The following is an 88,078-nucleotide window of genomic DNA, read 5'->3' as shown; positions in this document are numbered from 1 at the left end:
TGTTCTCGAAGGAGAAGTGATGCAGGAAATATGGCCTACCGAAGCAGATCCTCGCTTGTTAAGGGTGTTGTCCCGTCAGGTGGAAGGTGCACTAAGCCTGTTGAATGAATCAACAGAAAATGGATTGATAAAGCTATCTGAAGTGTTGGAAAAACAAGCAGGCACAGAAGTAGAAAGTGATATCATGGATGCTTTGACCGAATTGCAGAATATCGATCGCGTCATGCAACGTTTACATAATGTTCGATCTTGTCTGGATGATTGGTCAAAGGCGACAAAGGCGCTAGGTACTGGAGAAGCAAGCTGGAAGGATGAAGTTGCCGGGCGCTATGTGATGGAAGAAGAGAGATTGGTTTTGAGGGATGAATTATGAGTGGCGCACCGAAAATTCTAATAGTAGAAGACTCTATGATGGTTCGAATGACCGTCAAACGCACATTAGCCAGTGTCGATTTCGCGGTGGTGGAAGCCAAGGACGGTGCAGAAGGCTTGGCAGCAGCAAAGGCCGACACGTTTGATTTGATCCTAACGGATCTGAATATGCCGAATATGGATGGTTTGACCATGATTCGACACATTCGGGAATTGCCTGCATATAGTGAAACACCCATTGTCATGCTCACGACGGAGTCCGGTGAAGATAAAAAAGCCATCGGACATGGCTCTGGCGTTTCAGCATGGCTCGTGAAGCCGTTTGAACCTGACCATCTGATTGAAGTTGTTGGAAGCATGTTGTTTTAGGAGCACATATGGACGAAGAACTGCTAGCCGAATTCCTTACCGAGAGTAATGAAAACCTTTCCTCGATAGAAGATTCCTTATTGAGCCTGGAGGCTGATCCGGGCAATAGTGAAATACTGGGTGCAATTTTCAGAGTTATCCATACCGTCAAGGGAAACTGTGGTTTTCTTGGTTTACAGCGGTTGGAAAAAGTTGCGCATGCCGGAGAGAATCTGCTTGGAAAAATAAGGGCGCAAGGTTTCCATGTGGATAGCGATCTGGTTTCCCTGTTGCTTGAAAACAGCGACGCCATCAAAGCTCTGGTTGCGGGACTGGAAGAGAATGGTGCAGAACCTGAACTCGATTTTTCAGATTTATGTGCGCGCCTGACAGCAGCGGAGCGTATGGTCGATTCGGGCCATGCCGATAGCGATGATAGCCAGGCAAGCAATTCTGACTCAGAAAGTGATCAGAAAGAAGATACCCTCTGGTTGGAAGGTATGGATGAAAACCTTGTGGCCTTGCTTGGCGAGGCTAATTTGATGACTCCTCAGGCGGTGTTGGCTGCGGGCTTTGAAAAACTGAGAAGCATTGAAGGCGTGAAGCCAGCTGAGGCATTAAAAATTCTTGGCTTGGCAAAAAGTCAAAAGGTCGAGGTGAAGAAAGCGACTGAAGAGGATCTGAGCGCAGATCCGCTTATAGAACCGATTGTAGAAGTGGATACAGAAGTGGTTGCAGAAACAATTGTTGAGCCACAGGCACCTGAGCAGTCAGTCCTTACCGGGGTAACGAAAGAAGTGGAAGCGGGGAGTGGGGACAAGTCAGAAGCCGCCCCGGTTTCTGACCCCCCTGTGGCTGTGAAGAAAGAACAGAGCAGTACGGTCAAAGTGGCACGAAAAACACCAGCTGAAAGCAGCATTCGAGTAGATGTAGCACTGCTTGATGAGTTAATGAATCAGGTGGGTGAATTGGTGTTGTCGAGAAATCGTCTGCTTCGGCTGGTCGAGCAGAATGAACATAGCGATCTGGTGCATACGTGCCGCAATATCAGCCAGACCACTACCTTGCTACAGGAAAAACTGTTGCATACACGTATGCAACCAATATCCACCTTGTGGAGCACCGTACCGAGACTGTTACGCGATCTGACTAAACAGCTAGGTAAAAAAATTGATGTTAAAATGGATGGTCAGGAGACGGAACTCGACCGTACGATCCTGGCGGCGATGAAAGATCCGATGACACATATTATTCGAAACTCCTGTGATCATGGTATTGAAGTGCCTGCGCTGCGTTTAGAACGCGGGAAACCTGAGGAGGGGGTCATTTCACTTTCCGCACGACAGGAAAGCGGTTTTATCATGATTGATGTGAAAGATGATGGTGGTGGTATTCCGGCCGATAAAATTCGTGAAAAAGCGGTGAAAATGGGCGTGCTTAGTGCCGAACAGGCAGAAACGGTCAGCGACCGGGCAGCTTTACAGCTCATCTTTCATGCGGGTCTTTCTACGGCTGAATCTGTCAGCAATCTGTCAGGCCGTGGTGTGGGAATGGATGTTGTGCGTTCCGAAATTGAGAGTGTTGGTGGAACGGTTGAAATTGACAGCGAACTGGGCAGTGGCACCACACTGCATATTCGTATCCCTCTTACACTGGCGATTATTCCGGCCTTGATTGCAGAGAGTGGTAGTCAGCATTTCGCAATTCCTCAACTGATGGTACAAGAGTTAATTAGCATGGAACGCAATGCAGATGGTTGGGAAAATGTGGCTGGCAGTGCATTTTATCGACTGCGAGGCCGTTTATTGCCGATCGTGTTTCTGCATGATGTGCTCAGTATCAAAGCTTCTGAAGGCGTGAAATGTACTGTTGTAGTCATAAATGTGGGCGAGCATCAATTTGGTATTGGTGTTGATAGCATATTGGGTGCTGAAGAGATTGTTGTGAAACCACTCGGACAGCATTTTCAGCATCTCGATCTTTATGGTGGTTGCAGCATACTCGGAGATGGCATGGTTGTGCCTATTCTGGATTGTATCGGTCTGACGAAAGATTTACGTCAGGGCCAGGAGCTTGAGATTGTTAAAGCCGACTGTGGTGATGTGATCAGCGCTGCATCTGAAGATAGTCAGTATATCCTTGTGTTTGCTTTGGGTGAGAAATGGTACGCTATTCCAATGGCGCTTGTAGAGCGCATAGAAGAAGTGCTGTCTGAGAAAATAGAATTATCCGGCCGACGGGAAGTGTTGCAATATCGGGATCAGGTTATTCCGGTCCTAAGACTTTCGAAATTATTGGATGTCGAGCCGATCGAAGCGAGAAGTATTGAGCCGTGTCTGATCATTGCAGATCAGGGAAGACGTTTGTGCCTTCAGGTTGATCAAATCGTGGATATTGTGAAACAGCATTTGGAAATACACCTTGAGAGTTCAGAGGAGTGTTTCTTAGGGACTGCCGTGATTGAAGGCCGCTCGACTGAAGTCATTGATATTTTTGAAGTGATAAAGAAAGCGATTCCAAACTGGTTTAATGCGTCTGGTGATCGCCGTAAACGTCAACAGCGTATCCTTTATGTTGAAGATGCCATGTTCTATCGCAATCTTGTGCTGCCTGCTCTGGAAGCTCTGGGCTGTGAGATTTTACTGGCACGCAACGGGCGTGAGGCGCAGGAAATATTGCAGCATCATAAACCGGATGTTGTTCTGACCGATCTGGAAATGCCTGAGGTGAATGGTTTTGAATTGGCTGAATGGATCCGAAATCAGGTGGATATTGCTTCCATCCCCATTGTTTCTTTATCGAGTCTGGAAGCATCCGATATTGGTGAGCGCCGTAAACTGTTCCAAGCATGTGTGAAAAAATTTGAGCGTGAAGTGTTGCTTGATGAATTAACCAGGCTACTTGGTCGGAAACCTCGTGAACAGCATGTAGCCAGACCTGTTCTTGATGCCAAGGTGATAAATCATGGCGAACTTGGCAAGGGAGATGAATATGCCTGATTCTGACATGGTGCAAACGCGATCAAGATTACTGACGTGCAGGGTTGCAGAGCAGTGGCTGGCATTGCCTGTACAGCAGCTTTCAGAAGTGGTGACGCCACAAATGAAAACGGTTATTCCTCTGGCTCCCGATGCAGTCAATGGTTTGATCAATCTGCGTGGCAGAATTCTTACTGAATTGGATTTGCGTAAAATTCTTCATATTGACATAGATGCAGAACAGACAAATTACCGAACGATTATTATAGAAACAGATGCGGTGGAAAATTTTGGTTTGACTGTGGATGCAGTAGGCGAAGTGATTGAGATGGATGCAGGAGCATTTGAACGCACGCCTGAATCGTTGGAAGAAAATTGGAAATGTGTCTGCCGCGGTGTATTGAAAGAGCATAAACGCATTTTAATACTGCTGGATATTAAGAAGGTGATAGATATGAGTATGCCTGAGCAGCAGAACTGATGAGGGTATTTGTTATGATCGATGCCGGCGTGATGACTAAGCGACCTGTTGTAGCGGTATATTATTCATGATTCGGGTGTTACTGGTTGATGATTCCGCGCTTTATCGCAAGTTGTTGGTGCGGGCGTTGCGGACATGCAGTGATATCGAGATTGTTGGTGAAGCTGTCGATGGACAGGATGCACTGGCGAAGATTGCAATACTACAACCGGATGTCATTACCCTGGATATGAATATGCCCCGCATGAACGGCATGGAAACACTGGCTGTATTGTCGGTGAAATATCCAATGATAAAAACGATTATTGTAGCAGCTGAAACCAGAGATGATGCTGAACGGGTGGTGCAAGTATTGGAGGCAGGGGCGATTGATGTTGTCCTTAAGCCCAGAGCCAGCGTATCAGAGCCTGTGAAAACATTGACCAATGAACTGGGAGAAAAAATTCGGGCTGCGGCAGGGCGGATGCATAGTTCCTACCGTGGTGTGAACGTATCGCGACCAAGTAGGTCATTTCGTCGTTTCAGACCTGACATCGTTGTTATTGGTTCAAGCACAGGTGGTCCTGCCGCCCTCTATGATGTGTTGACGGTGTTGAGCGCAGACTTCCCCTTTCCCATTGTGGTTGTACAGCACATGCCTAAACTATTTGTGGAATCACTGGCCCGCCGTTTGGATCAGGATACCCGTTTGAAGTGTTGTGTAGCCAAGGATGGAGAAGGTCTGAAAGCGGGTCATATTTATTTCTCACCCGGAGAACAGCATTTGATGATTGAACAAAATGCGCCCGGCAAGCTTGTGGTGCGACTTGATGACGGCGCTGCCGTACATCACTGTAAACCTGCTGTGGATGTTACGCTTCGTTCACTGCATAAACTGGCTGGAAGAGTAAAGACCTTAACCGTGATACTCACTGGCATGGGAGTGGATGGTGCGGCTGGTGCGGCCGCATTGTCAGAGGCTGGTGGAAAAGTCATTGCTCAGGACAGGCAAAGTAGTGTGGTTTGGGGAATGCCCGGTGAAACTGTGAAGTTGGGGGCCGCAGACGAAGTACTGGCGCTTGATCAGATTGGAGATGCGATAAAACGGATTTGCTGTGGGTGATTACAATGTCAATAAGTAGTGATCGATTGAAATATTTTTCTGCTTTTGTGCGTCGTGAAATAGGCCAGGCTATTGATGCAAATAAACTTTATCTTATTCGAACACGTTTGCTGCCATTGGCACGCAGTCAAGGTATAGCTTCGCTGGATACGTTGATTGACATGATACGCAGAGATGAACGGGGCGCGTTGGCAAGACTGGTATTGGATAAGATGACCACCAATGAAACACTGTTCTTCCGTGATAATTATCCATTTGAAGTGTTAAAAAAACATCTGTTTCCCACCTTGGTCAGAGAAAAAGGTTTGTCTGGCTCGATAAGGATTTGGTCGGCAGCCGCCTCTACAGGTCAGGAGGCTTATTCTATAGCCATGATGGCCAAAGACGCCCTTGCCGGCGCGGAAAGCCGGGTGAAAATTATCGGAACAGATATTTCCGCGGGTGCAATTGATTATGCGCAACAAGGGCTGTATAAAAAAATGGAGGTGCAGCGGGGGCTATCAGCACAACATCTGAGAGCTCATTTTGATGCACAGGGTTCGCAGCTCTGGCAGATAAAAGCGAACCTGAAATCCATGGTGAAATTTCAACAGGGAAACCTGATTTCTCCCATGCTGGCGAGTTCACTCAAACAGCATGGCCCGTTTGATATCGTATTTTGTCGGAATGTGTTGATCTATTTTGATATGGAGCAACGTAAACAGGTGATTGATGCGATTGCCCAGGTAATGACTGCAGGTGGGTGGTTATTTACGGGAGCCGGTGAAATGGTAACGGGTAATCATTCAAAATGGACCGTGCATCGGCTTGAAAACAGGCCTGTCTGGCAACTGGCAGCAAAGTAATGATTTGAAGTGGCATGTAGAAAGAGCGTGTCGATTGACGTATGCAAGAGGAGCGTATGATGGAAAACAATGAAAGTATCAGAGCTACACTTGAGCAATTTGCAGCAGGTGACTTTACCTATAGGGCAGCAGGTGATGATCCAATGGTGGCAACGGTCAACCATCTGGGTGCTACGCTTGAGACCATGATTGAAGGTTTAATGGAGAGTCAGGCAGTGAACTGCATGAGCATGTTCGAGGTGCTGGCGACGATGAGCCGTATGGCGGACGGCATGTCCCATATTGATGAGCGAACATTATCCATGGCTGCTGCAACCGAGGAAATGGCAGCGACCAATCAACAGATTGCAGAAAGTTCACAAGAGGCCGTAGGGCTTTCTACACAGGCCGTAGAGGCGGCTAATCATGGATCAGCCTCCGTGGATAATGCCTTGCAGCTGTTGAGTGATTTGGCAGAGCGCGCACGTACGGCCAGGGAAAATGTTGAGCGTTTGGTGTTGTACTCAGGCGAAATAGATTCAATTGTGGCATCGATTCAGCGCATTGCAGGGCAGACGAATATGCTTGCATTGAATGCCACGATTGAAGCCGCCCGGGCTGGCGAAGCCGGTCAGGGTTTTGCTGTGGTGGCTGGCGAAGTAAAGGGGTTGTCACAGCAGACAGCAAAAGCAGCTTCAGAAATTAGTGGTAAAATAGGTCAGCTACAGGGAGAGATTAAGCTTGTGGTGAACCTGTTCGGAGAAAATGTAGAGCATGCAGAGCAAGGTGGAGCCGCCGCACAAGATGCCGGACTTAGCATGCAGGAGGTTATCACGGCCTTTAGTCTGGTTTCAGAACAGATTCAACATATCAGAGCAGCAGCTTCTGATCAGGGTGACGCTTCGCAGGAAATCGCTGAACGCACGCATGAAGTGTCAGAACTGGTGAGCACCTCAGCCCACGAAGTAGGCCATACTGTTGGGCAGATGCGGGATCTTGAGTCGGGTATCAGGGAACAGTTGGGTAGTTTGTCACAGAACAAGGTTACGAAAGGGGTTCTCAGCCTTGCCAAAACCGATCATATGCTGTGGAAAAAACGCTTGATAGATATGATGCTTGGGCACGAACATATTGCCACTGATGATGTTGCCGATCATCGTCACTGCAGGCTTGGTAAATGGTATTATGCTGAGGGAAAGGAGCTATATGGCCAGCACAGGGCATTTACAGCATTAGAAAAACCACATGCAGAAGTGCACCGCCTGGCAAGGGAGACCGTTGAAAAATTCAACAAAGGTGACAAAGTGGCAGCCAGTTCACTCATCGAGCAGTTGGGCATACCTTCAGGTGAGGTTGTTGCGTTGCTTGAGCAGCTCCAGAGCAATGAATAATGACGTCGTGAAAAGTCATCAACGCGCCCATGGATGGACTCTTTACGACTTATCATGAACAATCAAAAAACGCAGGAGAGGGAAAATGGATAGACGTTGTCACGCAGTAGATTATAAGATTATCGGTCATGGCATGCAGCTGCTTGAAGTGGAACTGGATCCGGGTGAAACGGTGATTGCTGAGGCAGGTGCTATGACCTATATGGAAGAGGGCATCGTTTTTGAAACCAAGATGGGCGATGGCTCGGAAGCTGAAAGCGGCATGTTCGGCAAATTGTGGAGCGCAGGTAAGCGCGCCATTACCGGTGAATCACTGTTTATGACCCATTTCACCCATGCCGGCGCTGCTAATAAGAGCCATGTGGCCTTTGCAGCGCCTTATCCGGGGTCTGTGGTGCCTGTTGATATGTCTACCTGTGGAGGCGAGTTGCTTTGTCAGAAGGATTCTTTCTTGTGCGCTGCTCTGGGTACAAAGGTTGATATCGCGTTTAGTAAACGACTGGGACGCGGTTTTTTTGGTGGTGAGGGCTTTATTCTGCAGAAGCTAAGTGGTGATGGTTTAGTCTTTATTCATGCTGGCGGTACGGTCATTGAAAAAGAGTTGAATGATGAAACCCTGCGCGTAGATACCGGTTGTCTGGTCGCATTTGAATCGACAGTTTCGTATGACATTGAGCGTGCAGGTAACCTGAAAAGCATGTTGTTTGGTGGAGAGGGGCTGTTTTTAGCTACGCTGCGCGGCACCGGTAAGGTGTGGGTTCAGAGCTTGCCATTCTCCCGCCTGGCCGATCGCATTCTGGCGAATGCTCCATCGGCGGGTGGTGGTGCAAAAGGCGAAGACTAAGGCTCCAGAAAGCTTCACTGGTTTTGTTTTCATTATTCAGTTTTTTTCACCGCAGAGTTACGCAAGGAAAGTCAAAATAACAGAGTTGTTTGTTTTTACTCTGCGTCCTGAAGGTGACAACGCTTGTGAAAGAGAGGCTCCCCTAGGGGATTGCGGTGAATGCTTTGATGCATTTTATTGCGACTTCCCTATCAGAAAGCGGCTAAATCTGGCTATTTGTTTATAATATTCATAAAATATGATGATGAACTTCAGGCGTTTCATCTTTTTGTTCGCGACTTTACTCATACTGCTTCTGCCAGTTATCTGGTTTAGTGCTCCATTATGGGGAGCGAAGCTTGTAGAAAATATATTGGTTCAGCAGCAATGCCGTGACGCTGTGGTTGATATTGGCGGTGTCGGTTGGCATCAAAGTCATATCAACAGGCTTTATTGTAAAGACCAAAACGCCTCATTTGAGCTTGATATTACAGATGCGGATATCAGTTACACGCTTGCCGGCTTGATGGAGAAGCGGGTTGAAGATGTGTCGCTGGAGTCTGCGGCACTGAACTTGCGAACTACTTCCGAGTCGAATGCTGAAGCTATTCCGGTGCTGACGACCCCGGCTCTTTTATTGGAATCTCTCCCGCTCTCCAGCTTTCATATCCGTCATATTCAATTGCAGCAACAGAATCAGCAGGGTGAGGTGATCCAGGAAATTAGAGGATATGCGAGATATTCCGATCAGGGGCTGTCTGTGGCGTTGAATGAAGCGTCTCATCTGAAAGGTGTGCAGTTAACACTGGAGATGAACAGGGAGAACGGGGTCAGTGCGGCGCTCTCTCAGGGCGATATATCTATTATTGATGTGCAAACAACAATGCGTAAAACAGCGAATGACCTCACTGTCGATGGTGAAACAGATGTAGCAATTGCGCCACTTTTCGCATTGCTCAAGCCGTGGTTGAATATGTCTGAGCAACAGATGGAAGGTGTCTTGCATGGTTCGTGGCAGCTGTCGTTGCCTGCCCAAAGTAGCCAACCGCTATTGCAGCAGTTGGATGCTACAGCTGTTTTTACACTGGACGCGGCACTGCACCGGCCGGATTCAGATGATGCCCATGGCAAGTTGAATCTGAATGTGAGTTTCCAGCAGGGCATGGGTGCCTGGGATATTGTCGATGGATCACAGCTAAGGTTTGGAGATCAAGAAGCAATGCATGCCGATCTGGCGCACCTTTCAGGCTCTTTCGCACTGACTGCGTCGGGCTGGTCGGCAGCGATTGCTGAGAACAGTGCTTTGCGGCTAAAAAATATCCGCATCAATGATATACACATCCCCTCTGCTCAGTTGCGCTTTATTGAACCTTTAGGAATCCGTTTGAGCAATGAGATAAGCATTGTGCAGGAAGCCGCTGTTGAACTGATGGTTCCAACAGCAGAGAGCCAGGATGTGAAACTGGCCAGTCGAAAGATATCTCTGGCGCTCAAGCAGGGAAGCCTGCTTACGCCATCGGGTAGCTTTACTGCGGCGGCGATTACATTGGTATCGCCGGCTTTGTCGCTGCCTGAAAGTAATCTTTCAGGCACATTCGAACTTTCAGACAAGCAGGTGTCCGTTGCCGGAAATATGCGTTCTAAGCAACATGGTGAGCAGCTTAACTGGCAGCTCAGTCGCCAGCTTTCCGAATCTGCATGGCATTTCAATATCGCTGAGAAAAGTACATTGCAGGTGAAAAATGTTCACCTTGGCGATCAGGCTGTCTCATATGTGAATATCAAAGCAATGAGGCCGATAGCGTTTGCCATCATGCCGAAAGGCGCTGTGAATCTTGTCAATAAAACATCTATCGCCCTAGTGCTGCCACGCTTGCAGTTGCAGGAGAATAGCTTTGCCAGTCGGGGTTTGAATATAAACCTGCATCAGGGCTCTATCTTCTCTCCGTCAGGTAGTTTTGTTGCCAGTGGCATCAAGTTTACCACTCCGACCATGAAACTGCCTGAGAGTAATGTATCAGGCTCATTTGATCTTTCAAAAAAACAGCTTTCAGCACTTGGGAAAGTGGATGCTCCTGAGGCTGGTGTTCATCTGGTCTGGAAATTGAAACATATACAGGCTAAGCAGCAGGGCTTACTTGAATTTACTGCCGAGCAGCTGACCTTTGGTGCCGGGGCAATGGATCTTTCCCGAATCATTGATAGCCATGATAACTATGCCATTGAGGGTGGAGTCTTGGATCTCAAGGGCAGCGTACAATGGCAGAAAAACAGACAACAGAAAAATAATATGGATGCGCGTTTTGACCTGAAGCTGTCAGGTCTGAAAGGGTTTTATAAAACGAATAAATTTTCAGGTCTTAGTGGGAATCTGCACTTTAACGTTGATGAGAAGCGTTTGTTGATGGTTCCGGCTGTAGTGAGCCTGGACAGGCTTGATGCAGGTGTGCCGGTTCATCATATCAGTATGTCTGCGGCCTTTGCCTATCCGTTTGCCGGTTTGGCGAACATACAGATTAATCAACTCAAGGCTGAAGCATTGGGGGGGCTGGTTTCCAGTGAAAAGATCTCTATTGATCTTGCCAGGGCCAGCAACCCATTTCTGGTGCAGATAAAACATATGGATGCAGGGCAGGTGGCTGAAATCAGGCGGCAAGAGGGCTTGCAGGTTCAAGGTCTGCTGGATGGTGAACTACCTTTTGACTGGACCAGTGATGGACTGAAAATGACGGCCGGAGTGTTGCATTCGGCCAATGTCGATGGACTGATTCGTTATCTTGGTACGGAATCGGTGCGCAATCTTGCGGCCTCTGATCAAGCAACAAAAATGGTCATGGATATTATGCATAACTTTCATTACAAGCTGCTGAATATAGGCGCGAACTATACTCCTGATGGTGAGTTGAAGATGAATATCAAACTGAAAGGCAAAAACCCGGAATATGAAAATGGCAGGGCTGTCGAACTCAACTTTAATATTGAAGAGAATGTGCTTAAGCTGATGCAGGGGCTGAATATGGCGGGAGGAATTGGTGGTGCTGTGGAGAAGAAGGTGCAAAAAGAACTCCGCAAGCAGTAACTATTCATATAGACATCCGGGCATGCAGATTCTATGCTCTTACACTGTAGTCGTTGTTACACCGTGAGGTAAATGAATATGCAAAGAAATCTCCGTATGACCCTAATGTTGGCAATGCTTCCCTGCGTGCTCGTTGCGTGTAGTCCGACAGTCACAATCGCACCATCAGATAAACCTATTACTATCAATATGAATATTAAAATTGAGCATGAAATCAGTGTCAAAGTTGATAAAGCGTTGGAAAACGTTTTGTCTGAAGACAGTGGCTTGTTCTAGAAGGGGTATGGATATGCAAATTAAACAGAATCTATTTCGTTTCATGGCCGTGTTGGCTGTAAGCCTTACCATGATCGTGGCCGGAGCAAGCAGTGCATGGTCAGCCGATATTCGTTCAGCCAAAGCTGCCGGACAGATTGGCGAGCAGCTTAATGGTTATCTTGGCGTGGTTTCTTCAGCTCCTGCTGATGTTCGCGCCATGGTTCAGGATATCAATCAGAAGCGCCGGGCAGTGTATCAGCGTATTGCCAGTAAGAATGGCACTTCTCTGCAGGCTGTTGAGCAGATGGCGGCTAAAAAAGCGATCAATAAAACACCGCCGGGACAATATATCCAATCATCAGGTGGCTGGGTGAAAAAGTAACAGGCTGCAGAGGCCGTCTGTCTTGGTTGGATAAACAGCTACTGATTATGCCGGAGTATTATTGTATGAAAGGAGTCTTCGGACTCCTTTTTTGCGTTGGCTTGCTTGTGTGATGATGCCGGTAGTGTTTTTTCAGGCGGCCACACAAATGATGAATGAGCGGATAGGCATTCTGGATATTCACAGAACAATAAGCGCTTATTTAAAGGTGTGGGGAAAATGCACCACCCAGGCCGGACAGATCCGCAACGCGCTTCGTCCTGCTGCCGCTGCTTCCTTCCGGATCTGACGGGGTTCACAGGGGTCCGCCGTGCGGGGCCCGACCTGGGCGATACTTGGGTTCCACTCGGGTGGAAACGGGTATCATGGTTTGAGATATATGCTCAGAACCATTGTAAACTGGCGGTGCTACGATCATCTGTACACCAAGCATTCCTTGTAAGTCACTTGTTGCCAAGAATCGTTATCAAGAATTTCCCGAAACTTAGCGCATACACTCCCGGCATGCCAGTTGAAAGTTAGCCTTTGAATAAATGTGCGTTTGGCCTTCTGGTGGATGGGTCAAATAAAGATAGGAATGATCGGAAGCCGAACTGAATAATAGTGATTAATAAGCGTTTACTTTGTCATCAGTAGAGGTGGCGGGGTTTGTTTAAGAATGAAACGCTTTTTAAGCAGGCATGGTTAGCATGTATAAAATTACAGCTGCTTATTCTGGAGCCAGATAGCGCTGAACATGCATCTATCAATAAATGGAGCCACGGTAAGCCGTGGCTCCACATTGGCGGGGTAATGAATTACCGGTTGGCTGCCAGTGCCGAAACCAGTTTGTCAGTCGCTTTGCTGATGACACCGGTTACAACCTTTGCGTATTTATTCGGATCGGCAGTGAGTTCAAAGCGATCTGTGTTATGTATTTTAGTGCCACTCTTCGTCATCCATGAAAGTGCAGTCAATGCCACATCGCCAGCTTTGTCAGTTGAGGAGGTGACATTCTTGAGTACGCCAACTTTTTCAGTATCAAATACCGGCTGACCAAGTGTGGCGTATGCGACGGTGTTGGGGCAATAACCGTTGCATTTAGATGCTTCTAAGCCGTAAAAAGTCATCATTGATCCGGGAGTCACCGTGGTGGTTTGGCCAACATTGATAGAGGTGACCACGAAGCCAGCGGCTTTGTTGAATGACTGGCTCAGGTAGCTGACATATAGTGTTACATCCATGACAGAGGTGTTGAGTTCTTTCATGATCTTATTGGTTTCGATCATACGCGTGATGCTTGCATCGGATACGCGCATTCCGCTTGGGGTAACATAAATGGCATCAGGGCCAAACAGAGCCTCATCTTTATATTGCGTATTGGTCTGTTTGATGGCGCTGTATGTTTTGGAGCGGTTCAGCGCAGATGTTGGTAGTACATTAAAACCTTTCTGTTTCAACTGGCTTACAAAATTTGCATATGCCTGATCAGTTACTTTCTGTAGCAGTGCAGAATCAACACCAACCAGCGTTGAGTGAATGATGTGTTTGTCGCCGGAACCGTTTGTATAGCCACCTGGCGTTTGCTCGGTATAAAAGGCTACTTTGAAGTAAGGTACTGCAACATTAACCTCTCCTTTAACGGCTTCTTTGCCTTTAAGTTCGATGTCGCTGACTGTAGAGAGGCCGAGCAGACCGCCTTTTTCTACCGTAGGGGCGACATCATTCGCTTGCTTGGCCCCGGCACAAGCGGAAAGAGCAAGTATTATCGATGTAAGAATAACCAGGCGCATAAATTTCTCCTTTTTATGATTTGCGTTAGAACAACAGACGAGCTACTTTGAAAAGTGTCAGGGCTGAGTATGTCTCTGTTGACTTGAAATGCACCCCCTCGAATAGGGGGGGTGATTGAGAAAATGAAGCGTGGTTATGTATGGCGATGGTGTACAAAATAATTATTTCAGTCAGTACAGGTAAATCATATCCAATAATTGTTTTGCTCTGGAGGTGTGTATGAGAATAGTGAAAATATGCATGTTGTTCATGGCTGTCGTTTTCTGTTTATCTGCGACTGCCGAGGCTTATGACAGGCAATCAACAGACACAGTGTATGAATATCTGGCCAAGAAATGGGTCTATTACGATATGGATGGGCAGGAAATAAGAGTCAGTAAACTATCATCGCAATGGGGATCTTCCGGTAATACTGTGATCGTCAATGGCACGAGTATTGATCCAGCGTCGGTGTTTGATAAAAAAGGACGCAGTATTATCAATCCGGCTAAACGAAACCGGGCCGAACCTGTCATCATTGTTGGCAAGGAGCCTGGAGTGTTGCGCGGCATTACTGATGCGCACAATAAAAAACGCAGCGTCACAGGGGGCGGGCTTCCCGATCTGATCTGGGATGAGGATATCGCTGCATATGCTCAGACATGGGCGAATCAGTTGCAGCAGCAGAATGATTGCAAAATGAAGCATCGACGCGGCACAGATAAACAACGCAAATACGGTGAAAATATTGCTTGGGCCGAAGGCATGGAGATGGAGCCGGAGCGTGTTGTCGGCATGTGGTATGACGAGATTCAGTATTATGATTATAACACGAATAGTTGCAGTGGTGCCTGTGGTCATTATACGCAGGTAGTATGGAGAAATAGCCGGAAGGTGGGCTGTGGAATGGCTAAATGTGATCACACTGAAGTGTGGGTTTGTAATTATGATCCTCCAGGTAACTGGAGGGGTAAAAAACCTTACTAAGATCAAATTGATCTCTCGCACCTTACTAGGCCGGGATGCTGGAGAAAAAAGAGTCCCTCCCCCCTGATCGAGGGGATGTGCAGTTAAAATAGGATGATATTGTTTGCGCACTTGTTCGTTCAAAAGGAGTGCGTGTGAATAATTCAATGATAAAACAATATCTACTGCTATTGGTGGTATCAGCTTTGGTCGTTTCTTGTGGTGGAGGAGGCGCTTCAACAGGGCTGACTACCTTAACAGGTACAACCGCTACAGGAGCCCCGATTGCTGGCTTTGTATATGTCAGGGATGCAAAAGGAACAGAAATTAATATCGCTACAGGAGTAAATGGTAGTTTTGCTCTGAATGCTACAGGAATGACACCTCCCTTTATGATTAAGGTTGTGCCGGCTAATGGTGCTCCTGCACTTTACTCCTATGCGAGTTCCGTCACTCAAACAGTGAACCTTACGCCTCTAACCAATATGGCCATGTTTTTAGCCGGAGGGAGTGTTGATCTGGCGACGCTGTATGCCGCATGGAACGGTACAGGTATCACTGCGGCGACTATTTTGAATGCGCAAAAAGCGGTGAATGCCAATTTCACGACGCAAATAACAGCTGCGGGCCTTGATCCAACGACATATGACTTTTTTACAACTGCTTTTTCTGCCAACGGCACCGGTATTGATGGCATGATGGATACCATGCAAGTCACTGTTACCCCTGGAACTGGTATTGGCATTAAGATCAACGCTAAACCGTTCGTATTCAATGCAAAGATAAGTATTGCCGGTATTAATATCGCGGGTGGTGCCGCAGCAGGTGCCGGTGGTGGTACATTAACGATTGCCGGTGACCCTATGCTTCCTGCAAATGTGAATTTCACGGCTGCTGTTTATACCAATAATGTTTTCTCTACCGATGTGGTATGGACATTTATAGATGCAGTGGCTGGAAAGACACTATCTGTTACCGTGGTGCTGGCACATCCGGGTGTAGCTGCGAATCTATTTCCAGGGGCTTCACTGGCTTATTCGACCGGTGGTATTCCCCCAACTACGTACTTCAATTGGGGTGCAACCGCGCAGGCAACTGCTGGTCTTGTAGTCGACCAGAAGGCCAGAACAGCAACGTTTACCAATGTTCAGCTTCCAGGAATGACGCAATTGCCTGCCAATACTGCGATTGCAACAACAGTTACAGTCAATGGTACATTAACATATTAATAGATTTCGTCTAAGTCCGTCCATTATCACGTTTGTGGATGGATTTAGACGGTTTCATTTCATGTTGTTTTAAAGCATGTTTAAGAAGAAGGCGACCGATTTATCGGTCGCCTTCTTTTTTGTTTAGGTCTCATACTGTTTGTGTTGATATGCAGAGGCAGGGGGCACAAAAGCGGTCAAATTGGCTATTCAGCGCTTTGAGGGTTGCTTTAGCGCAAGGGCTTTGCGGATTCCAGTGTTTAGAACAATAGAAGAAATGAGCCGCTCAGAGAGGGGCATAATGTACTGCTCATTCTCTACAATGAAAATTATCTTCACTTTGCAACATCCCGGGGTACTCTGTTTTCTTAAACTGGATGTTAGGCATTGAGACTTGATGATTTTCCCCTCCGATCTCATGAGACAATTTGCATTGGATATATAGTGACACCAAAATAGTAAGCGTGTCAGAGTGTTATTGAGTATTCAGTGATATGAATGGATACCCCGGGGTCGATGGGGAGAGGTGTTAAATGAAATGTCGAACTCATATTGTCGTTCTCGCCTTGCTTCAATGCGTATCATTGGCATTAATTTCTTCAGCATTCGCTGAGCCTCTCGCTAGTTCATCCCGGCATGCGCTGGCACCGCTTGCCCCGCAAGGGCGGTGGGTGGTGCAACTTGAAAGCCGGAGCAACACCTACGATCAATGGTATGATAACAGCGGGAATCTTCATGCACTGGGCTCTGAACTGAATGCTGTCAGTTTGGACAACGCCATATTTCCAGCCCTGACTCTTTTTGGGCCGGGTGCTTCACTAGGCACGACCAGTTTTAGTGCTTCAACAAGGCTGAAAAGGGCACAACTAACACTGGGCTATGGTATTACAAAAGATTTAACGGTTGGAATAATTTCTAATTATGGGGAAACAAAGACAGATACACGTTTTTCTGTGCGAAATGGCAATATAGGTTTTAATCCGTTGTTTAATCCAGCGATTGCCATCGGGCCTGCGAATTTCCCATTCGCTCCTGTAGGGGCAGGAGCACTGGCTCCCATGACGGCTTCTGATATAAATGTCATTCTCACAAACCCAGCCTTTGGCTATGCGTATGAACCAATAGCATCTACGAAGACACGTGGTTTTGGCGAATTTATTATGGGAGTGTTGTGGCGCTTCTACTCTGGCAGTTATGGGACTTTGGTTGCTGGATCGGGCTTGCGTATGAGTTTGGCAAACAATGACAATCCAGATAATTTGTTTGATGTTCCATTGGATGATGGAAGTAATGATGCACTATTACAATTAGAATATTTCAATGATTTTGGAGACCTACTGGATGTTCGTGTTATGACAAAACGCACGATTCAATTCAAAGATCATGTCACGAAGCGCGTTCCAGCTCCCGGACAGTTGCTGGCGACTGCAGCGAGCAAGGAAAATCTAACACGCAATCTGGGCGACTTTTGGGAATATGATGTCGAGTTGGGCGTGCATACTGGCAACTGGCGAGCTGCCGGAACATGGCACCGTTATATAAAAAGTAGAGATAGCTTTGTGTCAGCGCGAGGACAAAATACAGCAGCCTTGTCAGCGTTTACTGATATAAAAGCGGATCAGTGGCGGGCCTCTGTTTCCTGGAGTGGTATTGAAGCCTGGCAACAGAAAGTGATTCCTTTACCGATAATCGCCAAGCTTGAATATCAGAAAACATACAAAGGAAGAAATATGCCCAAGGTAACTGATATCTATATGCTTCTAACAACTTTTTTCTAATATGATCACTCTGGTGTGATTATTTTAATGCGATCAGCGCTAAGCCATTCCTAATCTTACAGCTTCCATTGCAGCTTCTGCTCTGGAATGAACACCAAGCTTGCGGTAAACATTTTTAATATATTCAGAGGCTGTGAAATAACCAATACCCATGAGTTTAGCACACGCTTTCGTTGTCATCCCTTTGGCTAAATACTGAAGAATTTCTTTTTCTCGCGGTGTTAATGCGACGGCTGGATTATCACTATGACCAAGGTCTTTATGGAAGTGCTGTAACATTCGCGAAGCTATTTCCGCTGAAATTGGCGGTTTTCCATCCAGAATGCCTCGTAGCATGTCAGTAATCTCTTCTATCCCTTCATCTTTTAGGATAAAGCCATCTGCTCCTGCTTGTAGCGAAGGAAACAGATGTTGATCATCTGCATATATCGTGGCTATGACGCATGGGCATGCACTATTGATTTGTTTGCTGCTGAACACCAACTCAATACCTGAACCGTCTGGCACATGAAGGTCAGAAATTACCAGCCCATAAATGTTCGACGTGAGCATCTGCTTGGCTTTTTCAACGCTGGCGGTCACATCAATGTCAACATCCTCACCAAATGCCGAGATAATTGCATTACTCAGCCACTCCTGGGCGTGAGGATGATCTTCAAGCAGTAATACTTTGTTTACTTGCAATTGATTTATCATGATTCAACGGTATGGCCCAAAGAACACAGCACTTTTTTGATCGATATATTTTCCATTTGATTACCCCTCCAAGTGATGCAATTCGTTTTTTCATGTTTTTGATGCCATGCCCGGATTCACTAATGATGCATTCAGAGTCCACATCATTTTTGATCGAAATTAGCATACAGCTATCGCTGTATCTCATACTAATACAGATATTTTTTCCACTGCGGTATTTAAGGGCGTTTGTCATAGCCTCCCTCAACACAAAGCTAACTTGAGTGGCAACCTCCGGACTAAGAATGATCTCAGTAGCAGTATTCCAGCTTGGCCAAGAGATCGATACACCAGCCTCTATTGCTCTTTTGACACAATCTTTACGCCAGATCAACATCATGCTTTTGCATTGAATTTCTTCAGAATCACCACTTTCAATGATTTTTCTTAATTCAGTCATTGCTTCACGCGCAAGCGTTCTTTGCTCATTGTTCTCGCTTTTATATACCAGCGATAAAATTTTTGCGCCTAAATCATCATGTAAATCTCGAAAAATTCTAGATCGCTCTTGTAGAATGGCCTGATGTCGTTCCATATCTGCAATCAAACGCATGTCACTTTCGATCTTCTTTTGGGCTTCTGCTATGCGCGTTTCCAGTGTCAGGTTTGTATGTTCCAGTGCTCTTGAATTCATCGCAAAGCGATGCACGAGCAGCGATAAAATACCCATCGTCATCAGGATGGGTGTATAGGTGAGCCAAGGCTGAGACACTCCACTATGAACGGTAATCAGATCATGACCTCCGGATATACTTATCAGGAGAATACATCCCCATACAAGGTAGAGTGCGCCACTTTTTTCACGCTTTAGATAAATGATAAGCTCAATCAGTGCTGCAACTCCGCCAATAAAAGCGATGCCATGCCAGAACTTTGCCGTAAGGAAAATGGATTGGGGTTCAACAAAAAAGATCAGAGGTATAAATCCAAATCCCAGTGCACAGATAATCCTGTCGCTTCGAGGCCATGGATGGCCGATTAGGAAGTGGATGAAAACGGCCATTAATGCAGGAATCCAACCAATGGAGATCTGCATGACACACTCCCAAAGATAGGTGGAAATAGGAATGGAAACGATCACATTGTTCAGATAACTAAATCCTGCAACCAGGTTGACGATAGCGAACCAAAGATATTCTCCTTCCCTTCTGAGCAACCAGAGGAAGAAAATAATGATGCCTACAAGAAATGATATAAAGACAGTTGCGAGATTGATTCCATAACCGGAGAAGTATGCATATTCGTAGGTATCTTGCAGGGTATTCAAGGCCCCAACCTGCACGTGATCAAGAAGCCCTACGGTGCCGGGTTGGGAGGTGACGATTCTGATTTGGATGTTGTTGATGCCCTCTTTGATCAAGCTGGCGGGCAAGATGAAAAACATGGGTGAATGCCAGTGGCGTGCAACAGGAGTCTCTGTTCTGCCGCCGTTGCCGATGAGTTCACCATTTAAATAAACCGTTGCATTCATGTTTAATCGAGGCAGGTATATTGATAGATTTTCGTCGCTTCGTTGTTGTTGCCAGGTAAGTTCAAACCAGCCGCTGGAGTAGTCGGTTGCATTCCATTTGTGGGGTAGCAACACCGTTTCAGCATTTTCAAACGATGGCGGTGCCTTAGACGTTGAAGCTATAAATTGTGCGCTGTTTATTTCAATGATGGGTGCATGTTGAGATTCATTGGCAATGACTTCATCTGCAATAAATAGCAAAACCAATGCTAGGCAAAGGGTGACGCTGGCAAGGCATTTACGAGTCAATAAATACATAAGTTACAATATAGAGACCAATAGTTGTTTATGCACAACTATATCTTGCTTTCATTGTTATTCAGACGATGAGCTTATCCGCCTTAAAGATGCGGCTGCAATGAGATAAAAATATAATTTACAGCACTGCATATTTAGTCCTCTATGAAGCCATCCATAGAGCATATAGAGAGGGTCGGAAGAGGTCGTAATTAGGCTTTAGAAAAAAGAAAAGCCACCATTGCTGGTGGCTTTGACTAGCTGGCGGAGAGAGAGGGATTCGAACCCTCGGTACCATTATAGTACACACGCTTTCCAAGCGTGCTCCTTAAGCCACTCAGACATCTCTCCATGCCTCATTTCTGAGGGCGGCGGATAGTAGGGTGATATTACTGACATCGCAAGCGTGTGATGAAATTAAAAAGCGGATGTTTGCGTGGGCTTATTCTGAAAGGAGGCCGGTGATCCATTTGCCAATATGGTTGATTTCTTCCGGGCAGACATTGTGTTGCATCGGATAGCTGTGCCATTGTACGTCATAATCCTGATCTTTCAGTTTCCGATATGAACGCTCACCCAGGGCATATGCCACCACTGGATCATGTACGCCATGGGCCATGAAGATAGAAGTCTCCTTACTATTGCTATGCCACGTGTCTGTTTCAGTGGGCAATAATAGATAGCCTGAAAGTGCCGCAATGCCAGCCAGGGGGGTAGATTGACGCAGACCAACATGAAGGGCCATGGCGGCACCTTGAGAAAAACCCGCCAGAATAATGCGGTGAGTAGGAGCGCCTTGCATCTGTTCTTGTTCAATGAGCATTTGAATGGACTGAGCTGATTGCATGATACCATCGCGATCATGTTCGATGCCAAGGTCGCTTTGTTCGATGTCGTACCATGCAGGCATGATATAGCCACCATTCAGGCTGACCGGCATGGATGGTGCATGCGGAAAAATAAAACGCACAGCGAGCTCTTTTGGCAAGTTCAGTTGAGGTACGATTGGTTCAAAATCATGGCCGTCAGCGCCCAGACCATGCAGCCAGATTACGCTGGCTTGCGGATTTTCACCCGTATCAACAGTAAGATGGGAAAGGGGATGTAGTGTCATGTGGCAATCATGCCGCAATAAATAGTTTGTGTCTTTGTCGCTTTGTGGTTCACTTAGGCCTATGGAAAAACATATACATATTCTTGGTGTTTGCGGTACTGCCATGGCGGCGATTGCAGCACTGGCAAAATCACAGGGTTGGAACGTCACGGGTTCAGATGCGGGTGTATATCCCCCCATGTCTGATTATCTACAGGAATTGGGTGTGCGCATTGCGCCATTTGATGTGGCGAATTTGCAGCCTGAACCAGACCTTTGTGTGATCGGTAATGCTATGAGCCGTGGTAATGTTGAGGTGGAGGCTATTTTAGATGCGGGCCTTGCGTATTGTTCAGGGCCTGAGTTTGTTGGTAATCATATTTTGCAGGGCCGACATGCTGTGGTGGTGGCGGGAACGCACGGTAAAACGACAACTTCCTCGTTGTTGGCGCATGTCTTACAGGTGGCAGGAGCCGAGCCCGGTTTCTTGATTGGTGGTGTGCCCGAAGATTTTGGTGGTGGAGCCCGACTTGGTGCAGGTGAAACCTTTGTGTTGGAAGGTGATGAATATGATACCGCCTTTTTCGATAAGCGTAGCAAATTTTTGCACTATCATGCTCGCACACTGATTTTGAATAATCTGGAATATGATCATGCCGATATATTCCCTAACCTTGAAGCTATCAAAACACAGTTTCATCATTTAATACGTACTGTGCCGGCAACAGGTACGATCATCGCCAATGCCGATGAAGAGCATGTGTCCGATGTGCTGAGACGTGGTTGCTGGACGCCCTTGATTGCATTTGCCCGTTATGGCCATAGCGGGGCTGAGTGGCAATGGGAGACAAGCGCTGAAGATGGTTCATCGTTCAGGTTATATCATCATGGTGATGTGGTCATTGAAACTACATGGCACATGATTGGTGTACACAATGTAGCCAATGCTTGTGCTGTATCTGCTGCAGCAACGTCGCTGGGCATTCATGCAGATACAATTTGTGCAGCCCTGAGCTCATTCTCAGGTATTCGCCGTCGTATGACACTGGTTGGCGAAACACGCGGCATTAAAGTATTTGATGACTTCGCCCATCATCCTACCGCCATTGCGGGTATGGTGACGGCGGCTAAAGCCAGTATGGTGCAAACAGGTAGTCATGGTAAATTATGGGTCATAGTAGAACCGCGGTCGAATACGATGCGCACACGCATTCATCAGGATCGTTTGCCACTCTGCTTTGATGCTGCAGATCGTGTGGTGTTTGCTGAACCATCGCGCCGTAATTTGAAACCGGATGAAATACTCGATGCACAAGCTGTCTGTAATCAGATTGGATCGCATGCCCGTTTGCTCGGTTCTGTGGCGTCTATTGTAGATTATATTGCCGCTGGAGCAGAGCCGAATGATCACATTCTGGTGCTGTCAAATGGTGGCTTTGATGGCATTCATCAGCGTTTGCTGGATGCGATGGAAGCGGTTTAAATCATTCAACAGATGACAGCTTTTGTATTCAAGGCCACTTTTGGCTAGTATGAGCTCGTTTTTGCGAACATCAACATTGGAGGGGATATGCCAAGTACAATGAACAATATTGCCAAACAGGGAGACCATGGCGCAGCCATGATGCCTGTGATTCAAGGCGTAGGTCGTGCAGCTATTGAGATTGCTGCGGTGCTGCGCGGTGCTGTTTTTAGAGGCGCTTTGGGCGGAGCAGGTAGTGAAAATATACAGGGCGAGCAGCAGCAAATGCTGGATGTGTTGTCCGATGAGATCTTTCTGGAAGAGATGCGCTCAACCGGCTTTATCTGTGCGGTAGGTTCTGAAGAACAGGAAGAGCTACTGGTGATTGAAGAATATTCACATGCCGATTATTTGGTGTTGGTTGATCCACTTGATGGTTCATCTAATCTGGATGTTGATGGTCCTGTTGGCACGATCTTCTCCATTGTGAAGCGTAAAACAGCCAATTCAGAGCGTCCGCACGTTTCGGATACATTGCAAAGTGGTCGTGAAGTGATTGCCGCAGGTTATGTGTTGTATGGCCCATCATTGATGCTGGTCTGTTCCGTGGGTGACGGTGTGCATGGTTATACCTTCAATCCTGCAGTTGCTCGCTTTGAATTAAGCCATCCTGATATGCGTATTCCGGAGACCGGTGGATATTATTCAGTTAATGAATCCAACAAGAGTGATTGGGCTGACGGTATGGGCGATAAACTCATTGCTATGAAAGCTGAAACAGGTCTTGGCATGCGTTATGTTGGCGCCATGGTGGCAGATATGCACCGTACTCTACTTAAGGGTGGCGTGTTTTTATATCCAGCCGATAGTAAAAATACAACTGGTAAACTGCGTTTGCTATACGAAGCGATTCCGATGGGCTTTGTTATGGAACAGGCCGGTGGTAAAGCCATGAGCAGTGGTATCGCGATTCTTGATATTGAGCCAGAAGCTCTGCATCAGCGTGTACCTGTTTATCTTGGTTCTAACACCAATGTAGACGCGCTACTGGGTTAAGTGCCGGAAAAAGCACTCTTTCTCGAAACGTATTTAAGGGAAATCGGCGTGCATACGCCGGTTTCCCTTCTTTCTTTCGGGCCAGAGAAAACCAGCGAATATATTCATCCTGATGCGCAGCACAATGATACTGCTCAGAATGTAGAAATTGATTCAGCCAATTTCAAGACACTGGATGCATTGTGTGAAGATGCATCCAGCTGCCGGCTTTGTGCATTGGCAGATACACGTACTCAGGTTGTCTTTGGAGCTGGTAATTCTCACGCGGATCTGTTGTTTGTGGGTGAGGCGCCCGGGCAAGATGAAGACCTTCAGGGTGAGCCGTTTGTTGGCCGTTCCGGTCCACTGTTGGATCGCATGTTGCATGCCATCGGTATGGACCGTGATAATGTTTATATAATGAATAGCATCAAGTGCCGTCCGCCCAATAATCGTGATCCAAGGCCGGATGAGGTGCAGGCGTGCAAACTCTGGTTTGAGCAACAGCTGGATATTATTCAGCCTAAAATGATCTGCTTGCTGGGTCGCGTAGCGGCGCAAACGGTACTTAAAACGGATGACACGCTGGGTGCGTTGCGTGGTAGCTGGCACGAATTTCAGGGTATTCCGGTGTGGGTGACCTATCATCCTGCTTATCTGTTACGTTCTCCGCGTCAGAAGCAAAAAAGCTGGCAGGATATGATGCAGTTAAAGCTTCGTTTCCAGGCATTGAAAATCTCTGAATAAATATTCACCATCTCCTCGAAAATGGGGGTTTATAGGTCAGACCCTGGATTCCTGATAGAGGAACTCGGGAATGACTGCTTGGTGAACAGTGCTGAATAATAACCCAGAACGTAAGAAGTCGGAGTGCCTTTTTTTGCCTTTACTTTGCGTCACTCTGCGTCCTTTGCGGTGAATGTTTTTATCTGTTTAATACGATTGCCCTATAGGGCCATGAATCCTTGCTTCCATTCATTGGGCTGATTCTTAGGGTTGCTCCATGAATATTTCATCTGACATGGCCTCGGACGGGCCGATTACAGACAAACACCCCGCTGATCTCCCTCTCGATCTCATTCAGGCCGCATTGCAAGAAGATGCTGTATTTGATGATCTGACAGCCGTTGCGACGATTGCTGCTGATATGGTTGGTACGGCGACCATTACTGCCAAGTCGGCAGGCACACTCTCAGGTGTATCACTGGCAAATGCTGTGTTTGCAGCTGTGGACGCAAGTATAGTGTGTGACTGGCGCTGTGCTGATGCGGATCGTGTGCAAGTAGGGGATCTGATTTGTGAACTGCATGGTTCAGTACGTTCATTGCTGGCAGCAGAGCGCACCGCCTTGAATTTTTTACAACACCTGTCGGGCATTGCGACGGCGACCGGACAATTTGTCGATGCTGTTGCGGACACGGACTGCAAAATTGCAGATACGCGAAAGACTACGCCGGGTTTCCGGCATTTGGAGAAGCAAGCTGTATTGCATGGCGGTGGTGTAAATCATCGCATGGATTTACGCAGTGGTATGCTTATCAAGGAAAATCATATTGAAGCCTGCGGTTCGATTACCGATGCCATTCATGCATGCTATCAGGCTGGGCATGACAGCTGGATTGAAGTGGAATGTGAAACACTGCAGGAGGTGAGTGAGGCGGTTGCCGTTTGTCCTGACATTATTTTGTTGGATAATATGTCACCAGCGACCGTTTCGCAGGCCAGGGGCCTGGTGCCTGATTCTATTCTACTTGAAGCCAGTGGTAATATTACCCTGCATAATGCCCATGATTATGCCTTGACGGGTGTCAATCGCATTGCCATTGGAGCAATCACCCACTCCGCACCATCACTTGATCTATCCATGCGTATTATCAACGCACAACAGGATGCGAATGCATCAGGCGCGTGAACATATCCTGACCCGACTGGGGATGAGCGGTTCTCCTGTTTCAGGTGATGATTTAGCAAGGGAATTGGGGCTGTCGCGTACGGGGGTATGGAAACATATTCAAGTACTAAAAAAGAGCGGTGCCGATATTCAGGCACATGCAGGCAAAGGTTATGTGTTGAAATCGAATGTGTTTAGCGCAGGTCTGTTGCAGGCAAAGCTTTCTACCCAGCGTATTGGCCAGCATGTGCTGGTGTTGGAAGAGACCGGTTCGACCAATCAGGATATTATGCAGCAGGCAGAAGCCGGTGCTGATGAAGGCTTGGTTATTTTTGCTAACCGGCAGTTGAGTGGTAAGGGGCGTCTAGGACGCCGATGGCACACGATGCCTGAATCGCTGGCTGGAAGCGTGTTGTTGCGGCCTGATTTGGCACCTGAACACGTGCCGCAGTTGTCATTGTTGACGGCTGTAGCGCTGCACGATGCATTAAGTAACTATGCTCCGGATATACGTATCAAGTGGCCCAATGACCTGTTGTGCGGCGGTGCAAAAGTGGCCGGTATTCTTACTGAGATGCGGGCGGAGCCCGGTCGGGTAAATGCTGTAGTACTCGGTTTTGGTATTAACTTGAAATCACCAATGGATGGTTGGCCTGCTGATATCACGCAAAAAGTGACAGATATGGAGAGTATTTCACATCAGCGTATCAACAAGCTTGAGATTGCTGTTGCTGTGTTGAGTGCATTGGATCAATGGTATGAGATATACCTGAAGCATGGTTTTGCTCCGTTGCGTAAGGCTTGGTGGCAGGCGCATGCAGCGTCGGGCGATAAGGTGCGCGTGCATCATGGTAATGGTTATATTGAAGGTGTGGCGAGTGCTTTGGATGATGATGGGGCGCTGCTATTGAAAACCGACGCGGGTGTTCAGCGTATTATTGCCGGAGATTTGGAATTGTTATGATTGAAAATGAATTGTGCGGAAATGAGAAGAGCGAAAAAGATATGAATCCAATCTCTGTGGAAAAGCAGCAAAGGCTACTGGTGGTGGATATTGGCAACACGCAAATGGTATTTGGACTGTTTGAGGGGGATATGCTGATCACCCACTGGCGTCTATCCAGTGAGCGTCAACTTACATCTGATGAATTGGCTTTGCAGTTACACGGTATGTTCGAACAGTCGGGCCTGGCCGCTGATCAGGTGCAGGGTATTATGGTTGCCAGTGTGGTGCCGCATCTGGATGTGACGCTGGCAGATGCTTGTCAGCGTGTTTGTGGTAAACGGGCTATTTTTGTCGGTTCTGCTGATGTGAAAACCGGTATGGCGGTGGATTACAAAAACCCTCGAGAGGTCGGGGCAGATCGTATTGTGAATGCGGTTGCCGCGCGTGAGTTGTTCGGTTCGCCGGCCATTGTGATGGATTGCGGTACAGCGACGACATTTGATATGATTTCACCGAATGGTCATTACGCCGGAGGGCTTATTTTGCCGGGCGTTGAGTTGGCACTTACGGCACTATGTCGTCGTGCTGCCAAGCTGCCGGAAGTCTCGATTCAACGCACTGAAGTGCTGATTGGGCGTGATACCACCAGTAGTCTGCAGTCCGGTAGTTACTGGGCGGCGGTGGATGCTATCTCTGGCCTGATTAAGCGATTGAAACGGGAGCCCGGTTATCTACATGCTCCGGTGATTGCTACCGGGGGGCTGGTTTCACTACTGATTGCTGATTTGCCCGAGGTAGATCATCACCTGCCTCATCTGACATTGTCCGGTTTGCAATTGTTGGCGCAAAAGCATTTTGTTGCGCGTGTTGCATAGCACCTTGTTTTCGCAGGCGAGCCGTTGAAAAGAGATCTCGCCTGGTCATTGGCACATCAGCATCCGATAGTTATCGTTCGACGTATATCAGTGGAGTTGCCTTTGTCTCGTTCTTTTTCATACTTTTGTTGTGTTGTAGCTGTGCTAATGACGGTGTTATCTGTTCATGTTGAATCGGTTTTGGCAAAGGGTGCATCAGCCGGAGCTCCCGAGGCTCAGGCAGCATTCGTTGAGGCTGGAGTTGCAAGGACAGAGGATAGATCTGCGATCAGTGAGGCCAAGCCTGTAGCCAGTGAGAGCAAACCTTCAATCAGTGAGATCAAGCCAGTAGTCAGTGAGCCCAAACCTGTAATTAGTGAAATCAAACCTGCAATCAGTGAGAGTAAAATAGCCACCGATCCGATGGTTGATGAGTGCACTAGAATAGGAAAAAAACTTGGCAGTGTAACGATTAAGCATTGCCTGGCTGTTCACCTGACTGATACTGGCGAACGCTCTGTCAGGGGGCAGGCAATATTGATCAAGGAGTATCCACCGCTGTTGGAACAGCGTAAACCTATTGCGCGGGTATTGTTGATTGGTGGTATGCATGGCGATGAATACGCCTCTGTCAGTGTGGTGTTCAAGTGGATGCAAACCTTGGATAAATATCATTCAGGCCTGTTTCACTGGCATGTCTCACCGTTGATGAACCCGGATGGTTTGTTGCTTAGTAGCCCTTCTGCTCGACTGAATGCGCGCGGTGTTGATTTGAATCGCAATATGCCTACACCTGATTGGTACAAGAATACCGGGGTTTATTGGCATCAAACAGGCAATGATCCACGTCGGAATCCTGGTGTTGAACCACTGAGTGAGCCCGAGAGTCGCTGGTTATATGAAGAGATTCGTACATTTAAGCCTGATGCCATTATCTCTGTGCATGCGCCTTATGGTTTGCTTGATTATGATGGGCCTCCAGTTGCACCGGGTAAAATGGGTTCTCTGCGCTTGAAGCGACTAGGTGCTTTCCCCGGTTCTCTCGGTAATTTTGCTGGTAAACAGCATGATATTCCTGTGATTACGGTTGAATTAGCCTCGGCAGGTTCTATGCCTGCAGCGCAAGATATTTCAAAGATGTGGATGGATTTGGTGCGTTGGTTGCGATATAACATTCCCAAGGATGTGACCATGAAGGGGTATGGGGCATTTGATGAAACGACACAGATGTTGTTGGCATCACCGCGGTTGAATGAAAAAGAGAAGGCTGAAATAGCGGCCATGCCAGTTATTTCAGGCCAACATGATTCGATGGTAGAAATTAAAGGTTCGGTAGGCGAGGAATGAAAAAAATGCAGACGAAATATCTGTTTTTATTGGTGTTAGCTTGGTTGTGTATTCCCTTACAAGTGACCGATGCTACTGCCAGTCGAATGAGTAAGCAGGATGTTTATCAGTTACTTAAATCCGGTGATAGTGAAGTGGTGCAGTCGCTGGCATTAGGGGAGCGGGAAATTTTTCTGGCGACGATGGCAATGAACCAGGGCAGTACAGCTCAAGCGTTGGCCTTTTTAAATACAGAGGCCGTGAAGAAAAATCAGTTGGCAGCCTTAATCAAGGCTGAGGCGTATCGCCGACAGTCTGTTGAGGCCGCGGATCGGGCTGGCCATTATGCGCATGCGGTGAATGATGATATTGGAGCACTCAAACGGGCACGTATCACAGACGGTTTGGATAAGGCCAATACGCGTTTAAATGCATTTGTGGAACGCGTGAGCAGCGCAAAACCTTCTGCCTTGCAAGCTGTAGTGCATAAGCCTGCTGTCGTTAAAGAGGTGGCCATTGCTCCGGTCAAGGTGGCCAGCCTGGTGCAGCCTCGTGCTGCCGTGACGCCGCAGCCAACTGAAACCCATGTCTCAGCGGAGCCAAAAGCGTCGCAAAATACGAAAGTAGAGCCTGCGCCAGCTGTTGTGGTTGAGAGCAAGGAGTCGTCTCCGGCGGATGTTTATCAATCGGTGCGTGCTGCTATAGAAATCTGGCGTGAAGATTGGGAGTCACGCGATAGTAAGGCCTACCTGAGGCATTATCATAAATCATTCAAAACCTTGAAACATGATTATAACTCCTGGGTTGCATACAAACGGCGGGTGAACGGTAGTAAATCGTTTATCAAGGTTACGTTATCGGATATAAAGATCATTCCGAGTGCTGATAAGGGGCAAGACGGTGAGGCTGTGTTGGTTGTGTTTAACCAACGTTATCAATCGAATGATTTTAATGCAGAGAGTCACAAACAACTTTATATGGCACGGAAAAACAGCTCTGAACCATGGTTGATCCTGTATGAAGGTGATGGCGCGTAATGGGTGTCGCGTGCATGCTCGCAGGCTTTCGCTACAGGCGTTTTATAGGAGGTGGTCATGGCATTAATAATTACAAATGATTGCATTAACTGTGCCGTCTGCGAGCCCGAATGTCCGAATGTGGCAATTTTTGAAGGTGAAGAGATCTTTGAAATTGATTCGGATCTCTGTACTGAATGCGTTGGTCATTTTGATAAGCCGCAATGTCAGTTGGTGTGTCCGGTGGATTGCATTCCGCTGGATCCTGAGCGAGAGGAGAGTCATGATCATCTGCTTCAAAAATATGAGCAATTGACGGGGAAACCTGCATGACCGGGCGTCTGTTTATCATTTCAGGGCCATCTGGCGCAGGCAAATCCAGTTTGTGCAAAGAGATACTCGCGCAGTGTTCTGATCTGCATCTGGCAGTTTCCTGTACTACGCGTAGCCCTCGCCCTGGTGAAGAGGATGGCCGGGAATATCATTTTCTCGAAACAGAGATATTTGAAAAACAATCCGCTCAGGGGGCTTTTCTGGAGTGGGCCAATGTGCATGGTAACATGTATGGCACGCGGCAGTCTGATGTTGAAACCATGCTGGCCAATGGCTCTGATGTATTATTGGAAATTGATTGGCAGGGGGCACAGCAGGTGGCTGAAAAGATTCCTGCCGCAGTGCGTCTCTTTATTTTACCACCGTCGGTTGAAGTATTACGTCAGCGCTTGATCTCCCGTGATCAGGACAGTGCCGATGTGGTTGAGCGCCGTGTTGCTGCTGCTGAAACAGAAATGTCACATGCAGATGAAGCGCACTACAGTGTGGTAAATGATGATTTTGATTTGGCTCTTAAGCGCTTATTGGAGATTATTAGGTAGGTATAAGCACCTCAGATTACTACATTGTAAAGTGTTTTTATAGTTCTGTGGTTGCAATTTGCCTGTCCACTCCTATCTTCCAGACCATATTCATTGTTTTTTTGTTTGGAGGTAAGCCTGATGGCTCGTGTTACTGTAGAAGATTGTGTTCGTTATTACCCTAATCGTTTTGAAATGGTTTTACTTTCAGCGCGCCGTGCCCGTCAGTTATTGAATGGCCTGCCTGCAATGCTTGAAACCGAAGGTGATAAGCCTGCTGTACAGGCATTGCGTGAAATGGGTGAAGGTTTTGTGTCATGGGATTCACTGTTCGAGCAGGATGATCAGGAGCGTCGCCGACAGGCTGCTTTTGCAGAAGAAGAAGGTGCTGAAGGCGCAGCCTGATTTTCGCACTTTTTGTCTATTTAGAGGCTTTCTGAGCGATTGCTCTGAATTATGAGCCGAATTTATGAAATTACTGAACGCGTAGCTGCATACGCACCAAATGCTGATATTGATCTTATCAATCAGGCTTATGTGTTTGCAGCGCATGCACATGCTGGCCAAGTCCGTAATTCCGGTGAGTCGTATATCACGCATCCTTTGGCTGTTGCCGATATTTTATCCAGTCTGGGTATGGATGCATCTACTATTATTACAGGCTTACTACACGATACCGTTGAAGATACCAACGTAAGTCTGGCTGATGTTGAGCGGCATTTTGGTGCTGATGTGGCAGGTCTTGTCGATGGTGTGACCAAAATCGGTAAGATTCATTTCTCATCTAAAGAGCAGAAGCAGGCGGAAAACTTCCGCAAGATGATCTTAGCGACCGCTAAAGATTTACGTGTGTTGATCGTGAAGCTGGCGGATCGTCTGCATAATATGCGTACGCTTGGATTTATGCCGGAACATAAGCGCAAAGCTATTGGTGAAGAGACACTGGAGATTTATGCGCCTCTCGCCCATCGTCTTGGCATTCACTGGATCAAGCAAGAGATGGAAGATTTGGTCTTCTCTTACTTGGAGACAGATGCTTACAAAGCTCTGCTGGCAGAAATCCAGGATCGCCTGGAGGGCTTGAACCAAACGCGTGAACGTTTGGAAAGTGTGATTCAGCAGGCGCTTTTGCGGCAGGGCTTAAAAGCCGAGGTGCAGGGGCGCATGAAGCATCTGTATAGCATCCATGAAAAAATGCAGCGCAAGCATGTGAACTTTGAAGAGATTTTTGATCTATTAGCCTTCCGGGTGATTGTTGAAGATATGACAACGTGTTACCAGGCTCTTGGTGTGGTGCATAGCCTGTATAGGCCTGTGCCGGGGCGCTTTAAGGACTATATCGCCATACCAAAACCCAATGGCTATCAGTCTCTGCATACGGTGGTTATCGGGCCTGAAAACTTTCGTATAGAAGTACAGATTCGTACCGAGGCAATGCATGTGTACGCTGAAGATGGCGTCGCGGCGCATTGGGTGTATAAAAAAGGGGTCGATAGCAAAGATCAAGATAGTTTCCAGTGGCTGAAGCAACTGACGAAGGTGCTTAAGGACGCTGATAATCCAGGTGAATTGCTTGAAAATGTGCGCCTGGATCTGTTCGTGAGAGAAGTGTATGTATTCAGTCCTGATGGAGATATTTATTCCTTGCCGCGTGGTGCGAAGCCACTCGATTTTGCTTACGCAGTACATACAGATGTAGGACAGCATTGTGTGGGCGTGCGTATCAATGGTGAAGTGTCTGATTTCTCCGCGCGGTTACGCAACGGTGATCAGATTGAAGTGATGACCAGTCCTGATCAAACCCCTAGCCGTCAATGGCTGCAATATGTTAAGACGCCAAGAGCGAAGCAGGCTATTCGCCAGTGGTTCCGCCGGCAGGAGCGGCATAGCAGTATTCGTATGGGAGAGAAAATTCTGCAAGAAAGCGTGGGCGTTAAGGATGTTAGTGCTGAAGTGCTGACCTTATGTGGGTGTGCTGATATCAATGAACTCAAGATGCGTTTAGGCAGTGGTGTTCTCGCTATACATACGCTGTTTGATGCAATGCCGCAGAAGCGTTCGTTGCCATTTAAGTTGACGGGTATGAAACGCACCTACATGCATGCGGCTGAATGTTGTCATCCTATTCCTGGAGATAGTGTGGTGGGGCATCTGAATGCCAGTGAAGGCATGACATTACATCACAGTAAATGCAGTGCGGTGATGGATGGTGAGTCATTGGATTGGCTTGAAGTGGATTGGCAGCCTCAACCGGGACAGTTGTTCAGGACAGGGATTGAAACCCGTTCGCTCAATAGGCGCGGCATGCTGGCGGATGTGACACGCTGTATTGCTGATGCGGGTTCGAGCATTGAAGATTTGAAATTAAATCAGCGTGGCGGTTCGATGACCGAGCTGCTATACCTTGTTGAAGTGGAAGATCGTGTGCATTTGGCGCGTGTGCTGCGAGCTATCAAGTCTATTGACGGTATTGTGAGCGTGAGTCGACGTAATCGTATTGGTCTAAGTGGTAAGCCGGAGACTCGTGCGCTGGGTGAAACGCTGCGTGACTTCTTTGCCGGCCGAAATCATCACAAGAAAGGAAGTGAAAAATGAGTGTGATTAAAGTGATTCATTCAGAACAGGCACCTAAAGCTGTGGGGGCATATAGTCAGGCGGTAGTATCCGGTGGTGTGTTGTACGCTTCCGGTCAAATTGGCCTTGATCCCCAAAAGGGCACGCTTGTGGGTGATGGTGTGGAATCTCAGGCTCAACAGGTGACAAAAAATTTGACTGCTGTGCTGGCTGAAGCAGGAGCAGATTTGAATGATATTCTGAAAGTAAATATATTCCTTGTGGATATGAATGATTTTCCCAAAGTGAATGCTATTTATGCAGACTGGCTGGGTGAGCACCGACCTGCGCGAGCGACAGTGGCAGTAGCGGCATTGCCGTTAGGGGCGCTAGTTGAGATGGATGTGACCGCTAGGATGCTTGATTCAACAGCGTGAAGGCCGTGTCATTTCCGTAAGCCGCGTTGTATGCGTGGGTGTGATGATGTTTAAAAGGTACTCGTTTGCGTTGGCTTTTGTCTGTTTTTCTGGTTTGTGACGTGAGAGTTCTTGATTTCGCTTAAGCTGGTGGCATGATTCGCATCCGTTTTGGCGGAGTGGCTTTTACTTCACTCCTCTTTTCGGTTGGTTTTGACTGTTGTAATATTAAGCAGTCACTACTTTTTAGCTACAACGTTTTTTATATGCGAGGGTGGCGGAATTGGTAGACGCGCTGGTTTTAGGTACCAGTATCCATGATGTGGGGGTTCGAGTCCCCCCCCTCGTACCATACATATGGATGTTCTGATTTTTCAGAGCATCCTTTTTTTAATGTCCGAATGGAGAATTCAATGATTAAGACCGATGTGAAAGAACTTGCAACGCATGAATACGAAGTACATGTTACTGTAGCACAGGGCGAATATGATCGCGTGTATGCTGACCAGATGAAAAAACTCACTAGCCAGGCTAAATTACCGGGTTTCCGTCCGGGTAAAACACCTGCTCATGTCATTAAGAAGCAGTTCGGTCCTAAGATTCATGAAGAAACAGTATCTGCACTGATTCAGTCACATTATGTCACAGCCATAGAATCATCCGGTTTGAAGCCTGCTGTGCAGCCTATGATCGATATTCCATCCGTACAGTCTGCAGAAGGTTTTGAATTCACCATGAAAGTAGCTACCTGGCCGGAAGTAGAATTGGCTGATGTGAGTAAGCTGGCATTCAATGAAACTACTGTAACTGTTGAAAATGCTGATATTGAACAGGTTATTGAGCGTTTAATGAAATCGCAGGTAAAATTTGAGATTGAAGCAGAACGTGCTTCTGAAAATGGTGATCAGTTACATATCGACTTTGTCGGTTCTATTGATGGTGAAGCATTTGATGGTGGTAAGGGTGAAGATGTGCCGCTGGTGTTGGGTGAAGCACGTTTTATACCGGGCTTTGAAGAGCAGTTGATCGGTAAGAAGGCCGGTGATGATGTTGTTGTCACAGTGAGTTTTCCGGAAGATTATCAGGCAGCCCACCTGGCTGGTAAAGCAGCTGAGTTTGCTACGCATATTAAGACTGTAGGCAAGCCAATCACCGCCAAAAATGAAGATGAGTTGGCAGTTCTGGTTGGATTTGAAGATGGTGCTGCCTTGAATGCGGATGCTCAGAAACGTTTGGCTGAAGAAGCTGAGCAGGCGTCTTATAGCACTACACGCGATGCAGCGCTGGATGCCTTGATCGCAGCCAATGCCATGGAGTTACCTGAGCCATTGATCGCGCAGGATATGCAGGAGTCGGCTAAGCGTGTATTGGCCAACATGAAAGAACAGGGCATGGAAACGCCAGAAGAAATGCTTAAGGATGAAGCGTTCATTCAGGAAATTCGCACACGTTCTGAGCGTGGTTTGAAATTATCGATTTTGTTGCAGCAGGTGCGCGAAAAAGCGGATCTGAATGTGGATGATGCTGAGTTGGAAGCGGAGATGGATCGTCAATCACAGCAGTATCCTGAAGAGCAGCGCGATCAGTTTAAAGCATGGATCAAGAGCCAGAAAGAGCAGGTTGCATCTATGCAGGATGCTCTGCTTGAGCGTAAATGTATCGCTTATCTTGTTGAGAAGGCTACAACCACAGCCGCGAATACATCACTATCAGATTGGCAAGCCGAGCAAGCACAATAAAAAGGTCGCTTTGATTCAGGAATGACTTTTGCAAAATATTGTTTTATTGATCATTGGCTTTATGGTGAGTCGCAGAGTTTTGATGATTGGGTGGCTATAAGCCGTTTGATTAAACAGGAGAACACATGAGTCTAGTTCCGGTTGTTGTTGAGCATACTGCCCGAGGAGAGCGTTCTTACGATATCTTTTCTCGTCTGCTTAAAGAGCGCATTATTTTTCTGAATGGTCAGGTTGACGATCATATGTCTAACTTGATTGTCGCCCAGTTGTTATTCTTGGAATCTGAATCTCCTGATAAGGACATCTACCTGTATATCAATAGTCCGGGTGGCTTGGTGACTGCTGGTATGGCAATTTATGATACCATGCAATATATCCGTTGTGATGTTTCCACACTTTGTATCGGTCAGGCTGCTAGTATGGGCGCCCATTTGTTGGCGGCGGGGGCAAAAGGAAAACGCTTTTCCCTACCTAATTCGCGCATTATGATCCATCAGCCTCTGGGTGGTTTTCAGGGTCAGGCCACTGACATCGAAATTCATGCACGTGAAATTTTAAGTCTTAAGCAGCGACTCAATGAGATGATGGCAGAGCATACAGGGCAGCCGTTGGAAAAATTATCTGATGATGTGGAGCGGGATTATTTCTTGACCGCACAACAGGCGAAAGATTACGGTTTGGTTGATGATGTGCTGTCTTCCCGTGCAGAATTGGGCGCAGCCGGAGGTTCGGATGACGACTCAGAGTAGCAGTGGCGACAATACTTTATTTTGCTCATTCTGCGGAAAATCACAGCATGATGTGAAAAAATTAATTGCCGGCCCTACTGTGTTTATCTGTGATGAATGCATTGAGTTATGCAACGAAATTATCGTTGAAGAGTTGTCCGATGATAAAAAAGAGATCAAGGAAGAGACTGGTCTCCCTCGCCCATCAGAAATCAAAGCTTTTCTTGATGAGTATGTTATTGGTCAGGAATCCTCTAAACGATTGTTGTCGGTCGCTGTCTATAACCACTACAAACGTATTGCGCATAATGAAAAAGACGAAGTCGAAATTTCCAAATCCAATGTGCTGTTATTAGGCCCGACGGGATGTGGTAAAACACTGTTGGCACAAACCCTGGCACGTGTGTTTGATGTGCCATTTGTGATGGCTGATGCAACGACTCTGACTGAAGCAGGTTATGTCGGTGAAGATGTGGAGAACATTATCCTGAAGCTGTTACAGGCGGCGGATTACGATATTGAGAAAGCCCAGCGCGGTATCGTTTATATTGATGAAGTGGATAAATTATCACGTAAGGCTGAAGGTCCTTCGATTACCCGTGATGTGTCCGGTGAAGGCGTTCAGCAGGCGCTGTTGAAATTGATTGAAGGTACTGTCGCGGCAGTACCACCACAAGGTGGGCGTAAGCATCCACAACAAGAATTCATGCAGGTAGATACTACCAATATACTGTTTGTGCTTGGTGGTGCGTTCGCTGGCTTGGAAAAATTGATTGAAGCTAAAGGTAAGGGCCGATCGATTGGTTTTGGCGCAGAAGTATCGACTGAAGATGAAAAAGATATTGGTGTCACCTTAAGTCAGGTGGAGCCGGAAGATCTGATTAAATTCGGACTGATCCCTGAACTGGTAGGTCGTTTGCCGGCTGTTGCAACATTGAGTCAATTGGATAAAGAGGCTCTGTTGCGTATTTTAACTGAACCAAAAAATGCATTGACCAAACAGTTCGGTGCCTTGATGGCTTACGATGGTGTTGAGTTATCCTTTAGTGATGGCGCACTTGAAGCTATTGCAGAAAAAGCGATAGAACGTAAAACAGGCGCGCGTGGATTGCGTGCAATCCTGGAATCGGTGATGCTGGATGTGATGTATGATATTCCAACCATGACAGGTGTAGAGAAGTGTATCGTGAATCGTGATGCTGTGGAAGGAAAGAGCAAACCGCTGTTATTGTTGGCGGGTGATGGTGATGCTCAGCCCATTGAGGCTGCATCCTGAAGCTCACCTGGGTGTTTGCACCAGAGTGTTCTGAATAGAAACATGAATAGTGTTGAATAAAATTAGCATGCAATCGGCCAGTATATGCGCTGAAGTTTTGCTGAATTGTATGTATCTTAATATGCCCGGAGCGGCATGTTTTTCTGTAATGAGGAGTACCACGTGGCCGAATGGGTAAATGACGAAGCCAAAGATTTGAACGCTGAATCCGAGCAGGAGGGAGTTCTTCCCGTTCTGCCATTGCGCGATATTGTCGTGTTTCCACATATGATTGTGCCATTGTTTGTTGGCCGCGATAAATCAGTCAAAGCACTGGAAGAGGTGATGGCCTCTGATAAAAAGATTTTGCTGCTGGCGCAAAAAGATGCTTCTCATGATGACCCTGGTGCTGATGAACTGTACGGCGTTGGCACACTCGGCAATATTCTGCAGCTGCTAAAGTTACCTGATGGTACGATCAAGGTGTTGGTTGAAGGTGGCCCCCGCTTGTTGGTCGATGAATTGACCTCACAAGAGGACTATCTGTGTGGTCACTATACCTTGATGCCTGAAGTGAGCGAGGATGAACGTGAGCAGGAGAATGTGGCGCGCTCGCTGATTCAAAAGTTTGAAGCCTATGTGAAGTTGAATAAGAAGCTGCCTCCTGAAGTGATGGTGTCTGTCTCAGCAGTTGATGAGCCGGATAAGCTGGCTGATACCATTGCAGCGCACCTGAACCTTAAGGTTGAGGAGAAGCAGGCTCTGCTTGAAATCGCAAGTGTTACTGAGCGTCTGGAACGTTTGTATGGACACATGGAAGATGAGATGGAACTGATGCAGGTGGATAAGCGCATCCGTGGCCGTGTGAAGCGTCAGATGGAGAAGAGCCAGCGCGATTATTACCTGTCTGAGCAGATGAAGGCGATTCAGAAAGAGCTGGGTGATGAAGATGGCGAAAGTGATCTGCAGCAGTTGGAAGAGAAAATTCAAAAATCAGGCTTGAGCACTGAAGCAAAAGAGAAGGCTGAAACAGAGTTTAAACGTTTGAAAATGATGCCGGCGATGAGTTCGGAAGCAACGGTGGTGCGCAACTATCTGGATTGGTTGCTTGATATTCCATGGAAAAAACGTTCACGTGTTGGGAAAAACATTACAGTAGCTGAAAAGGTGCTGGATGAAGATCATTTTGGTCTGGAAAAGGTCAAAGAACGTGTGCTGGAGCATTTGGCTGTACTTAAACTGGTGCGTAAAATGAAAGGCCCGATTCTCTGTTTTGTGGGCCCTCCGGGTGTAGGTAAAACATCCCTGGCTAAATCTATTGCACGCGCGACTAAGCGTGAATATGTGCGCATGAGTTTGGGTGGTGTGCGTGATGAAGCTGAAATTCGTGGTCATCGCCGTACCTATATTGGTTCCATGCCGGGTAAAGTGATTCAGTCGATGAAAAAAGCGGGCACCAAAAACCCACTCTTTTTGTTTGACGAGATAGATAAATTAGGGGCTGATTTCCGTGGAGATCCATCTTCTGCATTGTTGGAAGTATTGGATCCAGAGCAGAATCACACCTTTAATGATCACTATATGGAAGTGGATTACGATCTCTCCGAAGTGATGTTTATTACCACTGCCAATAGCTTGAATATTCCGGGGCCATTATTGGATCGTATGGAGATCATTCGTATCTCAGGTTATACAGAGCGTGAAAAGTTCGAGATTGCACGTCGTTACCTGCTGGAAAAACAGCGTAAAAACCACGGATTGAAAGAATCTCAGCTTAGTCTGGATGATTCTGCATTGACTGAAGTGGTGCGGTATTACACCCGTGAAGCTGGTGTGCGTGGTTTATCGCGTACCTTGGCCAAGCTGTGCAGGAAAGTCGCACGCAATGTTGTGCAATCAGAGAATAAGGGGTCGTTCAATTTAACTGCTGCGGATATTGAAACCTATCTAGGCGTGCGCAAGTACAGATTCGGACTGGCAGAAGAGCATGATCAGGTAGGTGTGGTGACAGGGCTGGCCTGGACGGAAGTCGGTGGTGAGCTGCTTCAGATTGAAACGGCCCTAATGCCCGGTAAAGGTAAATTGACCGTGACTGGTCAGTTGGGCGATGTCATGCAGGAGTCTATTCAGGCAGCTTTGACCTATGTGCGTTCGCGTGCTGAACCCTTGGGTTTAAAACCGGACTTTCATCAACATGTAGATATTCATGTGCATGTCCCGGAAGGAGCTATTCCGAAAGATGGGCCATCTGCTGGCCTGGGGATGGCAACATCGATTGTTTCTGCCCTGACAGGTATTCCGGTCAAGAAACATGTTTGTATGACCGGAGAGATCACGCTGCGAGGTAAGGCTTTACCCATTGGTGGTCTTAAAGAGAAGTTGTTGGCAGCCCATCGTGGAGGTTTAACTGAAGCGATCATCCCTGAGGAAAACGCAAAGGATTTAAAGGACATCCATGCAGATGTTTTAGCAGGCCTTGAAGTGCATGTTGTGGGTCATATGGATGAGGTGTTAGACCATGCCTTGACTCGAATGCCAGTGGGTATAAGTATGGCCACAAGTTTTGTTCCTGGGCTCGTTGCAGGCATTTATTTAGATGATAAACTGCCTGATAACGTTGACGATAACCCGGCAGTAGCACATTAACAAAATAATAAAAAATAAGTTGACAGGACATGGGGTAGCTTGCGTATAGTTCGCATCCCATTAAATGTGGCGGGAGGAATGATGAATAAAGCAGAATTGATTAACCATGTAGCATCATCAGCTGGTTTGAGTAAAGCAGCAGCAGGCGATGCTGTTGAAGCAGTTATTGGCGGTATCACAAGTACTTTAGCAGGTGGCGATGCAGTCAGCCTGGTAGGATTTGGTACATTCTCAGTAGCCGATCGTGCAGCTCGCACAGCGCGCAACCCACGTACGGGTGAAGCAATCGAAGTAGCGGCTTCAAAGGCTCCAAAATTCAAAGCTGGTAAAGCTCTGAAAGACGCAGTTAAATAAATCCCGAGAGTGGGTTTTCCCACTTTCTTTAAACAAGGGCTACGGAAGCCCTTGTTTTTATTCGGGCGCTTAGCTCAGCTGGGAGAGCAACGGCCTTACAAGCCGTAGGTCGCAGGTTCGAACCCTGCAGCGCCCACCATTTTGGCAGGTTTCAGCGTGTTAAATGAAGCTTGTTTTGAGATCAATCTTTAGGGTTGATTTTAGGTTCGTAAATGATTACTTTGCGCACCGAACCGCTGGAGCGGTAGTTCAGTTGGTTAGAATGCCGGCCTGTCACGCCGGAGGTCGCGGGTTCGAGTCCCGTCCGCTCCGCCACATAGAAAGCCTTCGATGGAAACATCGGAGGCTTTTTTTATGCAATATATTTTGAGCTGTAGAAGAACTGAGTGGATGGGTGAGACAGATTGTCAGGATAGTCAATCTGAACGTTACAGCGTGACGGCTCGGAGGGCGGAAGGCATGGATGCCTGAAGTAAGCCGTGTTCGGGTTCGACGCATTGGCAGGAAGCCAATGCGAACGCCGAAGGTACGACGGCGGCCCGCAGGGCGTAGGGCATGGATGCCCGAAGTAGTCTCTGTCCGCTCCGCCACATAGAAAGCCTTCGATGGAAACATCGGAGGCTTTTTTTATGTAATTATTTTTTAATGAACCAGGTGAATTATCCGGTCTCACTATTTCTCTGCAAAAGCTGTTTTATTGTGATGGCGGGTGTACCGATATAAATCAAGTTAACCCTCTTTTAAGGTGACACATAACATCGCAGAAGCATTATTTGAGCAATAGTGAACAAGTGATCATCACCTTTTTGTGTAGAAGTTGATAATGATGATCCACGACCATATTTAACGCTTTTAAGTTTGCTCAGAAATGACAATCAATTCTACGATGTTTTCTCTGAACTCTGTCCATGAGTAACGTGATACCGGGTTGCCAAAAGGATTGATGATGATTTGGTGCTGGCGTAAACATGAGTAATCTTCTTCGCGTGGGAATAACTTTCTAATGGCATTCTGTATAGGGTCGCTCCATACAAAGCTATCTTTTAGTCGATAACCAATCCAGACATAACCCTCACTCAATAGTTGTGCAAAGAGTGCTTCAGCATCTTCAGGAAGGGGGCTGTTTACACTAAGAACCTGAATGTCCATCTCATCAGTATCGCCTGTATCACCCATCATATCGTCAATAGTATGGCGCAGGGTGCGTTGTAGCTCATATGCTTCAGGATTTTCGACTCTATACATGTGATAGCTGGTATGGGCTGCATACGTGCCATAAAACGCACTGGGGACAGTGATATGTATTTCATGTGGTAAATTAAATCGTTGCAGCTCTTCCTGCAGTAATTGTGCTTGAGCCCTGTTTTCCAATACCGGGTAAATCTCGGGATTGGTGCCTTGCTCATTGATGATGGTGACCAGGTGAGAAAGTACACTAGAAATACTCGCATAGGCATGTGCCTTTAGATGAGGGCTACGTGAAAGCAGAATTTTATCGGCATTTTTGACATAAGGGCGCAGGAAATTCATGTCTGCAAAGTTCCAGCGTACAATATCAATTTTAATGCGCTCATTCGCACCGGCTGTTTCATTTACGCGTCGACGGAGATATGCCAGCTGATCAGTGCATTCGGCTTCACTCAAGTCATCAATTAAGGTTAATTCGATGGTGTCAAAGTCATCAAGCATGCGTTGTAATAGTAGTGGAAGGCTACCTACCCAGCCGGTAATGAGCAGTTTGAGGTGCTTGTGTGTTTGGGTAGGTTGCAAATCGAGACTATATGTAGTGTGAGTTTCTTCCCTATAAAGATCGCACTGCTTGATGACATACAGCGATTCAGAGAAGAGTGCGTTGGCACTGATGGCCATGCCAAGCAGTGAAGGTATTTGCATCGGTAATTTAAGTTTATCGAGTGTATAGATAGGGTGAGGGTGTCCCTCGTCATCACTTATCGCAACAAGCGTGACACCACGAAGAAGTAGTTTGGCGGCTAGTTTTGTGACTGGCATAGACTGACTTTCATCCGGCAGAGTCAATGTGATTTGACCATCTTCATGTTGTAGTAATCCGCCCCATTCTGAGATTTGCAGAGATGAATCCTCAGTGCGTTCAGGGATCATCATGCGTTCCATGACCTGATCAAAATCTTTATAGACAAGAATGTTTCTGAACATATTGGCGCGCACATCTGCTTGCGATAAAACCACTGTCGGTTTGTTGTAAAAGTCGGTGGTATCCCATCCAACCTGTAACATATGTTTGTGGGAATCGAGATGCGGTGCAGCAAGCCCGGGTGTTGTAACATTGACATAGATATTCGGGTGGGCTTTTCGCACGGCGATCAAAGCATAGCTTGCAAAAGCCAGGTTATCTGAGCTGCCAAACCCGTCAGGCACATTGATAGTGACCTGTCTGGCATGGCTGAGGTTGATGCGTCTCAGTGAGTTTTTGTCTTCGGTTTCACCCCAACGGTATGAGACCCAACTGTGTTCGATCAATGCTTCGGGTGTTTTTTCACTATTATTAAGAACCACTAACTTTAGATTTGAAAAGCTGCGTTCAGAGATGATTTTTAGCTGCTCCACAATGAATGGGGATACGTTGGACCAACCCAACATCACCATGTGGTTCGTGATGTTTAAGCGTTCATTGCGCAATTTTGCCATTAGCCCGGAGACAATATGTGCTCCGATACCAATGAAAAAAGCAAAGATAAATACGCCCAAAATGACGGCGACGACGGAAAATATTGCAATGCCTGAACCTTGTGGAAAATGCACAGTATTGCCCGGATCTGTGAACATGCGGAAAGCAAACCAGATGGGGGCAAACATGCCATCATCGGCCATGTTGATGATGCCATCCTGAGTATAATCAAAGGCTTTGACAGTATAATGGCCGATGACACCGCTGCCAATCGAAAGCACAGCCAATAGCAATACGATCAGATTGATCTCCTGCATGAACTGTCCTTCACGCAGAACATCTTTAAGGTTGCGAATAATGACCATCCATGGTCGTAACAGGCGTACCAGTCGTAACATACGCAGTGCAGCACCATAAGGGATGAAAGCGAATGCCGGGATCATGACGATCGTCGCTATGGTATCGACCCACCAGTAAAGCCACTCCATGATTTTATCTTGTTTCGAATCATATTCGATGTTGCGCATAATAATCATGCGAACAGCAAGTTCGACTGAGAAGAAAATGATGATGATCCACATCATGATATCTTCAACAAAAAATGAGAGCAGGATAATAAGCGAAATCAGCATGCCGTAGGTTGGCGAGTACATTGCGCTTTGCAGATCCAGATAACGGAACATGCGTAGCGTACGCAATAGATAACAAGCGCGTATCAGGCGTGCTGCAGCGATATTTTCAGCATCAAGCGGGATGTTGAATATGGTGATTAACAGGGATGCAATACCAATAACATCGAGCACAAGAAACAGTACGTCAATTTTTTGATTCAACGATGAGCGGTAGGGGTTCGTTTGACGCTTGTTGATGATGATGGCGATACGGAGTCCTAATTCGGCCAGAAAGAATAAAAAGAGCACTGTGGCCAGCACTTGATTATGCGTAAAGGAGAGGGCGATCAGACCCATCATCAGGAAGCCGAAGCGCGGGTGCATCAGGATCCATTCCATGTGATGATAAAATAGAGGTTTGTCGGCAATGACAGAACGTAAGTTGTGTATTTTCATCGTGGGCTCACTTGTGTTGCTTGTTTATGGGAGTGCTGCATAAATGATCCGTCAAATGCTCTGCAACGATATTTTTTCGTGAGATTATTTGCAGATGCAAGGTGTTTATACGCATCATCAACCGTGCTCAATGTTGTCTGGCTGGAAATGCCGTTCTTGTCTGTAAATGGCAATTTCAAGCGCATGTGTTATTTAACTGAACTGATACGGCGGGTAAGCGCCTGACTAATGACCACTGCTTTTTCAGGGGGCAGAAAAGAGAGAATTTTACCGACCTTCTTTTCATCCATCAGTAAAAATATTTTTACAACAGTAACTAATTCCATGCCGGAGATGACGGCTGCGGCACGATCAGGCTTCATGCCTTCATAGACTGCAGTAAGGCGTTTCATTTTTTTGCTCTTAATTTTGGACTCATCAGACAAGCGCTGCTGAATACTGGCTTCAAGTTGCTCCAGTTCAGTGATGCGGCGTTTCAGTTTCTCTTCGGCCTGTTGCAGATGTTGTTCGCGTTGATCAAGCGTGTCTGCACGTTGATCCAGTCCATCTTTAAGTTGCCGTAAGGAGCTGAGTGTTTTGTCTTCAATAATACTTTTATGTGTAGATTGAGATGAAACCTCAGCGTTGGCGGAAGGAATCAAATAGGATTCAATCAAAGCAAGCGAGTCTGCAGCAGTCATGCTGTGAATAGCGTTGGGTTGTGTTATTACAGGTTTTTTTGGTAATTCTGGTAGTGATATTTCATTCACCACGATTGATTGAGTGGATGGCGTTTGTGTATTGCCAGATTCGGAGGATATCTGCCAAATATGCAGGCCTATTTTACTGCCAAATAGTAGTCCAATGATTGCAAACATAGTGATGGAGAGTTTTCGCATACTCATCTCCTAACGTGCTGCCGTAGGCCGACGGGCGGCAAAGAGGTCATCAAGCTGACGTTGTTGTTTCTGTTCAGCTTTATGGCGTTGCTGGCGTTGATTCTTCTGATGTGTTTTTTCACAATTGTGATGTTTGCGGAATGCTATATTGAATTTTTCCAATAACTCTTGTTGTTGTGCTTCAATGTCGTGTAAGCCGGAGTAAATAAGTGTAAGCATGGAATGCTGTTCTTGTATAGAGAGATTAAAGTCTTGCAGCAGGGATGCTGTATTACGTTTTTTCATGACTTGGTCACGCTGTACATTAAGTTGCCGTATCCGGGAGAGAACGTCTTTTTGTTGTTGTATGAGTCGTTGTTTATGTGCATGTAATTCAGACAGCTCAAGCTCTACTTTCTTGCGATCCTGTTCGCTGAGCTGAGCCAGTATTTTGGACGTGCTGAGTTTCATGCTTGTCTCCTTGTATGTTAGCTGTGAACTACCAACCTACTTACAAGTTCTAGCAATCGTTGTGCCGAATTCTCTCTGGTGCAAACAGAATGTGTCTGTTGTTGCAAAAATTGACGTATATCAGGCAATAAGGTGATAATATTATCAAGTTCCGGATTGCTTCCTGTTTCATATGCGCCTACTGAAATCATATCTTCCATGCGTTCATAGATGGCAAGTTTTTGACGTAAGGTGCGCATAGCTTGCAGTGCTTCCGGAGTACTTAGTTGTGCATCCAGTCGGCTGACGCTTTTTAGGATGCTAATAGCAGGGTAATGCCCTTGTTCTGACAGGTTGCGGTCAAGAATAACGTGTCCGTCAAGCACAGCCATGGAGGCATCAGCAATGGGATCTGCTTGCAGGTCATCACCTTCCACCAACACCGTATAAAAAGCGCTGATATCACCACTATCACCTTCTCCCGGGCCAGAGCGTTCAAGTAGTTCAGCAAGAATAGAAAAGCAGGAGGGGGTATAACCTTTGCTGGTAGGGGGTTCACCAAGCATCAGTCCAATTTCACGCTGGGCCTGGGCTACTCTGGTTAAGCTATCCATCAGTAGTAGTACCCGTTTTCCATCTGATCGGAATGCTTCAGCGATGGTAGTCGCCATATTGGCTGCGCGCAGTCTAAGTACGGGGGGCATATCTGATGTGGCGACTATGACCACGCTGTGTTGCAACGCCTCAGCCCCGAGTGCAAGATCGAGAAACTCACGTACTTCGCGACTACGTTCGCCGACCAGAGCAATAACATTAATATCAGCATCTGAATTGCGTGCTAACATACCTAACAGGCTACTTTTACCGACTCCAGCTCCTGCAAATAGCCCCAAACGCTGTCCCCAGCCCATAGGCAGGCAGGCATCCATGGCACGAACACCCAGATTCATAGGTGTGTCAATAATATGACGAAAGAATGGATTCAGACGTTTACCATGTAGTGCATAGGTATGTTTTGAAGATAAAAAAGTATTTGATTGTAGTGGTAAATTGTCCATGGGATTGCCCATGCCATCAAGTACGCGGCCTAACAGGTGCTCACTGACCTCAATGGATGGAGTCGTAGCAAGTGGTGTGATTGCATCTCCGGGGGCTATGCCGCGTGTGCTACCAACTGGCATTAGTAGCGAATAATCACCGCGAAATCCGATCATCTCTGCTTCGATACTATGACCTGTACTGCAATGGATTTTGCAAGCGTGCCCAATGCTTGATGGTAAACCGGTTGCTTCCAGCATTGGTCCCAGCACTTTATGTACTTTGCCACGCACAGGAAACGCATTATGTTCATGGTGTTGCTGTAGTAGCTGTTGACGCTGTGCTGCATCCCAGAGAAATGGTTTATGGCTATTGGGCATCTTTGTCGGGGGCTGATGCATCAAGCAGGACTGGTCGCAGTGTGTTGAGATAATCGCCTACGGCGGCAATAGGATCAATGAGAATATCCTGTTGGTTTGTAATAACTCTGCATGTGCCACTTTTGACTGTCGCATCACGTTTCAAGGCGAGCATGGATCCTTCATCTTCAAGCAAACGCTGGAAACTGGAATAATCATCCGGTGAAATTGCAATACGCAGGCCGGTGTTATCTGGAAGCTGATCTGAGGCCTGTTTGGCAATGTTCAATAAGCTGTTCTGATCTGCTTTAATGGTTTCACCGACGATGGCCTCGGCAATATGTTTGGCAACATCCATAGCTGCCTCTGCGAAGGATTGTTGAATGCTGACCAGTGAGGTTTCGGTCTCTTTTAGTGTTTCCTGTAACGATTCAAGAATCTGTTCACCACGCTTACGGCCCAATTCCATACCTGCTTTTTCTCCGGCCAGATAAGCTTTTTCATAGGCTTCTTTTTCGACAATTTCGGCTCTGCCCTGTACCTCTTTAAGCATGCTTTCCAACTGTTGCATGCGGTTCGTATTCAAACTAGGCGATGTGGATAGGTTTGCATCAATGGGACTGAAGGGGAACGCACTGCGCGATTGAGTTGATTCACGATGATCTTCCGGAAAAGTAAGGGGGGTAAGGCTACTCATCTCTCTTATACCATATCATCGGTGCTGCTGAGTGTGATGGCGCCATCATCATCCAGTTTGCGAATAATTTTGAGTACAATCTGTTGCGCATCTTCTACATCAGCAACTTTCATTGGCCCCATGACAGCCATATCTTCGCGCATAATTTCAGCCGCGCGTTGCGACATATTATCAAAGAATCGATCTCCGACTTCATCGGAACTGCCTTTGAGTGCTTTGACAAGGTCATCGGAAGAGATGTGTTTGAGAATAGTTTGAATGTCGCGATCTGATAATTCTACAAGATCCTCAAAAATCAGTAACAACCTATCTACTTGTGCAAAGAGGGCTTCATCTCTGTCGCGTAATTGATCAAGGATGGGCCGTGCAACATCTTTTTCGAGTCCTTTGAGGATATCTACCACACTGACCATACCATCCAGACTAATACCTGACTCACCCTGCATATCGGCAAGTTCTTTCTCGAGTGTTTCTTCGATGTCGCGCACCAGCTCTTTAGGCACGGTATCAATTTTAGACATGCGAATCACAACCGATAGCTGCATCTCTTCAGGAAGGAGCGCAATAACCCGGCTGGCTACACCCGAATCAATATGAGCCAGAATAAGCGCGATGGTTTGTGGATGTTCATCAGCAATAGAATTGGCAATCATTGCCGGTTTCAGGCGTGATAGTTTTTCCCATATGGTCAATGTTTTAGGTGTGTTCATTTCTGATAATATACGATCAGCACGATCCTGTTCGATGGCATAGCGAAACAGAGAGACCACATCATTGTGCCCGGAGCGCATCAGCGGATCCTCAGAGCGATGCATTTCTAAGTATTCATCAATGACCGAATTGAGTACGTCGGTTTCAATTTTGCCCAGGTCGGCCATGCGACTGCCCAAGCGCCTTAACATTTTATCATCCATATTCTGTACTAGTGGAGCTGAAGCTTCCGGCCCAAGCGCGAAGAGCAGAATAGCGGCTTTGTCTTCGCCGGTTAATTGTTTGGCTTTTTTCATGCCGGATCTACCCATTCACGGAATACTTTATTGGCGCGGTCTGGCTCTTGATGAATACTGTGTTTGACTTGTTCCATGTTGGCCAGGCGCGACATTGCCTCGTTGGTAAGGTGATTCGGGTTGTTGGCAGATCCTGCCTTGTTTTGCTCATCGTCATTGGCGGCAGATTCCTGAATGCGTGTTGCCAGTGGGCGCAGTACAAACCAGGCCAACAATAACAGCGCTAGCGCAGCAAGACTGTAGCGGGCAACCTGCATATAAAAGACCCGGTTTTCTGAAGCGGTGAGTGCTTCGCTATCTACTACGCTGGCAATATCTATCAAGGGCATACTTTGAACACTGACCGTGTCACCCCGGTCTTCATCAAATCCCATGGCACGTTCAATTAATTTTTGTATATCAGCAATCTCTTCCTTGCTGCGGGCAGTGAATGTTTGCTCACCCTTATCGTCGGTTTTGTAGTGACCTCCGACAATGGTGGCTACAGATAATTTCTGGATACTGCCAAAGGGGATAACGCGATGTTCCTGGGTGCTGCTTATTTCAAAATTGTTCACATCTTCGGTGCGTTTGGCAAGATCCTTCGGTTGAGTGCCAGCATTGTTGGCTGTGCCATTAGCGCCGGGGGTATTGGAAGCCAGGCCTGGTACACCTAGAGCTGCACCACTGGTTGAAGTGCGTTGTTCTGTACTGGATTTTCGACTACGTAAGACCTGTTCATCCGGATTATAGCGGGTGTTGTTCTGGTCAACAAACTCACGGTTAATATCAGCAGAAACGCGTACTACGGCTTGCCCTTCACCAACTATTTGCTCCAACATACCGGATATACGTTGCTCCATGCGTTGTTCCAGTTTGCCTTGGTACTCTTGCATCGTTTGGCCTTCAGACATTGGGGCTTCTTTTTCATTGCTTGATAACAGTGTGCCGGAGGCATCAACGACACTGACACTGCTTTGATCCAAATTAGGAATGCTGGCAGCAACAAGGTTTTGGATAGCGACCACTGTTTTCTTGGGTAGGCGCTGTCCGCCGGCAAGCTGCAGCATGACGGAAGCAGTTGCTTTGCGATCACGCTCTGCAAATGCAGATTCTTTAGCCAGAACCAGGTGAATGCGGGCAGTATGCACTTGTGGCATCACTTCGATGGTGCGTGCCAATTCTCCTTGAAGAGCACGCTGTAGGTTAATTTTACGGGTGAAGTCACTAAGCCCGAATTCATTGCTCTGGTCGAAAATTTCAAAGCCGGTGTTGCCTGATGGTGTCACCCCCTGTCCGGCCAATTTAAGACGTACCTGATAAACCTGATCCTCTGGCACCATGACTGTGCCGCCACCTTCTAAACGATAAGGGATGTGTTCTTTTTGTAATAACTCTACTACGGATGCGGCATCTTTTTCTGCCATACCGGCATAAACAGACCGGTAAGGTTTTTCCGATGACCATAATACCAGGCTAACAAAACCCGCCAGCATCAGGCTGGCAGCAGTGAACAACATGATTCTTCTATATTTAGCTAACACCTGTGGCACTTGAATGGTAGCGCCCTGACCAATTTCATGATTGCCCGGGTCAACCAGTGTCGGGTTCATTTGATTTGCCGTCTGTGTATGTGGCGTCAATCCGTCAGCCATAATGGTGCACCTCTATATATGCTTTAATCTGCCTGTAAAATGTGGTGATGTGTTGGGTGCTATACCTGCATGCGGATAATTTCGCGATATGCATCAACCAGTTTGTTGCGTACGCCAAGCATCAATTGAAATGATAGGTCAGCCTTTTTAATGGCTAATAGCGTTTCCGAGGTATTATGCACTTCGCCTGTTGCAAGTCCTTCGGCACCTTTTGCGGCTGTTTTGACATCATTGTTGACCTGTTGAGTGTATGCCTGCAATAGCGTGGCGAAGTTTTTTTCCCCAGAGGAAGCTGTTTTGCCGACATCCTGAAAATTGTTGCCGGGAGTCGTGATTGAGCTAGGCCCGGGTGAGGATTGATATCCATGAATATTCATGCGGAACTCCTATCGAAGTAATTCGAGTGATTTTAAAAACATCCGTTTGGATGCTTCCATAGTAGTAACATTGGCTTCAAAGCTTCTGGCAGCGCCATTCATGTCGACCATCTCTTGAACGGGATTAACATTGGGCATTTTTACAATGCCATTGCTATCTGCATCAGGGTGAGATGGGTCATATACTTCGCGAAATGGCTTATTGTCCTCTGCAATATAAGCGGCTTTGACTGACTGATGTTTATCAGGCTGAAAAGCGCTATTGAACACATGTGAAAATGTTTGTTGCGGTGTAACTGCCTGAAATACAACTTGTCGGCGTTTGTATGGGCCGCCACCATTCTCAGTGCGCGTGGATTCTGCGTTAGCAATATTTTCAGAGACAATATCCATACGTGTGCGTTGGGCAGTCATACCAGCAGCGCTGATATGCATAGAAGATAGAAGATCATTGGCCATGAGCGTTTACCTTCCTTCCTTGATGGCGTTCATCAAACCAGTCAAGCGGCCTTTAACCAGGCGCATGGAAAGCTCATGCATCAGTTGATTTTCGGACATACGGGCCATTTCAGATTGAAGGTTTACGCTGTTGCCATCAATTTTGCGTGAATTTTCTTGTTGATAAATGTTACTGCCCAATAGGGAAGAGGTATTGGTCTCTGCAAAATGCCTTGCATGGGTGGTGGCGGCTTTTGAATGGCTTCCAAGATTGTTCTGGTCCGCTAAAAAGTCAGCAAAGTTTCGTTTGTCCGCCTTGTAGTTTGGTGTATCAGCATTAGCAATATTGCTGGTGATAGAACTTTGCATTTTTTCACGCGCTATTAATGATGATTCAAGACGTTGAAAACCGCTGCCGAACATGTCCATGTTTACACTCCCTGCCGGCGTTCCTTCGCTGGTACATCGTTTATTAATGAGGGGATGGCAGTGTGATCGTCAATTTTTTACCATCGCCTAAACCCTATCCAGCAAATGCCATGCCAGAATCGTAGGTGTGGAGTTTATTGCGCAGTGTTCGGATGCTTATGCCAAGCAATTGGGCTGCTTCCGTACGATTACCTTGCACATGCACCAGCGTTTTTTCGATGAGCGTGCGCTCCATATCTCGGATCGAGACACCCGCTTGCACTGCATCACCTTGCTCATGCGTCATATTGGCCGCCATGGGGTCATCAAGGCAGAGGTGTTCGGGTATAATCAGTTCGTCTACAGCCATTAAGAAGGCGCGATGCATGCAGTTTTCTAATTCGCGTGCATTGCCCGGCCATGCATAACGCTGCAGTTGATCAATGGCTTGCGGTGATAACCTTGGTGCTGGCCTGCCATACATCTCTGAAAAGCGTTGCAGAAAATGAAGCGCTAAAGGTTTGACATCATTATTGCGCTGGCGCAATGGAGGTAATTGAATGCAGACGACATTAAGGCGGTAATAGAGATCCTGACGGAAAGATCCTTCCTGCACAGCTTTTGTCAGATCCCTGTTGCTGGTGGCAATGACACGCACATCAATTTTAACGGGCTTATTGCCACCTAAGCGGTCAACTTCACCTTCTTGCAGTACTCGCAATAATTTGGCTTGTAGATGAACCGGCATTTCAGTGATTTCATCGAGTAGTAGTGTGCCTTTATGTGCCAACTCGAATTTACCGGGACGAGCAGAAGTGGCTCCGGTAAAAGCGCCTTTTTCATGGCCGAACAGCTCAGCTTCCAGCACGCCTTCAGGAATAGCAGCGCAATTGATGGCGATAAAGTTGGCATTCTCCCGATTTGAGCAGGCATGCACATAGCGCGACAATCGTTCTTTTCCTGTTCCTGATTCGCCGACAACCAGAACTGAAGCATTGCTTGGTGCTATCAGGGCAACACGGTCGAGAAGTCGGCGTGTTTCTAAGTCTTCGGTGACAAACATCTCATGTGTGTTGTTAGCCTTGGTTTTTTGTACATCCGCCTGTTTGGCCAAGGCGCTCTGATGGCCGCTTTTACGAATGTAAATTTCCAGGACTTCATCAGGTACAGGCATCAATCTGTAATCAATTGCCCCCAAATGCATAAGATTAGCACCACGTTCGCTCTCTCCACTATCGGTAATGATAACAATATTGGCTTGTGGGTTGGCTTCAAACAGACGGCGGACGATAGAGGGTGAAGTGATACTATCCCATATGAAAATCAAGGCATCAGCGCTTAAATCGGCCTGAACACCCTCAATGGGAAGTGACTCAATATGGGTTTGTGGGAGTAGTTCTCCAAATTGTACGCGCAATTCGGCTTCTTCATGGGCGGGAAATCCGATCATACTGACATTGGATAGGCTCATGGTCTTTCTCCCAATAATAAACCGGCTTGTTCATCTGCCAGAGTTAATTTTGCCAGCGATGTGAATCTTCCACCTGCGCTGTTGGCGGCAAGCTTTTGCAGTCGCTCAGTGCCTTGCTTTGTTTCACCGGTGCGTATTTGACATATTCCCATGTGGTATTCCCATTCGGCATTACGGTTTTCTTGCGCAGTTTGTTGGAATAGTTTGAATGCTTGTGCGAATTCCAGTGCTGCAAATAAATTAATGGCTTGTTTATGTAGTCCACGGGCAGCATCAGCACCGTTGCTTTGGCGATATTTTTCCCACGCCCGTGCGGCGCTATGCCATTGTGATAAAGACTCCGATATGGCTGCTTTTGTTTGCCAATATGATAGACGTGATTCATTTGTCATATCATCAGGACGTACGGATGAGAGTGTCTGCCGAGCTTGCTCAGCATGTTTCTGGGCAAGCTGCATGCGTGCAACAATCAGTAACATCTCTGGCCGATACATACTGAATTCATGGCGGTTAAGCCAGCGTAAGACATTGTTTACCCCGGATGGGTCCTGTCGATCCATCCATAAATAGGCCAGCTCAAGCATGGTGTGCTCACCTCGGATACTGTGTTTGTTTTCTTTATATAGCGTGTTTAATATCTCTTCAGCTCCATCAAAGAGCATTAGCATGCGCATGGCGTGGGCAATACCCAAGCGCAGCTCTTGAGATTGATTATTTCCCGGGCGCAGTTGTGGAAACTGGCGCCATATGTTGACAGATTTGATCCAGTCTTTTTTAGAAATTGCTTTTTCAATACTTTTATTCATCCATAGCATTCCTTCATGTGAGGCTGCTTTGGCAATATGGCTATTGAGAGATGCGGAGGCACGCGCATAAGCTTGTAGAGCGGGAAATGCACTTTGCGTAGTTTTGCCTTCATTAACCTTATTATTGTCCTCTTTTTGCAAGCGCACCCACAATCGCGCCAGATCCAGAATCGCTTCATCTTCAATAATGGATAACTGGTTGGTCGTAGCTATTTTTTTAAGTGATATCATGACAGGAATAAGTTTGTCACGCGCCGTTTCATCTTTGAACTCTAGCATTAGCTTACGCATGAACGCTTGCCTGCCAATCATTGTTTCTGCCTGAGCGGCGGACAATATACTGTATTCCTTGATAGCTTTTTTAATATTGGTCTTATCTTTAGCCAGAAGATCAGCATGTATGAGTCGAATGGGGGCAGCATGTTCGGTTTCAATATATTTACCAATAAATAGTTCGCACATTTGTAATGTATCGGGGTCATTGTCAGCCTGATGCATCAATTGAATATAGGCGGAAAACAGTTCGGGCTCATCGGCGATTAAGTCCGGCCACTTTTTGTAGACGGTCTTGAAGTTTTTGAGCGCGATATCTGGGCGATTCTCGCCGATATCAATAATAGCCATCCATGCCATGCCAATGGCCTGATCGCGGCTTTTATTGGTTACCTGTAATCCGTATTGCAAGAGATCACTTCGGGCATAGGAAAAGTTTCTTAGCTGTATATGAATGCGAGCCATTAACAACCAGGCACGGCGAAGGCTGCTAGGCTGTTGATCTTGGGTGATGATCTCGCGCGCGGCCGTGATAGCCATTTTTTTATTTCCGGATTTCCAATAAATCCAGGCTAGTTTCCAGCGTAATTCGATGGCTTCTGCGCTGGCCGGAAACTCTTTAAGTACAACATTAATGGCTTGGGTGGCATTGTCTATTTTCTCAAAGTGCCTGAAACTGGTGCGCATGATTTCAGCTTGTGCAATAAGATTGAGTAAGTTCAATCGATCCGTTGGAGATTGGTTGCTTTGTTTTAATATACGCTGAGCTGTTTTGATGGCTTGTTTAGGGTTACCACTGTTCAGATAGGCGTGAGCTGCCTGAGTAGCACCATCTTCCTGGCTGATTGCTGAATAAGGGAAGCTTGATAGCAGTAATATGGTCATGAAAAAAATACGCAACATGACAATTTAAACGCAAGATCCATGCCGGATGCCGGGGCAGGGCCATCGCATTAGAATATTTAAAAATATTTGTCGCAAAACACACAGGTAAACCTTTATATTTTAGTGTGTTGGACGTCATTTGTGTGGAGTTATTTATAGTGATCGCCTACATAGCTCTACTTTTTCAAGGGTGATATTTGACGTACTTTGCGGTGGAAATGCTAATACGATATTTTTGGACTTGATTAGCTTGGTTGCAGGCCTTTCTTCTTTATTTTTTCAACCAATGTAGTGCGATTCATCGCCAAAAAATTGGCGGCTCTGTTTTTGTTCCAGTCGAACCGTTGCAGGGCAGAGAGAATAAGATGACTCTCAAATTCATCTACTGTGGCTTTTAAGTCGATGCTGCTGGCTGTTTTAACATCCATCTGAAAGCTTTGTAGTACTCTGTCTTTATCACTAATCATGCGGCTGGGTAGATCTTCCAGCTCCAGAACACCTTGCCGCTTCAGGGTAGTGACGCGCTCGATAAGATTTTGTAATTCGCGCACGTTGCCAGGCCACTTATAATTTAGCATGGCGCGGCTGGCATCATCCGAGATGCTTGTGATTTCTGCGCCTTTGTCTTTATTGAAGCGTTGAATGAAATGTTCGGCCAATAAAATAATGTCCTCACCACGCTCTCTTAAGGGGGCAAGGGTGAGCGGAATGACATTAAGCCTGTAATATAGATCCTCTCGGAAACGTCCGCCGGCAATTTCTTTTTCTAAATCCCTATGGGTTGCAGCAATGACGCGCACATTGACTTCAATACTTTGCTGGCTGCCGACCGGTTCAAAGCATCGCTCTTGTAGCACGCGCAGTAGTTTTACTTGCAGTTTGGGGCTCATGTCGCCAATTTCATCCAGGAAGATGGTGCCGCCATTGGCAATTTCAAAGCGCCCGGGACGGGAGCGAATAGCTCCGGTGAAAGCACCTTTCACGTGGCCGAATAGTTCAGACTCAAGCAGTTCTTCCGGTATGGCTCCGCAGTTGATAGAAACCAGTGGTTTGCGGGAACGGGTGCCACTTTTATGCAGTGCTTTAGCCAGGACCTCTTTACCGCTGCCTGATTCTCCCGATATCAGTACGGTGCTGTCCGAGTCTCCCAGTAGCTTGATGGTTTCCTGCAGTTTTCGGATAGAATCGCATTGGCCACTCAGTCCATCATGGGCATGCTGACTATGGATTTGTGCACGCAGGGAGTGATTGTCTTTTTTAAGCTGTCTGTTTTTCATGAGTTCGCCAATGCGAACAAGCAGCTCATCGATATCAAATGGTTTTTTTAAAAAATCATTGGCTCCAAGGCGAACGGCATCTACAGCCGTGTCTATTTCGGCGTAGCCGGTCATGATGATGATGCCCATATCAGGGTCGCTTTGGCGAAATTCACGCATCAACTCAATGCCATTGCCGTCTGGTAAGCGCACATCAAGCAGCGTTAAATCAAATTTACCAATATTCATCGCTTCGCGAGCGCGATTGGCGTTAGCGGCAGCCGTGACATGAAATCCGGATGACTCCAGTGATTCCTTTAAAATTTCACGAAATTCATTGTTGTCTTCAACCAGCAGGATAAATGCAGATTGTTTCACGATTGGCGGCCCCTTTGTCGTCGGTCTTCGAATGGTGTGTGAAAGTCAAAATAATGACGCACAACATTTTAAAAGCAAGCATTCTGAATATTGTAGCTTTGGTTTTCCTGTGTGGAGGTATGCTAAGCGGTTGTTTTATAGTTTAATTTCGATCTGTTTTGAGCTTGGGTTCATGTTGTTTTATGGACTCTATGGGGTGTTTAAGCTCTTTGTGCATAAGGAATATTCTTTTGACGCTTATAAATTATTAAAGTCGCAGATATCACCGCCGATAGATCTCGTATAGAAATATTATACTTTACCACGATGGAGGTTTGCACATGGCTATTAGTATTCAACCCGTCGATGGTTTAATTAACCGCTTGTTGCAGCAGAATGGGAAAGGCTCATCTGTTGCAAAGCAAAATCCTCCTGCTCAGCCAGTTAAGCTGGATAAGGTAAGTATTTCTTCTTCGCACAGTCAGCAAACTCCTTCTACTGAATCTCAAATTCAGTCTTACAATAAGCCCGGCGAACGCGCTTTGGAATCACACTTGCTTAACCTCTATAAGAAGAATGATAACTACGGAGGCTAAGTGTGGAGAAACCCCGGCTACTGTTGGCTGAAGATGATGAGGCTTTGGCCTCTTTATTAGAGGAATACCTTTCAGAAGCAGGTTACGATCTGGTTGTGCATCACCGTGGTGACAGCGCCTTGCAAGCATTGCAAGAGGAGCATTTTGATCTGGTACTCAGTGATATTGTTATGCCGGGGGCCGATGGTTTGACACTGTTGCGTCATATTCATGAACATATGCCTGATACACTTATCATGTTGATGACCGGTTACTCTGGCATTGAAAATGCTTTGCACGCTGTAGAGCAAGGCGCTTACGATTTTGTCAGTAAACCATTTCAATTGCCTGAGATTCGGGTTCGCTTGGACAATGCAGCACGTTATCAACGCTTACTTGCACGTTATAAACTTCTTAATGGCGAAACTGTGAAGCCAGTGGAGGCAGTTCAGCCTGGAGGAGATATGGTGGTTCGAGCTTATGGCCAGAATAAAGTAGGCAATCATTGATGTTGAAGCTTCTCATTATAGAAGATCAACCCGCTGTTCGTGAAGTGGTTGCCGAAATCATCGGTGGGCTTGGCTTGGATGTTGAGATTTCACAGGTGGGTAGTCTGCAGGAAGCTGGTGTTGTCTTATCTGAACAATATTGGGATGGACTAATCACTGATATGAGTCTGGGTGATGGGAATGCACTGGAATTTCTTGAAAATAGTGTCGTCGGTGGTTTGGCACTTCCACCTACGATTCTAATGAGTGGTTTTTTGACATCTGCGCGAATGAAGCAGGCTACTGCGCTTGGAATTGATCATGTATTAGCCAAGCCTTTTGAGCCAAACGTGTTTCTCGATTGTTTGAATGACATGCTGAATGGCGATGAAGGAACCACTTTGCAATCGGATAGCTCAGGTCTTTCGAATCGACCTGCTGAGCAATTATCCGCTCAAGTCTCAAACCGCCCATCAGATAAGCTGTTGCCTGAAATGTTTGAAATGGATCGTCGGATGGGGTTGGTCTATCGCATGTTTGATGAAATGCCTGCTCAAAATGATGTGTCGGCAGTGTGTGCGCGAGCCTTAACCATAGGTATGGATGCAGTGCATGCTCAGAGCGGATATATGGCTCTGTTTGAGCGTCAGCAGCATAGGCTGGTGATGGTGGCGTCGGAAGATATGGAAGGGTTGCCTGCATCTTGTGATCTGGCTGAAACAGTGTTTCAGCCTTTAATGAATGGTGATGAGGAGTTTCATCAGTCTGCTCTTGGAGAAGGCTTGAGCATCTGTTGGCCAGGTTTGGAGTCTGACCAATTTGTGGCGGTGTCAGTGCGTTTACAGGGTGTGGCAATGGGGGTGTTGTGCTTGCTCAACCCAACCGTTTCCATGCCGTTGAAAAGTGAAACCCGTCAAATGCTTGGGCTACTGGTCAAGAAACTCGACACCTTGTTGGATAATCGCGCCGTGCACGCAGCGCTGGCCGCCAATATGCGGGACACATTAATCGCACTGGTGCGGTCACTGGAAGCGCGTGATCGTTATACACGTGATCATTCAGCGCGCGTGGGAGAGTTATCAGCGGTGCTTGCTGCAGATCTTGGCCTTGATTCTGATCATGTGGATTTGATTCGTACCGGAGGTTTGCTACATGATATTGGCAAATGTGGTATTCCCGATGCGGTGTTGTTGAAACCGGACCGTTATACAGAGCAAGAGTTCGCAATTATGAAAGCACATCCGGCCATTGGAGATAATATTCTATCCAATATGGATACGATGGTTCGAGAGCGCCAGATGTTGCGTCATCATCATGAGCGTTATGATGGTTTTGGTTATCCGGATAAGTTGGCCGGCGAAGATATTCCTTTTGATGCGCGTATTGTTTGTGTGGCTGATGCCATTGATGCAATGACCACACATCGTGTTTATCGTATGGCAAGATCCTTGTCTTTTTGTGTGGAGCAACTTAAAAACAATGCTGGCACACAATTTGATCCACAAGTGGTAGCGGTGGCAATTGCGGCAATTGAGCGCGGTGTTGTGAGTACGCAAGCGGAAGATGTTCTTGATAGTGATGGTGTGATGCCATTGTCTGCTTTAATTTCAGTGAAAACAGAGGTGCGAAATAATGGCTGAAAACAGTAATGATAATGGTAGGCAGGATTTTAGAATCAATGATGTGATTCCCCTTAGTGAAGATCGCTTAACAGCTGAAGAGTTTGAAGTGAATAAAACCAAGGTGGGGGTTCGATCGCGTCAGAACGGCATGCTGCGTCAAATGGTAGGGCGAGATCTTTTTTCCGGCGAACAGAATCAGGTTAACCCTGAAATGTCGCAGGCGATTGAGGCTCTGGATGCTAAACTGAATTACCTTATCGGTGTGAATATGCTGAATGATGCCAGCCATGGAAATATGCAGGAACGGCCGGTTAATTTGAGTGTGACAGGTATTAGCTTTGTAACAGATAAACATTACAAACTTGGTGATGCAGTAGCCATTAATCTGATGTTACCCTTATTTCCCCCTTCTATTCTTGAGTTGGTGGGGACTGTTGTACGTGCGCCCAGGCCAAAGGGGACAAAGCAGCAGGTAGGCATAAAATTTTATTATCGCTGTGATGATGAGGAAGATACAATCTCTAAATATGTTTATCGCCGTCATCGTGAAACCATCAGAGCAGAGAATAAAAACAGATAGGAGTGGTTGCTAAATAACTGTTTGGATTGTGGCTAAAAGAAAGGGCGCTTATGATATCATAAGCGCTTTTTTAGTTCATTGCACATGAGCGGAAACTGTCAATATATGGCAACTGTTCGAAATTACTGAGTTAAAAATATCTGGTCACGAATGACTGCTTTCTTTTCATGGCGATGACAAGCATTTGCTATCAGGTGAATGCTAAAGCTGGAAAGCCTGCCTGAGGGCAGTGACTTCGCAAATTTCATGATAATTATTTATCCCTCCTGGGGGGGGTACCTTGCTATGCAGCACAGGTTTTCCTACGGTCACACAGACCTTCTGATCATTCGTGTGAATTCCTCGTCTAGGGAATCTTTCTGTTTCGCCATGCGCCATCTGCTTAGTTTGCCTATGCAGTGGGGATAATAGTTACCTGGTTGCGGCCATTGCGTTTGGATTGATACAAGGCCTTATCCGCTGCTTTGAATGTGTGGCTGGATGGTTGACCGACAATATGTTCAGCCAGCCCGATACTGACTGTAATATTGAGTGGGCCCTGCTGGGTTTTGAATGTATGTGTTTCAATAGATAAACGTAGTTTATCTGCCAGTTTGAGGCTGATGTCGACTGATGCGGCTGCAAATATAATGCAGAACTCTTCTCCTCCGATGCGGGAGGCAAGATCAGTGTTGCGAATATTGGTTTGTAGAATGATGGCAAGCTGCTGCAGAATTTCATCGCCTACATCATGACCATGGGTGTCGTTGATGTTTTTAAAATGATCAATGTCGATGACTAGAAAACAGAAACCTTTTTGTCCCAGCTCTTTTAAGTATTCAGCCAGAGCTCGTCTGTTCGCTAATCCGGTTAAAGGGTCATTACGTGCTTCTGATTCGGCTTGTTCCAGCTTACTTGAAAGTGTGGACAGTTTTTCAACTTGTACCTGAATGGTCTCTGTTAATTTTGCGCTGGCGCTGACTAATTTGGTGCCTGCTTGCAAAATACTATGATGGGCACTCTCCAGCAGAGCTCTGGCATCTTCAATGTTATCAGGTAATTTTTGAGCCAGTATTTGTTGGGCCTGTTTTAATTCGGGTGAATCTTCTCCAGCCTGTTCGAGCAGGCTAGATAGGGCAGAAAGGGATGGGTTGAATGCTTCGATGAGTTGCTGAATCTCATTTTTTAAATCTGTATCGTGCTGTAGATGGTCACGCAATAGTTGGACTAAATGTTTTGCTTTGGCTTGCAAAGGAGTATCGCTATTAGCCTTGTTGCCAATCATTTCACTACTTTGATCGAGTAAAAAGTGGGTGGCGGGTATGTCTTGCAGGGCTTGCATCAACAGCATTTGACGCTGTTCAATATGTTGACTTAATGCTTGTTGCGCGGTGTCTGGGATGAGTCCGTCAGCAGTTGGTTTAAGTAGTGCACCATGCTCGGCATCAAGTAGTTTCGAGGTGAGATGACATAACCATGCGTAGGTAGGGGCGGGGATGGCGGGTGCACGTTTGATGTCTTCTAATGCAGCAATCATATCGCGTGTTGTGGCGCGTAGCTCTAGGTCGTCAGGTCTTGCTGCAAGTGCGATTGGACGAATTTCATCCATGCCATCTAGTAACTGTTCTATGAGATCTCTCTGGTTCATCTGTGGTCGTCGCTTACGATTGCATGGCGCGAATACGTTCTGCTTCTACAGCTAGCAGGGTGTCTGCCTGTTTTAATTCTATCGCGGAGCCACCGGATGCCACCTGGACCCTTAACAGGGCACGTAAGTGTTCAATGTCTTGTATTAATTTTTGAGGAGGGCTATCGCCTGACTCGATGCACTGCATCGCTTCATCAAGCAGCGTTACGCTCTCTTCAAGGGTGTGCCATGCTTCCTGCATAGGTGCTCTTGTATCTGTTGTTTGAGCGCTGTGATTCTGGGGTTGATCTGTTTGCTGGGATTCAGCATCAAGCAGTTGGCCGAACAGGCCATTCGCCGTGCTACGCTTGGTAGTCTGTGTCGTTTTGCCGGAGACCGGAGTACTGTTTTGAATCTTCATAGGACAACCCTGTTGTGATGTTCTTGTGTGATGCTTTCAAAATGAAATACATGCAAGAAACAGGCCAGAGTGATCGGTTACTGCAGTATATGCGGTTGTTTATTCGATCTTAATAGTTAATGCATGGATGGATTTAGGGAATAGTGAGTTTAAGGCTTGAAAAATCATGCGGTGGCTTTGGGTGCGGGCCAATCCATGAAACTTATTTGATGCAATGCGTACGACAAAGTGGCCTCCGCCATGCTCTTTGACGCCGGCATGGCCGGCATGTTTCCATGATTCATCTTCAATATGTAAAGATTCAGGTTGAAATGTTGCCTCTAGTATTTCTTTTATTTTTTCACAGGTATTACTCATGCAGCAGAGATTTGCTCTTTGAATAAAATACACGTCTTGCCGATCTGATGAACAATGACAGCCTGGCAGCGAGAGGCGAGCTCTTCTGCCGCGTTGTTGCGTTCTTCTCGATCATCATTGGCAATATGTACTTTGATCAACTCATGCCTGTCCAAAGTCTGTATGGTCTCTTCAACAAGTGTGTCTGTAATGCCTTTTTGCCCAACTCTGATGAGTGGCTTGAGGTGATGAGCTTTTGCTTTAAGGGTCTTTCTTTGTTGATTGTTTAGGGTCATAGTCTTCTCCACTCGCGAATGCTAACAACAAGATGTGTTATGGCATATAATTTGCTCAATCTAGGGAGATGCTGATGTATTGGCTCCTGCCAAAAATCAGCCCACAAAAGACACTATTCCACAGGATAGTGGAATGGGGCGGCGAAGGGTGCCTCGCAGTGGTGAGAGGCATGGATGCCGAGCATCAAAACTGCGGTTGTGTCTTTGCTCATGGATATGCTGACTTTTCAGCCTGTTCCTTATAAATTTGAAGCTTCACGAATGAGGCTTTTGAGGTGATATGACTACATTAAAAGAAGATCCACATCGTGCAGTGATTCTTGGCGCAGGGCGTGGAGGCAGCGCAATTCTGGAGATGTTACTCGGTGAACGTCTGGTTGAAGTCATTGCCATTGCGGACAGGGATCCAAATGCGCCGGGTTTGGACTTGGCCAGAGAACATGGGATCAATGTATATACCGATGTTGTGCAAGCTTTACGTGAGTCGTCACCTTGTGTGGCTTTTAATATGACAGGCAATGAGATGATTGAATCTATTTCATCAGAAGCATTGGGCGCTGGTGGTGTGATTGGAGGTTTGGAAGCCAGCCTGATCTGGCGCATGGTCACAAATCTAAAAAATGCTAAAGCGGAGCTTCAGTTTCAGGCCAGTCATGATGCGTTAACCGGCTTGTTTAACCGCCGTTATGTCATGGAACAGTTGTACCGGGGAGTATCGCAAGCCTTGCGTTATCATCATCCTTATACGTTGGTGATGTTTGATCTTGATCACTTTAAACAGGTGAATGATGTGCATGGTCATGCTGCCGGTGATCTGGTGCTATCAAAGATGGCGACAATGTTAAAAGAGGGCGTGCGCGAGGGTGATATCGTTGGACGTTGGGGTGGTGAAGAGTTTGTTGTTTTGTTGCCTCATACGGATTTGACCGGGGCTCGCCTGGCTGCAGAGCAGTGGTTGAAAAATATCTCTGAATTATCACTTGTGCTTGAAAGTGGTGCGGCGATACACATCTCATTCTCCGCTGGTGTCGCCACCCTTGATTATAATGATCAGAAGCTTGGCGTTGAACCACTCTCTGAGCAGTTGTTGGCGGTGGCTGATGAATGCATGTATGCCGCTAAATTAGCCGGGCGAAAGCGCGTGTGTACGACGCAAACAGTAGTTTCAGGCTCTGCTTAATTCAGCGCTCTCAGACAATATATGAAAAGCCTGTCAACGCGAGCATCTAAGTGTTGATTTGTAAGTGAAAGAAAAATTACATTTTTGATATTTGGGGCTTATTTCTGATATCTCTGTGTGCCGACACTTACTATTGCTCACTTCACGATCCCAAGGGAAAGATGGTTTTGTTGATTGAGCATGTGGCAGGAAGCTAAGACGAATCTCATGGATGAGGTGAATATTTTTGGTAGAAGTTAATAAATTAGCATGGATTCATCTTCTTTTTGTCTTTAATGCGTGTCTGGCATTGTTCAATATGGGACTTTGGTTAGGGTTGTGCTGTGCAAAATGATGACACCATATCTTCAGAGTCGGCCCTGCCAGTGCGATTAGTAGAACAAAGCGTAGAGCAAACCGCAGAACAAGCCCCTAAAGCTGACCAACAGCCTCGTGAATCCGGGTGGGTGAATCCACGTATTCCTATTCGCTGGCGCTGGACAGGACTTGTCGGTTTTGCGGTGACGCTGGCGGTGCTTGTGCTGTATGTCATTGTTTTGGACGTTGAGCATGACGCATGGATCAACAGTCAGGCAGCGCAGGCCGAGTTGCAGGTTGATCGACTGACCGATGAATTTAAACTGCCGATGTTGTCTGGCAGTAGTAGCGAAACCGATATCATTGCACAGCGCTTTATGGATAAAGTGCCTGCCGTTCTGGGTATGTTGATTCGTTTTCCTGATGGTCAAGTTATAGCTTTTGGCTCCATTAAAGTTTCTGATCGCACATCTAAGGGTGTCTTGAAGAAACTCCATGCGACGAAAACAGTGGTACAACTGCCTGTAAAAACGCTGTGGTACGCAAAATCAGTGATGTATGACAAAACCTCGATGGGCACTGTGGCAGTTCGCTTCTCAGAACGGGCATGGGCAGAAATGGCAGGGAAGTTGTCCCAGACGATTTTTGTGGCCGCTGTGCTTGTGGTGCTGTTTTCATCTCTATTGGTCTATTGGATTGCAGGGCGCATGGCTCATCCTATTGAAATGCTGGCCGCTGCAGCAGCCAAGGTCTCTGATGGTGATTATACAGTGCAATTGCCGGAGCAAGGTAATGATGAGCTGTCCGATGCCCTGAGACAATTTAATGAAATGGTACGTGGTTTGGCGCACAAAGAAGAGTTGCGCGGTGTGTTTGGCCGATATCTCAATCCCAAATTGGTATCAGATGTGTTTGAAAGTGCTGATGCTGAGATGAAAAGTCGGAAGCAGGAAGTCTCTGTGTTGTTTGCCGACATGGTCTGCTTTGCACACTTCTCTGAATCGACGGATACTGCCAAAGTTGTTACGGTGCTTAATCAATATTTTGAACTGTTTCATCGTATTGTGACCCACTATGGGGGCCATGTGGATAAATATATTGGCGATGCGGTGATGGCTGTATTCAATCATCCTGAGAATGATCAACATCATGTGCGGCATGCGGCATTGGCGGGCTTGGCCATGGTGCAGGCATGCCAGAAACTGGGTTTGAACGGTGGTGAAGGTGAACCTATTCGATTCAGAGTCGGTTTAAATTCAGGTCAGGCCATTGTGGGAAATATTGGTGCAGCTCAGCGTTTGGAATATACAGTGATCGGTGATGCGGTAAATGTAGCTTCTCGTATGGCAGGGCTGGGTGATGGCGATAAATTGATCATGTCCAGACATAACTTTGATCTGCTGGGTGATGGATTTGAATTTTGTTCTATTGGTATGTGTGATATCAAGGGTATCAGTCAGCCTCTGGAAGTTGGTATGGTGTATTTGGAGAGTCAGGAGGCGCGTCAAGCCATCGAAGATATGGTGGACGCAACGCGTCTGGATTCACAAGCTGCGAGTGAGGGCCAGAGAGATGCATAAAAACAGATTGCATATCATGGCTATGATCTGTTTGGCAGGATTATTGAACGGGTGTCAGTCCGGAGCACATGGCCAAAATGGTATGCTCGCTGATAGTAATTCGATGCTCGATCTGTTTGAACAAGGTAGTGAAGCTATTGGTATCATGAATACGTTGACGCTTATTCAGCATGATTATGATAGTGGCCGCATTATGCGTGCTCGGGCCCGAGTGTTGGCTATGGATAAATCACATCGTGACTATGTGGAATCGTATCGTTTTTTAAAACAGAAAATTGAGCCGGCCAGGCGACGGGTGTTTTTACATTATCTCAGGGCTGCCAGTGAACACGAAAAACATGGCCGCTGGGCGGCGGCTATGTGGGCTTATGATCAGGCCAGAACAGTGACGATTAAACCGGAAAAGATGGTTAAGAAGCGTGAGCAGATGAAGCTCAATATGCGCCAGGTTCGTTTTGATCAAATGCTGAAGCAACGTCGAAAAGAGGATAGTGTGTTATTGGCTGATGCCAGTGCTTATGAGAATCCCAAGGGTGTGGCCCCCAGTGATGAAGTGTTTGCGCGTATGCGGGAGCATTATAATGATCTACTGGATGAACGGGCAGATCATGCCTTTCGGGAAGCACGACGATTCCTGAGTAAGAATTTACCTGAAATTGCTTATGTAGAGATTGAATCGTATGTGCGCTTGCAGCCGGGTAGTGCTCAGGCTACAAAAATAGTGGTGGAAATACGAAAATCCATGCCAAAAGGTTTGATTATCCCATCGTTGAAACAGGCTGGGGTGAAAAAGGTTGTAACTGGGAAACGCCTGAGAATGCCTCAAAAAATGAGTGAGAAACAGGTGCTGGAAAGCATTAACTCTGGTGATTTGATTCAGGCCAGACAATTTGCTCAGGTGTATCGGCGTAATGGTGGCAGGAATGCGGAAAAACTGTTGGCACAGATTCAGACGCAGCTGGATAAAGAGTCTGCTAAATTATTTGCACAGGGTAGTAAGGCATTTGCGCAAGAGAAGCTGGACAAGGCCATTGACTATTGGGGTGATGCGGTGGCAATGAGGCCGGAAAAGTCCGAATATCAGGAATCTTTACGCCGGGCGAAACAGCTGAAAGAACGTTTGAATTTGTTACGTGACCAGAAGCTAGAGAATGGTTCGGTTTCAATGCATAGCAAAAGACCAAACGGCCCAATTTCTGAGGAGGAATAAGATGCGTGATCAGATAGTGTTACAGCGTCGTCAAAGCAGGGAAATTCAAGTGGGAAGTGTCACGGTTGGTGGCAATGCACCTGTCGCCGTACAGTCCATGACCAATACGCTGACCACGGATATTGATGCCACGGTGGCACAAGTGCTACGCCTGCAAGAGGCCGGAGCTGACATTGTACGTATTTCTGTACCTGATCCTGAATCTGCTGCAGCCATGCCTGAGATTTTAAACCAGACACAGGTACCGATTATTGCGGATATTCACTTTAGCTACAAAATGGCTCTGGCATCACTGGATGCAGGGGTGCATGGCCTACGTCTGAATCCGGGTAATATCGGAGGGCGTGATCGCGTTGAGCGCGTGGTGAAAGCCAGTGCGGAGCGCGGTGTTTCGATTCGCATCGGTGTGAACGCAGGTTCGTTGGAAAAAGAGTTGAATGAAAAATACGGCGAACCCTGTGCCGATGCGATGGTTGAATCGGCCTTAAATCATATTCATATTTTAGAAGATATGCATTTCAATGATATCAAGGTATCTCTCAAGGCCAGTAATATTCCGATGACTGTGGCTGCTTATCGCAAGCTTGCTAAGATAGTGGATTATCCGCTGCATCTGGGCATTACAGAATCAGGTAGCCGTTTTGGCGGTACTGTAAAATCATCCATTGGTCTTGGCCTGCTATTGGCCGATGGCATTGGTGATACCATTCGTGTGTCGCTGGCAGCCGAGCCGGAAGAAGAGGTGAAGGTTGGTTTTGAAATTTTAAAATCTTTGGGGTTGCGCCATCGCGGTGTAAACTTGATCGCTTGCCCGAGCTGTGCGCGTCAGAAATTCAATGTGATTGAGATTGTGGCAGAACTTGAAGAGCGGCTGGCGCATATTCAGGAAAATATCGATGTGGCGGTGATCGGCTGTGTGGTAAACGGTCCCGGTGAAGCCAAAGAGGTGGATGTAGGCATTACCGGTGGGTATCCGGTTCATATGATGTACCGTGATGGCGAAAAGTCGGAAAAAGTGAAGACAGGCAATATGATTGATCAGCTGGTGGAAGATGTGGAGCGGCGTGCCGCGCTTGTGCGTCAGGCAGCGTTAGACGGCAATGGAGAGAAAAGCTAGTGGCAGTGAAGAAATTACAAAGTATTCGTGGTATTCATGATGGATTACCTGCTGAGGTGCGGTTGTGGCAGCGGGTAGAAACAGCTGCCCGGAAAGTGTTTGGCACCTATGCCTTTTCTGAAGTGCGCCTGCCTGTGTTGGAACCGACCGAGCTGTTTGTGCGCTCAATTGGTGAAGCCACCGATATTGTATCTAAAGAGATGTATGCCTTCAGCGATCAGGGTGGAGACAATATCTGTCTGCGGCCTGAGGGAACGGCAGGTGCTGTGCGTGCTTATCTGCAAGGCGGTTTAACACGTTCAGGCAGCCAGCGTTGGTTTTATATTGGTCCGATGTTTCGTCGTGAGCGGCCGCAAAAAGGGCGTTTAAGACAATTCCAGCAGATTGGTGTGGAGATGTTTGGTGCCAATGGCCCGTTGGAAGACGCCGAAATTTTGGCTATGGCGCATAGCTTCTTATCCGAATTGGGCATTGCAGGGTTAACCTTAGAGATCAATTCTCTGGGTTGTGCTGATTGTCGCCCTGGTTACCGTGAAGTGCTGCTCGATTATTTGCATGCACGCAAAGAGCACCTGTGTGAAACCTGTGTTGACCGTATGGAGAAAAACCCAATGCGGGTGCTTGATTGCAAAGAGGTGTCGTGTCAGACGCAGTTGAATGATGCGCCGGAAATGATTGACCATCTGTGCGAGGCTTGTGATACGCATTTCAGCGGTCTGAAATCAGGTTTGAATGCACTGGCTGTGCCGTATCATATCAATGCCCGCATTGTGCGTGGCTTGGATTATTATAACCGAACTGCCTTTGAAATTGTAACCGATCAATTGGGTTCACAGGGGACGGTGCTGGCCGGTGGTCGCTACGATGGCCTGGTGTCTGAACTTGGAGGACCAGCTACCTCTGCCATCGGTTTTGCTGCAGGTCTTGAACGTCTGGGTATGTTGCTAGCAGCGTCTGATACAGCGCTGGTTGATGTGGCGGTTGTAGCACTGGGTGAGTCTGTGCTTGGCTATTCGATGCAGCAGGGCGCAGCTCTGCGTGCGGAAGGTTTTACTGTTGTGCATTGCGGTGGTGGTAGTGCTAAACGTCAGTTTAAAGTGGCTGATCGTGAAGGTGCGCGTTTTGTGGTTGTCATCGGTGATGAAGAGATGCAGCAGAATCGCATCACCTTAAAAGAGATGGCCACAGGCGAGCAGAAGCAGCTGGATGTTGACCAATTGGTGGGAGCCTTACAGAAATAAACAGCTCTCTGGCGTACTATCATGATTCAGCATGTTTCACCGCAGAGACCCGGAGTACGCAGAAAAACCGGTATAATGTTGAGTACAAAATGCTAACCGGAGCGTAATATAAGTAGATTGCATCTACTTTGGCTTCACTTCGCGCCTGCGGTGAATATTGTATCTATTTTTGATTTTACTTTGCGTAACTCTGCGTACTTCGCGGTGAAAAGGTTTTAACTGTTTTATACTCAAAATAAAGCCTTGCTTGGTGCGTGCGATTGCCCATGCTAGCCTCGCGCGCCTTGGATGCTCTGTTGACTTACGAGCATCCTTAGTTTTTTTTTGGAGCCTCATCATCATGTTTAGTATTTTAACCAAGCTGTTTGGCAGTCGTAATGAGCGTTTGCTTAAAGACCTGTGGCCGATCGCCAAGCAAGTGAATGATTTTGAGGCTGATGTTCAGGCTCTATCGGACGAGGCTCTGGCTGCAAAAACAGAAGAGTTTCGTGGTCGTTTGAATGATGGCGCTACTGTTGACGATCTGTTGCCAGAAGCATTTGCCGTGGTGCGTGAGGCTTCCTCGCGCGTGTTAGGTATGCGTCATTTTGATGTGCAGCTGATCGGCGCTGGGATTCTTAATCAGGGTAAAATCGCTGAAATGAAAACAGGTGAAGGTAAAACACTGATGGCGACATTGGCTGTTTATCTTAATGCTTTGTCCGGTAAAGGCGCACATGTGGTGACCGTGAATGATTATCTGGCCAAGCGTGATGCTGAGCATATGGGCGAGTTGTATGGTTTTCTTGGTCTTTCAACCGGTGTGATTGTCAATGGTATTCCAAGCGAGGAACGTCGCGCGGCTTATGCTGCCGATATCACTTATGGTACCAATAACGAGTTCGGTTTTGATTACCTGCGCGATAATATGGCTTTTAACAAAGAAGATCTGGTGCAACGCGGTCATCACTATGCGATTGTCGATGAGGTCGACTCTATTCTGGTCGATGAAGCACGTACGCCATTGATTATCTCAGGTCCTGCTGAAGCCGCCGGTGAGCTATATGGTCAGACAGATGCGTTGATCAAGCAGCTGGTAGAAGAAGATTATGAGAAAGATGAAAAAGACAAAGCTGTTTCTTTTACCGAGCTAGGTAATGAACATATGGAGCAGCTATTCCGTGATGCAAATCTTATGCCTGAGGGCACACTGTATGACCCGGAGAATGTAAATTTGATGCATGCCGCAACCCAGTGTTTGCGTGCCAATACCCTGTTTACCCGTGAAGTAGATTATATCGTGCGCGATGATGAAGTGGTCATTATTGATGAGTTTACTGGTCGTATGATGCCTGGTCGTCGTTATTCTGATGGTCAGCATCAGGCTCTGGAGGCCAAAGAGAATGTGACGGTTCAGCCGGAAAACCAGACGCTGGCTTCGATTACATTCCAGAACTATTTCCGTATGTACGATAAACTGGCCGGTATGACCGGTACTGCCGATACCGAAGCGGAAGAATTTCATAAAATTTACAAACTTGAAGTGGTCATTGTTCCAACCAATCGCGATATGATTCGTCAAGATATGCCGGATGTTATTTATCGTGATGCAGCTGATAAATACAGTGCCATCATTACCGATATCGAATCGTTGCATAAAACCAATGCGCCGATCCTTGTTGGTACGATCTCCATCGAAAAATCCGAGGTTTTATCAGAAGAATTGACCAAGCGCGGCATCAAACATGAAGTATTGAATGCCAAACAGCATGCGCGTGAAGCGGAAATTGTGTCACAGGCAGGGCGTAAAGGGGCGGTGACCATTGCCACCAATATGGCCGGTCGTGGTACTGATATTATGCTTGGTGGTAATCCGGATATGCTGATTGCGGCACTACCGGCTAAATTATCTGATGCTGATCGTGAAGTAAAAGCAAAAGAGATCCGTGAAGCTTGTGCGGCTGAACATATTGAAGTGGTTGAAGCAGGTGGTCTGCATATTCTCGGTACCGAGCGTCATGAATCACGCCGTATTGATAATCAGTTGCGTGGTCGTGCCGGTCGTCAGGGTGATCCGGGGCTGACCCGTTTCTATCTGTCACTGGATGATGATCTTATGCGTATTTTCGGTGGCGAAAAGATGCAGTCCATGATGACCAAGCTGGGCTTTGAAGAGGGTGAAGCGATTGAACATCCGTGGGTAACCAAAGCGATTGAAAACTCACAGAAGAAAGTGGAAGGGCGCAACTTTGATGTGCGTAAACAGCTACTGGAATATGATGATGTGATGAATCAGCAGCGTGATGTGGTCTATTCTCAGCGCCGTGAACTGTTGGAAGCGGATGATGTGACCGACGTGGTTGACGATATGCAGGCTGATCTGTCTGGCCGTTTGGTGACTGAGTTTTTACATGGTCACACGGAAGAGTGGGCGCTGGATGAATTGCGTGATGCGTTGAATGAGCGCTTTACAGTTGAAGCCGACCCTAAGCTTTGGTTGGAACACGACGATGTGGATACCGCTGAGGATATGGCTGGAAAGATTCATGCTGCATTAACGGCGCATATGGCTGCCAAAGAAGAGATCACCGGCGCTGAGCAGATGCGTCATTTTGAAAAATACCTTGTCTTACAGATCTTCGATCATCTGTGGAAAGAACATCTGCTGGCCATGGATCACCTGCGTCAAAGTGTTGGTCTGCGTGGTTATGCTCAGAAACAGCCGATTCAGGAGTACAAACGCGAATCGTTTGAACTGTTTGAAACGATGCTGGATAAAGTGCGTGAAGAAACCATGATAGCCATGCATCGTGTGCAGGTTGAACAGGAAGAGCCTTTGGTTGAAGAGCCTCAGGAAAGTACGCCTGTGAACTATAATCTTGGTGAAGAAGATGAGCCGGAAGCGCAACACACTTATAAACGCGAACATCCAAAAGTTGGACGCAATGATCCATGTCCCTGTGGTTCGGGTAAAAAGTATAAACAGTGTCATGGTAAGCACGGCTAATGCCGGTTAATGCGCCTGAATTAAGTCCTGCATTACCTGTTCCGGGTTTTCGTATTGGTACAGCGTCGTGTGGCGTGAAATCAGCAGATCTAAAAGGTAAACGCACCGATTTAACCATGATTGTGGCGGATGTGGATTGTCATGCCGCAGGCACATTTACGCAGAACCGCTTGCGGGCTGCTTGTGTTGACCTGGGTGAGCAGACGATCAACCTGAACGGCACACAGGTGCGTGCTATTGTTGCCAATAGTGGCAATGCCAATGCCGCTACAGGTATCCGTGAAGAAGAGTGGGCGCAGATGATGATATCCACTGCCGCCAATGTTCTGAAGGTTTCATCTGATCAGGTGTTGTCTGCTTCTACCGGTGTGATAGGCACACCATTCCCGATTGATCGTATCGTGGAAGGCATTGAAGACGCAGCGGCTTCTGAATCCGACTGGATGCAGGCTGCCAATGCGATTCGTACTACCGATACCTATGCCAAGTGGAGCAGTCGTAAGGTGGGTGATTACACCATCACCGGTATCTCCAAGGGTAGCGGTATGATTCACCCGAATATGGCGACCATGCTTGGCTTTATCGCTACCGATGCACCGCTTTCTCAGGCTCAACTGCAAGCTATGATCAAGCGGGTGGTGGATCAGTCCTTTAACTCGATCAGTGTGGATGGTGATACATCGACCAATGATACAGTCTATCTGCTTGCCAGTGGTCTGGGTCTTGGTTATGCCCCGCTTCAGGATACATCCGCATTTGAAGTCGCGTTGACTGCGTTATGCATTGAACTGGCTCAGATGATTGTGCGCGATGGTGAAGGTGTTAGTAAATTTGTAACAATCAATGTCGAAGGTGCCGAGAGTGTTGATGAAGCGCGTCATGTGGCACGCACGATTGCGATCTCCCCGCTGGTGAAAACCGCCTTTGCCGGTTCCGATGCCAACTGGGGACGCATTGTTGCTGCCGCTGGTAATGCCGGTATCAATTTTGAAGCGGATAAGATCTCCTTGCGTTGTGATGATGTGGTGATGATGGAGAAGGGCAATCTGCATGCCGATTATCGTGATACAGATGGTATGGCTGTCTTTGCGCAGGCTGAGTTTTCCATTACGTTGAATCTAGGTATGGGCGATGCATCTGCGCGCGTCTGGACAGGTGATTTTACCCACGAATATATCACCATCAATGCGGAGTACCGTACCTAGTTTGAAACATCCGCAAAAGGCATTGACTCAGGTCGTCCATGGTCTTCGCCTTCCAGGCGGCTTGGCAGCCGTCCAAACTGGCTCCTTGCCTTTTGTTGCCCCTATTGCTCGCTGACGCAGATACAAACATGCGAGTTTGCATCAGCTTACGAATCCTTACGGATTCGCCAGCCCTCCTGGCTGGAATCTAATATGATATTTCAAACCATAGTTTTGATTGCCCCCTTTGATGACAAGGGCAATGTGCTGTTATTGAAAAGGAATGATGACACACATTGTGGTGGTCTGTGGTCATTCCCCGGAGGCAAAGTCGAAGCCGGAGAAAAAAACCAAGCAGCAGCCATGCGCGAACTCAAAGAAGAGGCAGGCCTTGATGCCACGGCGTGGGAAAGTCTTTGCAAGCAGAGCTATGAATATCCTGATCGGCTGTTGCAGTTTGAACTATTCAGCTGTGTGTGCCACGATCTCAGCCCGTTGAATACGGAATCACCCCATGTTTGGGCAACTGTCGATACATTGACAGATTACCCCATGCCAGATGCTAACGATGCATTTATTGCAGCGATTAAAGGACGGTTCGGTGTTGAGGGTAAAACTGTTCTGTAAACCTCCGGATACTTCTCATTGTTATGTCATTCACCGATGCAAGCGCTTGCAGTTGAAAAAAGCATCTATCGCCAGGGTATCTAATTAAGTCTCAGTGAATTGTATCGCAAACGCTAATGTTCATCTCTGTGATGCGTGACGATGGGGATCAGGAAATTTTGACGATAATGTCGATGAGCTTGTCTGCGGCATGAGCAAGGCGATCTGCGCTATTCGACATATGGCGATAGATTTCCCGATGTTTAAAAATATCAATGATAGCCAGTGCCATCAGCTGGTGTTCACCGCAGCCATTGTCACCGGGGATCTTTTTCAACATGGCTTCGGTGTGAAATAATTCCGCGATTGATCGGCGATATACCTCTTCAATTCTGCGTTCTGCCTTGCGTGCGGCCATGGCATCGTGCTCTGCGTGGGCAGGTTCGGTGGATAGCGTGGCAAATCCGCGTTGCAGTGCCTTTGCTCCGCGGTGAAGTTCGATGGCCATCTCAAGCATATGTCGGTCCGGCTGCAGTTCCAGCACCTCCATCTCGCGCACGGTGGTTTTAGCATAGTTGATAATGTCATCAATGCTGGTGATGGCATCATAGATGTCTTCACGATCCATGGGGGTGGTGAATGCCTTGTCCAATATATGATTATTGCGTCGTTTGAGTTTGTCGCCCTGTTTTTCCAAACTGCGAATTTCGGCTGCTGTGTCGGCATCGCCGCGTTCCATGTAGGTGATGAATATGGTCATGGTGTGCAGGCAGAGGTCGCATTGTTCATTGATAAGGGCGAAAAAATCCGGCATGGGCGGTATTACCCGGTCCACCAGTTGTTTTAGTAGATCTTTGATTGATGTGTCCATATCACCCTCCTGTAGCCAGGACTAATCCTTGATCCAACAGTACATAAGTGAATGCGGCGATGACAGCTGCCCCCGGAATAGTGATGATCCAGGTGCTGACAATATCGCCTGCTTTGTTCCATCGTACAGCACGCGGCCGTTCGGAGGCACCGATACCCATGATGGATGAGCTAACCACATGCGTGGTGGATACGGGGCCGCCCATCACTGCGGCAGAAAAGATAACCAAACCGGCTGTGACCTGGGCATTGACGGCATGTAGTGGCCTGATTTTGTAGATACCGAAGCCAACTGTTCTCACAATACGCCAGCCGCCGGACATGATGCCGAGTGTGATTGCCATTGCGCAAAGCAGGACAACCCAGAATGGAACTTGAAACTGTGGAATGAATCCCCCTAGCAACAGTACCAGCGTAATCACTCCCATACTTTTCTGCGCATCGTTAGCACCATGCGCAAATGCCAGTGCTGCGGTAGTGACAAACTGAATGCGGCGCAGCTTCTGATTCACCTGTATGGGCGCACTACGCAGTAGAATACCCGCCCAGCGGTGGATGATAAAACCGACCCAGAAGCCGAGAATTGGACTGAGAAGTAGCGCCAGAATTACCTTGAAAACACCGATGATATGGCCATTCCCCAGTTCATTGATGCCCCATACGATATGTTCACTGCCTACAGATACCAGTACAGCGCCAATGAGTCCGCCAACCAGCGCATGAGAGGAGGACGAGGGGATGCCAATTCGCCATGTGATGATATTCCATGTGACCGCTGCAATCACGCCGCACAGGATGATACTTATGGAGGGTAGGGCTTGCAGTGTTGAAATATCGATTAAGCTACCGATGGTATCTGCAACGGCAGTACCACCCAGCAGGGGACCAAGAAATTCAAAGAATCCGACTACGAGCACAGCCTGAAGTGGTGTCATGGCACGCGAGGCGATGACCGTGGCAATTACATTGGATGCATCATGAAAACCGTTGGTGTAATCAAATATCACCAGTACGATGATCGTTGCGACAGTAATTAGGATCAGGCTATTCATAGTATTCGCCTCTTGTCTGAAGGCTTATCTTATGCTTAATTAGTTAACCAGCCAATAAATGAAGTGCGACGGTTTTTGCCTTATAAATAGAGCATGTCAGATATGCGTGCGGCTGTTTTAAAAGTGATATTTGATGGCGGCCGTATATGTGTTGGCTTCAAGCCCTTTGTATCCGGTGTTGATGCTGGCGGCTGAATTGCCGGCTTTACCAAGCATGTGTGTGATCTCGGTATCGATGGAATAATCATCGTTGGCCTGATAGCTCAATCCGGCGCCATAGGCATAACTGATGCGGGTCTTGCTCTGTTTGGCTCCGGTCGTTGCCTGATAGCTGCCGTGCACCACCGCGAATCCGGCCAGCGCATATGCGGTAAGTGATTCACTTAATGCTATCTGTGGTTTGATATAATGGGCAACAAAATCCATGCGTTGCTTGGCTTTAGGAGTGATCGCATCACCACTATCGCTGCTGGCAGTCGCACCCAGACGCACTTCAGCACTGAAGTATTCATTGAAGTGGTGACCAATAAGCATGTAAGCACCGAACACTGTGTCCGTATTGATACCATTGTTTAGGCTAAATGCGCCTGTACCGGCTCCGACATAATGCTCTCCGGCCGCCGGTGCAGGTGTGCTAAAGCCCAGTGCAAGTAGTGTAGTAATTATTTTGATCGAGTTGCGCATAGCTGATCTCCGTTGTTCGATGGGCGCATATAGTAGGGAAGGATATTGAGGAATAAACCATTTGTTGTATTGCATGGGTTGTATGTATCGAGTCTGTTGAAAAATAAGGAAATATCCAATAGGGAGCAAGGGCGCAAGAAGAGTACGATGTTGGTGAATGTAAAAGATGCTGGGTTAGTTAAGGTTTGAAGAATACTCTTGCGGGCATGTTATTGGTCCTATTTCTGCTGTTATCCATTCCCATCGGATGTTTCTGTGTCTGGTTTGCCTGGAAGGCGCATCAGGTTGGGCGCAAACAACTTGTACGCGGCATGTTGTGGGCGGCTTTTATTAGCTTTGCATCAGCATTTCTGTTTGGTGGTTGGGGTTATTTGGTTGTCAGCGCTTAGCCTGAACTAACGCTGGTAACCCAATTTTACCATCGCTTTGCTGAAAGGGGCATGATGGCTCTCATACAATACAATCACTGCCGATAATAAGGTCGAATTCGCCCGCGTATTTCATCGTTTTGAATGCCATGATTTCAGCCCATTGGATACGGAAAAGTCCATGTCTGGTCAGCTGTCGATATATTGACAGATTACCCCATTCCAGTAGATAAAGAAGATCTTATTGAACTCCTTCAAAGCAGATTAAGGGTGGAAACAACTTCAATGTTCAAGATTTAGGGTTCTTAGTCGTTAAGGTTCATCCGTTGTAAATCAATGTCACTCTAATGTCATGATCTTGGCGATACTTATAGTCAACGATAATAGAGGTGATGGAATGCAAGCATTGCAATTGAGCAAGGATGACATGGGAGATAAATCTCAACAGTTAAAAGAAGAGTTGTTGGGTATCATTGATCGGCAAGATATTAACACCTTGTTTCAACCGGTCTTTGATCTTGGTGATCATTCGATATTTGCTTATGAGGCTTTGTCACGTGGTCCGGTTGACTCAGAGCTATTTAACCCCGAAAGACTGTTTGAAATAGCATATCATCATCAACTGGCTAGTGAACTGGATTATTTATGTCGACGTAAAGCCGTAGAAAACTTTGTAAATCGTAATATTTCGGGGAAGCTTGCGCTTAATATTTGCCCTAGTGTTTTAGTCAATATGAATTTCCGTAGTGGTCGTACGCTACAGATGTTGCAGGAAGTTGGATTGAGCAGTGACCGGGTTATTCTTGAGCTTACAGAACATCAACAAACGGATATCGCTAGTCTCAAGCAAGCTGTGAATTATTATCGGGATCTGGGTTTTTCGATTGCTATGGATGATTTGAGTGCGGGCTATTCAAACCTGCGCCTGCTGGCAGAGCTTCAGCCGGATTATCTGAAGTTGGATAAGTTTTTTGTATCAGGTGTGAAAGCAGACTGTGTGGAAGCTGAGTTTGTAAAGTTAATTACTGATCTGGCAGCACGTGTTGGTTGTAAGGTTATCGCCGAAGGCGTTGAAAGCGCTGATGATTTGATGTTTATTCAAAGAATGGACATTGCTTTTGGGCAGGGCTATTTGCTGGGCATGCCTCAGCAAGAAGCCATAGAACATATTCCTGATGTGTTGTTGGAAACGAGCGATAAGTTGCTGCTGAACTCAGGCCTTGCAGCAAACAGTAATATTGATGCGAGAATACAATGTAATATTGAACGCATTGGTTCGCTACAGTTGGACAGGACTGATGCTTGTTTTGCGACCGATAAGTTAACATCTGTTCTGAACACCTTTCAATCCAACCCGGAGCTATTGGCTTTGCCCGTGTTGGAGAATGGAAAAGTGGTTGGGGCAATTATCCGTGATGCATTGCTGAATGAGTTTTCCAAACCATATGCGCATAGCCTTTACAATCGTGCTCCAGTTTCGAAGTTGATGTTGAAAGATCCGCTTATCGTTCAAGTTGAAGACTCTCTTTCAGATGCAAGTCAGATGGCAACTAGCCGCTCATATAACCTTGTGTATTGCCCCATTATTGTGTGTGACGGAGAGCGCTACATAGGCATGCTATCCATTCGCAAACTTCTGGAAAAAATTACCCAAACTCAGGTGGTACATGCTTTGCATAGTAATCCATTAACCAGTCTGCCAGGTAATGTACGTATTGCCAGTGAGATACAAGAGCGTATTGATAAGAAAGCTACCTTTGTACTGAGTTATTTTGATCTGGATAATTTTAAGGCGTTTAATGACAAATATGGTTTTGAACGTGGTGATAAGATGATATGCCTTGTTGCCGAGTTGTTGCGTAAAACTGCATTGAAGAAGGATTTTGTCGGCCATATCGGTGGTGATGATTTTGTGATGATTCTTTCCGGAGCAGAATGGGAACAGAGAGTATGGAGCATGCTGCAATCATTCACAGAGAAGTCGCAATTACTGTACAATGATCACGAAAGAGAACTTGGTTTTATTGAGTCAACAGACCGCTTGGGTCATATCAGAGAGTTTGCCATGGCAAGCCTTTCGGTGAGTGCCACGATTTGTTCGCCTGGAAAGTTTAAATCTCATCTAGAGGCATCGGAAGTGATTGCCACCATCAAGCATGAATCGAAGAAACTGGAGGGGAATAGTATGATTGTTGATCGACGTAAATGTTGATATAGCTAAAGAAGCTAAAGGGGGGCGCTACCCTTTATGAGCATGAGCCACTACACTGTTTGGTGGTTGGGGTTATCTGGTTGTCAGCGCTTAGCCTGAACTAACGCTGGTAACGCAGAATTTGCCCTCGTGGCATAAGCTTTGCCAGATATTCGGTGTTTTCAGGTCTGCTCTGGCTATGAGTGTAACCCAGTTTTACCATCGCTTTGCTGAACGGGGCATGATGGCCTCGTCCCGGGTCCACCAGAATCACTTCACAATGTGCTTTGGCATGCTGATTAATGAATTCCGATAACAGCACGGCATGAGCGGTTTCATACAACACATCACTGCCGATAATGAGATCAAATTCGCCCAGCGTGCTATCGCCATCCTCCCAGCCTGTACGCAGGAATGGGATATCCTTATCATCATTTAATTCAGTGTTCTCCTGAAGAAAATTACCTGCTTCCGGATGGTAGTCGGTGGCTGTGATGTCGGCATGACGATGATTGAGTAGCAGGCTGGATAGCGCAATGCCACAACCCACCTCAAGGATTCTTTTGCCGGCAATATTAAAATCAGCCATGAGATGCGCCAGTATTTCGCCTGATGGCCAGACAATACCGAACAAGGGCCATGTGGCTGAAGAGATGCCTAATGCTTCTGCGATTCCTTCATCATCAGAGAATTCCTGATTGTCACGCAGAGCGCGGGTGTGAATATCAATGTTACCAAATTCGGTGGTTTGATAGCGAACACGTAGTGATGTCATAAATACCTGCGTAGCGATTGATTCGCAATAACGCAGCATGCGTGAGTCAACAGATTCACTACGATTATGGCATCATACAGAAGGGGAGCCTATTTGCCCAATGCGTAGGTAATTTTCTAGCAGGGCAATCGCATTAGAACCTTTTAAAAAAACATTCACCGCAGAGTTGCGCAGAGAAAGTTAAAAGCATTGTATTACAGGGCTCAATAAGAATGTAATGGAATAAAAATAACAGACAATGAAACATGAGAATTATCATGCCAATGAGAGGGCACCAAAAGCACACATATTGTTTGTTTTACTTTGCGTAACTTTGCGTCCTCTGCGGTAAATAATGCTGATCTTTCAGATCGCCCCGTAGCTGCTATGCTTCGCTGACTTTTTTCAGGAGTGTCACTATGGCCGATTATCAGTATATCTATTCTATGGAAGGCGTAGGCAAAGTTGTCGACAATAAAAAGGAAATATTGAAAGATATTTATCTCTCTTTTTTTCCGGGTGCCAAAATTGGCGTGTTGGGACTCAATGGTTCCGGTAAATCGACACTGCTGAAAATCATGGCCGGTCTGGACACTGAAATTCTTGGTGAAGCAAGACCTGCTCCGGGCATTCGTATCGGTTATCTGTCGCAGGAACCTGATCTCGATGAGACAAAAGATGTGCGTGGAAATGTTGAAGAAGCGGTGCAGCCGATGAAAGATGCGTTGGCTGAACTTGATGCAGTCTATGCGGCGTATGGTGAAGCTGATGCCGATTTTGATGCGATTGCTGCCAAACAGGCCAAACTTGAAAACTTCATTGAAGCTGGCGATGGTCATAACCTGGACCGCAAACTGGATGTGGCGGCAGATGCGCTGCGTCTGCCGGAATGGGATGCCGATGTAAGCAAGCTATCCGGTGGTGAGCGTCGTCGTGTCGCACTGTGTCGTCTGCTGTTATCAAACCCCGATATGTTGCTGTTGGATGAACCGACTAACCATCTGGATGCTGAATCGGTGGCCTGGTTGGAGCGTTTCCTGCATGACTATCCCGGTACGGTTGTTGCCGTAACCCATGACCGTTATTTCCTTGATAATGTGGCCGGTTGGATTCTGGAACTGGATCGCGGTCGTGGTATTCCGTTTGAAGGCAATTATAGCGGCTGGTTGGAACAGAAAGAGAAGCGCTTGTCGGTGGAAGAGAAGCAGGAATCATCACGCCAGAAAGCTATGAAGCAGGAGTTGGAGTGGGTGCGTGCCGGCACCAAAGGGCGTCATGCCAAATCAAAAGCACGCCTGAAAGCCTTTGATGAACTGGCCGGGCGTGAAGCGCAGGAGCGCAACGCAACCAAGCAGATCTTTATTCCATCCGGTGAGCGTCTGGGTGATATTGTTTTTGATGCAGAAGCAGTGAATAAGGCTTTTGGTGATAAAGTGCTGGTTGAAGACCTTAACTTCAGTCTGCCACGTGGTGGTATTGTCGGCATTATCGGTGCCAATGGTGCGGGTAAAACCACCCTGTTCCGTATGTTAACCGGCCAGGATACACCAGATTCAGGTACGTTGACTAAGGGTGAGACCGTGAATGTCTCTTATGTCGATCAATCCCGTGATGCACTTGATGATAAGAAAACCGTTTGGGAAGAGATTTCCGGTGGATCTGACACGATGTATCTGGGCAAGGTTGAAGTTCAGAGCCGCGCGTATTGTGGTCGTTTCAACTTTAAAGGTGGCGATCAGCAGAAGAAGGTAAGTATGTTATCCGGTGGTGAACGCAACCGTGTGCATCTGGCTAAAATGTTGAAAGAAGGTGGCAATGTGTTGCTGCTCGATGAGCCGACCAATGATCTTGATGTTGAAACATTGCGCGCACTGGAAGAGGCACTGCTTGATTTTGCCGGATGTGCGATTGTGATCTCGCATGACCGCTGGTTCCTTGATCGTGTGGCTACCCATATGCTGGCCTTTGAAGGTGAGGGACATGTGGAGTGGTTCGAAGGTAACTTTGAAGAGTATGAAGCAGATAAGAAGAAACGTCTGGGTGAAGATGCAACACAACCGCATCGCATGAGATACAAAAAACTGGTTGTATAACTATTCAGTTCACCTCTGGTTTACGCGACCCCCGCGTCAAAAGTACTCACAAAAAAGCAGGATGCTGTTTGCACAAGCGATAGCTTGCTTGAGAGGGGCATGGATGCCCCGAATGACTTACAGGCGTAAACTCCGTGCTTTTTCCTTGGCCTCACGCAAACCAGAGGCAATTTGAATAGTTAGAGTCGTGAAAACGGTAACTGAAATTGGAGAATGTATTGGCCCGGTCTACTACAGTGAGTGGTTCTGAATGTAATATCAGCAGTTTGCCTGCTGATCCGGTAGCACCCGATGCCTTGATGGGGATTCCGCGTCAGCAGACCAATCCCGGCCGTTGGCAGGGTGATCACTGGTCAGACTTTGTCCAAGAGCTTACAGGGCAGGGGATTGAAGTGCGCCAGCAGCGTGCCTCAACAGGCACCTATGTCACGGATGCCGGTGGGCTGGCGTATGGTTTGCCGCATGGTGTGGTGGTGGCGAAATCAGCTGAACAGATAGCCGCGCTGATGAAAGCGGCTCAGCAGTTTAGCGTACCTGTGACGGTGCGTGGCGGTGGTTTAACGACCGAAGGTGAATCGGTGGCTTTCGGTGGGCTATTATTGGATATGACAGGCATGAGCCGTGTGTTGGGAATAGATAAACAAGCGCTGACTGTACGCACGCAGGCCGGCATTTTCTGGCATCATCTGGCTGAAGTGCTGCGTCGTGATGGACTCGATTACCTCTCCGCTCCCCTCAATCTCACATCGTCAGTTGGTGGTACACTTGGTGTGGGTGGCATCGATGTAAACTCGGCCAAGCATGGTTGCAGTGCTGATCAGGCCATCTCCTTGCAGGTGGTAACGCCCACTGGTGAGATTGTTGAGTGTTCCGATAATGTGAATGCCGAGCTGTTTGAACGCATTATTCTGGGTTATGGACAGTTTGGCATTATTACCGAAGCGACGCTGAGCATTCGAACATACACCCCTTTACGCATGCACTACTATTATTATTCATCCCTTCACACCTGTGTCGAAGATCTGTTGATACTGGACCGATCTCAAAGCTGTGATTATACCGGCATTCTCACCATGATGGATTCAGCTATTACGCTGTTGGTGGCATTCGATTCAGATGAGCGGGAAGCTGCATTTCTGGCGGAGATAAAACCGGCCTTACGTGGTTATGGTGAATGGATGTTTGGCTTGAGGTTGGCTGCCTCCTTTGCATGGCGGCCGTGGAAGTGGCGAGAGGCGCTGTTTCTGTTGCGGCGCAAACGAGAGTTGTTTCCTGATTTGCAACCGAATCACCATATGCATGATGGTCAGATGTATGATCGAACGGTGGTGTTTTCGCGCGCGGTTTGGAAACACTGGGGTGATCGGCATATGGTGATTCCGGATTTGGCTACCAATGCGGAGAAATTTGTGGAGGCGGTTGAACGTGGCAATGCCGTGTGCCGTAAATACTTTCCTTATTACACGCTCTACTGTGTTGGCATTAAGTTGCGGGATGATCATCAGGCCCATTATGAACTTTCCAGTATTCCCCCCGATGCCGAGGGTTTTGCTTATGGCTGTGAGTTTGAGCCGATGTATGAGGAGGGGCAGGTATATAGCCGTGACACCCTGCAATCCTTCAAGAATGAGATTTATGATGTCGGTGTTGAGCTTGAAACCAGTTATTACCGGTTTGGTGGCATGATGAAGGGGTATATTCGCAGAGCGCTTGGTGATGCGGTGGTGGAGAAACATCTGGCGCTCAAAAAACAGGCTGATCCGGCCATGATATTGAACAGGGATGTGATATTTTAATGGCTTCCTATTCTGATTGTCATGGTTGTGCGTTATGTCTGCTCTCCTGTCCGATGTGGTTGCAAAAACGCGATGTGCGGTTTAGCCCACAGGGCATCGCTAAAGCGTTGCAACATGGCGCGGTAGCTGAAGATATTGCAGAAGAGGTGTCGACCTGCATCGACTGTGGTGCTTGTGATCTGCTCTGCCCTGAACAGATTGATTTGAGTGCGATGATTTCCTCCTTGCGATCAGAATGTGCCCCCGAACCTGAACCTGATATCGAGTCTGATCACGTTGATACGCACAGGGATGTCAGTCTGCAGATGCATCTCACAGCAGATGATCTGTTCATTATTGATGCGCGTCCTTTTCATACGCACTATGCCCAGCGCTTAGCCCACTATGATGTGTTGAGAAAGGCTACAGGATGCCAGATGAATTTGGATCTGAATCGCATGGCGATAGCAACAGGCATTGGCAGCAGGGCAGATCAGTGCGGGATGTTTGATGTGACATCGCAGATCCAGTGGCTGATGCAGGGGCGTAGCTTTGAGCGTGTTATTGTTGAAAATCCGGCTGATCAGGTAATGCTAGCGCAACTGAGCGGTAAACCGGTAATCTGTCTGAGCGATTTAATCAGGAGTGAGAAAAAGCATGCGTAGTGTGGATGTGGTAATTGTTGGAGCAAGCCTTGCAGCAGCGGCGGCGGCCAAGCGGCTGGTGGATGCGGGTTTGGAGACAGTGATTGTGGAAAAACAACAGCTGCCACGCCACAAGATCTGTAGCGGTATTCTTTCCCCTCGCGGTCATCGTTTTTTGTTAGAGAATTTTGGTCCTTTACCGCGCAACATATTGCATGAACCAACCTCGTGTAAGGGGGTGACTTTTCATTTCCCCAGCAGAGTTGAGATGCCGATGGATTTCTTTGGTGGCCCTACACCGCATCTGCATCGTAAATATTCAGATCACTGGGCGATTGAGCAGAGTGGTGCTGAAGTGATGGATGACACCTCCTTTTTGTCACAACAGCAGCATGATGATCATGTGATGGTCACGGCGCGGAAACGAGGCGGTGAGGCGTTTACGCTAAAAGCACGGTATCTGATTGGGGCTGATGGGCCGGTGTCACCAGTGCTGCGCTCGCTCTACCCGGCTTATCATAAACAGATTCCGATGTTCTTTGTTGGCCAAAAGTTCCATGAGATCATCGATTGTCCACTGGATGAGGCCTACTTCCATTTCTGGTTTCATCCTGATCTGGGTCATTATACCTGGAGTCATGCCCGTGATGGGCGTCAGATCGTTGGAGTCGGCTATAAAATCGGTGATAAGTTTCACGACAGGCACCTGTATGTGGCTAAATATTTTGAAGAGAAACATGGTGTGCGCTTGAAACCAGCCGATGATGATCATGAAGGCTGTTCAGAAAACTTTGGCCCATCGTTAATCAACCGCTATGTGTTTGGTAAAGGACGTGTGTTGATCACAGGTCAAGCGACCGGTTTCCTGAATATGATTGGTGAGGGCATGAGTTGCGCGCTGCATTCCGGTGCGATTGCGGGCGAGTCGGTGGTGGATGCCATGCTCAGAAACAAGCCTGTGCAGGATATTTACAGGCAGAACATTGCTTCGGAAGTACGCCGCACTACAGATCAGTGGAATCCTTTGAAGATTGCGTTTGATAAACCACATGAGGCTGACTTTCCTAAAGCCTTGATGGCGCTGCCAATGGCTGACCGCATCAAGGTGATGAAAGATATCTGGTCATTTCTCAAACTGTATAAAGAGTTTAAGTGGGGACGACAGATTGCAGCAATCAGTATGCAGCGCCTGATGCGTGGAGATTATTCCCAAAAGAATTGGTTATAAAATGCTGGAAGTAATTGTGCTCTCTGTGGCGCTGGCCATGGATGCATTTGCTGTATCCATTGGATTGGGCTCCAAATCGGACAGAGAGAAACGCATGACACTTGCTTTGATGGCGGGCGTATGGTTCGGTTTGTTTCAGGGTTTGATGCCGTTGATCGGTTATATGGCCGGACATGGTGTGTTGGGCTGGGTTGAAGATTATGCACCCTGGATTGCGTTTACTCTGCTTGTCCTGATTGGCGGTAAGATGATCTGGGAATCCTTTGGTGAAGGGGTTGAAGAAGAGATTAGGCGCATCACCCACAAGGTGATGCTGATGCTGGCGGTTGCCACCAGTATCGATGCGATGGCGGCTGGTTTCTCACTAACCTTACTACCTGTAGATCCTTTCTTGGCCTGTTTTCTAATAGGTGTTATTACGTTCATATTCAGTGCATTGGGTGTGTTCATCGGGTTTCGCAGCGGCACCTGGCTTGAGAGTAGGGCGGAACTGTTTGGTGGTGTTGTATTGATCTTGATTGGATTTAAAATGTTACTGTTGTGATGGATATCGTCTGCTGGTCAGGGTTTACTGATTTGATTTAGCATTTTTCACTGGCTGCGCCTGCGGCACAATGCCCCCCCCCTGCACGTCACGGTGAGGCAGGGCCTTTTCTTTCGCAAGCTCGATTCTGCTTGACGGAGAGAACCGCTTCAATGATCAAAGACAAAAATTTACCGCTAAGGACGCGAAGTTACGCAGAGAAGGCGATTGTTAGCTGGTAGTTGCGTTGCTTCTGATTTTACTTTGCGTAACTCTGCGTCCTTGGCGGTGAAAGCCTTTATGCATTTAATGCGATTGTCTTGTCGGCGGGACGGTTTTTAGTCGTCACGGCGGTCACGCGAGTGGCGATTGTGGTCACCGTCCTCTTCATCCTGACGATAGTCGTTATTTTGCCGGTCACGGTTTGATTGTGGTCTAGCGTGGTCGCTATTTCGTTCGGCGTTCTGTTTTTGCTGTTGATAATAGTTGTTCTGGCGGTCGCGATTTGATTGCGGCCGTGTGTAGCTGTGGTTTCGTTCGGCGTCCTGTCTTTGCTGGCGATAGTTGTAGCGTTGACGATCATCTCTCCGCCGTTCGTGCCGTTCTTCGACCCGCTCTCTCTGCGCCGGTCTCATATCTGGTTGCTGGTAACGTGCAGGTGCGTGATAGCGGCGCATGCGCTGCAAATTGTGGCGGGCAGGATAGTATTGCGAATCGAATCTGAGTGCCTGTTGGAAATGCATGCGGGCACCATTGTTGTTGCCCCAGAGCATCAGGGCTACGCCCAGATCATTGTGTGCAGCTGGGTTGTTGGGGCAATAAGCAATTCCTTGACGCATTAGCGTGATGCGGCGATCCAACCTTCGTTGATGGCGGGCTCGCTGGAAGTAAATGTCACCACGACTGCAATTGCTACGGTGATAGCGCGGAGCAGATTCATGGATTCGGTCATCACGGTCATCTGCCAGCATTGCGCCGGCCAGTCCACCCAGTACACCGCCAATAATGGCGCCTTCAACAAACTGATCGCTCTGGGCTCCGATGACAGCACCGGCGACCGCACCGACAGTAGCGCCCTGTGTTGCGGAGCGCTCCTGATAAGGGGTGGCACAGCTTGCGAGCAGGCCAATGGCCACAATGGATAGATAACGTTTCATAAGCATCTCCAGGTCAGGTGTAGTATGTCAGGGTTGGGGCTGTTGAATCACGTTTGCACCCACGCGCTGATGATTATATTCCATTGAGCATAATAATCATTGGCGAAATGTTCAATCTTGAAAAGTAATTTTGATAAGCCCTGGCGTTGAAGTGAAAGGACGCAATGAATAAAGGGATGAAACCTTATCAGGCAATCCGTATGGTTTCGATTGAGTTTGCGGGCGGTCAACCTGAGCTGCGAATCTGTTGATAGTGGAGCAGGAGAAAGTGATGAATAAACCAGTAGTAGTAATCGGTATGGGTGAAATAGGTTCGGTGTTTGCACGCGGAGTGATGAAACTCGGCTATCCGGTGGTGCCCGTGACGCGCGATATGGATATGGCAATAGTTGCATCGGATGTGAACGAACCTGAAATGGTGATCGTCGCCGTAGCGGAAAAGGATCTGCATGCTACCTTGAGCAAGCTACCTGATAGCTGGTGTGATCGATTGGTGCTATTGCAGAATGAGTTGTTACCACGTGACTGGGCTCAGCACGGTTTAATCGATCCAACCGTTATTTCGGTCTGGTTTGAGAAGAAAAAAGGCATGGACTCGAAGGTGGTAATTGAGTCGCCTGCCCATGGTGCGTCTGCGAAGCTGTTGCAGGATGCACTTGCTACGTTGGGTATTCCAGTGGTCACTGTTGATAGTGAAGCAGCGCTGTTATTCGAACTGGTATTAAAAAATCTCTATATATTAACCACCAATATAGCTGGCCTTGAGGCCGGTGGAAATGTACGTGAACTGTGGTTGGAACATCATGAACTGGCTTGTGAAGTGGCAGGTGATGTGTTGGATATTCAGGAGCATTTGATTGGTGAGGAAGTGGATCGTACAGCCCTGATTGAAGGCATGTTGAATGCCTTTGATGGTGATCCCGAACATGGTTGCATGGGCCGCTCAGCGCCAGCCAGATTGGAACGTGCTTTGGCTATTGCTGATGAAGCAGGGC

78 protein-coding genes, 4 tRNA genes and 1 other RNA gene are annotated in these 88,078 nt (G+C 47.1%); 55 read left to right on the top strand and 28 right to left on the bottom strand.

Annotated features, from left to right (window positions below; all coding sequences use genetic code 11):
* From D8Y20_RS06110 to D8Y20_RS06060, 11 genes are all read left to right on the top strand, one after another.
* Nucleotides 1-373, top strand: a 373-nt coding sequence (locus D8Y20_RS06110; RefSeq protein WP_236075287.1) for a hypothetical protein, incomplete at its 5' end; no start/stop codon positions are given.
* On the top strand, nucleotides 370-741 hold the full coding sequence (locus D8Y20_RS06105; protein ID WP_121542152.1) for a response regulator: 372 nt from the start codon (nucleotides 370-372) through the stop codon (nucleotides 739-741). The genes D8Y20_RS06110 and D8Y20_RS06105, both read left to right, overlap by 4 nt.
* An 8-nt stretch (nucleotides 742-749) precedes the next feature.
* On the top strand, nucleotides 750-3,719 hold the full coding sequence (locus tag D8Y20_RS06100) for a chemotaxis protein CheW (RefSeq protein WP_121542151.1): 2,970 nt from the start codon (nucleotides 750-752) through the stop codon (nucleotides 3,717-3,719).
* On the top strand, nucleotides 3,712-4,179 hold the full coding sequence (locus D8Y20_RS06095; RefSeq protein WP_201265552.1) for a chemotaxis protein CheW: 468 nt from the start codon (nucleotides 3,712-3,714) through the stop codon (nucleotides 4,177-4,179). The genes D8Y20_RS06100 and D8Y20_RS06095 overlap by 8 nt, the downstream gene beginning before the upstream one ends.
* A 67-nt stretch (nucleotides 4,180-4,246) precedes the next feature.
* On the top strand, nucleotides 4,247-5,281 hold the full coding sequence (gene cheB, locus D8Y20_RS06090) for a chemotaxis-specific protein-glutamate methyltransferase CheB (protein WP_121542149.1): 1,035 nt from the start codon (nucleotides 4,247-4,249) through the stop codon (nucleotides 5,279-5,281).
* Nucleotides 5,282-5,286: 5 nt separating this feature from the next.
* Entirely contained in the window at nucleotides 5,287-6,126 is an 840-nt protein-coding gene (locus D8Y20_RS06085) for a protein-glutamate O-methyltransferase CheR (RefSeq protein WP_121542148.1), read from the top strand.
* A gap of 56 nt (nucleotides 6,127-6,182) precedes the next feature.
* Nucleotides 6,183-7,496, top strand: a complete 1,314-nt coding sequence (locus D8Y20_RS06080) for a methyl-accepting chemotaxis protein (RefSeq protein WP_236075285.1) — start codon at nucleotides 6,183-6,185, stop codon at nucleotides 7,494-7,496.
* An 85-nt stretch (nucleotides 7,497-7,581) separates the two neighbouring features.
* A complete protein-coding gene (locus tag D8Y20_RS06075) occupies nucleotides 7,582-8,340 on the top strand; it encodes a TIGR00266 family protein (protein ID WP_121542146.1) in 759 nt (252 codons plus the stop codon).
* Nucleotides 8,341-8,608: 268 nt separating this feature from the next.
* The gene (locus tag D8Y20_RS06070) at nucleotides 8,609-11,398 is read left to right on the top strand and encodes a YdbH domain-containing protein (protein WP_161957588.1); all 2,790 of its coding nucleotides are present in this window, start codon (nucleotides 8,609-8,611) and stop codon (nucleotides 11,396-11,398) included.
* A 105-nt stretch (nucleotides 11,399-11,503) separates the two neighbouring features.
* Complete coding sequence (locus tag D8Y20_RS13895; protein ID WP_370050582.1) at nucleotides 11,504-11,674, top strand: YnbE family lipoprotein; 171 nt, start codon at nucleotides 11,504-11,506, stop codon at nucleotides 11,672-11,674.
* Between the two features lie 13 nt (nucleotides 11,675-11,687).
* Nucleotides 11,688-12,038 (top strand): YdbL family protein, encoded by a 351-nt coding sequence (locus D8Y20_RS06060; protein WP_236075284.1) that lies wholly within the window; start codon nucleotides 11,688-11,690, stop codon nucleotides 12,036-12,038.
* Between the two features lie 228 nt (nucleotides 12,039-12,266).
* On the opposite strand, the gene ffs is transcribed toward D8Y20_RS06060, so the two are convergent.
* Together ffs and D8Y20_RS06050 are read right to left on the bottom strand one after the other, a co-directional pair.
* Nucleotides 12,267-12,363, bottom strand: an RNA gene (ffs, locus tag D8Y20_RS06055) — signal recognition particle sRNA small type.
* Nucleotides 12,364-12,835: 472 nt separating this feature from the next.
* Complete coding sequence (locus D8Y20_RS06050; RefSeq protein WP_121542143.1) at nucleotides 12,836-13,810, bottom strand: hypothetical protein; 975 nt, start codon at nucleotides 13,808-13,810, stop codon at nucleotides 12,836-12,838.
* 220 nt (nucleotides 13,811-14,030) lie between these two features.
* Here D8Y20_RS06050 and D8Y20_RS06045 point away from each other — a divergent pair, with 220 nt between their 5' ends.
* The 3 genes from D8Y20_RS06045 to D8Y20_RS06035 all read left to right on the top strand — a co-directional run bounded on the left by D8Y20_RS06045 (nucleotide 14,031) and on the right by D8Y20_RS06035 (nucleotide 17,742).
* Entirely contained in the window at nucleotides 14,031-14,777 is a 747-nt protein-coding gene (locus D8Y20_RS06045; RefSeq protein WP_201265551.1) for a CAP domain-containing protein, read from the top strand.
* 134 nt (nucleotides 14,778-14,911) lie between these two features.
* Complete coding sequence (locus D8Y20_RS06040) at nucleotides 14,912-15,985, top strand: hypothetical protein (RefSeq protein ID WP_147434027.1); 1,074 nt, start codon at nucleotides 14,912-14,914, stop codon at nucleotides 15,983-15,985.
* A 563-nt stretch (nucleotides 15,986-16,548) separates the two neighbouring features.
* Nucleotides 16,549-17,742 (top strand): hypothetical protein, encoded by a 1,194-nt coding sequence (locus tag D8Y20_RS06035; RefSeq protein ID WP_147434026.1) that lies wholly within the window; start codon nucleotides 16,549-16,551, stop codon nucleotides 17,740-17,742.
* Between the two features lie 39 nt (nucleotides 17,743-17,781).
* On the opposite strand, the gene D8Y20_RS06030 is transcribed toward D8Y20_RS06035, so the two are convergent.
* The 4 genes from D8Y20_RS06030 to D8Y20_RS06015 form a co-directional block, all read right to left on the bottom strand.
* Nucleotides 17,782-18,438: a response regulator transcription factor gene (locus tag D8Y20_RS06030; protein ID WP_121542139.1), complete on the bottom strand. Its 657-nt coding sequence runs from the start codon at nucleotides 18,436-18,438 to the stop codon at nucleotides 17,782-17,784.
* Complete coding sequence (locus D8Y20_RS06025; RefSeq protein WP_147434025.1) at nucleotides 18,398-20,245, bottom strand: hypothetical protein; 1,848 nt, start codon at nucleotides 20,243-20,245, stop codon at nucleotides 18,398-18,400. The genes D8Y20_RS06030 and D8Y20_RS06025 overlap by 41 nt, the downstream gene beginning before the upstream one ends.
* A gap of 241 nt (nucleotides 20,246-20,486) precedes the next feature.
* A tRNA-Ser gene (locus tag D8Y20_RS06020) sits at nucleotides 20,487-20,575 on the bottom strand.
* A 91-nt stretch (nucleotides 20,576-20,666) separates the two neighbouring features.
* Nucleotides 20,667-21,338: an alpha/beta hydrolase gene (locus D8Y20_RS06015; protein ID WP_121542137.1), complete on the bottom strand. Its 672-nt coding sequence runs from the start codon at nucleotides 21,336-21,338 to the stop codon at nucleotides 20,667-20,669.
* 61 nt (nucleotides 21,339-21,399) lie between these two features.
* On the opposite strand from D8Y20_RS06015, the gene mpl reads away from it, so the two are divergent.
* From mpl to D8Y20_RS05910, 21 genes are all read left to right on the top strand, one after another.
* Nucleotides 21,400-22,800, top strand: a complete 1,401-nt coding sequence (gene mpl / locus D8Y20_RS06010; protein ID WP_121542136.1) for a UDP-N-acetylmuramate:L-alanyl-gamma-D-glutamyl-meso-diaminopimelate ligase — start codon at nucleotides 21,400-21,402, stop codon at nucleotides 22,798-22,800.
* Nucleotides 22,801-22,887: 87 nt separating this feature from the next.
* The gene (locus D8Y20_RS06005) at nucleotides 22,888-23,835 is read left to right on the top strand and encodes a class 1 fructose-1,6-bisphosphatase (RefSeq protein WP_121542135.1); all 948 of its coding nucleotides are present in this window, start codon (nucleotides 22,888-22,890) and stop codon (nucleotides 23,833-23,835) included.
* 48 nt (nucleotides 23,836-23,883) lie between these two features.
* Nucleotides 23,884-24,561: a uracil-DNA glycosylase gene (locus D8Y20_RS06000; RefSeq protein WP_236075283.1), complete on the top strand. Its 678-nt coding sequence runs from the start codon at nucleotides 23,884-23,886 to the stop codon at nucleotides 24,559-24,561.
* Between the two features lie 256 nt (nucleotides 24,562-24,817).
* The gene (gene nadC / locus D8Y20_RS05995) at nucleotides 24,818-25,726 is read left to right on the top strand and encodes a carboxylating nicotinate-nucleotide diphosphorylase (protein WP_236075282.1); all 909 of its coding nucleotides are present in this window, start codon (nucleotides 24,818-24,820) and stop codon (nucleotides 25,724-25,726) included.
* Nucleotides 25,704-26,669 (top strand): biotin--[acetyl-CoA-carboxylase] ligase, encoded by a 966-nt coding sequence (locus D8Y20_RS05990; protein WP_236075281.1) that lies wholly within the window; start codon nucleotides 25,704-25,706, stop codon nucleotides 26,667-26,669. The genes nadC and D8Y20_RS05990 overlap by 23 nt, the downstream gene beginning before the upstream one ends.
* A complete protein-coding gene (locus D8Y20_RS05985; RefSeq protein WP_236075280.1) occupies nucleotides 26,666-27,526 on the top strand; it encodes a type III pantothenate kinase in 861 nt (286 codons plus the stop codon). Before D8Y20_RS05990 ends, D8Y20_RS05985 begins: the two co-directional genes overlap by 4 nt.
* A 24-nt stretch (nucleotides 27,527-27,550) precedes the next feature.
* On the top strand, nucleotides 27,551-28,852 hold the full coding sequence (locus D8Y20_RS05980; protein ID WP_236075279.1) for a M14 family murein peptide amidase A: 1,302 nt from the start codon (nucleotides 27,551-27,553) through the stop codon (nucleotides 28,850-28,852).
* Nucleotides 28,849-29,868 (top strand): hypothetical protein, encoded by a 1,020-nt coding sequence (locus D8Y20_RS05975; protein ID WP_121542131.1) that lies wholly within the window; start codon nucleotides 28,849-28,851, stop codon nucleotides 29,866-29,868. The genes D8Y20_RS05980 and D8Y20_RS05975 overlap by 4 nt, the downstream gene beginning before the upstream one ends.
* Nucleotides 29,869-29,925: 57 nt before the next feature.
* Nucleotides 29,926-30,180 (top strand): YfhL family 4Fe-4S dicluster ferredoxin, encoded by a 255-nt coding sequence (locus D8Y20_RS05970; protein ID WP_121542130.1) that lies wholly within the window; start codon nucleotides 29,926-29,928, stop codon nucleotides 30,178-30,180.
* Nucleotides 30,177-30,722, top strand: a complete 546-nt coding sequence (gene gmk / locus D8Y20_RS05965; protein ID WP_121542129.1) for a guanylate kinase — start codon at nucleotides 30,177-30,179, stop codon at nucleotides 30,720-30,722. The genes D8Y20_RS05970 and gmk overlap by 4 nt, the downstream gene beginning before the upstream one ends.
* 120 nt (nucleotides 30,723-30,842) lie before the next feature.
* On the top strand, nucleotides 30,843-31,106 hold the full coding sequence (rpoZ, locus tag D8Y20_RS05960) for a DNA-directed RNA polymerase subunit omega (RefSeq protein WP_121542128.1): 264 nt from the start codon (nucleotides 30,843-30,845) through the stop codon (nucleotides 31,104-31,106).
* Between the two features lie 51 nt (nucleotides 31,107-31,157).
* Nucleotides 31,158-33,296, top strand: coding sequence for a bifunctional (p)ppGpp synthetase/guanosine-3',5'-bis(diphosphate) 3'-pyrophosphohydrolase (locus D8Y20_RS05955; protein ID WP_121542127.1), 2,139 nt, complete (start codon nucleotides 31,158-31,160; stop codon nucleotides 33,294-33,296).
* Nucleotides 33,293-33,691: a RidA family protein gene (locus D8Y20_RS05950; RefSeq protein WP_121542126.1), complete on the top strand. Its 399-nt coding sequence runs from the start codon at nucleotides 33,293-33,295 to the stop codon at nucleotides 33,689-33,691. The genes D8Y20_RS05955 and D8Y20_RS05950 overlap by 4 nt, the downstream gene beginning before the upstream one ends.
* A gap of 247 nt (nucleotides 33,692-33,938) precedes the next feature.
* Nucleotides 33,939-34,022: transfer RNA gene (locus D8Y20_RS05945), tRNA-Leu, on the top strand.
* A gap of 61 nt (nucleotides 34,023-34,083) precedes the next feature.
* Entirely contained in the window at nucleotides 34,084-35,409 is a 1,326-nt protein-coding gene (gene tig, locus D8Y20_RS05940) for a trigger factor (RefSeq protein WP_121542125.1), read from the top strand.
* Nucleotides 35,410-35,534: 125 nt separating this feature from the next.
* Entirely contained in the window at nucleotides 35,535-36,158 is a 624-nt protein-coding gene (gene clpP / locus D8Y20_RS05935; protein ID WP_121542124.1) for an ATP-dependent Clp endopeptidase proteolytic subunit ClpP, read from the top strand.
* Entirely contained in the window at nucleotides 36,142-37,413 is a 1,272-nt protein-coding gene (gene clpX, locus D8Y20_RS05930; RefSeq protein WP_121542123.1) for an ATP-dependent Clp protease ATP-binding subunit ClpX, read from the top strand. Before clpP ends, clpX begins: the two co-directional genes overlap by 17 nt.
* A 162-nt stretch (nucleotides 37,414-37,575) precedes the next feature.
* Entirely contained in the window at nucleotides 37,576-40,038 is a 2,463-nt protein-coding gene (gene lon / locus D8Y20_RS05925; protein ID WP_236075278.1) for an endopeptidase La, read from the top strand.
* Nucleotides 40,039-40,119: 81 nt separating this feature from the next.
* Nucleotides 40,120-40,392: an HU family DNA-binding protein gene (locus D8Y20_RS05920; RefSeq protein ID WP_121542121.1), complete on the top strand. Its 273-nt coding sequence runs from the start codon at nucleotides 40,120-40,122 to the stop codon at nucleotides 40,390-40,392.
* 63 nt (nucleotides 40,393-40,455) lie between these two features.
* Nucleotides 40,456-40,531: transfer RNA gene (locus D8Y20_RS05915), tRNA-Val, on the top strand.
* A 99-nt stretch (nucleotides 40,532-40,630) separates the two neighbouring features.
* Nucleotides 40,631-40,707 (top strand) — tRNA-Asp (locus D8Y20_RS05910).
* Between the two features lie 537 nt (nucleotides 40,708-41,244).
* Here D8Y20_RS05910 and D8Y20_RS05905 read toward each other — a convergent pair.
* From D8Y20_RS05905 to D8Y20_RS05840, 13 genes are all read right to left on the bottom strand, one after another.
* Nucleotides 41,245-44,106 (bottom strand): hypothetical protein, encoded by a 2,862-nt coding sequence (locus tag D8Y20_RS05905; protein WP_121542120.1) that lies wholly within the window; start codon nucleotides 44,104-44,106, stop codon nucleotides 41,245-41,247.
* A 188-nt stretch (nucleotides 44,107-44,294) separates the two neighbouring features.
* On the bottom strand, nucleotides 44,295-44,984 hold the full coding sequence (locus D8Y20_RS05895; RefSeq protein WP_236075277.1) for a MotE family protein: 690 nt from the start codon (nucleotides 44,982-44,984) through the stop codon (nucleotides 44,295-44,297).
* A gap of 9 nt (nucleotides 44,985-44,993) precedes the next feature.
* Nucleotides 44,994-45,434, bottom strand: coding sequence for a hypothetical protein (locus D8Y20_RS05890; RefSeq protein WP_121542118.1), 441 nt, complete (start codon nucleotides 45,432-45,434; stop codon nucleotides 44,994-44,996).
* Nucleotides 45,435-45,451: 17 nt separating this feature from the next.
* Nucleotides 45,452-46,852: a FliI/YscN family ATPase gene (locus D8Y20_RS05885; protein ID WP_370050581.1), complete on the bottom strand. Its 1,401-nt coding sequence runs from the start codon at nucleotides 46,850-46,852 to the stop codon at nucleotides 45,452-45,454.
* A complete protein-coding gene (locus tag D8Y20_RS05880; RefSeq protein WP_121542117.1) occupies nucleotides 46,821-47,507 on the bottom strand; it encodes a FliH/SctL family protein in 687 nt (228 codons plus the stop codon). The genes D8Y20_RS05885 and D8Y20_RS05880 overlap by 32 nt, the downstream gene beginning before the upstream one ends.
* 5 nt (nucleotides 47,508-47,512) lie before the next feature.
* Nucleotides 47,513-48,529 carry a flagellar motor switch protein FliG gene (gene fliG, locus D8Y20_RS05875; protein ID WP_236075276.1) on the bottom strand — a complete coding sequence of 339 codons (1,017 nt, stop codon included), beginning with the start codon at nucleotides 48,527-48,529 and terminating at the stop codon, nucleotides 47,513-47,515.
* Entirely contained in the window at nucleotides 48,511-50,148 is a 1,638-nt protein-coding gene (gene fliF / locus D8Y20_RS05870; RefSeq protein ID WP_121542115.1) for a flagellar basal-body MS-ring/collar protein FliF, read from the bottom strand. The genes fliG and fliF overlap by 19 nt, the downstream gene beginning before the upstream one ends.
* Nucleotides 50,149-50,207: 59 nt before the next feature.
* Nucleotides 50,208-50,525, bottom strand: coding sequence for a flagellar hook-basal body complex protein FliE (fliE, locus tag D8Y20_RS05865; RefSeq protein ID WP_121542114.1), 318 nt, complete (start codon nucleotides 50,523-50,525; stop codon nucleotides 50,208-50,210).
* A 9-nt stretch (nucleotides 50,526-50,534) separates the two neighbouring features.
* The gene (flgC, locus tag D8Y20_RS05860) at nucleotides 50,535-50,984 is read right to left on the bottom strand and encodes a flagellar basal body rod protein FlgC (protein ID WP_121542113.1); all 450 of its coding nucleotides are present in this window, start codon (nucleotides 50,982-50,984) and stop codon (nucleotides 50,535-50,537) included.
* Nucleotides 50,985-50,990: 6 nt separating this feature from the next.
* On the bottom strand, nucleotides 50,991-51,392 hold the full coding sequence (flgB, locus tag D8Y20_RS05855; RefSeq protein WP_121542112.1) for a flagellar basal body rod protein FlgB: 402 nt from the start codon (nucleotides 51,390-51,392) through the stop codon (nucleotides 50,991-50,993).
* A 94-nt stretch (nucleotides 51,393-51,486) separates the two neighbouring features.
* Nucleotides 51,487-52,842 (bottom strand): sigma-54-dependent Fis family transcriptional regulator, encoded by a 1,356-nt coding sequence (locus D8Y20_RS05850; RefSeq protein ID WP_121542111.1) that lies wholly within the window; start codon nucleotides 52,840-52,842, stop codon nucleotides 51,487-51,489.
* Entirely contained in the window at nucleotides 52,839-54,806 is a 1,968-nt protein-coding gene (locus tag D8Y20_RS05845) for a hypothetical protein (protein WP_121542157.1), read from the bottom strand. Before D8Y20_RS05845 ends, D8Y20_RS05850 begins: the two co-directional genes overlap by 4 nt.
* A 245-nt stretch (nucleotides 54,807-55,051) precedes the next feature.
* Complete coding sequence (locus D8Y20_RS05840) at nucleotides 55,052-56,440, bottom strand: sigma-54 dependent transcriptional regulator (protein WP_121542110.1); 1,389 nt, start codon at nucleotides 56,438-56,440, stop codon at nucleotides 55,052-55,054.
* A 320-nt stretch (nucleotides 56,441-56,760) separates the two neighbouring features.
* Between D8Y20_RS05840 and D8Y20_RS05835 the strand changes: the two genes are divergently transcribed.
* From D8Y20_RS05835 to D8Y20_RS05820, 4 genes are read left to right on the top strand one after another with little or no spacing between them, the layout of a single operon-like run.
* Nucleotides 56,761-57,015 (top strand): hypothetical protein, encoded by a 255-nt coding sequence (locus tag D8Y20_RS05835; protein WP_121542109.1) that lies wholly within the window; start codon nucleotides 56,761-56,763, stop codon nucleotides 57,013-57,015.
* 2 nt (nucleotides 57,016-57,017) lie between these two features.
* Nucleotides 57,018-57,503, top strand: coding sequence for a response regulator (locus tag D8Y20_RS05830; protein ID WP_121542108.1), 486 nt, complete (start codon nucleotides 57,018-57,020; stop codon nucleotides 57,501-57,503).
* A complete protein-coding gene (locus tag D8Y20_RS05825) occupies nucleotides 57,503-59,122 on the top strand; it encodes an HD domain-containing phosphohydrolase (RefSeq protein ID WP_121542107.1) in 1,620 nt (539 codons plus the stop codon). Before D8Y20_RS05830 ends, D8Y20_RS05825 begins: the two co-directional genes overlap by 1 nt.
* Nucleotides 59,115-59,684 (top strand): PilZ domain-containing protein, encoded by a 570-nt coding sequence (locus D8Y20_RS05820; RefSeq protein WP_121542106.1) that lies wholly within the window; start codon nucleotides 59,115-59,117, stop codon nucleotides 59,682-59,684. Before D8Y20_RS05825 ends, D8Y20_RS05820 begins: the two co-directional genes overlap by 8 nt.
* 391 nt (nucleotides 59,685-60,075) lie before the next feature.
* On the opposite strand, the gene D8Y20_RS05815 is transcribed toward D8Y20_RS05820, so the two are convergent.
* The 4 genes from D8Y20_RS05815 to yhbY form a co-directional block, all read right to left on the bottom strand.
* Nucleotides 60,076-61,311, bottom strand: a complete 1,236-nt coding sequence (locus D8Y20_RS05815) for a diguanylate cyclase (protein ID WP_121542105.1) — start codon at nucleotides 61,309-61,311, stop codon at nucleotides 60,076-60,078.
* Nucleotides 61,312-61,324: 13 nt separating this feature from the next.
* The gene (locus D8Y20_RS05810) at nucleotides 61,325-61,711 is read right to left on the bottom strand and encodes a hypothetical protein (RefSeq protein WP_121542104.1); all 387 of its coding nucleotides are present in this window, start codon (nucleotides 61,709-61,711) and stop codon (nucleotides 61,325-61,327) included.
* Nucleotides 61,712-61,810: 99 nt separating this feature from the next.
* Nucleotides 61,811-62,068, bottom strand: coding sequence for a BolA family transcriptional regulator (locus tag D8Y20_RS05805; RefSeq protein ID WP_121542103.1), 258 nt, complete (start codon nucleotides 62,066-62,068; stop codon nucleotides 61,811-61,813).
* Complete coding sequence (gene yhbY / locus D8Y20_RS05800; protein ID WP_121542102.1) at nucleotides 62,065-62,343, bottom strand: ribosome assembly RNA-binding protein YhbY; 279 nt, start codon at nucleotides 62,341-62,343, stop codon at nucleotides 62,065-62,067. Before yhbY ends, D8Y20_RS05805 begins: the two co-directional genes overlap by 4 nt.
* A gap of 280 nt (nucleotides 62,344-62,623) precedes the next feature.
* Here yhbY and D8Y20_RS05795 point away from each other — a divergent pair, with 280 nt between their 5' ends.
* The 8 genes from D8Y20_RS05795 to D8Y20_RS05755 all read left to right on the top strand — a co-directional run bounded on the left by D8Y20_RS05795 (nucleotide 62,624) and on the right by D8Y20_RS05755 (nucleotide 73,765).
* Nucleotides 62,624-63,523 (top strand): GGDEF domain-containing protein, encoded by a 900-nt coding sequence (locus D8Y20_RS05795; protein WP_236075275.1) that lies wholly within the window; start codon nucleotides 62,624-62,626, stop codon nucleotides 63,521-63,523.
* Between the two features lie 323 nt (nucleotides 63,524-63,846).
* Nucleotides 63,847-65,400 (top strand): adenylate/guanylate cyclase domain-containing protein, encoded by a 1,554-nt coding sequence (locus D8Y20_RS05790; RefSeq protein ID WP_236075274.1) that lies wholly within the window; start codon nucleotides 63,847-63,849, stop codon nucleotides 65,398-65,400.
* Between the two features lie 16 nt (nucleotides 65,401-65,416).
* Nucleotides 65,417-66,610: a 4-hydroxy-3-methylbut-2-en-1-yl diphosphate synthase gene (locus tag D8Y20_RS05785; protein WP_201265550.1), complete on the top strand. Its 1,194-nt coding sequence runs from the start codon at nucleotides 65,417-65,419 to the stop codon at nucleotides 66,608-66,610.
* A 1-nt stretch (nucleotide 66,611) separates the two neighbouring features.
* Nucleotides 66,612-67,727: a flavodoxin-dependent (E)-4-hydroxy-3-methylbut-2-enyl-diphosphate synthase gene (gene ispG / locus D8Y20_RS05780; protein ID WP_121542101.1), complete on the top strand. Its 1,116-nt coding sequence runs from the start codon at nucleotides 66,612-66,614 to the stop codon at nucleotides 67,725-67,727.
* Nucleotides 67,727-68,968, top strand: coding sequence for a histidine--tRNA ligase (gene hisS, locus D8Y20_RS05775; RefSeq protein ID WP_121542100.1), 1,242 nt, complete (start codon nucleotides 67,727-67,729; stop codon nucleotides 68,966-68,968). The genes ispG and hisS overlap by 1 nt, the downstream gene beginning before the upstream one ends.
* A gap of 340 nt (nucleotides 68,969-69,308) precedes the next feature.
* Nucleotides 69,309-71,954: a preprotein translocase subunit SecA gene (secA, locus tag D8Y20_RS05765; protein ID WP_121542098.1), complete on the top strand. Its 2,646-nt coding sequence runs from the start codon at nucleotides 69,309-69,311 to the stop codon at nucleotides 71,952-71,954.
* Nucleotides 71,954-73,159 (top strand): bifunctional glutamate N-acetyltransferase/amino-acid acetyltransferase ArgJ, encoded by a 1,206-nt coding sequence (argJ, locus tag D8Y20_RS05760; protein WP_121542097.1) that lies wholly within the window; start codon nucleotides 71,954-71,956, stop codon nucleotides 73,157-73,159. Before secA ends, argJ begins: the two co-directional genes overlap by 1 nt.
* Before the next feature lie 192 nt (nucleotides 73,160-73,351).
* Nucleotides 73,352-73,765: an NUDIX domain-containing protein gene (locus D8Y20_RS05755; protein ID WP_121542096.1), complete on the top strand. Its 414-nt coding sequence runs from the start codon at nucleotides 73,352-73,354 to the stop codon at nucleotides 73,763-73,765.
* A gap of 148 nt (nucleotides 73,766-73,913) precedes the next feature.
* Here the strand turns inward: D8Y20_RS05755 and D8Y20_RS05750 are convergent, their stop codons facing one another.
* The 3 genes from D8Y20_RS05750 to D8Y20_RS05740 all read right to left on the bottom strand — a co-directional run bounded on the left by D8Y20_RS05750 (nucleotide 73,914) and on the right by D8Y20_RS05740 (nucleotide 76,350).
* Nucleotides 73,914-74,615 (bottom strand): DUF47 domain-containing protein, encoded by a 702-nt coding sequence (locus D8Y20_RS05750; RefSeq protein WP_236075273.1) that lies wholly within the window; start codon nucleotides 74,613-74,615, stop codon nucleotides 73,914-73,916.
* Nucleotide 74,616: 1 nt separating this feature from the next.
* Nucleotides 74,617-75,666, bottom strand: coding sequence for an inorganic phosphate transporter (locus D8Y20_RS05745; RefSeq protein WP_121542095.1), 1,050 nt, complete (start codon nucleotides 75,664-75,666; stop codon nucleotides 74,617-74,619).
* 117 nt (nucleotides 75,667-75,783) lie between these two features.
* Nucleotides 75,784-76,350 carry a porin family protein gene (locus D8Y20_RS05740; RefSeq protein ID WP_121542094.1) on the bottom strand — a complete coding sequence of 189 codons (567 nt, stop codon included), beginning with the start codon at nucleotides 76,348-76,350 and terminating at the stop codon, nucleotides 75,784-75,786.
* Between the two features lie 206 nt (nucleotides 76,351-76,556).
* Between D8Y20_RS05740 and D8Y20_RS05735 the strand changes: the two genes are divergently transcribed.
* The gene (locus D8Y20_RS05735; protein ID WP_121542093.1) at nucleotides 76,557-76,739 is read left to right on the top strand and encodes a hypothetical protein; all 183 of its coding nucleotides are present in this window, start codon (nucleotides 76,557-76,559) and stop codon (nucleotides 76,737-76,739) included.
* 376 nt (nucleotides 76,740-77,115) lie between these two features.
* Nucleotides 77,116-78,930, top strand: coding sequence for a bifunctional diguanylate cyclase/phosphodiesterase (locus D8Y20_RS05730; protein WP_161957586.1), 1,815 nt, complete (start codon nucleotides 77,116-77,118; stop codon nucleotides 78,928-78,930).
* 100 nt (nucleotides 78,931-79,030) lie between these two features.
* Here D8Y20_RS05730 and D8Y20_RS05725 read toward each other — a convergent pair whose 3' ends face one another.
* The gene (locus D8Y20_RS05725) at nucleotides 79,031-79,684 is read right to left on the bottom strand and encodes a methyltransferase (RefSeq protein WP_121542091.1); all 654 of its coding nucleotides are present in this window, start codon (nucleotides 79,682-79,684) and stop codon (nucleotides 79,031-79,033) included.
* Between the two features lie 398 nt (nucleotides 79,685-80,082).
* Between D8Y20_RS05725 and ettA the strand changes: the two genes are divergently transcribed.
* The 5 genes from ettA (at nucleotide 80,083) to D8Y20_RS05700 (ending at nucleotide 85,947) form a co-directional block, all read left to right on the top strand.
* Nucleotides 80,083-81,756: an energy-dependent translational throttle protein EttA gene (gene ettA / locus D8Y20_RS05720; protein ID WP_121542090.1), complete on the top strand. Its 1,674-nt coding sequence runs from the start codon at nucleotides 80,083-80,085 to the stop codon at nucleotides 81,754-81,756.
* A gap of 218 nt (nucleotides 81,757-81,974) precedes the next feature.
* Entirely contained in the window at nucleotides 81,975-83,552 is a 1,578-nt protein-coding gene (locus D8Y20_RS05715; protein WP_147434024.1) for an FAD-binding oxidoreductase, read from the top strand.
* Nucleotides 83,552-84,196 carry a 4Fe-4S dicluster domain-containing protein gene (locus D8Y20_RS05710; RefSeq protein ID WP_121542088.1) on the top strand — a complete coding sequence of 215 codons (645 nt, stop codon included), beginning with the start codon at nucleotides 83,552-83,554 and terminating at the stop codon, nucleotides 84,194-84,196. The genes D8Y20_RS05715 and D8Y20_RS05710 overlap by 1 nt, the downstream gene beginning before the upstream one ends.
* Nucleotides 84,189-85,403 (top strand): NAD(P)/FAD-dependent oxidoreductase, encoded by a 1,215-nt coding sequence (locus tag D8Y20_RS05705; protein WP_121542087.1) that lies wholly within the window; start codon nucleotides 84,189-84,191, stop codon nucleotides 85,401-85,403. Before D8Y20_RS05710 ends, D8Y20_RS05705 begins: the two co-directional genes overlap by 8 nt.
* Nucleotide 85,404: 1 nt before the next feature.
* Nucleotides 85,405-85,947 (top strand): manganese efflux pump MntP family protein, encoded by a 543-nt coding sequence (locus D8Y20_RS05700; RefSeq protein ID WP_121542086.1) that lies wholly within the window; start codon nucleotides 85,405-85,407, stop codon nucleotides 85,945-85,947.
* 317 nt (nucleotides 85,948-86,264) lie between these two features.
* On the opposite strand, the gene D8Y20_RS05695 is transcribed toward D8Y20_RS05700, so the two are convergent.
* On the bottom strand, nucleotides 86,265-87,083 hold the full coding sequence (locus D8Y20_RS05695) for a glycine zipper family protein (protein ID WP_121542085.1): 819 nt from the start codon (nucleotides 87,081-87,083) through the stop codon (nucleotides 86,265-86,267).
* A gap of 271 nt (nucleotides 87,084-87,354) precedes the next feature.
* Here D8Y20_RS05695 and D8Y20_RS05690 point away from each other — a divergent pair.
* Nucleotides 87,355-88,078, top strand: a 724-nt coding sequence (locus D8Y20_RS05690) for a hypothetical protein (protein WP_121542084.1), incomplete at its 3' end; no start/stop codon positions are given.

The sequence above is a fragment of the Mariprofundus sp. EBB-1 genome (assembly GCF_003665155.1).
Lineage (GTDB): Bacteria > Pseudomonadota > Zetaproteobacteria > Mariprofundales > Mariprofundaceae > Mariprofundus.
The sequence above is the reverse complement of the archived record's forward strand: the minus strand, read 5'-3'. Positions and strand labels throughout refer to the sequence as shown.

Coding starts and splice junctions, on each gene's coding strand:
- D8Y20_RS06105 (WP_121542152.1), top strand. CDS start 370: ATGAGTGGCGCACCGAAAATTCTAATAGTAGAAGACTCTATGATGGTT.
- D8Y20_RS06100 (WP_121542151.1), top strand. CDS start 750: ATGGACGAAGAACTGCTAGCCGAATTCCTTACCGAGAGTAATGAAAAC.
- D8Y20_RS06095 (WP_201265552.1), top strand. CDS start 3,712: ATGCCTGATTCTGACATGGTGCAAACGCGATCAAGATTACTGACGTGC.
- cheB (WP_121542149.1), top strand. CDS start 4,247: ATGATTCGGGTGTTACTGGTTGATGATTCCGCGCTTTATCGCAAGTTG.
- D8Y20_RS06085 (WP_121542148.1), top strand. CDS start 5,287: ATGTCAATAAGTAGTGATCGATTGAAATATTTTTCTGCTTTTGTGCGT.
- D8Y20_RS06080 (WP_236075285.1), top strand. CDS start 6,183: ATGATGGAAAACAATGAAAGTATCAGAGCTACACTTGAGCAATTTGCA.
- D8Y20_RS06075 (WP_121542146.1), top strand. CDS start 7,582: ATGGATAGACGTTGTCACGCAGTAGATTATAAGATTATCGGTCATGGC.
- D8Y20_RS13895 (WP_370050582.1), top strand. CDS start 11,504: ATGTTGGCAATGCTTCCCTGCGTGCTCGTTGCGTGTAGTCCGACAGTC.
- D8Y20_RS06060 (WP_236075284.1), top strand. CDS start 11,688: ATGCAAATTAAACAGAATCTATTTCGTTTCATGGCCGTGTTGGCTGTA.
- D8Y20_RS06050 (WP_121542143.1), bottom strand. CDS start 13,810: ATGCGCCTGGTTATTCTTACATCGATAATACTTGCTCTTTCCGCTTGT.
- D8Y20_RS06045 (WP_201265551.1), top strand. CDS start 14,031: ATGAGAATAGTGAAAATATGCATGTTGTTCATGGCTGTCGTTTTCTGT.
- D8Y20_RS06030 (WP_121542139.1), bottom strand. CDS start 18,438: ATGATAAATCAATTGCAAGTAAACAAAGTATTACTGCTTGAAGATCAT.
- D8Y20_RS06025 (WP_147434025.1), bottom strand. CDS start 20,245: ATGTATTTATTGACTCGTAAATGCCTTGCCAGCGTCACCCTTTGCCTA.
- D8Y20_RS06015 (WP_121542137.1), bottom strand. CDS start 21,338: ATGACACTACATCCCCTTTCCCATCTTACTGTTGATACGGGTGAAAAT.
- mpl (WP_121542136.1), top strand. CDS start 21,400: ATGGAAAAACATATACATATTCTTGGTGTTTGCGGTACTGCCATGGCG.
- D8Y20_RS06005 (WP_121542135.1), top strand. CDS start 22,888: ATGCCAAGTACAATGAACAATATTGCCAAACAGGGAGACCATGGCGCA.
- nadC (WP_236075282.1), top strand. CDS start 24,818: ATGAATATTTCATCTGACATGGCCTCGGACGGGCCGATTACAGACAAA.
- D8Y20_RS05990 (WP_236075281.1), top strand. CDS start 25,704: ATGCGAATGCATCAGGCGCGTGAACATATCCTGACCCGACTGGGGATG.
- D8Y20_RS05985 (WP_236075280.1), top strand. CDS start 26,666: ATGATTGAAAATGAATTGTGCGGAAATGAGAAGAGCGAAAAAGATATG.
- D8Y20_RS05975 (WP_121542131.1), top strand. CDS start 28,849: ATGAAAAAAATGCAGACGAAATATCTGTTTTTATTGGTGTTAGCTTGG.
- D8Y20_RS05970 (WP_121542130.1), top strand. CDS start 29,926: ATGGCATTAATAATTACAAATGATTGCATTAACTGTGCCGTCTGCGAG.
- gmk (WP_121542129.1), top strand. CDS start 30,177: ATGACCGGGCGTCTGTTTATCATTTCAGGGCCATCTGGCGCAGGCAAA.
- rpoZ (WP_121542128.1), top strand. CDS start 30,843: ATGGCTCGTGTTACTGTAGAAGATTGTGTTCGTTATTACCCTAATCGT.
- D8Y20_RS05955 (WP_121542127.1), top strand. CDS start 31,158: ATGAGCCGAATTTATGAAATTACTGAACGCGTAGCTGCATACGCACCA.
- D8Y20_RS05950 (WP_121542126.1), top strand. CDS start 33,293: ATGAGTGTGATTAAAGTGATTCATTCAGAACAGGCACCTAAAGCTGTG.
- tig (WP_121542125.1), top strand. CDS start 34,084: ATGATTAAGACCGATGTGAAAGAACTTGCAACGCATGAATACGAAGTA.
- clpP (WP_121542124.1), top strand. CDS start 35,535: ATGAGTCTAGTTCCGGTTGTTGTTGAGCATACTGCCCGAGGAGAGCGT.
- clpX (WP_121542123.1), top strand. CDS start 36,142: ATGACGACTCAGAGTAGCAGTGGCGACAATACTTTATTTTGCTCATTC.
- D8Y20_RS05920 (WP_121542121.1), top strand. CDS start 40,120: ATGAATAAAGCAGAATTGATTAACCATGTAGCATCATCAGCTGGTTTG.
- D8Y20_RS05905 (WP_121542120.1), bottom strand. CDS start 44,106: ATGAAAATACACAACTTACGTTCTGTCATTGCCGACAAACCTCTATTT.
- D8Y20_RS05895 (WP_236075277.1), bottom strand. CDS start 44,984: ATGCGAAAACTCTCCATCACTATGTTTGCAATCATTGGACTACTATTT.
- D8Y20_RS05890 (WP_121542118.1), bottom strand. CDS start 45,434: ATGAAACTCAGCACGTCCAAAATACTGGCTCAGCTCAGCGAACAGGAT.
- D8Y20_RS05885 (WP_370050581.1), bottom strand. CDS start 46,852: ATGCATCAGCCCCCGACAAAGATGCCCAATAGCCATAAACCATTTCTC.
- D8Y20_RS05880 (WP_121542117.1), bottom strand. CDS start 47,507: ATGAGTAGCCTTACCCCCCTTACTTTTCCGGAAGATCATCGTGAATCA.
- fliG (WP_236075276.1), bottom strand. CDS start 48,529: ATGGGTAGATCCGGCATGAAAAAAGCCAAACAATTAACCGGCGAAGAC.
- fliF (WP_121542115.1), bottom strand. CDS start 50,148: ATGGCTGACGGATTGACGCCACATACACAGACGGCAAATCAAATGAAC.
- fliE (WP_121542114.1), bottom strand. CDS start 50,525: ATGAATATTCATGGATATCAATCCTCACCCGGGCCTAGCTCAATCACG.
- flgC (WP_121542113.1), bottom strand. CDS start 50,984: ATGGCCAATGATCTTCTATCTTCTATGCATATCAGCGCTGCTGGTATG.
- flgB (WP_121542112.1), bottom strand. CDS start 51,392: ATGGACATGTTCGGCAGCGGTTTTCAACGTCTTGAATCATCATTAATA.
- D8Y20_RS05850 (WP_121542111.1), bottom strand. CDS start 52,842: ATGAGCCTATCCAATGTCAGTATGATCGGATTTCCCGCCCATGAAGAA.
- D8Y20_RS05845 (WP_121542157.1), bottom strand. CDS start 54,806: ATGACCATATTACTGCTATCAAGCTTCCCTTATTCAGCAATCAGCCAG.
- D8Y20_RS05835 (WP_121542109.1), top strand. CDS start 56,761: ATGGCTATTAGTATTCAACCCGTCGATGGTTTAATTAACCGCTTGTTG.
- D8Y20_RS05825 (WP_121542107.1), top strand. CDS start 57,503: ATGTTGAAGCTTCTCATTATAGAAGATCAACCCGCTGTTCGTGAAGTG.
- D8Y20_RS05820 (WP_121542106.1), top strand. CDS start 59,115: ATGGCTGAAAACAGTAATGATAATGGTAGGCAGGATTTTAGAATCAAT.
- D8Y20_RS05815 (WP_121542105.1), bottom strand. CDS start 61,311: ATGAACCAGAGAGATCTCATAGAACAGTTACTAGATGGCATGGATGAA.
- D8Y20_RS05810 (WP_121542104.1), bottom strand. CDS start 61,711: ATGAAGATTCAAAACAGTACTCCGGTCTCCGGCAAAACGACACAGACT.
- D8Y20_RS05805 (WP_121542103.1), bottom strand. CDS start 62,068: ATGAGTAATACCTGTGAAAAAATAAAAGAAATACTAGAGGCAACATTT.
- yhbY (WP_121542102.1), bottom strand. CDS start 62,343: ATGACCCTAAACAATCAACAAAGAAAGACCCTTAAAGCAAAAGCTCAT.
- D8Y20_RS05795 (WP_236075275.1), top strand. CDS start 62,624: ATGACTACATTAAAAGAAGATCCACATCGTGCAGTGATTCTTGGCGCA.
- D8Y20_RS05785 (WP_201265550.1), top strand. CDS start 65,417: ATGGCTATGATCTGTTTGGCAGGATTATTGAACGGGTGTCAGTCCGGA.
- ispG (WP_121542101.1), top strand. CDS start 66,612: ATGCGTGATCAGATAGTGTTACAGCGTCGTCAAAGCAGGGAAATTCAA.
- secA (WP_121542098.1), top strand. CDS start 69,309: ATGTTTAGTATTTTAACCAAGCTGTTTGGCAGTCGTAATGAGCGTTTG.
- argJ (WP_121542097.1), top strand. CDS start 71,954: ATGCCGGTTAATGCGCCTGAATTAAGTCCTGCATTACCTGTTCCGGGT.
- D8Y20_RS05755 (WP_121542096.1), top strand. CDS start 73,352: ATGATATTTCAAACCATAGTTTTGATTGCCCCCTTTGATGACAAGGGC.
- D8Y20_RS05750 (WP_236075273.1), bottom strand. CDS start 74,615: ATGGACACATCAATCAAAGATCTACTAAAACAACTGGTGGACCGGGTA.
- D8Y20_RS05745 (WP_121542095.1), bottom strand. CDS start 75,666: ATGAATAGCCTGATCCTAATTACTGTCGCAACGATCATCGTACTGGTG.
- D8Y20_RS05740 (WP_121542094.1), bottom strand. CDS start 76,350: ATGCGCAACTCGATCAAAATAATTACTACACTACTTGCACTGGGCTTT.
- D8Y20_RS05735 (WP_121542093.1), top strand. CDS start 76,557: ATGTTATTGGTCCTATTTCTGCTGTTATCCATTCCCATCGGATGTTTC.
- D8Y20_RS05730 (WP_161957586.1), top strand. CDS start 77,116: ATGCAAGCATTGCAATTGAGCAAGGATGACATGGGAGATAAATCTCAA.
- D8Y20_RS05725 (WP_121542091.1), bottom strand. CDS start 79,684: ATGACATCACTACGTGTTCGCTATCAAACCACCGAATTTGGTAACATT.
- ettA (WP_121542090.1), top strand. CDS start 80,083: ATGGCCGATTATCAGTATATCTATTCTATGGAAGGCGTAGGCAAAGTT.
- D8Y20_RS05710 (WP_121542088.1), top strand. CDS start 83,552: ATGGCTTCCTATTCTGATTGTCATGGTTGTGCGTTATGTCTGCTCTCC.
- D8Y20_RS05705 (WP_121542087.1), top strand. CDS start 84,189: ATGCGTAGTGTGGATGTGGTAATTGTTGGAGCAAGCCTTGCAGCAGCG.
- D8Y20_RS05700 (WP_121542086.1), top strand. CDS start 85,405: ATGCTGGAAGTAATTGTGCTCTCTGTGGCGCTGGCCATGGATGCATTT.
- D8Y20_RS05695 (WP_121542085.1), bottom strand. CDS start 87,083: ATGAAACGTTATCTATCCATTGTGGCCATTGGCCTGCTCGCAAGCTGT.